This is a genomic window from Kitasatospora sp. NPDC090091 (assembly GCF_044747365.1).
In the GTDB taxonomy this organism is placed as follows: domain Bacteria; phylum Actinomycetota; class Actinomycetes; order Streptomycetales; family Streptomycetaceae; genus Kitasatospora.
Window position 1 is genome coordinate 230,541 of the sequence record NZ_JBIVDY010000003.1, and the last position, 115,343, is coordinate 345,883.

Genomic DNA, 115,343 nt, shown 5'->3' on the forward strand with positions numbered 1-115,343 from the left:
ACACCGGCTCGGCCGCCGCCGGATCCACCCTCCGGGGATGGCTGCTGGGGGAACTCGCCACCTGCGAGGAGGCAGCCGCCCGGTCACTGGCGCGGGCCCGGCGATTGAACACCGAGTGCACGGCCCTGCTCGCCCGGCGCAACCGGGCCCGGGGGCGGCTGGATGCCTACCGCTCGGAGGCCGCGGCGCGCGGCCTGATCGAGGAATTGGGCGAGTCGTACGAGGCGGCCCGGCGGCTGCTCTACAGCGGCGGATGCGACCTGCCGCTCGCCGAGCTCCGGGTCGAGGAGTACCACCAGGCCGTTCGGCGCGAGATCGACGGGAGACGGGCATGAGCCAGTGCAACCGTCCTGGCTGCGGGGGCGAACTCGATGCCACCGGCTACTGCCGGCGCTGCCTGCTTCCGCCGCTGGTGGCTGCGCCGACGGGCGGCGGCCGGCCTCCGGCCGGGGAGCGGGCCCCGGGTCGGTCGGTGCCGATGAGCACAAACCGCAGCGCGGCGCCGTCCGCGCGCCCCGCAGAGCCCGTACAGCCACCGCGCCCGTTCGGCGACGACCCCTGGTGGGGACTGGGCCTCGTCACGCTGCCGACGATCGCCGGGCCGGAGCCGGACCGGGCGGTCAGAGCCGCTCCGCGAATCCCGGAGGAGCGCAGGCTCTGCCCCGATCCCTCCTGCCGCCGCCCCGTGGGCACAGGTCTCGACGGCCAGCCGAGCCTGTTGGAGGGGCGCTGCCCGTACGACGGGACGGCTTACTCGTTCGTGCCGAGACTCAGCCGGGGCGATCTGCTCTCGGACCGCTACCGGGTCGAGGGCTGCATCGGGCACGGCGGCTTCGGCTGGGTCTACCTCGCCTACGACGAGCGTCTGAACAACCGTCCAGTGGCGCTCAAAGGCCTGATCGACGCGGAGGACCCCACGCGGGTCGAGGAGGCCGCCGAGGAGAAGCGGTTCCTGATCGAGCTCAGACACGACGACATCGTCGACATCTACGACTTCGTGACACACGAGCCGGCAGGCGGGTCCCAGTACGGCTACCACGGCTACCTCGTGATGGAGTACGTACCCGGCTACTCCCTGGAGCACTCGGAACTGTTCGGCCGGCTGGAGACCGAGCAGGTCATCGGCTACCTCCTGCGCGTGCTCCGGGCGTTCCAGTACCTCCACGACAGCCAGTACCTTTTCTGCGACCTGAAGCCGAGCAACCTGATGGTGTACGGCTCCCAGATCAAGCTGATCGACCTCGGCGCGGTGCGCGAGGCCGGGACACTGGGCAGCGGGGCGTTCTCGGATGACTACAGGGCCCCGGAGCTGATGGTCACCGGGCCCACTGTCGCCACCGACCTCCATACGGTGGGCAGGACCCTGGAGTCGCTCTTCCGGTGGTACACCGCCGACCCGGACAGTGCCCGCTTCACCTCGCTGCGCCGGCTCATCAGCCGCGCCACCAATGACGATCCACAGCTGCGCTTCGCCTCCGCAGCCGAGATGGCAGGCCAACTGAGCGGCGTGCTACGCGAGTTGGTCTCCGCCCGCGACGGCACCCAGTACACTGCTCCGTCACTGCTCTTCGCCCGCTCCACCGCGCTGATCGACCCCGGGCTCGGGGCGGTGCCGCCGCTCGACCGGTGGACGAGCACCGCGGCGCTGCGGGCGGCGGCCGAGGGCACCTGCCGTCCGCTCGCCACCGCGCCGCCCACGCCGGTCATGGCAGCGGCCAGGCTGCCCGAGCCGCTGGTCGACGCCCACGATTCCGCCGCCGGGTTCCTCAGGACGTCGGTCAGCGCCGATCCGGCGGTCGCCCTCTCCCAGCTCGCCTCCTACGCCGATCCTGACCCGGCCTCCGCCCACGATTCCTCACCCGAGGTCGAGTTGCTGCGCTGTCGACTCCACCTGCGGCTTGACGACCTTGAGGCGGCGCGCGCCGCGCTGGACCAGGCGAGAGGCCTGTTGCGTCCGGGGTGGCGGCTCAACTGGCATGAGGGACTGACAGCCCTCGCCGAGCAGCAGTTCGGCGGCGCGGAGAAGATGTTCACCTCCTGCCAGCAGATGCTGCCGGGTGAGCTCGCACCGCAGCTCGCGCTGGCGCTGTGCGCCGAGTACCGAGCGGCGAACGACGAGGAGCTCGACGCCGCAGCGGCGGCCTACCTGTCGGTGTGGCGGACCGACAGCTGGCACGAGAGCGCCGCCTTCGGCCACGCCCGGACGAGGCTCCGCCGTGGTGACCGGGCCGGTGCGGTCTCGGCGTTGAGGCAGATACCCGACACCTCACCGCACCATCGGGCGGCGCGGATCGCCGCGCTGCGGATTCACACAGGGCGGCTCGACGCGGGCCCCGAGGGCCTGCCCGACCGCGCGGACCTCGCCGAAGCCGAACAGCTGCTGGCCACACTGCCGTTGGACGAACCCGAGCGTCGTCGGCTCGCCGCCCTGATCCTGGAGGCCGGGCTCGACCGCCGGCGCGCCCCGCGACCGGGGCGGACCACGTCCGACGACGAAGTCACGGAGCACGAGATCCGGTTGAGGCTGGAGAAGGAGTATCGGGCGTTCGCCAAGTGGGCACCGGACGAGAACCGCCACACCGTGCTCGTCGATCTGGCCAACGCCGTAAGGCCGGTCACCACGCGGTGAACCGGAGGCCTTCGGCGCATCCGTCAATCTTCCCCTACAGATGAGGAATTTGGCACATGAGCGAAGCACCGACAGTCACCCTGGAGGCCAACTACGACAGGTACCGCTCCCTCGATGAACGCGAAGTGCACGTCTACCTCAGTGTGGTCGCGACCACCGCAGCCGACCGGCCGGCGAACCCGCCGAGCGATGCGCGGTTCGCCGAGGTGATCCTGCTGGACCAATCGGGGTCGATGAGCGATCCGCGCACCAAGCTCCAACGGGCCAAGGAGGCGAGTTGCGCCGCCATCGACACCCTGCGCGAGGGCACCCGCTTCGCGGTGGTCGCCGGTACCCACCAGGCAACCATGATCTACCCTCGGGAGTCCTTCCTCGCCCCGGCGAACGCCGGTACCCGTGCGGAGGCGAAGCAGGCTGTCCACCGGATCGCCCCCGGCGCCCAGGGCACGGTCATCGGCGCCTGGCTCGACAAGGCCCGTGAACTGCTCGAACCGCACGGCGATCTGATCTGCCACGCGCTCCTGCTCACCGATGGGCGCAACGAGCACCAGGACCGGTCGGCGCGGTCGATGGAGACCGTGCTCGCCGACTGCCGTTCCGTGTTCACCTGCGACGCCCGCGGTATCGGCGCGGACTGGGAGCCCGCCGAGCTGAGACGGATCGCCGAGGAACTCCAGGGCACGGCGGACGCGGTGCCCGACCTGGCCGACCTGGCCTCCGACTTCCGCGCACTGATCCGCACCGCCATGGGCCGCACGCTGTCCGACCTGGCCCTGCGGGTGCGCTGCGCACCGGGAGTGTCGGTGTCGGTCCTCGAACAGGCCCACCCGGCGCTGGCCGACTTGATCGGCCATCGCCTGCCACTGGCCGGAACAGCGGCGGCCGACTACCCAACCGGCCCCTGGAGCAGCGAGGCGCGCCGGTACGTCGCGACCTTCGTCGTGACCGGCGACCGGACGGTCGGCGCCGACGCGGAGACCCTGGCTTCCATCGAGGTGGTCACCGGAGCGATCGGCACCGAACTGGCCACGCCCGTCAGCTCGGTGGAGGTGGTCAGCGCGCGCTGGCTCGACCAGCCGGCCCCGGAAACCGTCCTCGGGGCCGATCGGCGCCGCCACGAGCGGGAGAAGGAACTGTACACGCTCAGATGGCGGGGTGGGGCGCTGTACCGCCAGGGGGATCGCCACGGAGCGTGCGATGCCTGGGGCCGCGCCGTGGCGCTGGCCACCGAGCTGCGCAACGAGGACGCGCTCCGGCGACTGGGCAAGGTCGTCCGGGTCGAGGATGCCGTACGCGGCGTGGTCAGCCTCCTCCCGGAGCTGGATCCGGACTATGTCCTACAGGCCATGATGGGCACGGTCACCAGCACCTCGTACGGCCTCTCGCGCAACCCGGCGCCGCGCGCCGACCCGGCGCCCGGGCACCCGTCGGCCCCGGGGCCCGAGTGCCCGCGGTGCGGCCGGGTCGCGGTGGCCGGCGCGCGGTTCTGCGAGAACCTCGACTGCGACTACGAATTCACCCGCAGCTCACCGGTGATGGACGGATGACGGCCCCCACCGCGGTGGCGCCTGTACCGGTGTCGGACGAACCGGCGACGCCCTCCACGACCGCGCGCACCCTGCGGCGGCTCCGCGGGGCGCTGGTGGCGGGCAGCCTGCTGACCGGGGCGCTGTGCCTGGTGGTGTCCGGCCAGGCACACGCCGGAACCGACGCCGCCGGCGGGCGGGCCGCCCCTGCGGTGCTCCGGGCCGAGGCCGCGTACAGCGCGCTCGCGGATGCCCAACGCGTGGCGCTGCACGGCTTCCGGCACGACACCGTCGTCCTCGGCGGACTCGGCGACCGCTACCGGAACGACATCGCCGCGATCAACCAGAACCTGGCGGAACTGGCCGGGTACAACGTGGCGGGCCCGGCGGGCACCAGTGATCTGCAACTCGTCGAGGGGCTCGTCGTCAACTACAACGCCGAGATCGAGCAGGCCGCCGCCGACTACCAGCAGACCGGCGAGATCACCCGGGCCCTGCCGGCCCTGTGGTACGCCACCCTGCAGTACCAGGAGGTCTCGAACACGCTGGACCGGCTGCGGAAGGAGGAGAGCGCGGCACTGACCGCCCGGCGCGGCTCGGTGTGGCTGGCGGGCACCACGGTCCTGCTGTTCCTGGTGCCCTTCGCGCTGGTGCTGGCGCTGTTCGCGCGGACACAGTCGGTGCTGCGCCGCCGGTTCCGGCGTCGGTTGAGCCTGCTGTTGACGACCGCTGTGCTCGCCCTCACCGCGACGGCCCTGTCGTGCAGTCTGTCGCTCCAGGCCTCGGACGGACACCTGCGCTCGGCCCTGGACGGTCCGTTCGTGGAAGCCGTCACCCTGGCACAGCAGCAGGCGGGCCGGGCCGCCGCCGAAGCCGACGCGGACCTGTTCGCCATCGTCGCGCGGGTATGCCCGGCCGCCACGTCCTGCGGGACCCACCTGACTCCGCCGACGTCCGGGCCCGTGACCGTCGGGCCGGATCAGGACGGTCACCAACAGGCCCAGGCCGAGGCCAGGTTCACGCGCGGTGTCACCGACGCGGACGCCTGGTTCTCCGAACGCCTGGCGGTTCTCGTACTGCTGACCCTGACTGCAGCCGCGGCGGCCGCTCGCGCACTGAATCCGCGCATCGACGAGTACCGGTTCGGAGGCCGATGATGCGGCGGAAGCGCCGGACAGCTCTCCGGCTCCTTCTGGTCCTCGCCCTGCTGGCGGCGTCCGCCTCCTGCCTCGGCGGCTCGTCCGACCGGCGCGTCCTGAGCATCCTGACACCCTGGACCGCCGACGTTGAGAAGGACTCCTTCCAGGCAGTGCTCACGGCCTTCGAGACCGAGACCGGCATCACCGTCCACGCCTCCCCCACCCGGGCGCTCGACCAGGTGCTGCGGGCCGGCGTCCAGAAGGGCGAGGGGCCGGACCTGGCTGTCCTACCGAACCCCGGGGCGCTGCGCTCCTACGCCCAGCAGGGAGAGCTGGTCCCGCTGGACCGGTTCCAGGACAAGACACTCGGTAGCGGACTCGTCGAACTACTGAAGTCCGACTACGCCCCCTGGTACCGCCTCGGCGAGGCCAAGCCCGGCGCTCTGTACGCCGTCGTGGTCAAAGCCTCCGTCAAGAGCCTCATCTGGTACGACCCCCGGCGGCTCGCCCCCCAGCCACCCAACAGCTGGGCCGGCTTGGTCGGCGTCGGCCAGTCGATGGCCCAGAAGGGCGAGACGCCCTGGTGCCTGGCCGTGGCCGATCCGCCCAACTCGGGCTGGCCGGGCACCGACTGGATCGAGGACATCCTGCTGCACCGGTCGGGTGCCGACACGTACATGGACTGGGTCGACGGCAAGCTCAGGTGGACATCGCCGGAGGTCAACTCGGCCTGGCAGGAATGGGGCCGGACCGTCACCGCACAGGGCGCGATCCATGGCGGCCGGCTGACCGCGCTCCTGACCAGCTACGGCGAGGGGGCCCATCCGCTCTTCACCGAACCGCCCGGCTGCTACCTCGAACACGGCGCCCTCGTCGCCCCGGACCCCGCGGCACCGGCCAAACCCGTCTCGGGAGAGGACTACGACTTCGTCCCGTTCCCCGAGTTCCAGCCGACGCCGACACCGAAGCCGGCGTACGAGGTGTCGGGAGACCTCGTCGCGATGTTCCGCGACTCGCCCGAGGCGGAGAAGTTCATGGCCTTCCTCGCGAGCCCGCAGGCCCAGCAGATCTGGCCGGACCGGCAGCCGGAGTCGGCCTTCTCCGCCAACCGCACCGTCACCACGCGGATGGCGCCCCCCGGCAGCGTCGCCCGCCGGATCGATGAGTTGCTGGCCTCGCCCGCCACCCTGTGCTTCGACGCCTCGGACAGCATGCCCAGCACCATGGCGGCCGCGTTCAACCGCGCGGTGCTCGACTACCTGAACGACCCGACCCAACTGCCGACGATCCTCACCGGGCTGGACAAGATCCAGGCCGACGCCTATCCGCAGCCGACGAAGAACTCCGTCTGCGCACCCTCATAATCCCCGGGCCAGGAGGCCAAGTGACAACACGTACCGAATTCACCCTCGCGTCCGGCGGGACGCTGGTGGTCGAGAGCGAGGGCACCGGCGCAGGAGTTGCGCCTGCAGGCCGGGGAAGTCTGGAGAGAGCGGGCGCCACGGTGCGGGACTCTCTGCACACCGTGGTCAACACGGCATCCGACGTGATCGAAGCGTTCCGCGCCCTGCCACGCCGCCCTGACGAGATCGAGGTCAGGTTCGGCGTCAAGCTGGACGGTAGCGTCGGCGTGATCCTGGCGGGCGGCTCCGCCGGCGTCCACTTCGATGTGACGCTCCGCTGGTCTCCCGAGAATCCCGCTGGTCAAGCCGACGACGAGGAGTGACCGCAGCTGTCCGGTGCGAGCCGCCTGCCGTGACCTCGCGACTCGCACCGGACAGCGCGCGCCCACGGCGGGCGCCTTGTCCGAGCAGGCGATTCGCGGTCGGGGTGAGCGCCACCGCGGAGTCGGGGGCCTGAGCGGCCGGGGGACGCGTCGTGACGCGATGCCGAGGGGCCCGCACCGGGCGTGTGCGCGGTGCGGGCCCCTCGCTGCTGGGCGGGTGCCGTGGCAGAAGAACTACAGCGGGCGAATGTTCTCGGCCTGCGGGCCCTTCTGGCCCTGCGTGACGTCGAACTCGACCTTCTGGCCCTCGAGCAGCTCACGGAAGCCGTTGGCGTTGATGTTCGAGTAGTGGGCGAAGACGTCAGGGCCGCCACCCTCCTGCTCGATGAAGCCGAAGCCCTTTTCCGAGTTGAACCACTTCACAGTGCCATTAGCCATTAAGAAATCTCCTTCAAGGGGCTGTCCGAAGCGCGCACAGCGCACGCTTCGAGTCGCCGCGGGAAGCACCCACCCGGGAAGAGCCGGGAAACAGAAATGCGCCTGCGAATACATCAGCAGGCGCACACAAAGTTCATGGGAACCACTACTGCAACTAAAACGACTCTAGCAGGCCCAAGCGCGCTGCGGGCGAATATTTCGCCCGCAGTTTCCGGGAGCTGCCCCCGTGATCGTCGAACCTGAGCCACCAGGGGCATCAACACGCCTTGGTAGCAGTCTCGTTGAAACGGCCGCGCGGTGCCGGCGCGAGAGTCCGGAAGGACGATCCCCGCGGGCAGCGCGAGGCCGACCCCCGTCTCGACAGCCCCACGCAAGTGATCATGCCGCGCACGCCGACACCGTTCAGGGGCGCCCCGGACTGCACATGCGGCACCATCGCCCCCCACTCGAACTTGAGTGCGCCGAAATGGCCCGCTCCCGCGATTTCCGGCGCATACTGGAGAGAATGAATGACTTCGCAGCAGCCCGCCGCCCCCTGCCGAACAGCCCCTTCAAGGCCCCGCCCGAGGCGCCCCGGAAGCACTTCGCCGTCGGCGACCGAGTCACCCACGACAGGTACGGCCTCGGCCGGGTCATCGGCGTCGAGGGTGACGGCGACACGGCCGTGCTCGTCGACTTCGGATCGCAGCAGGCACGCATCACCCCGCCGTACCGCACGCTGTACACGCTCTGACCTCGTCCGCGCCGGGGCCCGCTTTGAACGCGGCCGGCTCGTTGAACGGCCGCAGTCGACGGTGGCGTAAAACAGGGTGGCGGACCTGCCTCGAAGTTCGAGACCATCCGGTCATGTCGGATGGCAGGGCAGGACAGGACCTTCCGGTCGGCTTCGGGTTCCGGCCGTATCGCGGCAACGAAGACCACGGCGCCATGGCCGCAGTGCGGCTGGGTTGTGCTGAACAGGATCGAGTCGATGCCCATTCGGTTGTGGAAGGGCTCCCGACAGCGGACGAGATCGCCGAAGCCTCCGCCAAGCTGGAGGAGCCGTCCAAGAACCAGATCCTGGTGGTGCTCGACGGGGTCGTCGTCGGCTACTCGACGATCCGGTGGTGGCAAGAGCGGGACGATACGTGGCTGTACCTGCACCGAGGTCACCTTTTGCCCGAGCATCGCGGTCAGGGCATCGGCTCAGCCATGCTGTGCTGGGCCGAAGATCGGATTCGCCAGCTCGTCAAGCAGCATGGAACGGCGCGGACGGCAGTGGTCGGCGCGAACGCCATGGTCTCTGAGCAGGACGCCACGGCACTTCTGCGCGCAGCCGGCTATCGACGTGTCTTCAGCCTGGTTGAGCTGGAGCTGGGCGATCTGCAGCAGGTGCCCGAGCCGGGCGGCGAACTGCCGGCCGGGATACGGACAGGGCCTGTCGGGACAAGCCATTACCGTGCAGCCTGGAGGATGGTCGTCGATTCGTACGCGGACACCCGCTTCGCTCAGAGATGGCCTTTCCACGACTTCGTCGACACCGCCGATCCGGCATGCTGGAGGGCTGCCTGGAACGGGAACGACATGGTCGGTGTCGCCCTCTGCTCCATCCGTCGCCACGACCCTACGGTGGGCGAGGTGGAAGAGCTGAGTGTCCGGACGGATCAGCGACGCCTCGGAATCGGCCGGGTCCTGCTGCTGGACGGGCTGCGGAGCCTTCGCGAGCAGGGTGCAACGACCGCCCGGCTGTTCACCGGCACGGCAAATCCGCACCGGTCCTACGACCTTTACGAGAGTGTGGGGTTCCGGCGGCAGAACGAGTACGTCCGTTACCGTAAGTCGCTTGCTTGATCGACCCGTCATTGGACTGCCAGGTCAGTCCGCAGTGACCACGGTGTCGCAGTCCCGGAGCGCCCGAGCGATTGCTGCCGATACCGGTCAGGCGCGCGTCATCATCGACCCCGCAGCCGCCCCCGAAGACCCTCGGGGTCAGACGGGAGGCATCAGATCGCTCTCACTGACGGTGTACGTCAGCCGGGGGTAGCGGAAGTGCGTCTCGGTGTTCTCACGACGCCGCAGTCGGTAGAACTCGCGACTCTGCTCGTCGTCGGCCGCCGTGAGGCGCGCACCCTCCGGGAGGTGTGCCTGCCCGTCGTGAAACCGGACGAGGGTCTTCGACGTTCGGAAGGTCACGCCCAACCACTGGTTGTCCGCCGCCGGGACGGGCTTGTCCAGGACGATTCGGTGCCTGAGTCGCCGATTGAGGTCGACGGAGAACGCGACGACGCTGTGGTGGGCGAGGGGGATCGCGAAGCCCTCGCCGTCGGACTCCTTAGATTCGAAGATCAGCTTCCTCGGCGGGCCCGCTCCGGGGTTCTGATAGCAGGAGAAGACGGCGACGAACGACCCGTCGGCCAGATCGAGGGCCTGGTCGGAATGGCTGCCCATGGTCGTGTAGGCGTTCGTGTAGCACTCGATGAGAGCGTTGTTGAGGCCGACCGGAAGAGCCGCACGTTCCTGAACCTGTTGCGCCAGCCGCTCGTGCACCGTCCGGAAGCGCTGCGCCGGGCTGGTGTAGCGAGTGGTGGTGCGGACGAGAGGCACACCACCCGCCTCGTCGATCCTGGCGAGGACGGCACCCCGCCGGCCCTTCCCCACGTCCTCCAGACAGGTCGACGCGGACAGCTCCTCGAAGAGATTCTCCCCGGTCGGCAGGACGCACGAGATGATCTCGTCCGAGGTCTCAGATCCGAGGGGCAAGGTAGTCTCCCGTGTTCATGCTGAAGAGAAGTTCGTCGCCGTAGTCGATGCGGGCCGAGGTCCGGTTCTCCTCGGCGTACAGCCTGCGCAGCTCGTCCATGCCGGCCGGCGTGGGCGGCCCCAGCTCCACCAGGCCTCCGGCTCCCTTGAGGAACGTGTGCCCGTTCCTGTGAACGGCTTCTGCGCTCGAACAGCGCACCACGTATCCCAGGCGGGTCGGGAGCAACTCGGCGTCCAACGACGAGGGCCGGATCTCATGCGTGTACAGGCGGTTGGTGGACAGCGGCATGAAGAACACCGAGCCGGGATAGAGGGTCACGGCGAACTGCGGCGGGAGCGCGACCTCGTCGCGCACCCCGTCGCGCACCTCGGCCGGCTCCTTGAGGCGGAAGTGGAGTCTGGTCAGCCCGCTGACGCCCTTCACACCGTGGTCGAAGGTGTCTTCGGCGAGGGGCTGCAGCCCGTCGAGCCGGTCGTAGAAGGTGCAGAAGGCCATGACGCCGTTGACGGGCATGTCCTTGGTCTTGTCGGCATGGGCCGAGATCCTGGCCTTGGACTGCTTGCGCTCGGCCGTGGCGAGGGTGTTGTGGTAGGTCTGGGCGAGGACGTGGTTCAGCGGCGCCTGGTTCCGGAAGACGGTGGCGGCCTCGCGGTTCAGGGCGTCGACGATCTGCGTGTCGGTCGGGCCGAAGCTCTCGGTCGGCCCGGAGAGATTCGTGGAGCAGCGGAGCAGGCGGAAGTGCAGTTCGTCACCGCTTCGTGTGACGGGCGTCAGATAGATTCCGCTGCGATGGGCCGTTCCGGGCTTGGTGGACTCCGTCAGGGACTGGAACGCGTGCTCCGCGCGGATCCGTCCGAAGTGATCGGCGCCGAGTCCGAAGAACCGGCGGTAGTACACGCCGACACCGTGCACGCGGACGGGTACGCGGCCGAGCTCGACGGTGGTCCACGGCCCGTCGACGTCCTCGTGGTAGCCGTGCGACAGCTCACGGACCACGAACACCCGGTCGGCCTCGTGCAGCTGACGGATGCTGATCCCTGATATGTCGCCGCACAGGTAGACCGTCTTCTGTGCGAGGTCGGACGAACCGGAGGCAAGCTCCTCCGGCGTGATCGTGGATCCGAAGAAGTCCCTGATCAAGTCCTCGTCGTGCAGCGTCGAAGGCGCAACCAGGATGTTGCTCGTATCCTCGATGCCGGCTTCCATCGGCTCTGTCGTGTACATCGAACGGTACCTGCCACTCGCAGATCTTGGTGGATTGCTCGAACCGTCAACATGGCAACGGTCCGTCTCCTTTCGTCTGCGTTTCGCAACGCAGACGAAAGGAGACGGACCGTTGAAACCTGATGCTCTCACGGGGCCCGACAGTGGGCAACGACGTTCCGCTGTGCGGTGGGGCTTCAGCCGATCGCGATGACGGGGTGTTCGGCAGGGTCGATCCAGCGCATGGTCCGGCTCATGAAGGCAGCTGGGACGGCGACGCAGCCGGCGGTGGGGTCCGCCTGGGGCGACAGGTCGTGGAGGAAGATCCCGGCACCGCGGCCTCTGACGACCGGGGAGGAGTTGAAGTCGATCACCAGGACGTTGTCGTACTGGCCGGGGTAGTTGATGAGGTGTTCGCTCCCGAGGATGCCCTCCTCGGTGAGGTGGAAGCCGCCCTCGGTGTCGGTCCGCATGCGGTTGTAGTGGACGGAGGACGGGTCCTGGACCCACCAGTCGTGCGTGGTGACGTGGTGGTAGGGCATCCGCGTGCCCGGGTCGGGAGCGATGCCGAAGGCCTGGGTGATGGTGTACGTGCCGGTGGGCGTGGTCCCGGTGCCCTGGACGCGGGTGCGGCCGTCGTGGAGGCCGCCGGACCCGATTCGCGCCTCGGTGGTGGAGGCGAGCACCCGCCAGGCACCGTCCTGCCGGGCCCACAGGGTCACGGTGGCGTGCGTGCCCGAGGCCTTGACCGTGATCGCCTGCTCGGCCCGGTCGACGGCCACCGGTACCGGGAACGGGCCCGCGTCGGTCCACGCCCGGTGGGCGGGGGCGGCGCCGGTCACCGTGACGGCGACGCCGAGTGCGGCGGCCGCCGTCACGCAACGGCGTACCGAGCTGCGGCCGGCGAGAGGAGATGTCCGGGAGTCGGCCACGGATGGTCCCTTCCGAGGTGGACGACGGGGCGACGGGATGACCTGTCGAAGCCGTGTGCGGCAATCGAAGTCTGGGGTTCCGTCCGCCCGAAGCCCGGGACCGACTCGCCGGAAGGGCCACGCCGCGCGCCGTTGTCTCTGGGCCGAAGACTGCCCGACCTTCGCGCCGCGCCCCGGCCGGGTGGGGCCCGGCCGGGGCGCGGCGCATGGGCGGGTGCGCCCGGACCCCGGTCCGGGCGCACCCGCCCATGCATGTCCTGGCCCGTGTCGCCCGACTACGCCGAAGCCTCGGCCCCTGCGCTGGGGGCGAACCCGCTCCCCTGCTCGGCGAACACCTTGATCGCGGCGCCCAGGAAGTCCACCAGCCCGGGGTGGTAGGAATCGTGGAACGCCCTCATGGCCTCGTCCTCGGCGTAGAAGAGCGACATGCCGACGTAAGCCTCCCTGGAGGGGGTGTAGAACCGGCAGGCGATGTCGAAGTGGCTGCGGACGAGCTCCTGGACCTGCTGGTCACCGGGCAGGGAGCCGCCGTCCAGGAGAGCTGTGATCTCCCGGTACAGGACGTCCCAGTCCTGATGGACCCGCTCCCTGTCCACATGTTCCCAGTCGTTGGTCCCGGCAAGGCTCTTCGCCTGCTCCTCGGCCAACGACCGGCGACACTCGTCCTCGTAACTGTTCCCCACGGCACCGCTTCCCATTGCTTCGTCACCTCCCCGGTGGATCCCCGAGAGGCCGCCGACATGTCGGCATCGACCGGCCGCCCATGATCAACTGCCGGTCCAGACCGAACGGTGACACACAGCCACCGGGTCGGCAAACCATTTCTCGGACGCTCGTCGGCGATGCCACGGCTACCACCGGCGGCGCGGGGGTGCGGGGTTGAGCCTGGCGGTGAGCGCCGCGAGGAAGGTCGGGAGCTTGTCCACCATGGACTTGGGGACCGGGGTGGTCTGGACGGTGTCCCGCGCCACGTCCTGGACGACGAGGGTGTACGTGCCGTTCTCCTCGACGAGTTCGGCGGCGTAGAGCAGTGTTTCCGTGGAGGTCTGCATCGGGGTCCTGTCAGGGTCCTAGGCTTGGGTGTCGTTGAGCCAGGCGTTCCACGCCTTGGTGCTCTGCTGTTCGTCGGTGTCCTCGCCGAACAGGTGGTGCGCCAGCCAGATCGGCGTGTTCCAGGTGCTGCCGTTGAAGAACCGGTAGAGCGCGTCCGGGCCGCGCAGGCCGACGAAGTCGGGGCTGAGCCAGTCCACGACCACCTCCTCCGGTCCGCCGCCCGGGCCGGGGACGTCGAGCGGGAGGCGGTCACCGACGGCCGCGTCCTCGGTGAGTCCGAGGCGTCGGCGCAGGGCGGCGAAGTCGGCCGGGTCGCCGGTGGGTTCGGGGCGCACGGCCTTGACGTAGACGGCCGGGCGGCCGGCGAAGTGGCGCAGGTACTCGGCGAGGCTGTGCTGGTAGAGGTCGACGTGCTTCTCGGCCGCGTCCGCCTTCCTGTCCCAGACCTCGTCCCAGACGCCCTCGTGCACCCAGTGGATTCCCATCCGCAGGTGGCTCGCTCCACCGTCCACCGGCTCGATCCGGTAGCTGAGCGTGTTGGAGAACTCGTCGCCCAGGGTCGCCCGGGCCGCGAAGTGGCTCGGCGGCTCCCACGCCACGACGGTGCTCTCGGCCCGGGTGACCTTTCCGCCGACGCGCGGCTCGACCTCCATGGGGTACAGCCAGCCGAGGTTGCCGGCGCCGGTGGCGACCGCGGCCCAGACCTGTTCGGGTGACGCGGGCAGGTCCTGTTCCCGCCGGACCTCGAACTCTCGGGTCATCTCGGTTCTCCTTCGTCGTCGTTCATCCGGGTCGTCCGGGTCATCGGAGTCATCGGGTTCATCGGGTGTCAGTAGGTGACCGGGAGAGCACAGAGCCGCCGTTGCAGCGGGTTCGGCCGCCAGTCCAGCAGCGCCCCGTCGGCCAGCCGCAGCCCGGGCAGCCGGCGCACCAGCGTGCCGACGGCCACCTCCGCCTCCAGCTTGGCCAGCGGGCCGCCGAGGCAGAAGTGCGGGCCGTTGCCGAAGCTCAGGTGCCGGTTGCCGGGGCGGGTCAGGTCGAGCCGGTCGGGGTCCTCGAAGCGCTCCGGGTCGCGGTTGGTCGCGCCGAGGAACAGGTAGACCAGCTCGCCCTCGCGCAGCGTGCGACCGTCGATCTCCAGGTCCTCCGCGACGACCCGGACGATCGCCTGGGTCACCGTGTCGTACCGGGCCAGCTCCTCGACGGCGCCGCGGATCAGCCCCGGGTCCCGGCGCAGCCGGGCCAGCTGGTCGGGGTGGCGCAGCAGGGCCAGCACGCCGTTGCCGATCAGGTGGGTGGTGGTCTCGTCGCCGGCGGTGATCAGGACGAAGCAGGTGGACAGCAGTTCGGAGTCGGTGAGCCGGTCGTCCTGCGCCTGGGTGGCGACCAGGGCGCTGATCAGGTCGTCGCCCGGGTCGGCCCGGCGGCGCCGGATGAGGCGGGAGAGGTACTCCTCGTACTGTCCGATCGCCTCCTCGGACTTGTCGAGGTCCTCGCTCAGCCGGCCGAAGCGGCTGAACCAGGTCTCGACCTGCGGGCGGTCCTCCGGCGGGATGCCGAAGAGCTCGCAGACGACGGACATCGGCAGCGGGGCGGCGACCGCCTCGATCAGGTCCACGGCCGGCCCGGCCTGGACGGCCCGGTCGATCAGCTGGTCGACGATCCGCTGGATGCCGTCGCGCAGGGCCTCGACGCGTCGGGCGGTGAAGGCGCGGTTGGCCAGCTTGCGCAGCCGGGCGTGCTCCGGCGGGTCGGTGTTGGACATCACCCGGCCGAGCCGGTCGGTGAGCCGGCTGAAGGCCTTCAGGTCGCCGCCGAGCGCGACGTAGGCGCGGGTCATCCGGTCCCGGTCGTTGGACAGCCGCAGGTCGCCGAGGGCGGCCTCGACGTCGGCGTACCGGGTGAGGTACCAGATGCCCTGGGCGCTGCGGTGCACCGGGCTCTCGCGCCGCATGCGGGCGTAGAGCGGGTACGGGTCGCGCCGGGCCTCGGGGGTGAGCAGGTCCGCGGCGAGGTCGCCGGGCCGGGCGGGGCCCGCGGTGCCGCGGGCCCCGTCCAGCGTGTCGGTGGAGGTCACGTCGACCGCGCTACCGCTGCGCGTCCATGGCGTCGGCGAGGCTCCTGGGCCGCATGTCGGTCCAGGACCGCTCGACGTACTCCAGGCAGGCGGCCTGGGTGTCCGGGCCGTGGGTGACGGTCCAGCCGGCGGGGACGTCCGCGAACTGCGGCCAGAGCGAGTGCTGGTTCTCCTCGTTCACGAGCACGAGGAAGGTGCCGTCCTGGTCGTCGAAGGGGTTGGTCATGGGTCAGTCCTCCTGGTGGGAAAGGGCGTTGGTGGTGTCACCGGCTTCGCCGGCGGCCTCGGCGAGCCTGGCGGCCAGGATCGGTCCGATCTGGGCCAGCGAGCCGGGTTGGGTCATCCGGTTGTGCCGGGTGGTGATCTCGTGCGATTCGATCCGGCCGGCGATGTAGGGCCGCCAGATCCCGGGCCCGGCGTTGTCCTCGGTCCGGTCGATCGTGGAGTTGAAGAGCAGCAGGTCTCCGTCGAACTCGGCGGGGACGAAGTCGACCGCCAGCTTCGCGTTGTTGATCATGATCTGGACGATCACCTCGACCTGTCGCTCGTTCAGGCCGGCCAGCGCGCTGCCGCGCCGGTTCAGCACCTCGGCGACCTCGGCGTAGGTGATCTGCCGGTCGCCCAGCTCGTCCGGGTCGACGTCCAGCACCCCGACGAGCACGTCCCGCTCGGTGGGCACCGGCACCTCCTCGAACACCACGTCCTTCACCGGATAGGCGTCGAGGATCGCCAGCAGCGCGGTCCGCTCGCCGCGCGCCTGCAGCTCGCAGGCCAGCGCGTGGGCGATCAGCCCGCCGGCGGACCAGCCGAGCAGCAGGTACGGGCCCTCCGGCTGGATCTTCCGGATGTGGTCGGCGTAGTCGGCCGCCATCTCCTCGTAGGACGTCGGCAGCGGTTCGGGCCGGCCGAGGCCGCGCGCCTGGATCGCGTAGACCGGGTGCTGCGGGGCGACGTGGTTCAGCAGCCCGCTGTAGGACCAGCTGATGCCGCCGCCGGGGTGGACGCAGAACAGCGGTGTGCCCGTCCCGGTCGTGCGCAGCGGCAGCACCACGTCCAACGCGTCGTCGGGATCGTCCATGACCAGGCGTTCGGTGAGCCCGGCCACGGTCGGCGCCTCGAACAGCATGCGCAGTCCCAGCTCCAGGCCGAGCGTCTCGCGGACCCGGGAGGCCAGCCGGGCGGCCAGCAGCGAGTGCCCGCCCAGGTCGAAGAAGTTGTCGTCGATGCAGACCTGCTCCCGGCCGAGGACCTCGGCGAACAGGCCGCACAGCAACTGCTCCTGCGGCGTCCGGGGGCCGCGCCCGGCGTCCGACGCGCCGTACGCGGGGGCGGGCAGGGCGGCCCGGTCGAGCTTGCCGTTGGCGGTCAACGGCAGGGCGTCCACGGTGACGAACGCCGCCGGCACCATGTAGTCGGGCAGTTCGCGGCGCAGCCGGCCGGACAGCGCGCCCGGCTCGGGCGCGCCCTCGGGGGCGGGCACCAGGTAGGCGACCAGCCGCTTGTCGCCCGGCCGATCCTCGCGGGCGACCACGGCCGCCTGGGCGACACCCGGGCAGCCCGCCAGGATCGCCTCGATCTCCCCCGGCTCGATCCGCAGGCCGCGCAGCTTGACCTGGTGGTCGGCGCGTCCGGCGAACTCCAGCACGCCTCCCCCGGCCTGCCACCACGCGAGGTCCCCGGTGCGGTACATCCGGCTCCCGGCGGGCCCGTACGGGTCGGCGAGGAACCGCTCCGCCGTCAGGCCGGGCCGGCCGTGGTAGCCGCGGGCCACGCCCACCCCGGCGAGGTACAGCTCGCCGACCAGGCCGGTCGGCACCGGCCGCAGCCGGTCGTCCAGCACGTAGGCGCGCATGTTCGCCATCGGCCCGCCGATCGGCACGGTCGCGGCGTCCTCGGGGAGGGTGTGCACCGGGTGGCAGGTGGCCAGGGTGGTGGCCTCGGTGGGCCCATAGCCGTTGACCACCTCGATGCCGGGGCACGCCGCCCGCACCCGGGCGGCGGCGGCCGGGGAGACCACGTCGCCGCCGGTCCACACCTCGCGCACCCCGGCGAGCAGGCCGGGGCGCTCCTCGGCGACCAGCCGGAAGAGTCCGGCGGTGAGCCAGAGTCCGGTCACCCCGTGCGTGGTGATCGTGTGCTGGAGCAGGTCGAGGTCGAGCTGCTCGGGCGGTGCGACCACGATCCGGCCGCCGCTGAGCAGCGGCACCCACAGCTCGTAGGTGGAGAGGTCGAAGGCCGTCGGGGAGTGCATCAGCACCCGCTCGTGTCCGCCGCCGCGCCATTCGGGGGTCAGCGCGTGGCCGACCACGTCGCGGTGGGTGACGGCCACGCCCTTCGGCCGCCCGGTCGAGCCGGAGGTGTACATGATGTACGCCAGCTGCCGCGGGTCGCACGGGACGTCGACGGCGGCCGGGTCCGGCTCGGACTGCAGCAGCTCGGCCAGCACCTCCTCGGTGAGCACCAGGGCGGCCCCGCTCTCCCGCAGGATCAGCTCGATCCGGGAGGACGGGAAGCGCGCGTCGAGCGGTACGTAGGCGCCACCCGCCTTGACGATCGCCAGGATCGCCACGACCAGCTGCACCGAGCGGTCCATCAGCACCGCGACCGGTGTCTCCGGCCGCACGCCCCGACGGATCAGCGCCCGCGCGAGCCGGTTGGACCGCTCGTCGAGCTCCCGGTAGGTCAGCTCGGCGCCGCCCGCCACGACGGCCACCGCGTCCGGGGTGGCCCGCACCCGGCGGGCGAACAGCTCCGGCACCGCGGCCCCGGGCAGCTCGGCGGCGGTGTCGTTGACCTCGTACAGCAGCCGGTGGCGTTCCGCGCCGGACATGATGTCGATCCGGCCGACCGGCCGGTCCGGGTCGGCGACCGCCGCGCGCAGCAACCGGGCCAATCGGTCGAACAGCAGCTCCACGGTGCTCGCGTCGAACAGGTCGGTGGCGTACTCCACCGCACCGACCAGGCCGTCGGGGCTGCCGTCCGGGCGGAACTGCTCGGCCAGGCTGAAGGTCAGGTCGACCCTGGAGGTGCCGGTCGGCGCCTCCAGGTGGCCGGTCTCCAGCCCCGGCAGTGCGAACTCGCCCAGCGGCGCGTTCTGCAGGGCCAGCATCACCTGGAACAGCGGGTGGTGCGCCAGCGACCGCACCGGGTTGACCACCTCGACCAGGTACTCGAACGGCACGTCCTGGTGGTCGTACGCGGTGAGCGCCTTCTGCCGGACCCGGCCGAGCAGTTCGGCGAATCCGGGGTCGCCGCCCGTGTCGGTGCGCAGCACCAGGGTGTTGACGAAGAAGCCGACGAGATCGTCCAGCGCCTGGTCGGTGCGGCCGGCGATCGGGCTCCCGATCGGGATGTCCGTACCGGCGCCGAGCCGGGTGAGCAGCGCGGCGAGGCCGGCCTGGAGCACCATGAACATGCTGGCGCCGCGCGCGGCCGCCAAGTCCCTCATGGCCCGGTGCAGTTCGGCGTCCAGCCGGACCACGACCCGGTCGCCGAGCTGGGAGGCCACCGGCGGCCGGGGCCGGTCGGCGGGCAGCTGGAGCTGCTGCGGCAACCCCGCCAGCTCGTCCTTCCAGTAGGCCAGTTGGCGGGCGAACAGGGAGTCCGGGTCGGCGGAGTCGCCGAGCAGGTCGCGCTGCCACAGCGTGTAGTCGGCGTACTGCACCGGCAGCGGGAACCACTGCGGCTCCTCGCCCCGGCAGCGCGCCGCGTAGGCTGCGGCCAGGTCGCCGGCGAGCGGGCCCATCGACCACCCGTCGGCGGCGATGTGGTGCACCACGACCAGCAGCACGTGCCGGTCCGGGGCGAGCGCGAACAGCTCCGCCCGGACCGGCGCCTCCGCCGCCAGGTCGAAGCCGATCCGGGCCGCGTCCGCCAGCCGGGCGGCCAGCCGGCTCTCGTCGAGCTCGACCACCGGCAGCGCCGGGCGCGCCTCCTCGGTGCTCAGCACGGCCTGGTACGGCACACCGTCCGCCTCGCGCAGGACCGTCCGCAGGATCTCGTGCCGGGCCACCACGTCCGCCAGCGCGGCGTGCAGGGCCGGGCGGTCGAGGCCGCCGGTCAGGCTCAGCGCGAGCGGCATGTTGTAGGTGGCGCTCGGCCCCTCCATCCGGTGCAGGAACCAGAGGCGGCGCTGGGCGAAGGACAGCGGCACCCGGTCCGGGCGGGGCCGGGCGGCCAGCGCCGGCCGCGCCGTTCCGGAGCCGTCCAGGCGGGCCGCCAGGCCGGCCACGGTCGGGGTCTCGAAGAGCGTCCGGACCTCCAGCTCGGCGCCGAGGGTGGCCCGGACCCGGGAGGCCAGGCGGGTCGCCAGCAGGGAGTGACCGCCCAGGTCGAAGAAGCTGTCCTCGACCCCGACCTGTGCCAGCCCGAGCACCTCGGCGAACAGCTCGGCGAGGAGCTGCTCCTGCGGGGTGCGCGGCGCCCGCCCGGCCCCGGCCGAGCCGAGGTCGGGAGCGGGCAGGGAACGGCGGTCGAGCTTGCCGCTGGGGGTCAGCGGCAGCGCGTCCAGCGCCATGAACGCCGAGGGGACCAGGTAGTCCGGCAGCCGGCCGCGCAGCCAGTCGCGGAGTTCGCCGATCAGGGCGCCGGTGCCCCGGCTGCCGGTCGGCCGGTTGGTCAGCGCCGACAGTGCGGTGCCGGCCGGCCGTACGGGGCGGTAGGCCTCGACGGGGGCGTCCGCCGGTCCCTCGGTGAGGAGCACGTCGAGGGCTTCGGGCGCGTCGGCCGACCAGGTGACGTCCACCCGGCGGCCGAGCTCCCCGCCGAGTGTGTGGAAGTCCTCCGGATCGGGCAGGCCGCCGTCGTCCGGGCCGTGCAGCCGCTCCAGCAGCCCGGCGAGCGTGCCGTCCCCGTTCCGCACCGCCCGGGCCAGCTCGGCCTCGCGTGCGACGCGACGGTTCGGGACGCCGGTGAGGCGCACCGGTCCGGTGCCGGGCCGCCCGAGCAGTTGGCGCAGCTCCGTGAGGCCGGCGACGTCCCGGCCCCAGGCCAGGTCCGTCGGCCGGGCCGGTACGGCGGGCTGCCGGCGCAGCGTCACGTCGTAGCGGTAGCGGGTCAGCTCGTTGTGGTGGCGGCCGCGCTTGACCTCCACGGCCACCGCACCGATGTCCGTGCCGCTCTCCCGCAGGGCGGTGAAGAAGTCCGGGTCGACCAGGAGCTCCTTCTCCACCCTGATGGCCTGCTCGACCGCGCTGCGCACCGCCGCGAGGTCGCCGCCGTCACCGGTCCGGTGCAGCTGGACGGCCGTGGCCAGCGGGCGCAGCAGTCGCAGGTTGCGGACGTCGCCGATGAAGAGCGCGCCGCCGGGGGCGAGCAGCCGCATCAGCTTGCCGATCACGTCGGCGAGGTAGTCGGCGGACGGGAAGTACTGCACCACCGAGTTGATCACGACGGTGTCGAACGTCCCGGTCGGCAGCCCGTCGGTGTCGTGCGCCGGGCGGGTCTGCAGGACGACGCGGTCGGCCAGGTCCGGTCGGCTCGCGACCTGGGCGGCGAGCGCGTCGATCGCGGTGGCGGAGAAGTCGGTCGCCCAGTAGGCCTCGCAGTGCGGGGCGATCTGCGAGAGCAGCAGACCGGTGCCGACGCCGACCTCCAGCACCCGGCGCGGGCGCAGGGCCAGGATGCGGGCCACGGTGGCGTCCCGCCATTCCCGCATCTGCTCGACCGGGATCGGGCCGGCGTCGTAACTGCTGTTCCAGCCGACGAAGTTCTGGCCGAAGGCGCTCTCCCCGGGGGCGATGGGCAGGGCGTCGTAGATGTCCCGCCACTCGCCGACGTGGTCGGTTTCGAGTCCGTCGTCCCGCCCGGTGTCCTGGCGCGGGACGACGTAACCGATCAGCCGGTCGTCCTGGGCGAGGACGGCGGCCCGGGCGACGGCGGGGTGCTCGGCCAGGGCGGCCTCCACCTCACCGGGCTCGACGCGGAAGCCGCGCACCTTCACCTGGTCGTCGGCGCGGCCGACGTACTCCAGCTGGCCGTCGGCACGGAAGCGGACCACGTCGCCGGTGCGGTACATCCGGGCGCCCGGGGGATCGAACGGGCAGGCGACGAAGCATCCGGCGGTCAGGCCCGGCCGGTTCAGGTAACCGCGCGCGAGACCCGCGCCGGCCACGTACAGCTCCCCCGGCACGCCGGGCGGTACCGGCCGCAGCCGCTCGTCCAGCACGTAGACCCGGGCGTTGGTGATCGGCCGGCCGATCGGCGGCACGCCCGAGCCGGGGGCGAGCGGGTCGCTCATCGTCGCGCACACCGTGGTCTCGGTCGGACCGTACGCGTTGATCATCCGCCGGCCCGGCGCCCAGCGTGTCACCAGCTCGGGCGGGCAGGCCTCACCCGCCACCACCAGCACCGACACGGTCACCGAGCCCTCCGGCAGGGCGGCCAGGAGGGACGGGGGCACGGTCGCATGGGTGACTGCGAGGGCCGGGTCGGTCAGTGCGGCGACCGGCTCGCCCGCGGACGGCAGCACCAGCGCCGCGCCGCGGAGCAGGGCGGTGAAGATCTCCGACACCGAGGCGTCGAAGCTGGGCGAGGCGAACTGGAGCACCCGGCTGCCGGGCTCGATCGCGAACCGCTCGATCTGGGCGGCCACCAGGCTCGCAACGCCGCCGTGGGCGACCACGACGCCCTTGGGGCGGCCGGTCGAGCCCGAGGTGTAGATCACGTAGGCCGGCTGCCGGACGTCGAGGGCGACCTCCGGATCGGTCTCGGGCCACTGCGCGACGTCGGCCACCGTCGCCGGGTCGTCGACCACGACCGCCGGACGGGCATCGTCGAGCATGAACGCGATCCGGGCGGCAGGGTAGGCCGGATCCACGGGCAGGTACGCGGCCCCGGCTTTCAGGACGCCGAGGACGGCCACCACCGACTCCACCGACCGCGGCAGGGCCACCGCCACCAGCTGCTCCGACCCAACCCCCCGGGCGATCAGCGCATGAGCGAAGCGGTTGGCCCGGGCGTTCAATTGACGGTACGTCAATTCGACGCCGTCGCGGACGAGCGCGACCGCGTCCGGCGTCGCCGCCACCTGGGCGGCGAAGGCCTGCGGCACCGGGACGGCGCCCACCTCGCGGGCGGTCGCGTTGCCCCGCTCCAGCAGGTGGTGCCGCTCGTCGGCGTCGAGCAGGTCGATCCCGCCGATCGGCTGCTCCGGGTCGGCGGTGACGGCCTCCAGCAGGAGGGTCCAGCGCCGGGTCAGGGCGGCGACCGTCGAGCGGTCGAACAGGTCGGTGGCGTACTCCACCGCGCCGACGATCCCGGCCGGGCTCCCGTCCGGACCGAACTGCTCGACCAGGCTCACCCCGAGGTCGAACTTGGCCGTCCCGGTGGCCACCGCGTAGGTGGTGACGTCCAGCCCGGGCAGCGAGAACCGGCCCATCGGCGCGTTCTGCACGGCCAGGATCGTCTGGAACAACGGGTGGTGGGAGAGCGAGCGGGACGGGTTCAGCACCTCCACCAGATGCTCGAACGGCACGTCCTGGTGCGCGTACGCCGACAGCGCCGTCTCCCGCACCCGCCCCAGCAGCTCGGCAAAGCTCGGGTCACCGCTCGTGTCGGTGCGCAGCACCAGCGTGTTCACGAAGAAGCCGACCAGCTCGTCCAGCGCCTCGTCGGTACGCCCCGCGATCGGACTCCCGATCGGGATGTCCGTCCCCGCGCCCAAGCGCGTGTACAGCGCCGCCAGGGCCGCCTGCAGCACCATGAACAGGCTCGTCCCGGTGCGCCGGGCCAACTCCGTCAGTGCGGCGTGCAGTTCGGGGCTCAATTCCAGGCCGACGTGGTCCCCGTGCCAACCGGGGACGGCCGGGCGGGGCCGGTCGACCGGCAGCTGGATCAGCTCCGGCAGGTCGGACAGCCGGAGCTTCCAGTAGTCGAGTTGCTCGGCGAACCTGCTCTGCGGGTCGCCGGCGTCGCCGAGCAGTTCGCGCTGCCAGAGCGTGTAGTCGGCGTACTGCACCGGCAGGGCCGGCCGGTTCGACGCGCGGCCCTCGCATCGGGCGGCGTACGCCTCGGCGAGGTCGCGGGCCAGCGGGCCGGTGGACCAGCCGTCACCGGCGATGTGGTGCATGACCAGCAGCAGCACGTGCTCGTCCGGAGCGAGCGCGAACAGCCCGGCCCGCAGCGGGGGTTCCACCGCCAGGTCGAAGGGCTGCCGGGCGAACTCGGCGAGCCGGTCGAACAGTTCGGGCTGCGCCACCTCGGTCAGCTGCGCCCGGGGCCGGGCCGCGGCCGGGTCCAGCACGCGCTGGCACGGGACGCCGTCGGCCTCCGGGAACACCGTCCGCAGGCTCTCGTGCCGGGCCACCACGTCGGCCAGCGCCGCGTCCAGCGCAGCCCGGTCGAGCGTCCCGGTCAGCTGGAGCGCCAACGGGATGTGGTACGTCGCGGCGCTGCCGTCCATGCGGTGCAGGAACCAGAGCCGGCGCTGGGCGAAGGACAGCGGCACCGGGTCCGGCCGCTCGTGCACGGTCAGCGCCGGGCGGGCGTGGCCCGCCCCGCCCAGCACCCCGGCCAGGCCCGCCACGGTGGGCGCCTGGAACAGCACGCGCAGCCCCAGCTCCACGCCGAGCACCGAACGCACCCGCGCGGCCAGCCGGGTGGCGAGCAGGGAGTGCCCGCCCAGGTCGAAGAAGTCGTCGTCGACCCCGACCCCGGACACACCGAGGACCTCGGCGAACAGCTCGCACAGGATCTGCTCCTGCGGCGTGCGCGGCGCCCGGCCGGCCGCGGCCGAGCCGAGGTCGGGAGCGGGCAGCGCAGCCCGGTCCAGCTTCCCGTTCGGCGTCAGCGGCAGCGCGTCCAGCACCGTGAACACGGCCGGCACCAGGTAGTCGGGCAGCCGGTCGCGCAGGTGCGCCGCCAGCTCCGCGGGGCGGGGTGCGGTACCGGGACGGGCCGCCACATAGCCGATCAGCCGGTCGTCCTGGGCCAGGACGGCTGCCCGGGCGACGGCGGGATGCCCGGCCAGGGCGGCCTCGACCTCGCCGAGTTCGACGCGGAAACCGCGCACCTTCACCTGGTCGTCGGCGCGGCCGACGTACTCCAGCTCGCCGTCGGTACGGAAACGCACCAGGTCGCCGGTGCGGTACATCCTGGCGCCCGCCGGGCCGAACGGGCAGGCGAGGAACCGCCCGGCGGTCGGGCCGGGCCGGTTCAGGTAGCCGCGCGCCAGCCCGGGGCCGGCGACGTACAGCTCTCCCGCCACGCCCGGCGGCACCGGCTGGAGCCGCCCGTCCAGCACGTAGGCGCGGAAGCCCGCGACCGGCCGGCCGATCGGCGGCACGCCCGAACCGGGCGACAGCGGGTCGCTCATCGTCGCGCACACCGTGGTCTCGGTCGGACCGTACGCGTTGATCATCCGGCGCCCGGGCGCCCAGCGCGCCACCAGCTCGGGCGGGCAGGCCTCACCCGCCACCACCAGCGTCGACGCGACCACCGAACCCTCCGCGACGGCGGCCAGGGCCGAGGGCGGCAGGGTGACGTGGGTGACGTCGAGCCGGTGGTCCGTCAGGGCGTCCAGCGGGGCCTCGGCCGGCGCCAGGACGAGGGCGGCACCGGTGAGCAGGGCGCTGCACAGGTCCCAGAAGGACGCGTCGAAGCTGGGCGAGGCGAACTGCAGCACCCGGCTGCCCGGCGCCACGCCGAGCCGTTCGACCTGCGCCGCCACCAGGCCCGAGACGCCGGCGTGGCTCACCACGACGCCCTTGGGGCGGCCGGTCGAACCCGAGGTGTAGATCACGTAGGCCGGGTGCCGGGCATCGAGGGCGACCTCCGGAGCGGTGTCCGGCCAGTCACCCCCGACCACCGTCGCGGGGTCGTCGACCAGCAGCACCGGACGGGCGTCGTCCAGCATGAACGCGATCCGGGCGGCCGGGTACGCCGGATCCACCGGCAGGTACGCCGCCCCGGCCTTCAGCACACCGAGGACGGCCACCACCGACTCCACCGACCGTGGCAGCGCCACCGCCACGACCCGCTCCGGGCCGACGCCCCGGGCGATCAGCGCATGCGCGAACCGGTTCGCCCGGGCGTCCACCTGCCGATAGGTCAGCTCGGCATCGCCGCACACCAGCGCCACCGCATCCGGTGTGGCCGCCACCTGCGCCGCGAACAGCTCCGGCAGGCTCACCGCGGCCGCCGCGCCGTCGACGGCGGGCAGCAGCGCGCGCCGCTCCTCGGCGGACAGCAGGTCGATCCCGCCGATCGGCAGGTCCGGGGCGGCGGCGACCGCCGCCAGCAGCCTGGTCCACCGGGCGGCCAGGGCCTCGACCGTCGAGCGCTCGAACAGGTCGGTGCTGTACTCGACCGCACCGCCGAGCCCGGCCGGCGCACCGTCCGGCCCGTACTCCTCGGCGAAGCCGAAGGTCAGGTCGAGCCGCGCGGTCCCGGTGAGCACGGCCACCCCGGAGACCAGGAGACCCGGCAGCTCGAAGTCACCGCCCGGCGCGTTCTGCACGACCAGCCCGGTCTGGAACAGCGGGTGGTGGGAGAGCGAGCGGGACGGGTTCAGCGCCTCCACCAGGTGCTCGAACGGCACGTCCTGGTGCGCGTACGCGGACAGCGCCGTCTCCCGTACCCGCCCCAGCAGCTCGGCAAAGGTCGGATCACCGCTCGTGTCGGTGCGCAGCACCAGCGTGTTGATGAAGAAGCCGACCAGCTCGTCCAGCGCCTCGTCGGTACGCCCCGCGATCGGGCTCCCGATCGGGATGTCCGTACCCGCGCCCAAGCGCGTGTACAACGCGGCGAGTGCGGCCTGCAGCACCATGAACAGGGTCGCACCCGAGCGTCGCGCCAACCCCACCAGCGCGGTGTGCAGTTCGGCGTCGATCCGGAGTTCCAGCAGGTCGCCGCCGTACGACATGGTGGCCGGGCGCGGCCGGTCGGTGGGCAGCTGCAGCTGCTCGGGCAGTCCCGCCAGCGCCTCCGTCCAGTGGGCGACCTGGCGGGCGAAGACGCTGTCGGCGTCCTGCTCGTCACCCAGGATCTCGTGCTGCCATAGGGTGTAGTCGCCGTACGTCACCGGTAGCGGCGGCCAGGCCGGCGCCGCGCCACCGTGCCGGGTGGTGTAGGCGGTGGCAAGGTCACGGGCCAGCGGGCCCATGGACCAGCCGTCCCCCACGATGTGGTGCATCACCAGCAGCAGCACGTGCTCGTCCGGCGCCACCGCGAACAGCTCCGCCCGCAGCGGTACCTCCGAGGTGAGGTCGAAGCCGCGCACCGCCGCCTCGCGGAGCAGGAGGGGAAGCTCCGCCTCGCCGGCCGCGCGCACGGTCAGCGGGACGGCGGCCTCGGCGGCGTCCAGCACCCGCTGGTACGGAATGCCGGCGGTGTGCGGGAAGACCGTGCGCAGGGTCTCGTGCCGGGCCACCACGTCCGCCAGCGCGGCGTTCAGGGCCGACCGGTCGAGGTCGCCGGACAGCCGCAGGGCCAGCGGCATGTGGTAGGTGGCGCTCGGCGCCCCGAACTGCTGGAGGAACCAGAGCCGGCGCTGGGCGAAGGACAGCGGCATCGGATCGCGGCGGGGCCGGGGCACCAGGGCCTGTCGCGCAGCGCCGGCGTCGTGCAGCCCGGCCGCCAGCCCGGCGGGTGTCGGGGTCCGGAACAGGCTGCGCAGCTCCAGCTCGACGCCGAGGGTCGCCCGGACCCGCGAGACCAGCCGGGTGGCGAGGAGGGAGTGGCCGCCCAGGTCGAAGAAGTCGTCGTCGACCCCGACCCGCGGCGCGCCCAGCACCTCGGCGAACAGCTCGCAGAGGATCTGCTCCTGCGGCGTGCGCGGCGCCCGGCCCGCCGCCGTGGCGGCCACCGGGTCGGGCGCGGGCAGCGCGGCCCGGTCCAGCTTGCCGTTCGGCGTCAGCGGCAGCGCGTCGAGCAGCACGAACGCGGACGGCACCAGGTGGTCCGGCACCCGGTCGCGCAGGTAGGCCGCCAGCGCCGCCGTGGTGGCGGGCTCGCGGGGAGCGGGCACCACGTACGCGACGATCCGGTTCTCGCGGGCGAGCACCGCGACCCGGGCGACGCCCGGGTGCGCGGTCAGCTCGGCCTCGATCTCGCCCGGTTCGATCCGGAAGCCGCGGACCTTCACCTGGTGGTCGATCCGGCCGCCGAACTCCAGCTCTCCGTCGGCCCGCCAGCGGACCAGGTCACCGGTGCGGTACATCAGCGACCCCGCCGGCCCGTACGGGTCGGCGACGAAGCGCCCGGCGGTGAGCCCCGGCCGGTTCAGATAGCCGCGGGCGAGCCCCGCCCCGGCCAGGTACAGCTCGCCCGTCACGCCCGGGGCGACCGGCCGCAGGGCCGGATCCAGCACGTACACCCGGCAGTTGGCGATCGGACGGCCGATCGGCACCGGCAGCGGGCAGTCGGCGGGGTCGGCCGGCAGCGGGTAGGCGGTGATCACGTGGGTCTCGGCGGGCCCGTAGTGGTTGTGGAGCACCCGTCCCGGTCGGCCAGCCTGGAAGCGGCGCACCGCACCGCCGAGGCGCATCGCCTCGCCGGCCTGGGCGACCAGCCGCAGGTGTGGCAGCTCCAGCCCGGCCTCCTCGGCGGCCTCGGCCAGCGCCTCGACCACCAGGTTGGGGGCGAACAGCTCGCCGACCTGGTGGCGGTCGAGCCAGTGCGCGAACAGCTCGGCGCTGCGGCGCTGCTCCTCGGTCGGCACCACCAGGGTCTTGCCGTAGAGCAGCGCGGAGAGCAGCTCCTGCACCGAGACGTCGAAGCTGATCGCGGTGAACTGGGCGGTTCGCGTGCCGGGTTCGCCGCCCACGGCCTCGTGGTGCCATGCCAGCAGGTTCAGCAGCCCGGCGGCGGGCATCACCACGGCCTTGGGCCGGCCGGTGGAGCCCGAGGTGTAGATGACGTAGGCCGGGTGCCGGGAGTCGACGGGGACGGCCGGATCGGTCTCCGGGTGCTCGCCGGACGGGGTGACGGCCGCGAGGTCGTCGAGCACGACGGCCGGCCGCGCGTCCTCGATCATGTACGCGATGCGGGCGGCCGGGTAGTCGGGGTCGATCGGCAGGTACGCCGCGCCCGTCTTGAGCACCGCGAGCACGGCGACCACCAGCTCGGCCGAGCGCGGCAGCCGCAGGGCGACGACCTGCTCCGGCCCCACCCCGCACGCGATCAGCGCGTGTGCCAGGCGGTTGGCCCGGCGGTTCAGCTCCCGGTAGGACAGCGTGGCGTCGTCGAGGACCACCGCCGGAGCCTGCGGGGTCGCCCGGACCTGCGCCTCGAACAGCGCCGGCAGCGTGGCGGCGGGCGCCGGGCAGGCCGTGTCGTTGCGCGCGACCAGCAGCTCGTGCCGCTCCTCGGCGGTGAGGACGTCGATCCGGCTGAGCGGCCGGTCCGGCTCGGCGACCACGGCCGCCAGCAGCCGCAGCCACCGGGCGACCAGCGCCTCCACCGTGGCGGGGTCGAACAGGTCGGTGCTGTACTCGACCCGCCCGACAATGCCCTCGGCCGGCCCGCCCGTGCCGCCCCGCTCCAGCAGGTGGAAGCCGAGGTCGAACATCGCCGTCGGCGTCCGCGGCAGGACGATCTCGGCGCGCAGACCGCTCAGCGCGAACTCGGTGCGGGGCACGTTCTGCAGCGCGAGCAGCACCTGGAACATCGGCTGGCGGGCCAGCGACCGGGACGGGTTGACGGCCTCCACGACCTGCTCGAACGGCAGGTCCTGGTGCGCGTACGCGCCGAGCGCGCCCTCCCGGACCCGGACCAGCAGCTCGGCGAAGGTCGGATCGCCGCTGGTGTCCGTGCGGAGCACCAGGGTGTTGACGAAGAACCCGACGAGGTCGTCCAGTGCCTGGTCGGTCCGGCCGGCGATCAGGCTGCCGACCGGGATGTCCGTGCCCGCGCCCAGCTTGTCCAGCAGCGACGCCAGGGCGGCCTGCAGCACCATGTACACACTGGCGCCGTGCTCCCGGCCCAGCCGGACCAGCCCGCCGTGCAGTTCCGCGTCCAGTTCGATCGCGAGGTGGCCGCCGCGGTGGGAGGTGGCCGCCGGGCGGGTCCGGTCGGCGGGCAGCCGGATCTGCTCGGGCAGGCCGGCCAGCCGCTCCGTCCAGTAGGCCGTCTGCCGGGCGAACAGGCTCTCGGGGTCGGCCGGGTCCCCGAGCAGGCGGTCGTGCCAGAGGGTGTAGTCGGCGTACTGCACCGGCAGCGGCGCCCACTGCGGTGCCTCGTGCCGGCGGCGCGCCGCGTACGCGGTGGCCAGGTCGGCGGCCAGCGGGCCGAGCGACCAGCCGTCACCGGCGATGTGGTGCATCACCAGGAGCAGCACGTGCTCGTCCGGCGACAGCTCGAACACCTCGGCGCGCAGCGGCGGTTCGGCCGCGAGGTCGAAGCCGCCCGCAGCGGCGCCGGTCAGCAGTGCCGGCAGGGCCGCCTCGTCGGCCGGGGTGACCGACAGCCGCGGGCGCACCTCCCCGGCGGGCAGCACCTGCTGGTGGGGCACGCCGTCCGCGGCAGGGAAGACCGTGCGCAGGGTTTCGTGCCGGTCGACGATGTCGCCGAGCGCCGCTTCAAGGGCCGCCAGGTCCAGCGGTCCGAAGAGCCGCCACGCGAGCGGCATGTTGTAGACCGAGTCGGCGTCCTCCAGCTGGCGCAGGAACCAGAGCCGCCGTTGTGCGGCCGACAGCGGTACCTTCCCGCCGCCCTCGGGCCGCTCCGCCCGCCCGAGGGCGGGCCGGGCCCGGCCGGCGCCGCCCAGGCCGGCGGCCAGACCGGCCACGGTCGGGTTGCGGAACAGGGTGTGCAGCGCCAGCTCCACGCCGAGGGTCGTCCGGACCCGGGCCACCAGGCGGGTGGCCAGCAGGGAGTGCCCGCCCAGGTCGAAGAAGTCGTCGTCGACCCCGACCCGGGGCACGCCCAGGACCTCTTCGAACAGCCCGGCCAGCACCTGCTCCTGGGGCGTGTGCGGTGCCCGGCCGGTGCGCGTCGCGGTGGACTCGGGCTCGGGCAGGGCGCGCCGGTCGAGCTTGCCGCTGGCGTTCAGCGGCAGGACGTCGAGGGGGACGAACGCGGCGGGCACCATGTAGTCCGGCAGCCGGTCGCGCAGGTGCGTCCGCAGGTCCTCCGGCCGGAGCTCCGCCCCGGTGGCGGGCACCAGGTAGGCGACCAGCCGCGTGTCCTCCGCCCGGTCCTTCCGGACGATCACGGCGGCCCGCGCGACGTGCGGGTGCTCCGCCAGTGCCGCCTCGATCTCGCCGAGCTCGATCCGGTATCCCCGGACCTTGACCTGGTCGTCGAGGCGGCCGAGGAACTCCAGGTTGCCGGACGCGTCCCAGCGCACCAGGTCACCGGTGCGGTACATCCTGGATCCGCCCGGCCCGAACGGGTCCGCGACGAACCGCCCGGCGGTCAGACCCGGCCGGTTCAGGTAGCCGCGCGCCAGGCCCGCGCCCGCGATGTACAGCTCACCCGACACACCGGCGGGCACCGGCTGCAGCGCGGCGTCGAGCACGTACAGCCGGACACCCCCGAGCGGCCGGCCGATCACCGGGCGCGGGCTGGACTCCAGCGGCGCGAAGACCGAGTCCACCGTGCACTCGGACGGCCCGTAGTAGTTCAGGGAGACCAGCCCGTCGGCTGCCCGCAGCCGCTCCCACAGCTGTTCCGGAACGGCCTCCCCGCCCAGCCCGACCAGCGACGGACGCCACCTCGGGTGGTCCAACAGGCCGTGTGCGACGAGGACTTGCAGGTAGGACGGGGTGCCGCCGACGAGGTCCAGCCCGACCCGGGCGGCGTACTCGACGAATGCGTCCGGGTCGGACCAGGTCGCCTCGTCCAGGACGTGCAGCTCGTGGCCGGCGTACACGCCGAGCAGCTGGTCGCAGGAGGCGTCGAACGACACGGACGTGGTCAGCCCCATCCGCACCCGCTCCCCCGTCCGGAACATCAGCGGACACTGGTTGGCGAACAGGTTGGCCAGGCCGCCGTGCGTCGCCACCACGCCCTTGGGCCGCCCGGTGGAGCCCGAGGTGTAGATGACGTAGGCCGGGTGGTCCGGAGCGACGGCCACCGCCGGGTCCGTCACGGGGCAGCCCGCCACCAGCGCGGCCGTCTCCGGGTCGTCGGCCACCAGCCACCCGGCCGGGCCGTCCGGCAGCCGGTCCCGGGTGCGGGCGTCGGTCACGCCGAGGACCGGCCGGGCGTCGTCGAGCATGTAGCCGATCCGCGCGGCCGGGTACTCCGGATCGACCGGGACGTACGCCGCACCGGTCTTCAGCACCGCGAGGATCGCCACCACCAGCTCGGCCGAGCGCGGCAGGGCCACCGCGACCAGCCGCTCCGGCCCTGCACCCCGCGCGATCAGCGCGCGCGCCAACCGGTTGGCCCGCCCGTCCAGCTCCGTGTACGTCAGCGACGCGTCCGGCCCCACCACCGCGACGGACTCCGGAGTCGCCCGCACCTGGGCCCGGAACACCTCCGGCAGGCTCGCGGTGAAGGCCCGGGCCGCCGGGCCGGTGCCCAGCGCCGCCAGCTCGTCGAGTTCCGCGGCGCCGAGCAGGCCGAGTCGGCTGAGCCGCCGCTGCGGGTCGGCGACCACGGCGCGGAGCAGCCGCTCCCAGCGCCCGATCATCGTCTCGACGGTGGCCGGCTCGTACAGGTCACCGGTGTACTCGACGAAGGCGTCGATCCCCTCCGGGGCGCCGTCCTGCGCGTGCCGCTCGGACATCGTGAAGATCAGGTCGAGCTTGGCGGTGGTCGTCGTCGACGGCACGTCGCCGACGCGCAGCCCGGGTGGCGCGAAGTCGGCCCGGGGCGTGTTCTGCAGCACCAGCATGACCTGGAACAGCGGGTGGTGCGCCAGCGACCGCACCGGGTTGAGGGCCTCGACCAGGTACTCGAACGGCAGGTCCTGGTGGGCGTACCCGGCCAGCGCGGTCTCCCGGACCCGGCCCAGCAGCTCGGCGAACGTCGGATCGCCCGAGGTGTCGGTCCGGAACACCAGGGTGTTGACGAAGTAGCCCACCAGGTCGTCCAACGCCTGGTCGGTCCGGCCGGCGACCGGGCTGCCGACGGGGATGTCGTCGCCCGCGCCGAGCTTGCTCAGCAGCGCCGCGAGCCCTGCCTGGAGCACCATGAACAGACTGGTCCCGTGGGTGCGGGCGAGCTCGCGCAGACCGCGGTGCAGCTCGGCGTCCAGCCCGGCGCGCACGAGTCCGCCCCGGTGCGAGGCAACCGCCGGGCGGGCCCGGTCGGCGGGCAACTGGATCCGCTCCGGAAGGTCCGCCAGCTGCCGCGTCCAGTAGGCCGCCTGGCCGGCGAGCAGGCTGTCCCGGTCGGCCGCGTCGCCGAGCAGCCGGTGCTGCCACAGGGTGTAGTCGGCGTACTGGACCGGCAGCTCCGCCCACTGCGGCTCCTCGCCGCGGCAGCGCGCCGCGTAGGCGGCGGTCAGGCCCTGGACGAGCGGGCCCAGGGACCAGCCGTCACCGGCGATGTGGTGGAGCACCAGCTGGAACACGTGCTCGTCCGGCGCCAGCTCGAACAGGTCGACGCGCAGCGGCAGATCGACGGCCAGGTCGAACGGACAGGCCTTCGCCGCCGCGAGCACGCCCGGGAGCCCGGCCTCGGTCGTCCGGCTCACGTGCAGCCGCGGGCGGCCCGCCACGACGTCCAGGACCTGCTGGTGCGGCACGCCGTCCACCGCCGGGAAGACGGTGCGCAGGCTCTCGTGCCGGGCCACGACGTCCGCCACGGCCGTCTCCAGGGCCCGCCGGTCCAGGTCCCCGGAGAGCCGCCAGGCGAGGGAAATGTGGTAGTTCGCGCTCGCGCCGTCCAGCTGGTGCAGGAACCAGAGCCGCCGCTGTGCGAACGACAGCGGGATCACCTCGGGGCGCTCGCGCCGTCCGAGGGCGGCCTGCGCCGGTCCGGCCGCCACCAGGGCGGCGGCCAGACCGGCCGGGGTCGGCGCCTCGAACAGGGTGCGCAGCGGCATCTCCACGCCGAGCGTCGCGCGGATCCGGGCGGCCAGGCGGGTGGCCAGCAGCGAGTGGCCGCCGAGGTCGAAGAACCCGTCCTCGACGCCGGCCGACGCCACGCCCAGGACCTCGGCGAACAGCTCGCAGAGGATCTGCTCCTGCGGGGTGCGCGGCGCGCGGGCGGTGGCCGCCGGGGCGAGGTCGGGGGCGGGCAGGGCCCGGTGGTCCAGCTTGCCGTTGGCGGTCAGCGGCAGGCTCTCCAGGGTGACGAACGCGGCCGGCACCATGTACTCCGGCAGCCGCCCGGCCAGGTGCCCGCGCAGGTCGGCCGGGTGCCGCGCGGCGCCGGCGGCCGGGACCAGGTAGGCGACCAGCCGGGTGTCGTCTGCGCGGTCCCGCCGGGCCAGCACGGCCACCTGGGCGACGCCGGGGTGCGCGGCGAGCGCCGCCTCGATCTCGCCGAGCTCGATCCGGAAGCCGCGGACCTTCACCTGCTGGTCGGCGCGGCCGACGTAGCGCAGGCCGCCTCCCCCGGCCTCCCGGCGTACGACGTCGCCGCTGCGGTACATCCGGGAGCCGGGCGGGCCGAAGGGGTCGGCGACGAACCGCCCGGCGGTCAGGCCGGGCCGGTTCAGGTAGCCGCGCGCGAGGCCCGGGCCCGCCACGTACAGCTCGCCCGCGACGCCCGGGGCGACCGGGCGCAGGTCGGCGTCCAGCACGTACGTGCGCAGGTCCGGCAGGGCCGTGCCGATCTGGCCGGCGGCGTTGCCGGAGCCGTCGAGCGCGGCGTGGGTGACGTGCACGGTGGTCTCGGTGATGCCGTACATGTTGACCAGGCGCGGTGAGTCCTCCGCGTGCCGCTCGTACCAGCCGGCGAGCCGGGCGTGCTCCAGCGCCTCACCGCCGAACACCACGGTGCGCAGGGCGAGTTCGAGCCCGGCTTCCCGGTCCGCCTGCATCAGCTGGTAGAAGGCGGAGGGCGTCTGGTTGAGCACCGTCACCCGCTCGCGGGCGAGGAGCTCCAGGAACCGGCCGGGCGAGCGGCTGGTCTCGTGGTCCACGACCACCAGCCGGCCGCCGTGCAGCAGCGCGCCCCAGAGCTCCCACACCGAGAAGTCGAAGGCGTAGGAGTGGAACAGCGTCCAGACGTCCTCTGCGGTGAACCCGAACAGCTCCTCCGTGGTCCGGAACAACCGCACCACGTTCCGGTGCGGGACCACGACGCCCTTGGGGTCGCCGGTGGAGCCGGAGGTGTGGATGACGTAGGCCACCTGACCGGGATCGACCGCGACCTGCGGGTCGGTGTCCGGCCGTCCGTCCAGGTCCGCGGTGTCCAGCAGCAGCCGGTCCACGCCGTCCGCGCCCGGCAGCTCGCCGGTCGCGCCGGTCGTCACCAGAAGTGCGGGCCGGCCGTCCCGGAGCAGGTAGGCGATCCGGGCGGCCGGGTAGCGCGGGTCGACGGGCAGGTAGGCGGCGCCGGCCTTGAGCACCGCGAGCACCGCCACGACCAGCTCCGCCGAGCGCGGCAGAGCCAGTGCCACCAGCTGCTCGGGGCCCACACCCCGGTCGATCAGGGCGTGCGCGAGCCGGTTCGCGCGGGCGTTCAACTCGCCGTAGGTCAGGGTGACTTCGCCGTCCGTCAGGGCGGCGGCGGCCGGGTTCGCCCGCACCTGCCGCTCGAACAGCGCGGTCAGGCCGCGCTCCGTCCGCTCCTCGCCCTGCTCGGCACGGGCCGGGAGCAGCGCGTCGAGCTCCTCGGCAGACAGCACGTCCACCCGGCCGATCCGCCGGCCGGGGTCGGCGACCACGGCGCGCAGCAGCCGCAGCCACCGTTCGACGATCCCGGCGGCGGTGGCCGCGTCGAACAGGTCGGTGCTGTACTCCAGGACGCCCGAGAGACCGTCGGGCTGTTCGGCCAGGACGAAGGTCAGGTCGCACTTGGCCGTCCCGGTGGGGACCAGGTCGGTCGCCACCCGCAGGCCGGGCAGGTCGAACGTGCCGAGCGGCGCGTTCTGCAGGGCAAGCATGGTCTGGAACAGCGGGTGGTGCGCCAGCGTCCGGGTCGGGTTGAGCGCCTCCACCAGGTGCTCGAACGGCACGTCCTGGTGCGCGTACGCGGCCAGCGCGTCGCCGCGGACCCGGCCGAGCAGTTCGGTGAACGACGGGTCGCCGGAGAGGTCGGTGCGCAGCACCAGGGTGTTGACGAAGAAGCCGACCAGGTCGTCCAGGGCCTCGTCGGTGCGCCCGGCGATCGGGGTGCCGATCGGGACGTCGGTGCCGGCGCCGAGCTTGCCCAGCAGCGCGGCGAGTCCGGCCTGGAGCACCATGAAGAGGCTGGCCCCGCCGTCGTGGGCGAGTGCCCGCAGGCCCCGGTGCAGCTCGGCGTCGATCCGCACCGGCAGGTGGGCGCCCCGGTAGGACATCGCCGCCGGCCGGGGCCGGTCGAACGGCAGCTCGACCTGCTCCGGCAGGTCCGCCAGCTGCTCCCGCCAGTAGGCGAGTTGGCTGTTGAGCAGGCTGTCCGGGTCGGTGCCGTCGCCGAGCAGCTCCCGCTGCCAGAGGGCGTAGTCGGCGTACTGCACGGGCAGCGGCGGCCACTCCGGCTTCGCGCCCTCCGCGCGGGCCGCGTAGGCGGTCGTCAGGTCCCGCGAGAGCGGCCCGGCCGACCAGCCGTCACCGGCGATGTGGTGCACCACGAGCAGCAGGACGTGCTGCTCGGCCGCCGTCCGGAAGAGTTCGGCGTGCAGCGGCGGCTCCTCGGCGAGGTCGAACCCGTACCGGGCCGCCCGCGCCAGGTGCTCCGGCAGCTCGCGTTCACCGAGCTCGGTCACCCGCAGCCGGGGCCGTGCCGCGTCGATGTCCAGCACCCGCTGGCACGGCACGCCGTCGACCACCGGGAAGACGGTGCGCAGGCTCTCGTGCCGCTCGACCAGGTCCGCCAGGGCGGCTTCCAGGGCCCGCTGGTCCAGGCTGCCGGACAGCCGCAGGGCCAGCGGGATGTTGTAGGTGGCGCTCGGGCCCTCCATCCGGTGCAGGAACCAGAGCCGCTGCTGCGCGAAGGACAGCGGTACGGTCTCCGCACGGTCGCGCCGGCCCAGCGCCGGACGCGCCCGGCCCGCGACGTCCACGGCCGCCGCCAGGTCCGCCACCGTCGGCGCGTCGAACAGGTCGCCGAGCCGCAGCTCCACACCGAGGATCGAGCGGGCGCGGGCGACCAGCCGGGTGGCGAGCAGGGAGTGCCCGCCGAGGTCGAAGAAGCTGTCGTCCAATCCGGGCTCGGCCACCCCGAGCACCTCGGCGAACAGCCCCACGAGCAGGTGCTCCGTCGCGGTGCGCGGAGCGCGGCCCGGTGCGACGGGCTGCCGCTCCGGCGCCGGGAGGGCCCGCCGGTCGAGCTTGCCGTTCGGGGTCAGCGGCAGCGCCTCCAGCAGCACGTACGCGGCCGGCACCATGTGCCGGGGCAGCCGGTCCCGCAGGTGGTCGCGCAGGGCGGTGTCGGTCACGGTGGTGCCGGGCTCGGGCACCGCGTAGGCGACCAGCCGGGGCTCCTCCTCGGTGCGCACCAGCACGGCGGCCCGGGCGACCTGCGGGTGCTCGGCGAGGACGGCCTCGATCTCGCCGAGCTCGACCCGGAAGCCGCGGATCTTCACCTGGTCGTCCGTGCGGCCGAGGAACTCCAGGTCGCCGGCGGCGTCCCACCGCACCTGGTCCCCGGTGCGGTACATCCTGGTGCCGGACGGCCCGAACGGGTCCGCCACGAACCGCCCCGACGTCAGCCCCGGCCGGTTTAGGTAGCCGCGGGCCAGCCCCGCACCCGCGATGTACAGCTCACCCGCCGCACCGGGCGGCACCGGCCGCAGGGCGCCGTCGAGCACGTACAGCCGGGCGTTGGTCACGGGCCGGCCGATCACCGGGCGCGGGCTCGGACCCACCGGCGCGACCACCGAGTTGACGGTGCACTCGGACGGCCCGTAGAGGTTGAGGCAGCGCACCCCCTCCGCCGCCCGCAGCTGCTCCCAGAGCCGCTCCGGGACGGCCTCGCCGCCCGCACCGACCAGGGCCGGACGCCGCTCGGGATCGCTCAACAGCCCGTGGGCGACGAGCTCCTGGAGGTAGGACGGGGTGGCCTCGACGTAGTCCAGCCCGCACCGCGCGGAGTAGGCGACGAAGGCGTCCGGGTCGGTCCAGGTCGCGTGCTCCAGGACGTGCAGCTCGTGGCCCCCGAACAGGGCGAGCAGCTGGTTCCAGGAGGCGTCGAAGGAGACCGAGGTGGTCAGTGCCACCCGCAGCCGCGGCCGCTGCTCCAGCACCGGCGCGAACTGCACCTGCCGGAGGTCGGTGACCAGGTCGAGCAGGCCGCCGTGGGTCGCCACCACGCCCTTGGGCCGTCCGGTGGAGCCGGAGGTGTGGATGACGTACGCCGGGTGACCCGGGTCGACGGCCACCACCGGGTCGGCCGCCGGGCAGCCGGCCACCAGGGCGGCCGTCTCCGGGTGGTCGAGCACCAGCCGGTCGACGGGCCCGGCCCCGGGCAGCCGCCCCTCGCTGCGGGCGTCGGTGACCAGCACGGCCGGCCGGGCGTCGTCGAGCAGGTGGGCGATCCGGGCGGTCGGGTACTCGGGGTCCACCGGGACGTACGCGGCGCCGGTCTTCAGCACCGCGAGGATCGCCACCACGAGCTCCGCCGAGCGCGGCAGGGCCACCGCCACCAGCCGCTCCGGACCCGCTCCCCGCGCGATCAGGGCGTGCGCCAGCCGGTTGGCCCGCGCGTCCAGCTCCGCGTACGTCAGCGAGACGTCGCCGCAGACCAGCGCGACCTGGTCCGGGGTCGCCCGCACGTGCTCCCGGAACAGCTCCGGCAGGCTCGCGGCAGGGGCCGGCGCCACCGGTCCGGCACCGAGCACCGCAAGCTCGCGGCGCTCCTCGGCGGTGAGCAGCTCGATCCGGCCCACCGGCTCGTCCTGGTCGCACTCCGCGAGGGTGTCCAGCAGCGCGAGCAGCCGCTGCCGGTGGGCGACGAGCTCGTCGGGGCCGTACGCCTCCGGCGCGCCGTGCAGCCGGAGCAGCGGCGGGTTGCCGTCGCGGTAGTCGAAGACCCAGACGGCGAGGTCGGTGGTGGACCCGGACACGAAGTGGTGCACGGAGGCCGGGTGCCCGGCGAAGCTCGGCCGGGAGTTGAAGGCCATGATGTTGACGATCAGCGGGAACGCCGTCCCGATGCCGCCCGGGGCGCCGAGGTCGCGCAGCAGGTCCTCGCTGCGGTAGCGCTCGTGGGCGACAGCCGTCTCGACCTCCCGCGCCGCCTGGGCGACGAGCTCGCGCCACGGCATGTCCGGTCGCACCGTCAGCCGCAGCGGCACCACGTTGGACATCGTGCCCGGCACCGCCGTCAGGTCGCGGTCGGCGCCGCGGCGGGCCGTGACGGGCATGGCGAGCACCACGTCCCGGTTGCCGGTCAGCCGGTGGGCGTAGAGCGCCGTCGCCGCGATCAGCAGCCGGGACCACCGGACGCCACAGCGCCCCGCCGCCGCCCGCAGGGCGTCCGGGCGGCGCAGTTCCCGTTCCTCGGCCAGCCGGAGGGCCCGGTGCGGGTCGGTCGCGGAGGTGTCGGTGAGCCGGGTCGGGGCGGGCAGGTCGGCGAAGCGTCCGGTCCAGTAGGCGCGGTCGGCGGCGAAGTCGGTGGATGCCCGGTAGGCGGTGTCGCTGTCGACCAGGTCCCGCAGCGAGCCGAACGGGCACGGCGGCACGGCGGCGCCGCCGGCGAGCGCCGAGTACACCTCGCCGACCCGCTGCCGGAGCATGGAGCTGCTGATCGCGTCGAGCACCACGTGGTGGTAGTTCAGGTACCAGAGGAACTCCGTCGGCGACGCCTCGATCAGCGCATGGCCGAACAGCGGGTCCCGGGCGAGATCCAGCGGGCGCAGCAGGTCCTGCTCCATCCACTGCACGGCCGCCGCGCGGGGGTCGGGCTCCCCGCTGAGGTCGAGGTGCACGGGCGCCCAGTCCCAGCTCTCCCGGAGGACCTGGCGCGGGCCCTCGCCGTCGTCGACGAAGGTCACGTGCAGGGCGTCGACCTCGTCGACCACCCGGCGCAGCGCCGTCTCGAACAGCTCCCGGTCCACCGGCCCGTGGATCTCCAGGCACTCGCCGACGCGGTAGCCCGGGATCGGCGTCCGGGAGCTCTGCTCGGCGAGCCAGATCTCGCGCTGGGCGGCTGTCAGGGGAAGGGCGTCACCGTCGCGGCGGGACATGGGGGTACCTCCGAAAGTGTGGGCAGGCGTGGTGGCGGGGCACGCCGGACCGCGCCGACCGCGGTGTGGTCACGCGGTCGGCTCGGCGGGCGGTCGCGGCGGGCGGTCGCGGCGGCTGCGGTCAGGCGGCGAGTTCGCCGGCCTGGAGCTGCCAGAGGGATGCGTAGAGTCCGTGCTGGGCGAGGAGTTCGTCGTGGGTGCCCTGCTCGGCGACGACGCCGCCCTTGTCCATAACGTAGATCCGGTCGGCGTGGCGGACGGTGGAGAGCCGGTGGGCGATGACCAGCATGGTCCGGTCGGCCGCGAATCTGCGGAGCGTGCGCTGGATGGCCGCCTCGGTCTCGTTGTCCACGGCGGAGGTGGCCTCGTCGAGGATGACGACCGGTGAGTCCTTGAGGATCGCGCGCGCCAGGGCGATCCGCTGACGCTGGCCGCCGGAGAGCGCGGCGCCACGTTCGCCGATCAGGGTGTCGTAGCCGTCCGGCAGCGTCGCGACGAAGGTGTGCGCCTCGGCCATGGTGGCCGCCCGGACCACGGCCGCGTCGGAGGCCCCGAAGCTGCCGTAGCGGATGTTGTCGGCGACGGTGCCGTCGAAGAGGAACGGGTCCTGGGCGACGAAGCCGATGGCGTGGCGCAGGTCGTGCCGCGGCAGGTCCCGGACGTCCTGTCCGTCGAGCAGCACGCGGCCGGACTCCGCGTCCTGGAAGCGCATCAGCAGTTTGGCGATCGTCGTCTTGCCGGAGCCGGTGGCGCCGACGAGGGCGGTCACCTGCCCGGCGGGGACGGTCAGCGAGAGGTCCTCCAGGGCCGCCGGCCGGCCGGGGTAGGCGAAGGTGACCCCGTCGAGAACGATCTCGCCCCGCACCTCGGCGAGGTCGAGCGTCCCCTTGCTGCCGTCGGTCTCGACGGGCAGGGCGCGCAGCCGCTGGACCCGGTCGTAGGAGGCGAGGGTGCGCTGGTACTGGTCGACGATGCCGCCGAGCCGGCTCATCCGCATCAGCAGCATCTGGGGCAGCCCGATCAGCGGGCTGAACACCTCGAAGCGCAGGGTGCCGTTGAGCACCGAACGGCCGCCGATCAGCAGGGTGCCGGCCATCGAGGCGGTGGTGCAGGCCCGGACGGTCTCGGCGTGGCGGATCGTGCTCCGGTCGGTCTGCCGGTTGCTCGCCTGGGCCGCCTCGCTCAGTTCGTCGGTGCGTCCGGCCTCGTAGTCCTCGGTGCAGAAGCTCTTGACGGTGGCGCCGGCCTCCAGCGAATTGATCACCTGGCTGCGCAGCACGGCCCGGCGCTCGCCGGTGACGGCGTAGTCGGCCGCGGCCCGGTCCTGGTGGTGCAGCGACAGCCAGGCGATGACCGGGATCGGCAGGAAGGCGATCCAGGCGATCTGCGGCGCCAGCAGCAGGAACGCCGGTACCAGGACGGCCAGGCTGGTGCCGAGTTGCAGCACGTCGTTGGCCGGGCCGGCGAAGAAGGCGCCCAGCTGGCCGACGTCGTCGGTGAGTGCCCCGGCCACCCGGGTGGTCCGCTCGCCCTCCAGCTGCCCCAGTTCGAGGTGCTGGACGTGCCGGTACGTGCGGCTCCGCCAGTCGTGCTCGATGTCCTGGCCGAGCCGTCGCCACTGCAGGTTCGAGGCGTACGAGAGGCCTGCCACGGCGGCGCAGGCGGCGGCCACCAGCCCGGCCAGACCCAGGAGTTGGGCGGACGCGGTGGTCAGCCCGAGGCTGACCAGGGGCGCCGCCTCGCCCTTGATGAGGACCAGCCCGGTCCAGCCGAGGAAGGTGCCGAGCGCCATCTCCGAGACCTGGCAGGAGACCGAGAGCGCGGCGGCCCGGCAGAGGCGGCGGCGGTGCGGTCCGACGATCTCCAGCAGGGGGTGGCGTCCGGCACCGGGCCCGGCCGCCTCGCGGGACGCGTCGAGCGTTCTGCGCCAGGCCTTCCGGAGGACGGCCGCGGTCGCGGCGGCCACGCCGCCCACCGCCACCAGCTGCCGGCTCAGCGCCGACCCCCGGACCAGGGCGACGCCCGCCGCCACCCCGCCGCCGACGGCGAGCACGGGGCGCACCACCAGGCCGCGGTCCGCCCGCGGGGCCGGTGCGGTCGCGGGCCGGGCGGGGGCGGCCGTCCGCGGCCCCTCGGCGACCAGGGCGACGGCTCTGCGGACGATCCGGCCGACGTCCGCGGCGCGTACCCGCGCATCGTGCCGGACGAGCACCCCGCCGGTGACCGGGTTGGCCGTGGCCTCGGTGATTCCGGGGATGCGGCGCAGCGCGGCGGCAAGGAGCTCGGCCGTCCGGGGCCGCCCGAGCACCAGCTTGACGTCCCAGCGCTGGCGGCCCGGAACGACCGAGCGCGGGCTCGCGTCCAATTCCACGGAGCGGAATCCGGCGGCGGCGCCCAGTAGCGATGGCATGTGTACGATCACCTGTTTGCGGAGGTCGTGGAAACCGTCACGGACACGACGGATTACGACGACGGAACGGGAATTCGGGAGGCGGGCGTGCTGTGGCCGACGGGCCATGCGGTCGGCCGCCGCCCAGGTGCATTTCTCCGAGCATGCCCGGAAATTCACCCGGGCGGCGGCCGGGTATCCGGACGGACCGTCAGTGCGCCTTGCCGGCGGCGGTGCCGGCGGTCGCGCGGATCTTCGGGGACCTCGGGTCCCCCTCCGTCCGCTCGACCCGCTCGACGTGTCCGGCGGGCTCGTCCTTCACGGGGCTCGGGGCGCCGTTCCCGGTGACCCGGTGACCGTCACCCGAGCGGGCTCCGTGGTCACCGGCGGCGACCTGGGCGGCCACCATGTCGGCGGCCACCTCGGCCGCGAGGTCGTGGATGTTCTCCCCGGCCTCCTGAGCGGCCTTCTTCACCTCCATCGCGAGGCCGACGGACGTCTTGACGACTCCGCGCACCAGCGGCTTCAGCAGACGCTTGGCCAGGGGGGCGACGACGAGGCCGACCAGGAAGGGCGGTACTACGGGCGGCATAATGCTCCATCCTCTCTACGTACACGTATGACAGGGAACCCGGGCACTGCGAACACCGGAGCAACGCACAGCCGGGCGGACGGAAGCATTCCACCCAGGAATCCCGGATTCACCTGTCGAACCGAATTTCCGGCACCCGGCATGCGCCGCCCGATCTCGTGGCCACCGTAGTCGAACCATGTCGGCCGGAGCCAAACGGCTTCCGGCATGTTCACTCATGCGAGTGTTCATCACCTTCTCGCACGGCCTGAATTCGCACGGCACCCGAACAACCGCGCCGTACGACGACCGGACTATTCGAATCCATGAGCGCCGAGTTCCCGCACCACCCGCCGGCGCAGTCCCGGGAACGGCAGCGCCCCACCCCCCAGCACCGCCTCGTGGAAGGCCCGCACCTCGAACCCGGCGCCCAGCTCCGCCTCCGCGTCGGCCCGCAGCCGGCCGAACTCCAGGAAGCCCGCCCGGTAGGAGAGCGCCTGTCCGGGCAGGTCCGTGGAGTAGCGCAGCAGGTCCGAGTCGATCTGGCCGTCCGCCTCGGTGGAGTTGGCCCGCATGAAGTCCCGCGACGACTCCAGATCCATCGTCCCGAGGTTGAGCCCGGTGTCGACCACCAGCCGCTGCGCGGTGAACCGCTCCTGCGCGAGCCGCCCGTAGGCGTCCCACGGCTCCCCGTAGAGGCCCATCTCCCACCCGAGGCCGGCCGCGTACTCGGCCCAGCCCTCGTTGAACGCGCCGAACTCCGCCACCTCGCGGCGCAGTTGCGGCAAGGTGAGGTCCTCCGCCTGGCGGGCGAGGTGGAAGTGGTGCCCCGGCGCCAGCTCGTGGAAGATCAGGGAAGCCGAGCCGAGCAGGGACCGCCGGTCCAGGTCCGAACCGTTGTAGCGGTAGCGCCCGACCGGGGCGGTCGCCGTCGGCGCCTCGTAGTACCCGAAGGTCATCCCCGGCTCCAGCGCCGGGTCCAGCCGGGCCAGCCCGTACGGCGCCTCCGGGACGGTGGCGAACCAGCGCGGCAGCACCGGGGCCAGCCGGTCGAGGTGGCCGCGGTAGCGCTCCTCGACCTCGGCCGGCGTCCGGGCGTACAGCCGGGGCTCGGTGCGCAGCCGGTCGTGGAACTCGGCCTCCGAGCCGTGGAAGCCCAGCGTCGCGCGCACCTCCCGCATCCGTTCGGCGAGTTCGCGGCACTGCTCGCGGCCGAGCTCGTGCAGCCGCTCGGGTGCGGTGTCGCCCCCGGTGTGGGTCCGGACGAAGTCCCGGTACGCCTCCTCGCCGTCCTGGTAGCGCGCCCAGCCGACCTCCTGCGGCGCCGCACGCCCGTAGGCCGGATCGTCGAGGACGGCGAGCAGCCGGTCGAAGGCCGGCGTCAACTCGCCCTCCACCACTCCCCGTACGCCGTCCCGGAGGTGGCCGCGCCCGGCCGGCCCCAGCTCGCCGAGCCGGTCCTCGGCCACCTCCACCCGGCGTGCCACCGAGGTCAGCAGCCCGGCGAGGGTGGCGCGCGCTCCGGCCAGCGCCGGGGCGGGTACCCGGACGCCGCGGGCCGTCTGCCCCGCCACCTTGTCCCCGATCGAGCCGACCAGCCGGGCCAGTTCCTGCACCAGCGCCACGTACCGGTCGGCGTCCGGCCGTTCGGCGAAGCGGAAGGCGCCGAGCACCGCGTCCGTGTACAGCGACAGCGGGAACAGCCGGTACGGCGTGGCGGCGGGCGTCAGCCAGTACCAGCGGTGGGCCCGCAGCTCCTGCTCGGCCAGTGCGACCAGGAACGCGGCGGTGTCGGCGTCGGCTCCGGGCAGCTCCGTGACCTCCAGCGCCCGCGCCCGCTCCAGCACGCCCCCGGCGAACCGCGCCCGCTCCTCGGCCTCGGCGAGCGAGGCCCCGGGCAGCGTCTCCACCGGAAGCCCCTGACGGACTCTCAGCAGCGGGTCCCGCGCCAGCAGGTACTCCCAATAGCGGTCCGCCAGATCGCCGATCTCCCGGCCGGGTTCGTTCGTCATGCGACCATCCTGGCGACGACCGGCCGCCGAGCCGCCCGGTCCGGGACGCACGGACCGTGACACCCCTCGAAAGGGTGAATCATGATCGTCCTCCCCCGGCCGCCGCCCACGGCTCCCGGCCGGGCCGGCAGGCGGCTCCGAGCCTGTCGAACACGACTGCCGCACGCCTCAGTTGCACCGCCGCGGTGACGACCCCGGTGGCACCATGGCCGCCATGCCCCGACGCACCCTGCCGGTCGCCCTGGCGGCCACCCTCACCGCCTCGGCCGTCGCGCTGAGCGGCTGCGGCGGCGTCGCCACCTCCTCGACGACCACCCCCCTGGTGGACCACGGGACCGTCCGGATCGCCGAGTCCGGCGAGACCCCGAGCTTCGACCCGTACTCCACCTTCGGGGCGAGTCAGGCCCGCTACGCCTACGACTCGCTGGTCAACGTCGACCCCGACGGCACCGTGGTCTCCGGCCTCGCCTCCTCCTGGCAGGCCACCGCCACCACGGCCACCTTCACCCTCCGTCCGGACGTCACCTGCTCCGACGGCACCCCGCTCACCGTCTCCGCCGTGGCCCGGGCGCTCGACTACGCGGGCGACCCGGCCCACCAGCTGGCCGGTGCCCGGACCGTCCTGCCGAACGTCCCGTTCACCGCGAGCGCCGACGACCGGGCCGGCACGGTGTCGGCCACCACCACCGCGCCCTTCCCGTTCCTCACCCGCACCCTCGGCCTGCTGCCGATCGTCTGCCCCGCCGGCCTCGACCGGCCCGAGGCGCTGGACCGCGCCACCCGGGGCACCGGCCCGTACGTGCTCACCCGCTACTCCCCCGGCGGGCCGTACGAGTTCACCGTCCGCGAGGGCTACACCTGGGGTCCGGCCGGGGCGACCACCGCCGCGCCCGGCCTGCCGGCCCGGATCGTCCTCTCGGTGGTGCCCCAGGCCTCCACCGCCGCGAACCTGCTGCTCACCGGGGGCGTCCACATCGCGAGCGTGAACGGGCCCGACCGCGTCCGGCTCGCCGGCCACGGCCTGGCCACCACGGACGTGGCGACCGTGGTCGGGCTGACCTTCTTCAACCAGCGCCCCGGCCGTCCTCTCGCCGACCCGGCGCTGCGCCGCGCCCTGGTGTCCGCCCTCGACCGCCAGGGCCTCGCCAACGTCGCCGTCGGCGGCACCGGACGGCCCGCCACCGACTTCGGCGCCGAGGGCGCCGTCTGCCACGCCGACCTCGCCGCCGCCAACCTGCCTGCCCAGGACGCCGCCGAGGCGCTGCGCGCCGCCGGCTGGACCCGCGGCCCCGACGGCCGGCTGACCAGGGACGGCGCAGCGCTCCGGCTGCGCCTGATCACCAGCCCGGACCTCGGGCCGACCCTGCCGCCCGCCGCCGAGCTGATGGCCCGGACCTGGACGGCGCTCGGCGCGGACGTCACGCTGGTCACCGAGAGCCTGCCCGCGCTCGTCAACGCGATGTACCGGACCGGCGACTTCGACGTCGTGGCCGGCAGCACGCCGGGCTTCGCCCTGCCGGCCGGCTTCGTCCCGTTCTTCTCCGGGCCCACCCCCGCCCAGGGCCTCAACTTCGCGGGCGTCAGCAACTCCGAGTACGACGCCCTGGTCGCCCAGGCGCTCCGGGAGCCCGACACCGCCGGCTGCGGCACCTGGAACCGGGCCGCCGCCGCACTGCTGCGCTCGGCCGACGCCCTGCCGATCGCCGACGGCCGGAGCACCGTGTACGGCTACCGCACCACCTTCGCCACGACCTTCGGCGGACAGCTCGTCCCCACCAGCATCCGCCTCCACCAGTGACCCGGGGGCCCGACGTGTCCTTGCCCCACCTGCTGCGGCACCCGTGGACGGGGTTCCTCGCCCGCCGCACCGCCCGGCTCCTGATCTCCCTCGGGGTCGTGCTCACGGCGTCCTTCGCGATGATCCGCCTCGTCCCCGGCGACCCGGTCCGCGCCGCCCTCGGGGTCGACGCCGACCCCGCCCTGGTGGCCGCCCGCCGCCAGCAGCTCGGGCTCGACGCGCCCTTCCTCGCCCAGTACCGGCACTACCTCGGCGGCCTGCTGCACGGCGACCTCGGGACGTCGCTGGTCACCGGCACGCCGGTCGCCGAACTGGTCCGCACCCGGCTGCCGGCCACCCTGGAGATCGCCGGCCTGGCCTTCCTGCTCACCCTCGCCGTCGCCCTGCCCTGCGGACTGCTCGCCACGGTCCGCACCCACGACGGCCGGCACCCGCGCAGCGAGCTGGCGTTCACCGTGGTCACCGCCGGCCTGGCCGGAGTGCCGGACTTCGTGCTGGCCGCCGGGCTCACCGCGCTGCTGGCCGTCGGCCTCCAGCTGCTGCCGGTGGCCGGCGCGGCGGGCGCCGAGTCCTTCGTCCTGCCGGTCCTCGCGCTCGCCCTCGCGCCCACCGCCGTCCTGGTGCGCATCGTCCGGGTCGAGGCCCTGAAGGTACTGGACGAGGACTACCTGCGCACCGCGCGGGCCAAGCGGCTGTCCCCCGCCCGCCGCCACCTGCGGCACACCGCGCCCAACACGGCCACCGCCGCGCTCACCGTCGCCGGAAGCCTGCTGCCCGCCATGATCGCCGGCACCGTCCTGGTCGAGAGGGTGTTCGCCTGGCCCGGCCTCGGATCGGCGATGGCCCAGTCCGTGGTGAGCCAGGACTACCCGGTGCTCCAGGCGATGGTGCTGATCCTGGGCTCCACCGTGCTGCTCTGCGGCCTCCTGGTCGACGTGCTGCTGGCGGTGCTGGACCCTCGTTCGACGATCCGGGAGAGCTGAGATGGCCCTACCCGGCAGGTACCTCCGCTCACCGACGGCCTGGATCCCGGCGGTCATGCTGGCCTCGCTGCTCGTCCTCGCGCTGGCGGCACCGCTAGTGTGGGGCACCGCGGCCGACCGCCCCGACCCCTCCGCGGTGCTCCAAGGCCCTTCCACGGCCCACCCGTTCGGCACCGACAACCTCGGCCGGGACGTGCTCGCCCGGGTCCTCACCGCCACCCGGTCCTCCCTGCTGCCAGCCCTGGCCGCCACCCTGCTCGGCGCCACCGGCGGCGTCCTGCTCGGCGCGGCCACCGCCGTCGTCGGCAGCCGCGCCCGCCGGCTGCTCACCGCACTGATCAACCTGCTGCTCGCCTTCCCCGCGCTGCTGGTCGCGATGTTCCTCGCGGTCGTGTTCGGCGCTGGTACCGGCGCCGTGGTGCTCGCCCTCGCCGTCGCGAGTGTCCCCGGCTTCGCCCGGCTCGCCCAGACCCTCTCCGCCGCGGTGGCCGGCACCAACCACCTGGCCGCCGCCCGGGTCCTCGGCCTGCGCCGGCACCGGCTGCTCCGGCGGCACGTCCTGCCCAACATCGCCGAGCCGCTGCTGCTGGCCACCACCACGGCCGCGGGCACGGCCCTCGTCGCACTCTCCGGCCTGAGCTTCCTCGGACTGGGCGTCCAGCCGCCCGACTACGACTGGGGACAGCTGCTCAACCAGGGCCTCGACCGGATCTACGCCGAACCGCTGCCCGCGCTCGCCCCGGGCCTGGCCGTCCTCTACGCGGCCCTGGCCTTCCAGCTGCTCGGCGAGGCCCTGGCCGGCGGCGTCGCCCGGCGCGGGCCGGCGCCCCGCACGCCCGCTCCACCGCCCGCCCCATGGGGGTCCCCCCGGCCGAAGGCCGGGGGAGGGCCCGCCGAGGACGGCCTGGTCCTCCAGGTCGACGACCTCACCGTCGAACTCCCCACGCCGGACGGGGTGATCCGGCCGGTGCGCGGGGTGAGCCTGGCGCTGCGGCCGGGCGAGATCGTCGGGCTCGTCGGCGAGTCCGGCTCCGGCAAGTCGCTCACCGCACTCGCCGTCGCCGGCCTGCTTCCCGAACGGGCCCGCGTCACCCGGCGGACCCTCCGTCTGCTCGGCGCCGACCTCGCCGCCATGACGCCGAAGCAGCGCGACCGCCACCTCGCGACCGGCCTGGCGATGGTCTTCCAGAACCCGGCCTCCGCGCTCAACCCGTCCCTGCGGATCTCCACCCAGCTCACCGAGGCCGTCCGGGCCCACCGCGGCGCGAGCCGCGCCGAGGCACTGGCGGAGGCCGCCGACGCGCTGTACCGGGTCGCCCTGCCCGCCGATGTGCTGCGCAAGCGCCCCCACCAGCTCTCCGGGGGCCAGCGTCAGCGGGTGATGATCGCCGCCGGGCTGATGGTCCGACCGCGCCTGATCATCGCCGACGAGCCGACCACCGCGCTGGACGTCACCGTGCAGCGGCAGATCACCCGGCTGCTCTCCGACATCCGCCGGGACACCGCCGCCGCCGTCCTGTTCATCAGCCACGACATCGCGCTGGTCGGCGAATTCTGCGACCGTGTCCTGGTGATGTACGCGGGCACCGTCGTCGAGTCCCTGCCCGCCGACCGGCTCGCCGGCGGCGCCCGGCACCCCTACACCCGGGCCCTGGTCGCCTCCGTACCGGACCTCGCGGCGGACCACGACCGCCCGCTTCCCACGGTGGACGGCGCACCGCCCGACTCACCGGCGCCCGCCCGGGCCTGCCCGTTCGAGCCCCGCTGCCCGCGCCGCCGGGACCACTGCGCCGAGCAGGCCCCGCCCCTGGCGGACCACGACGCGGACCACCGGGTGGCCTGCTGGTACCCGGTGACGGCGGAGGTGGCCGCGTCGTGACCACCCTTCAGGTCTCCGACCTCACCGTCCGCCACCACGGCCCGCGCGGCCCCGTCGCCGCCGTCGACGGGGTCTCGCTGGAGATCCCCACCGGCACGACGCTCGGGCTCGTCGGCGAGTCCGGCTCCGGCAAGTCGAGCCTGGCCCGCGCGATCGTCGGCCTCACGCCCGTGCACGGCGGCCGGGTGCTGCTCGACGGCCGGGAGGTCCGGGTCCGCACCATCGGCGACCGGCGCCGGCTCGGCCGACTGGTCCAGATCGTCCTCCAGGACCCGGACACCGCGCTGGACCCCCGGATGACCGTCCGCCGGACGCTCCTCGAAGCGGCCACCGCGTTCCACCGGCTCGACCGGCGGACCCGGGCCGAGCGCGTCCCCGCCCTGCTCGAACTCGTCGGCCTGGACCCCCGGCTCGCCGACCGCCTGCCGCGCCAGCTCTCCGGCGGCCAGCGCCAGCGGGTCGCCGTCGCCCGCGCCCTCGCCGTCGAACCCGGTCTGCTGATCGCCGACGAGATCACCTCGGCGCTCGACGTCTCGGTGCAGGCCGCCGTCCTCAACACGATCCGCGAACTCCAACGGCGGCTCGGCCTGTCGATGCTGTTCATCGGCCACAACCTGCCCGCCGTCTGCCACGTCTCCGACGCGGTGGCGGTCATGCGGCACGGCCGGATCGTCGAGACCGCCACCACCGGGGCCCTCCTGCGCACCCCGCAGCACCCGTACACCCGTGCCCTGCTCGACGCCGTACCCCGCCTGCCCTCCGGGAGGTCCCGATGACCGGTCACCGGCCCGACGCCTTGGTGGTGGGAGCCGGGGTGATCGGCTCCGCCGTTGCCCTCGAACTCGCCCGCACCGGACGCCGGGTGCTCGTGGTGGACAAGGCCGGCGCCGCCGGCCACGGCTCCACCAGCGCCTCCAGCGCGATCATCCGGTTCAACTACTCCACCTTCGACGGGGTCGCCACCGCGTGGGAGGCCCAGCACCTCTGGACGGCCTGGCCCGAACACCTGCGGCTCACCGGCCGCCCGCTCGCCGCCTTCCGCCGCACCGGCGCCGTCCTGCTCGACTCGCCCGCCGCCGACCCGTCCGCCGTCACCGCCCTGTTCGAGCGCGCCGGCGTCCCCTGCGACCGGTGGGACGCCGGGGCGCTGCGCCGCCACCTGCCCGGGATCGACCCGGGCCGGTACTGGCCGCCGAAGCCGGTGGACGACGACGGCTTCTTCGCCGGGCCGGACGGCGAGCTCGGCGCCCTGTACACCCCGGACGCCGGGTACGTCGACGACCCGCAGCTCGCCGCCCAGAACCTCGCCGACGCGGCGGGCGAGCTGGGCACGCACTTCCTGTTCCACCACACCGTGGTGGCCGTCGACCGGCACGCCGACCGGGTGACGGGCATCCGTCTGGCCGACGGAGCCCGGATCACCGCGCCGGTCGTGGTCAACGCCGCCGGTCCGTGGTCGGGCGGCCTCAACCGGCTGGCCGGCGTCGGCGACGACTTCACCATCGGCGTGCGCCCGCTGCGCGAGGAGGTGCACCAGGTCACCGCGCCCGAAATCGGCGCCATGGTCGCCGACCTCGACCTCGGCACCTATCTGCGACCGGCGGCCGCGGGCCGCATCCTCATCGGCGGCACCGAGCCGGCCTGTGACCGGCCGGAGTGGATCGACGACCCGGACCGGGCCGACCCCCGCCCGACCGCCCACCGCTTCCGGACCCAGGTGACCCGGGCGGCCCGGCGCTTCCCGGAGATCGGAGTCCCCAACCGGCCGCTCGGGACCGCGGGCGTGTACGACGTCGCCGACGACTGGACCCCGATCTACGACCGCACCGCCCTCGGCGGCTACTACGTCGCCATGGGCACCAGCGGCAACCAGTTCAAGAACGCCCCGCTGGTGGGCCGCTACCTCGCCGCCCTGATCGACGCCGTCGAGGCCGGCCACGACCACGACGGCGATCCCGTCCGGTACCCCTGCGAGCACACCGGCAACGTCGTGAACCTGGGCGCCTTCTCCCGCCGGCGCCCCGTCCGCGCCGACTCCGCGCGGACGGTCATGGGCTGACCACGCGCAGCTCCTGCACCAGGCCCTCGACCACGCCGACCACGAACCCGGGGGCCTCGACCGGGAAGAGGTGACCGGTGCCCTCCGGCGTGTGCACCAGACGGGAAGCGCTCGACGCCGCCAGGTAGCGGGTCCTGGCCCGCAGGTAGAAGCGGCTGATCCGCTCGGCCTCGACCGCGTTCCGGGCGCCGGCCAGCACCGCCTCACCGCCGACGAGATCCCGGGGTATCACCAGTACCAGGGGCAGGTCTCCGAGGTCCCCGTCGTACACCACGGTCTCCCAGCCGACGTCCGCCAGCCCGGACGGCGACAGCTCGGCGAAGATCGACGCCGCGGCGCAGTGCCGGCCGGTCGGGACGCCCGCGCCACGGTGCGCACCGAACAGGTGCCGCACGGCCGTCCGCAGGAACGTCCGGCGCATGCCCGCGACCAGCCCGTTGGGCGGCGCGAAGGCGATGACCTCCAGGGGCGTGGGATCCAGCAGCACGACGCCGGCCACCAGGTCCGGGTGCCGCCTGGCCACGTTGGCGACCAGCAGGCCGCCGAAGGAGTGGCCGACGAGCACGAAGGGGGCCCGCTCCCCCGCCGCCCGCAGCGCCGCCGGCAACTCCTCCGCCTCGACGGCCGTGGTCCTCGGGAAGGGCCCGACATCGCTCCAGCCCGAGCCGAACCGGTCCACCAGCACCGAGCGCGTCCGGGCCGCCATCATCGTGTGCAGCTCCCGGAAGTCCTCACCGGCGGCGTGTCCGCCGGGTACCCAGACCACCGTCGGTCCGCCCCCGGCCTCCCCCTCGGCGAGGACGTGCATCCGGTGACCACCCACATCGACCAGCCGCCCCGGCGGCGGGTTCGCCCGCGCCTCGCGGGCCCCCAGCACCAGGTGACGAACGGCTCCCGCGGCCAGCGCCGCACCGACAGCCGTCGCCAGGGCACCGAGCGCCACCGCCCAGGCCGCCCCCACCCCTACCAGACCGGCACCCACCGCCACCACCAGCACCGCGAGGGGTAACCCGAGCCAGTCCCGGCTCAACCACGCGAGTAAGGAGTCCGCCAACCGTCGGTCCCGGCGCATCGGTCCTCCGCAAAGGCACTCGAAACCCGATCCATGCCAGTATCCTCCCCCCGGTCCGTCCGCTCGACGCCAGGCCGTCCCCGGCAATCGCCCGGAGACTCACCGCGCAGGAGCGGAGGCCCGGAGTCACCACCGCGCTGCCGCGTCCTGCACCGTCCTGCGTCAGGCCGGAGACCGACCGTTCACGGACGAGTGAAATCCGGGCCGGCCGCTCGCCCACCGACTGCTGCGAACGCCAGCATGGGCGGCATGACCACCACCTCCCCCCGAGCCGAGCGGGCCGCCCAGGCCCGGGAGGCCGCAACCCAGCTCGCCGCCGACGGAATCGACGGCGTGGTGTTCGGCTGGGTCGACAACGCCGGGCTCACCCGGGTGAAGTCCGTCCCGCTCGCCCAGCTCGAACACGCCGCCGAGTACGGCGTCGGCGCCGTGCCCTGCTTCGACGTCTCGCTGGTGGACGACTCCTTCACCACCGCGCCTTCGAGCACCGGCCCGGTGGGCGACCTGCGGCTCGTCCCCGACCTCGACCGGCTCGCCCCGCTCGCCGCCCAGCCCGGCTGGGCCTGGGCCCCGGCCGACCGCTACACCCAGGACGGCTCCCCGCACCCCGGCTGCCAGCGCGGATTCGCCCGCCGGATCGCCGAGGCCGTCGAGCGGCGCGGGCTGTCCGTGCGGGCCGGGATCGAGGTCGAGTGGGTGGTGGCCGACGCCGCCGGGGCCCCCGCGACGGTCGCGCCCGGGTTCGGGATGACCCGCTTCATCGAGCACTCCGACTACCTGCGGGAGGTCCTGCGCGCCCTCACCGACCAGGGGCTGACCGTCCTCCAGCTCCACCCCGAGTACGCCGCCGGGCAGTTCGAGGTCTCGGTCGCCGCCGAAGGGCCGGTCGAGGCCGCCGACACCACCATGCTGGTGCGGCACACCGTCCGGGCCGTCTCCGCCCGGCACGGCCTGCGGGTCTCCTACGCGCCCGTCTTCACCGAGGGAGCGGTGGGGAACGGCGGCCACCTGCACCTCAGCCTCTGGCGGGAGGGCCGGAACCTCGCGCACGGCGGCCCCGGCCGCCACGGACTGCACCCCGAGGCCGAGCAGTTCCTCGCAGGCGTACTGACCGAGCTGCCCGCCCTGCTCACGCTCGGCGCGCCCGGTGTCGCCTCCTACCTGCGGCTGGTCCCCTCGCACTTCGCCGGGGCCTACCGCTGCTGGGGCCTGGAGAACCGTGAGGCGGCGCTGCGCCTGATCACCGGCTCCGCCGCCGGGCAGGCCAACGCCGAGCTCAAGTGCTTCGACGCCGCCGCCAACCCTTACCTGGTGGTCGGCGGCGTGCTGGCCGCCGGACTCGCCGGCCTGGACGCCGGCCTGCCCCTGCCGCCCGAGACCCCGAGCGACCCCGCCGCCCTGGACGCCGCCGAGCGCCTCCCGGCGAGCCTGCCGGAGGCGATCGACGCGTACGAGAAGTCCGCCGTCCTGCGGCAGGCGCTCGAACCCGAGCTGTACGAGGCCCTGCTGGCCGTCCGGCGGGCGGAGGCGGAGCTGTTCGCGATGCACACGGATGCGGACGTCATCGAGGCCGTACGCTGGCGCTACTGACGAGGCATCGGTTCTACCACTGAAGGAGACGCCGCATGGCGATTCAGCGGATGGACAACGTCGGCATCGTGGTGGAGGACATGGATGCCGCCGTCGCGTTCTTCGTGGAACTCGGGATGGAGCTGGAGGGCAGGGCGGAGGTCGAGGGCCTCTTCGCCGACCGGTGCACCGGACTCGACGGTGTCCGTTGTGACATCGCGATGCTCCGGACCCCGGACGGTCACAGCCGTCTCGAACTGGCGAAGTACCGCAGCCCCGCGGTGATCGGCGCCGGGCCGCGCAACCGGCCGCACAACGTCCTGGGCACGCATCGCGTCATGTTCGCCGTCGACGACATCGAGGACACCGTGGCCCGTCTGCGCCCTCACGGTGCCGAACTCCTCGGCGAGATCGCCCGGTTCGAGGACAGCTACCTGCTCTGCTACATCCGCGGCCCGGAGGGCATCATCATCGGACTGGCCGAGCAACTGCGCTGAGCGGGAGAAGACCCCCCGGGGCGCCGAGCGGACATCCCTGACCCGGGCGGTCAGGGATGTCCGCTACCACGATGCGGTCTCACCCGACCGACGTCAGGTGGGCGGCAAGGCCGGAGCGGCCGGGCTGTCAGCAGTGGGTTCCAGCGGCTTCATCATGTACACCGCCTCGGCGCCGTAGCTCGCGGGCAGCCCGACCTCGGGCCGGGCCCGGTAGCCCAACGGGGTCCACAGCACGTGCGAGCCGCGTACGGCGACCATGGAGAGGGTCCGGCAGCGGGCTGCCCGCCCGGCTTCCTCCAGATGCCACAGCATCCGGGGGGCCAGTCCCCTACCGCGCGCCCGCTCGGCGATCACCAGGTCGTGGGCGTGCAGATTGCCTCCCTGACTGCTCTCCTGGACCCCGCCTTCCTCGGTCAGGCTCAGGTCCGGACAGCGGAACCGCTGGTACGGCAGTGCGAGCAGGTAGCCGCCGAAGCCGCCCGCGTGCTCCAGCACGAAGCACGTCGAGGGCGAGGCGCGGTGCCGGGAGCGCAGCGCCTCCCGCCCCTCGGACAGGCCGCTCGGGGCGTAGGCGCGTTCCTCCAGCGCGACCACCTCGTCCCAGTCCTCCTCCTGAAGCAGCCGGATCCGGGTGTCGGTCATGCGTCTCCTCCGTCCGGAGCGGGGCCGCCGACGCAGGTGTACGGCAGCGGCGCGAAGCCGTTGAAGCCCTGGGTGGCGTAGGCGGCGGCGTACGCGCCGCAGGAGTGGACCCACACCGGGTCTCCGGAGGCGACCTCACGCGGGACGCGTACCAGGCCGTCCTCCTGGGCGTACGCGTCGTCGCTGTCGCAGGTGGGACCGGCCACCACGGCGTCCACGAACCGGCTGCCGGAGTGGGTCGGGAACTCCAGCCGGTACTGCAACTGGTCCATCTCGTACAGGCCGTTGAACTTCCCGCAGCTCAGGTACAGCCAGTCCTCGCGGGTGCCGTCGAGCCGGCGGCGGGCGGAGAGCCGTGCCACGTGGGCGCGGATCGCGCCGTGGTCGGCCACCAGGTGCCGGCCGGGCTCCAGCAGGAACTCCAGTGGCGCGGCATTGACGGCGCGCAGCCGCTCCATGCCTTCGCGGAGCACCACGAACATCTTGTCCAGCGGCGGTTCCAGCGGCCTGCCGCGCCGGTCCAGCACGCCGAGGGCGGGCAGCCCACCGCCGAGGTTGATCCGGTCCGGCACGATGCCGCGCCGGCGGAGCGCCTCCAGGACCTCCTCCAGCGAGTCGATCGCCGCGGCCCAGGCCTCGACGGTCATCTGCTGGGAGCCGACGTGCACGGACAGGCCGGAGGGCACCAGCCCGGCGGTGCGGGCGGCGTCGAGCACCCGTGGGGCGTCCTCGGGCGAGCAGCCGAACTTGTGGCTCAGGCCCCACAGCGCGCCCTCGCCGGTGGTCGCGATCCGGCAGAACACCCTTGATCCGGGGGCGTGTTCGGCGATCGCGGCGATGTCCTCCACGCAGTCGGTGGCGAAGTCGCGCACGCCCAGCCGGTGGGCCTCGGCGATGTTGCGGTCCGACTTGACGGTGTTTCCGTAGTGGATCGACCCGGGGTCCGCTCCGGTGCGCAGCGCCTGGGCGATCTCCTGCGGGCTGGCAGCGTCGAAGCCGGATCCGAGCCGGGCGAGGTGGCCGAGCACCTCGTCCACCGGGCAGGCCTTCATCGCGAACCGGACGGCGACGCCCGGCAGTTCGGCGCACAGCGCGGTGTACTGGCGGCCGATGCCGTCCAGGTCGTAGATGATGGCGTCCTCGGTGGCAGCGGCGAGCGCGGCGCGCAGGGCGGAGTGGTCGCGCTGATCGGGGAGGCGGATGGTGGATGCGCGCGCAGTGGCCGGGGCGCGGTGGCCGGTTCCACCATCGTCGGCCGTCCAGCGCCCTACGGCGCTCTGGCGCATGTCGGTGGTCTGAGGCCTCACGTGTGAACTCCCGGTCCGACTGGATGATTGGTGCCAAGGGCTTGCCGGCACGCATGCGATTGAAACGAGGGAGTCCAACGGTCGGTCTTGACACCTGACCCGGACTCCCTCCCCGCCGCACTCTACGTACTCCCACGACCTGTACCTGCCCTGCTGCGCACCCGCGGGCCTGCCCTCCCCCCTCGCACTGACCGGCAGGAACAGCCGACGGGCGCGAGACCCTGCTCGGCGCTAGCTCCACGCCGAACCCCACCTCGCCCCCACGTTCCCCCGTGCATCCCTTGCCGACCGAGGGCAGGAACCCCGTCACGCTCCGGCCTCCTGCCCTCGGCCCGGTGTGGACGGAACGCGAATCACACGAAGGTGTGAGGACAGTGCTCGAACGAACCGCGCCACCGGCAGTCGCAGCGGAACCCCCAGCCACCGTTCGGTGTGCAGAACCACCCGAACGACGTCGGCGCGAGCGTCCATGATCTTGACGATCAGGTCCTGTCGGACGCCGCCGCAGATCGTCCGGACGTCGAGCATCGAGTACGGCGTCGACGTGCCCGGCAGTCCGCTGGTCGTCGTCCTCGGCCAGGACTCGTGCGGCGCGGTCACCGCCACCCGCGCCGCCGTCCAGGACGGCACGCCAGTGATCCTGAGCGGCCGGGGGCCGGGGACGGGCCCGCCTCGCGTCCGTCCCGGAGGGCTACGGCGGTGGATCCGAGGAGTCGCCGGGGGCCGCGAGGACGCGGGCGATGAGGAGGGCGACGTCGTCGTGGGTGTCGGGGCGGCGCAGGGCGGCCAGGAGGAGGTCGCAGGTGTCGTCGAGGGGGCGGCGGGGACCGGCGAGCAGATCGGTGAGGGTGTGCAGGCGCTGGTCGATGTCCTGGTCACGGACCTCGATGAGGCCGTCGGTGTAGAGGACGAGGTCGTCCCCGGGCCGCAGGGTGAGGTCGTGGGTGGGGAAGGGCAGACCGCCCACGCCGAGCGGTGGGCCGGGGTCCAGCGGGACGGGGTGGGGGGCGTGGCCGGGGCGGGTGAGGACGGGGGGTGGGTGGCCGGCGTCGGCGAAGCGGCAGCGGCCGGTGGCGGGGTCGTAGAGGGCGATGAGGCAGGTTGCCATGGCGTCGCCGAGGTCGCGGGTGGTGGTGTCGAGGTGGGTGAGGAGGTCGCCCGGATCGAGGCCGAGTCGGGCCAGGGCGCGGGTCGTGGTGCGGAGCTGTCCCATGGTGGCGGCGGCGTTGATGCCGGAGCCCATGACATCGCCGACGACGAGGGCCGTGCGGTCGCCCGAGAGGGGAATGCTGTCGAACCAGTCGCCGCCGGTGTCGTCGGTGGCGCTGGCGGGCTGGTAGCGGTGGGCGATTTCGAGTCCGGGCGGGTGGGGGGCGTGCCGGGGCGGCAGGAGGTGGCGTTGCAGGGCGAGGGTGGTGTGGCGTTGGTGCTGGTACCAGCGGGCGTTGTCGATGGCGACGGCGGCACGGGCGGCGAGTTCGGTGACGAGCAGGGAGTCGTCGCGGTCGAACGGGGCCGGGTTGCGGGTGCGTTTGAGGTCGAGGACTCCGAGGACCTGGCCCCGGGCGGTCAGCGGCACCGCCAGGTAGGAGTGGACGCCCGCTTCCTCCAGGAGGCGGGCCGCCCGATCGTCACGGGCGATCCGCGGGAGGTCGCCGGCGCGCACCCGGGGCACGAGGACGGGGTGGCCTCCGCCGGCGGCCTGGGTCACGAGCCGCTGCGCGTGGTAGCGCGTCACCTCGCCGACCGGGTCGGCGGCGGCGGTGGCCGCCGTGGGTTGGGCGGCTTTGAGGGCCATCGCGCGGAACGCCGGCGGCCCCCCGTCGTTCGGGTTGCCGACCGCGCCGGGAAGCAGGGCGTCCAGGAGGTCGACGGCCGCGATGTCGGCGACCTCGGGCACGATCACCTCGGTCAGCTCCCGGGCGGTGGCGGCGAGGTCCAGGGTGGTGCCGACCCGGATCGACGCATCGGCGATCAGGGCGAGGCGGCGGCGGGCCCGGGCGGCGGCGAGGGACTGCCGGTACTGCTCGGTGACGTCGATGACCGCGATCGCCAGACCCAGCACCCGGTCGGCCTGGTCCTCCAGCCGGTAGAACGAGGACGTCCAGGCGTGCTCGCTGTCGTCGTGAGGCACGTGCCCGGTGGTGAAGTCCTCCAGCACCGGCCGGCCGGTGGCCAGGACCTGCCGCATCCGGTCCTCGATGGCGGTGAAGTCCGCGTGCGGCAGCACCTCGCCGGGGGTGCGGCCGAGGTGTCCGGCCGCCGGCACGCGGTTGATCCGCTCCAGGGCGGGATTGACCAGGACGAAGCGCAGGTCCTGATCGAGGACGCCGAGACCGATCGGGGCCTGATCGACCAAGCGCGCCCACAGCACCAGGTCCCGCTCCACCCTCTGGAGGGTCTCGCGGGAGGAAGCGATCCCGAGCGCGTACCAGGTGCCGGACGCGGCCTGCAGGCGCATGTTGCGCATCTCCACCAGGACGGTGTGGCCGTCCCTGTGGCGGGCGGGGAACGCGCCGGCCCAGGTTCCCTCGCCGGCCATCACCCGGTCGAACGCCTCCAGCACTGCTTCACGGCGGTCCGCCCCGACGAGCAGGTCCGCGGCCCGGCGTCCGAGCGCCTCGTCGCAGGCGTAGCCGAAAAGGTCTTCCGCCGGCGGGCTCCACAGCGCGATCCGGCCCTTCTCGTCGATCACGACGGCGGCCACACCGAGGACGTCCAGCAGGCCGCCCGCGGCCAGGGCCGCATCCGCCGATCCCAGTCGATCCGGCATGCCGCCACCTCCTCACACCGCCGGTGGGACAGGTCGAGCGAAGCTTGGCTCCCTTCCCATTCTGCCTGCCGGGGTGGGCACCTTCTGCCTGCCGGAGGTGCTGCGGCGGCCCGGGCGGCCCGAGGCACGCTCTGCGGTCTCGGCGGCCCGGGAGTTCACCTGGGCGGCCGGTCTCCGCTCGCACGCCGTCCCCGGGCGGGGACAGGCTGGCACCCATGGACGACACCAGCCAGCTCACCGCGCCCGTCCCCATGACCGTGACCGCCCGCAGCCCCCGGCGGCCGGCGGTCCGGCTGGAGTCCGCCGTGCTCACCACGGTAGCCACGGTGCTCGACTGCCTCGCGGACCCGCGCGCCGGCACCCCGGGCCCGACGGCAGACGTCGTGGCAGGCGGTCTCCGCACGGCACTGAAGACCGCGGGCCCGCCCCATGCGCACGAACGGCCACTGCCACCCCCAGCGGCCGGGGACCGTCCCGGCCGGGACCGGCTCGCCGCCCACATCGGTGACCTGTTCGCCGCCGGGCGTCCCGTCGGCGAGCGGGTGCACGTGGACACCGACCTGGTGGCCGACGCCGTCACGCAGCTCCAACGCCTCGGCCTGCGGTTCGACGGCGAGCCGGTCGCGGGCGCGCTCCGCCGCCTGTGGGAACACCTCTACCTGCGCGTGCCACTCACCGTGCTCGCCCTGCGGGCGGACACGGCCCGGCCGTTCACCGGGAGAGGCAGCGTCGGATCATGACCGCCCGACGACCCGCTCACCTTGCGGACGGCTCACGTGCCCCGGAGGACCTCGAAGGCGTACTCGCCCGGGTCGACACCCCACCGTTCTGCACCGGCCGCTACGGACGCGGAGTCCTCGCCGGACTGCGCTGGGCCCTGGGCCACCAAGTGGCCGCACCCATCACCGCGACGTCCCTGCCGGGCGTACCCGGTCCCGCGCGGCTTCACGCCGAGGCGGACGCCGCCCGCACCGAACTGCTCGGTCACGGCGGCCGCTCCGTCCAGCTGGACTACGCCCGCGGCGTCTACGAGGCCCTCGCCTGGGTGTGCGGCCACCGCCAGCACCCGCCGGAGGCCTTCGCCTCCGAGTAGGGCGCTCGGGCGGCGGGCGTCCGGGGGTCAGTACGGCCCGGCCACCGGGTGCACCCCCGGCATTCCGCCGCCCCCGCGGGCCTCCGCGGCGGTTCGGCTGTCCGGGGGGTGCATCGGCCGAATCCGTCAGCGGGAACCGCCGGCCCGAAGGGCCTCGGTCAGCGTCGCCCGGGGGGGCCGGATCACGAACACGGAGAGTACTGATGGACCGCTACCCGCCGATCGCCGACCACGGTCTGGTGGGCGACCTCCAGACCGTCGCGCTGGTCTCCGCCAAGGGCGTGCTGGACTGGTTCGCCGCACCCAGGGTCGACTCGCCCAGCATTTTCGCCGCGCTGCTGGACCACGACCGCGGCGGCCACTTCCGGATCGGTCCCGAGGCCCAGGACGTCACCCACCGCCAGCTGTACTACCCGGACACCGCCGTCCTGGTCACCCGGTTCATGTCCCCCGAGGGGGTCGGCGAACTGATCGACTGGATGCCGCCCAACCCGTCCACCGCCCCCACCGACCGTCACACCGTGGTCCGTGCCATCCGTGTCGTCCGCGGCACCGTCACCTTCACCCTCGACTGCCGCCCGCGCTTCGACTACGGCCGTGCCGCCCACGAACTCCGCCTCGACGACGGGCACGCCGCCTTCCACGCCCCCGGCATCGCCTGCCACCTGCGTACGACGTTCCCGGTGGAACGCGCCGGCGACGACGTGACGGGCACCGTCACGCTCAACGCCGGCGAGACCGCCGGCGCCGTGCTCACCGTCTGCGCCGCCGACGGCGCCGCGCCGCCCCCGATGAACGAGGAGCAGATCACCGAGGGGCTGTGGGACACCGTCAACTTCTGGCAGGACTGGGTCCGCACCGCCAACTACCGCGGCCGCTGGCCCGACATGGTCCGCCGCTCCGCGATCACCCTCAAGCTCCTCACCTACGCCCCCACCGGCGCCCCGATCGCCGCCGCCACCATGGGCCTGCCCGAGCAGGTCGGTGGTGAGCGCAACTGGGACTACCGCTTCACCTGGGTCCGGGACGCCTCGCTGTCGGTGCGCGCACTGCTCGACCTCGGCTTCGCCGAGGAGGCGGGTGCCTACACCCGCTGGCTCGGCGAACGACTCCACGAGCGGCTCGAACTGCCCGGCGAACGGCTGCAGATCATGTACCGGGTGGACGGCGACCCGGAGCTCACCGAGGAGGTCCTGGAGCACTTCGAGGGCTACCGCGGCTCCTATCCCGTCCGCGCCGGCAACGCCGCGATGGACCAACTGCAGCTCGACATCTACGGCGAGGCGATGTACGCGCTGGCCGAAGGACGCGAGGTCGGCGTCCAGACCGGCTACCGCAGCTGGCAGGCGATGGCGCGGATGCTCGACTGGCTCGCCGACAACTGGGACCGGCCCGACGAGGGCATCTGGGAGACCCGCGGCGGTCGCCAGGACTTCACCTACAGCCGGGTGATGACCTGGGTCGCCTTCGACCGGGGCATCCGTCTGGCCGAGGAGTTCAGCCGCCCCGCCGACATCGCGCGCTGGCGCGTCACCCGCGACGCGGTCCTCGGGCAGATCATGACCAAGGGCTGGAGCGAGAAGGAGCAGGCGCTCGTCCAGCACTACGACGGCCACGTCCTGGACGCCTCCCTGTTGCTCGTCCCCCGGGTCGGCCTGCTCGCGCCACGCGACCCGGCCTGGCTCTCCACCCTCGACGCCATGGACCGCAAGCTCGTCTCCGACAGCCTGGTCTACCGCTACGACCCCGCCGCCTCGCCCGACGGCCTGCGCGGTTCGGAGGGCACCTTCAGCCTGTGCACCTTCCTCCACGTCGACGCGCTGGCCCGTGCCGGGCGGCTGCGGCAGGCTCGCTACGCCTTCGAGAAGATGCTCACCTACGCCAACCACGTCGGCCTGTTCGCCGAGGAGATCGGCCCCTCCGGCGAACAACTCGGCAACTTCCCGCAGGCCTTCACCCACCTCTCCCTCATCATGGCGGCGACCACCCTGGACAGCGCCCTGGACGAGAGGCGGGGCTCCTGACGGGCCTCGGTACCCGCCCCCGGTGGCGGGGGCCGCCGAAACCGTCGGCGCCGGTGGGCGCGCCGGTCTACAGGTAGCACCTGCGGTGTCGGGCGCTGCTGACGAGGCGGCCGGCGCGCAGGGCGAGTTGGGCGACGACCGGGGCGCGCCGGTCCGCGGGGCCGACCAGGTGGGGCGCGTGGACGAGGAGCGTCCACCAGGCCCGGGCCGCGTCGCCCAGCCGCGAGGCGGGCATGCCGCGGCCGGCGAAGTCGCGGTAGAGCTTGGGGTGCGAGCGTCCGTAGTCGTAGAACTGGCGCGCGATGGCCCGTACCTCGTCGCGGAGCCGGTAGTGCACGACGGCGTGGGGCGCGAAGGCCAGCCGGTGTCCGGCCAGTTGGGCGCGCCAGAAGAACTCGGTGTCGTCGCCGCCGTAGCGGTAGCTCTCGTCGAACCCGCCCAGCCGGCTCCAGAGCTCGCGGTGGAATCCGCAGTTGGCGCCCGCCGGGTAGGGCAGGAAGCCGAAGGTGTCGAGCAGTGCGTCGGACTTCTTCGGCGGACGCGCGGCGAGGGCCACCGGCCCGTTGAGCAGGCGGCGTTCGAGCGCGCCCCCGGCTGCCGGGCTGGTCCGCAGGGCGTCGACCAGGCCGGCCATCCATCCGGGCGCCACCACGTCGTCCGCGTCGCAGACGAGCACGAATGCACCGCGCGCGTGCCGGCAGCCGAGGTTGCGCGCACGGTTGACGCCGCGGGCCTCGGCGGAGTCCACCACTCTGAGCTGCGGCATGCGCCGCTGCCAGGACCGCAGGAGCTCGCGGGTGCCGTCGCTCGATCCGTTGTCGACGACGATGACCTCCCAGGGATCCGGATAGGTCTGCCGGCTCAGCGCCTCCAGCTGCGCGGCGATCGTGGTCCGGGCGTTCCGCGCGGGCATGACGACCGAGACCAGGCCCACCGGACCGGTGTTCCCGTTCATCCGGGGCTCCGCGCGGCCGGCCCCATGGCCCGGACTGCGTGGACCACCGCATCGGTGTCGCGCAGGGTGGCCAGCACCGCGTCCGCCCCCGCCGCCCGCAGCTCGGCGGCGCTGCTCGTGCCCGAGGCCACGGCGAGCACCCGGGCCCCGCCGATGCGTCCTGCGTGCACGTCCCGCGGGGTGTCGCCGATCAGGACGGTGCTGTCGGCGTCGAATGCGCGCCCGTACGCAGCCGCTGCACGGCGCTGGGCCACCGGGACGAGGGCGGCCCGCTCGCGTGCGTCACCGCCGTACGCGCCGACCGCAGGATCCAGGAACTCCGCCAGTCCGAACAGCCGCAGCTTCAGGAGGGCGTTGGCCCGCAGGTTCCCCGTCAGCACGGACTGGGCGACGTGGCGCTGAGCTGCCATCGCCCGCAGGGCCTCGACGGCGCCGGGCAGGATCCGTCCGGCGGTACGGAGCTCGGCGGCCCGCCGCCGCACCTGCGTCACCAGCTCGGCGGCGACCCGGCCCGGTTCGACCCCGCCGACGCCGTGCCGGCGGAACAGCTCGGCCATGATCTCCGGTTCGGTGCGGCCCGCGGTGGTGATGCGGTGGAGGGCCGGCCGGCCGGTGAGACGTTCGAAGGCGAGTGGGTACACCGTCTCGCAGACGTGGTCGTCGTCGATCAGCGTGCCGTCGATGTCCCACAGCAGGAGGAGCCGCTTCACACCCGGGCCGCCCGTCGCGCGGGAGCGGGCCGAGCGGCGAAGGGGCCCCGCCGCGTGGTGCAGGCCGCGCCGTGCTTCGCGGCGAGGTCGAGTGCGTCGGCCGTGGTCGAGCCGGCGGCGAGCGCATAGGTGAGCACGGCCGCGAAGTTGTCCCCGACGCCGTAGGTGTCCACCAGGGGGCCCGGGGCGCGGGCAGGACGGTAGCGCCGAGGGGCCTGGCCGCACGTGGTGAACACTCCGCCGTGCCGGCCCTCGGTGCTGACCACCAGGCCGGGCAGTGTGCGCAGCAGTGCCGGGTTGCAGTGCTCGGCCGGGTCGCAGCTGCTGCCGACGAGCGCGTCGACCCGGACGCCGGACTCCAGCACGGTGGTGAACTCACGTGCCGTCACCACGAGCGTGCCGGCCCGCCGGGCCTCGCGCAGCAGGTCCGCGTCCCCCGCGGTGAAGAACACCGCGTCGAACGAAGCCAGTTCCGCCCAGTCGAGGGGATCTGCCGCGGCGGGTTGCAGGCGCTCGCCCAGGGTGATGGTGGTGCGTTCACCGCCACGGTCGACCACGCTCACCGCCGTGCGTGTGGGGCCGGGGCGGGGTGCGGCCCGTACCCGGACACCGCGGTGCTCCAGCTCGGCACGTGAGCGGCGCCCCGCGTGGTCGTCGCCGAGGGCGGTGAAGAAGGTGCAGCCGCCGGTCAGTTCGGCCAGCTGGACGGCCGCGACCGCGCCGCCCCCGGCCGGGCCCTGCCAGAGCCGGTCCGCGTGGACCACCGCACCGGCGGCGGGCACCTCGTCGAGGCCGGCGATCGTCGTCCATTCGACGTGCCCCACCACGGCCACCCGTGGGCGGCCCGAGGGAGCCCCCGGACCGGCGGGGCGGGTGTCTTCGCCCATCGCTCCTCGACTCTCCGTCGACCCGTCGCCGACATCGCTCCCAGTCGACCATCAGCCGCTCGTGCACGCACTGTTACGTGCGCCGCCCGTGTGTACGTTGACGAACCGTGAATGGCGGGACGGGGCCGGCTCCGCGATGATGGACGCTTGGCGCCCCGGCGCCCTGGCTTCATGCATCAGCCCTGGCCGCGCGGCCGTCCGCCGCACGACGGAGGTGCACATGAAGGACGTGGATGCGATCTTCTTCGATTTCGACGGAACGCTGTGGGATCCGGAGGCCGAGATATTCCGTGCCCATGCGGACACCTTCCGGGAATTCGGTCACGAGCTTCCGGCCGATGCGTGGTCGTCGCTCGTCGGCACCATCGGGTGCGACCTGTGGACGCAGCTCGAACGGGTCACCGGGTGCACGGTGGACCGCGCGGAACTGCAGGAACGGGTCCGCCGCCGGCAACAGGAACTGCTCGGCGGGCTCTGCGGCAGGCCCGGGGTGCACCGTGTCCTGGGAGCGGTCGACGCCCTGGGGATCTCCCGGGGGATCGTCAGCAACTCGACCCGGGAGTGGGTCGCCAGATACGCCCGGCAGTGCGGCCTCGCCGAAGGGTGGAGCACGGTCCAGTGCGCCGACGGAGACCGGGCCAGCGCCAAGCCGGAGCCGAACCTGTACGTCGCGGCGCTGGATTCCCTGGGAATTCCCGCCGAGCGGGCGGTGGCGTTCGAGGATTCTCCCAGCGGCGTGCGCGCCGCCAAACGGGCCGGTATCCGCTGCGTCGCCGTACCGAACTCGATGACCGCCGCGCTCGATCTCCACGAGGCGGATCTGTGTTTCGAGTCGTTCGAGCACGTCGATCTGTCCGGAATCATCGGAGGAAAGTCGATGAAACAGACCAGTACCGCGATATCCACTGCCGCGCCGAAGGCTCCGCCGGGCGCGGACGTCGGAACCGTGCTGCAGCACTACTACTACCTGCCGGACAAGCTCCGCGTGGTCAGGGGCGAGGGCCTGTACCTCTATTCCGACGACGGCCGGCGCTACCTCGACTGCTCCTCGGGGACGTTCAACCTGAGCCTGGGCTATGCCCACCCCGAGATCGTGGAAGTGGTCCGCGAGCAGGCCGGCCAACTCATCCACGTCACCTCCAAGTTCCAGACCGAGCCGCTGAACGCACTGGTGGCGAAGCTGGCCGAGGTCTCGCCGCCGAACCTCACCCGGGTGCACCTGAAGTCGGCGAGCGGCTCCGACGCCAACGAGAGTGCGGTCAAGATCGCCCAGGTGCACACCGGGAAGTCCGACGTGGTCACGCTCTTCCGCGGGCACCTCGGCCAGACCCTCGGCATGATCGGTGCCTCCGGAGCCGCCTTCCGGCGCACCCCCTTCCCCTCGCACCTGCCCGGCGTCGTGCACGTCCCGGACCCGCACTGCCTGCGCTGCTTCTACCGGCAGGAGCGGGCCACCTGCGGGCTGCTGTGCGTCGAGCGGATCAACGACTTCATCGACTACGCGAGCACCGGCCGGGTGGCCTGTGTGGTGCTGGAGCCGATCAGCGGCAACGGCGGCAACGTCGTCCCGCCCGACGGCTATCTGCAGGCGCTCAAGGAGCTGTGCGACGAGCGCGGCATCGTGCTGGTCTTCGACGAGATCCAGACCGGGTTCGGGCGCACCGGCCGGATGTTCGCAGCCGACCACTTCGGCGTCAGCCCGCACATGATGACCTTCGGCAAGGGCCTCGGCGGCGCGGGGATGCCCGTCGCCGGCATCCTGACCGAGGAGCGGCTGACCGGCGTGGAGGGCCACCACATCAACTCGACCTTCGGCGGCAACGTGCTGGCCGCCGCGGCAGCCCTGAAGACCCTGGAGGTCATCGGCCGCCCCGGCTTCCTGGAGAACGTGCGGACCGTCGGTGCGTACGTCATCGACCGGCTGCGCGACCTGGCCACCAAGGTGGACTTCGTCCAGGAGGTCCGCGGTGTCGGCCTGATGATCGGCATCGACATCGTGGACCGCGACGGCCGCCCCGATCCCCGGCTCACCAACCATCTCGCGGAACTCGGCATGGACCACGGACTGCTGCTGCGTACCTCGCTGTACGGGCACGGCAACGTGCTGAAGGTCCGCCCGGCTCTGATCATGACCCGTCAGGAGGCGGACGAGATGTGCGACCTGCTGGAACGACTCTTCCTCTCGGTCTCATGAGGGGCCTCGTCCAGGAGCTGTCCGGACGGATCCGGGCAGCGGTGCGCGACGGGCTGCAGGAGGTCGGCAGCCGCTACGTGGCGGGAACGGCCAAGGGCGGCGACGCGGAGTTCCCCGTCGACGTGCTCGCGGAACGCGCCGCCTGGGACTTCCTGCGGGAGCGGGGCGAGCCGGTGGCCGTCTACACCGAGAGCGAGGGCCTGCGCACCATCGGCCGCCGGCCCGAATACGTCCTGATCATCGACCCCATCGACGGCACCCGCGGCGCCGCCGCCGATCTGGAGATGGCCTGCGTCTCGATCGCCGCGGCCCCCTTCGGCGAGGCGCCCACCATCGGCGACATCCGGTACGCGATGCTCCAGGAGATCAAGACCGGCAACCGGCTGTACGCCGACGCCCACGGGGCCGGGATCGAGGCCGTCGGCTTCCCCGTGCCGGTCCCCCACCTGTCCGCCACCACCGATCCCGAGCGGATGTTCTGGTCGCTGGAGTTCAACGGCCACCCGGCGGAGTTGATGACCGGGGCGTACGGCCACCTGATCGACGCCTCGGCCAACACCGGCGGCGTGTACGTGTTCAACAGCGCCTCCTTCTCCATCTCACGGGTCATCACCGGACAGATGGACGCCTACGTCGACATCGGGAACCGGCTGCTGCGCGACCGCCCCGACACCGAGGCGGACTTCCGCCGGGTGGGCCACGGGAGCATCCTGCACCTCTTCCCGTACGACATCGCGGCCTCGGTGTACCTGGCGGAACGCGCGGGCGTCACCATCACCGACGCCTACGGCAAGCCGCTGCACGACACCCTGCTGCTGGACATCGGCCCGCTGAACCAGCGCTCGTGCATCGCCGCCTGCACACCGCAGCTGCACGCGGCGCTGATCGATTCGATCCGCTGGTAGGCGGCCGTGGTGACCGACCGCCGACACGTCACGACCACCCGGGCGGCCGGGGGGTGGACCGAGGCGGCGGCCCTCGCGGCCGCCGCCGAGACCCTCGGCCTCACGGTCGCGCACGAGATCCTGGACGGCGGCTCCCCCGCCCGGGTCTACCGGACCACCGCCCCGGCCGGGGACGACCTGGTGCTCAAGGTCCTGGTCCCCGCGCCGGGCGCGGTGGACGGCCACGACCTGGTGTCCTTCCGCCACAAGCTGCGCCAGATCGAGCTGCTGCGCACCCTGGCACCACGGCTGGCGGCGCACTACCTGCCGGTCGTGCACTTCCTCGACGGTGACGGGTGGGCGGCGTGCACGACGCCGTTCTACGACTCCGCGGACCTGGCGGCGCCCCTGCGGGAGTCCCCGCCGCGCACCCCGGAGTTCTTCCGGCGGCACACCGCACTCGTCCGGGCCCTGGTCCTGGACGGGTACGCCGCGCGCTCCCACCCCACCCCGGCCGGCCACCTGGAGGAGGTCGTCGTGGGCCGGTTCCTGCGGCGGCTGCCCGCCCTGCGCCGGGCGCTGCCGGCGGACCTGGCGACCGCCGAGCGCATCACGGTCAACGGCGTGCCGTGCGCGGCCCCTCACCTGGTCCTGGAGCGCCTGGCGGGCCGGCTGGCCCCGCTGGCGCCCGCCCGGTTGATGGCCCCGGCCCACGGGGACGCCAACACGCGCAACGTGCTGTGGTGCGCCCGCTCGGAGGCGCCGGAGGAGGAGTTCCGGCTCATCGATCCGCGCGGCTCCGTCCAGCCGTGGGATCCGGTCTACGACCTGGCGAAGACGCTCTTCAGCCTGACCGTGTGGGATCCCGCGCTCCGGACGGGCTTCTCGGTGCACAGGTCGGAGCGCGGCTACGCGGTGGGGTTCCGGCAGCCGGTGTTCCCGGGCTACCGCGCGGCGATCCACCGGTTCCTGCCCCACCTCGCGTCCCACAAAGGGCTGTCGCTGCTGTTCCGTGACGATCCGGGCTGGCCGGAGCGGCTTCTGCTCACCCACGCCCTGCACGTCCTGGCGGAGGCACCGTGCCGGCTTTCGGACCGCAAGCCCAAACCCGACCTGCAGGGGAGGGCGTCCACGCCCGAGGCACTCGCGCTCGGCCACTACCTGCTCGGCACCCTGCTGATCAACGATCTCGTCGACCGCCTCGACCGCACCGGGCACGTGGACGCCGCCGGTCACCTGGCCCTGGTGACCGACCACCTTCCAGGCGGGCCCTAGGTGTGCCGGCCCGCCAGGTGCGCGAGCGCGGAGTCCAGGTCGGGGCCGAGCAGGCGGTGGCTGGTGCTGCGCAGCACCAGCCGCTGCGGGCGCCGGCAGGCGGAGCCGGCCGTCTCCCCCTGGGCGGCCACCACCCGGGTCGGCAGGTCCAGGGCCTGCCGGACCCTGGACATCAGCTCGAACCGGGTCACCACGTCGCTGCCCCCGTAGTGCACGACACCCGTGCGGTGCCACAGCCGGGCCAGGGCCGGGCCGAGGCTGGGAAGGTAGACGGGGGCGCAGACCAGGTCCGTGCGGGCGACGGTCGTCGGCCCGGCCAGGCGGGCCAGGAAGGTGTTCGCCCAGGGACCGCGCCCGAAGACGAGCGGGATCCGCACGACCAGGTGGCCACCCTCGGCGAGCAGCAGGTCCTCGGCCGCCACCTTGGTCCGCCCGTAGACGTTGACCGGGGATCGGGGATCGGCCTCCTCGTACCGGTCGCGGGTGCCGTCGAAGACGTTGTCGCTGGAAAGGAGAACCAGCTTCGCCCCCGAGCCGCGTACGGCGTCCAGCAGGACCTCGACGGGGCGCACGTTGAGCCGGTGGGCCAGGGCGGGGTCGGCTTCGGCCGCCTCCAGGGGGACCAGCCCGGCCGCGTGGACGACGAGGTCGAAGCCGTCGGCCGCGAGCTCCGCCAGCCGGCGCTCGTCCCGCAGGTCCAGCCGGACCAGTCCCGGGACCGGCCGGGTGGCGAAGGTGCCGACGACCTCGTGACGGGGCGCCAGGTAGGTCCACAGGCCGCCGCCCACGAACCCCGATGCGCCGGTCAGCAGGATCCTCAGGCGGGAGTCGGCGGGTGCTTCCCACCCGGTCGGTCGCCAGGACGGGTTCATGTCGGAGCATTCCATAACACTGTTTGTAGACGATCCGCTGGGAGGCTGCGATGAAGGCCGTCGTGTTCGAGGACGTGGGCCTGCCCGGCATCCACGATCGGGCGGTCCCCTCCTTCGGCGCCGGCGAGGTCCTGGTCAGGGTGGCCGCCACCGGAATCTGCGGCACGGACCGGGCGATCCTGCTGGGCGAGTTCCCCGCCCGGCGGGGTGTGGTCCTGGGACACGAGGCGGTCGGCGCGGTGACCGCCGTCGGGGCGGGCACCCGTTCGGTGGCGCCGGGCGACCGGGTGGTGATCAACCCGACCTACCACTGCGACCGGTGCCGCCCCTGCCGCCGCGGGATGCCGGCCCACTGCGGGGCCAAGGAAGGCCGGGAGATCGGCGTCGACCGGGACGGGACGATGGCCGAGTACGCCGTCGTGCCCGAGCGCTTCCTCCATCGGCTGCCGGCCTCGGTGTCCTACCGGCGAGGGGCCCTGGTGGAGCCGCTCGCCTGCGTGCTGAACAACCTCGCAGCGGCGCGGCTGCGGTGGGACGACCAGGTGCTCGTGCTCGGCGCCGGTCCCATCGGGGCGCTGTGCGCGCTCGTCCTGGCCCGGCGCGGCGCCAGGGTGACGCTTGCCGAGCGTGATCAGGGCCGGATCGCCCTCGCCCGGCTGCTGCTGCCGCGCACGGTCCGGGTGCTGGCCGCGGAGGAGGCGGCCGGAGCGGGCACGCCCGATGCGGTCATCGACACCACCGGGTCGCTTCCGGGCGATGTCCTCGGTGCGGTGGCGCCCGGCGGCACCGTCGTGGTGATGGGCGAGAAGGAGGCGGGCGTCGCCACCCTGCCGCTACGGGCTCTGGTGACCAGGGGGATCCGCCTGGTGGGGGCGGGGCCGTACCGGCCGGCCGACTTCGAGCTGGCGGTGGACCTCGCACAGGACCTGCCGCTCGAAGGGCTGGTGACCCATGTGCTGCCGCTCGAACGGTACGCCGAGGCCCTGGCGATGCTGGCCGTCGCACCGGCCGGGCCGGGGCGGGCGGAGGCGGGGCGGTCGTCGGCGCGGCGGTCGTCTACGGCGGGGTACAGCGCCATGAAGGTGCTGCTCGCCACGGACGAGGGCCTCGCACCGTGACCCGCGGCCGAGGGAACGGCACGCGTCCCCGCTTCGTGGACGGGGCGCTGTGGCTGGACGGCCGCCCCCGGTTCCTCCTCGCGGGCGAGTACCCGTACTACCGGGACGACCCCGCGCGCTGGGCGGCCAAACTGGGCGCCCTGCGCGAGGCCGGTCTCACCGTGGTGACCTGCTACGTCCCTTGGCGGCACCACGAGATCTCCCCCGGCGAGGTGCGCTTCGACGGCGACGGCAACCGCGATCTGGCCGGCTTCCTGGAGCTGACCGCCTCGACCGGACTGCTCGCCGTGCTGAAGCCGGGCCCCTTCGTGCACGCCGAACTGCCCTTCGGCGGACTGCCCGACCGGGTCGACCCCGCGCGCGATCCGGAGCGGCACGCCGCCCGGTCCGCCGACGGCCGGCCGCTCTCGTACCAGCGGTTCACGCTGCCCTCGCCGCTGGACCCGACGTTCCTCGCGGACGCCACGCAATGGCTCCGCGCCGTCGGCCTCTTCCTGCGGCCGTACACGCATCCACGGGGACCGGTCGTCGCCGTCCAGATCGGCAACGAGGGCCACTTCGGGGAGACTTCCCTTCCGATCGACGCACTCGACTACTCGCGGCCCGGCACCGACGGCTTCGCCCGCTTCGCCCCCGCCCTGGCCGCGCCCACCCGGCCAGAAGCCCCCACGTCCGCCGACTGGCCGCGCTCCCAGATCGGTTGGGGGCAGTGGTCGGCCGACGTCCTCGCCGCCGGCTTGGCGCGCCTGGCCGCGGCACTCGGGCCGGACCTCCCCGTCTTCACCACGTACTCACCGCCGGCCAGAGCCGACCGCATCCCCGGCCGGGCGGCCGGACGCTACGACGCCTGGCTGGTCAGGAACCGCGTCGGCGCGGCCACCGCGCTGCCGCGCGCCTACACCAGCTGGACGGGCAACGTGCTCGCGGACGACGAAGCGCTGGTCAACTACGTCCTGGCCGCCAAGGGCGGGCGGGGCCCCAACATCGAGGAGAACTGGGGGCTCCGCTGGGCGGAAGCGAGCTGCGCCTTCCCGGTGGTGCCGATCCATCACACACTGCTCGGCGTGGCCTGCGGGGCCACCGGCATCAGCATCTACCCGGCCTGCGCCACCGCCGGCTGGGGCCGACACCTCGCGGTGGACGGCACTTCGCGGACGGAGCCCGCCGGTGACCCCGCGCAGTTCGATCCGCCGTACGGGGACGCCGCCCCGGTCCGGCTCGACGCGGGCCCCGGCCCGGCCTTCGCCGCACTGCAGGTGCTGACCCACTTCCTGGCCGGGCGGCAGGACACGCTGGCCGCCTCCCACCCGGAGCCGGGCGTGCGGTGGGGCGTCCATCCGCCGTACGCGGCGATCGGCGCCTGGGACTGGGCGAGGAACGGGAACCGGCCGGTGCCCTCCGCCGATCGCACCCTGGTGCCCTTCGTCGCCCACTGCCTGCGACGCAACCTGCCCTTCCGCTTGACCGAACTCACCGGCGAGCCGGTACTCGATCCGGCGGCGGGGCCGCTGGCCGCCGTGTCGGGCCGCTTCATGGAGCAGGCCCTGCAACGGCGGCTCGCGGAGTTCGCGGAGCACGGGGGATCGCTGCTCCTGGTCGGGGAAGTCCCCATGACGGACGAGCAGTTGAACCCCTGTACCGAGCTCGCCGACGCGGCGGCGCGGTGCGGGGTTCGTACCGTCCCCCTCGGCGGTGAGCCCGTCGGACCGGCGGTCGAGGAGTGGCTGGCGAGCTGCGGCGCACCCGTGCCGGCCAGGCCGGGGCCCTGGCTCGACCTGCGCAGGACCACCGCCGATCCGCAGGACGGACTCGTCTTCCTCTTCAACCGCTCGGGCGGACCGCTGCGGGCCCGCACCTCGTGCGGGGAGCACCTCGTCACGGCCGACCTGGTCGGGGGCGGGTGCGCCGTCGTCCACGTGTCGCAGGGACGGCTCGGGGCGTGCTACGTCAAGGGACTCAACGAGCAGAGCGGTGCGCAGCTGCCGGTCCGGGTCCGGGTGGGTGGCGATCTGCTCCGGACCGACCGGCCCTGCGACCTGTCCGCGGTCCGCGGACCGAACGGCTTCGAGGTCCGCACCGCCGCAGAGCGGGGCGAGGCCCGGACGGTCCTGCCGGAGGAGTCATGACCTCGTCGTCCCCGGTCGAGGCGGTCGGCGTCGACGTCGGCGCCACCAAGATCGCGGCGGTCCGGCTGACGGCCGACGGCGCGGTGCTGGCGCGGGCCCGCTGCGCCACACCGCGTCGTACGGTGGACGAGCTGGTCGAGGCCGTCGCCGCTCTGGTGGCACAGGTGCGGGGTGAGCCGGTCACCGCGGTCGGCGTCGGGCTGCCCGGGATGGTCGACGCCGGTACCGGGGCGCTGGCCTTCGCGCCCGGTCTGGAGTTCGCGCGGGCTCCGCTCCGCGAGCTGATCGCGGAGGCCGTGGGGCTGCCGGTGGTGACGGACAACGATGCGAACGTCGCCGCGTGGGCCGAGTACCGGATCGGCGCGGGGCGCGGACACGACCACCTGGCGCTGGTGACGCTGGGCACGGGTCTGGGGTGCGGCGTGGTCGTCGCCGGGCGTCTGCTGCACGGCTCGCACGGATTCGCCGCCGAGGCCAGCCATCTGACCGTCGAGCCCGGAGGGCCGCCGTGCGAGTGCGGGAACCGCGGGTGCTGGGGCGTCGCCGCGTCCGGCGCCACCATCGCCCGGCTCGGCCGGCAGGCCGCGGCGGCCCGCCCGGCAGGGCCACTGGCCCGCCTGATCGGCCGGGGTTCGCCGGACGCCGGAGAGGCCGTCACCGAGGCCGCCCGCGGCGGCGACGAGCAGGCGCTGGAGATCCTGGACCGGGTGGGAACGCTCACCGGCGTCGGCCTGGCCGCCCTGGCCAACCTGTTCGACCCCGCCGTGGTGATCGTCGGAGGCGGGCCCGTCTCCGCGGGCGAGCTGCTGCTCGCACCGGCACGTGCCTCGTTCGCCCGCCGGCTGTACGCGCCCGGCGACCGCCCGCCCGTGCCCGTGCTGACGGCCCACTTCGCCAATGACGCCGGTGCGATCGGCGCGGCGCTGCTGGCGCTCGACCGTGCGCGGTGACGCTCACCGGCCGTCGACGGGCTCAGCCCTCCCGGACCGGCCGCGGCGTGGCCGGGGCAGCGAGCAGCGCGGCCGCCGTCCGGAGCGCCTGTTCGGCATCCGGCGCACGCCGCGCGACGGACCGGTGGCGATCATGCCCCCAGGTCTGCCAGTAGCCGCTGATCTTGCCGTGCCGATCGTCGACCACGACGTGCGGCAGACCGAGCAGCAGGCTCAGCAGGTGGCCGTGCAGCCGGTCGGTGACCACCGCCTCGGCGCTGCCGAGCAGGCGGCAGCCGCGCTGGAGCTGGAGTTCGGCATGACGGTCCTGGGCGTCGGTGAGCTCGGCGACCGCCCCGCTGCTCGCCGTCCTCCGGACCTCTGCCGAGGCCGCCTCGATCTGCCGGCGGACGGCCTGTGCCGCGGTGACCCACGCCGCGTCGGCGCCTTCCTGCCCGGTCCAGTCCGTCCGGTACACCCCGGCGGCCGCGACCGGCCCGGCAGCCTCCGGCTCGCCGTGGGCTGCCGACTCGTGGTCCCCGCGGCGCAGCCAGAGGATCCGGTGCTCCGGCCGCGCGAGGCGGGGCAGGCCGTTCATCGCGAAGGCACAGTCAGGCGCGAGCGCGGCGGGTGCACGAAAGGCCCGGCGGGCGATGCGCAGGCTTCGCTCGTCCCGCAGCAGCAGGGTCAGATCGGGGTGTGCGTCGAAGACCGCGCGGGCCCGATCCAGGCCGGCCCGGTCGCCGAAGTGGACTGACTGCGGCAACTGGACGATCCGGTGTCCGGGAAAGGCGCCGACCACACGTTCGCGCGTCTGCTGGTGGCTCGGCCACAGGTCGCCCAGGTTGCCGCCGCCGGTGAGCAGGATGGTGCCGCTCGGCAGCCGCGCGGCGAGGGCTCTCGCACAGAAGTCGTGGTGGTCGGCGGTGTAGACGACCTCGGCGCCCAGCTCGTCCAACAACGCGCGCACCCCCAGCCAGATGGCGCTGTCGCCGACGTTGCCGTAACGCGGGAAGCCCAGCAGCGCGCAGCGGCTCGACGGCGCGACCAGGGCGCCGAGGGCTTCGGCGAGTCGGCTCCTGATGCCGGCCCAGCGGCCGAGCCCGTTCACCGCGCTGCCTCCGTCCGTGGTACCTGGCCGTAGCGGTTCGCCGCCAGCTCGGCCGCCGCCGCGAGGTCCGGGCGTCCGCGGGCGCCGGCGTCGAGTCCCATCTCGCGCATGGCGTCGCGGTGGTCCGCCGAGCCCATCGGGACGTTGCGGAGCCGGTCGAGGTCGAGCACGTCCGGCAGCGTCCGGCAGCGCCGGAGCACACCGGCGAGCTCAAGGGCGATCATGGTCCGCAGGCACTTCTCGCAGACGCCGCAGTTGTGTCCGGGCCGGCTGCGCCAGCACACCGTCAGGTGCTGCAACGCGAGGTCGGAGCGGGAGAGCTGCCGCGCCACCTTCTCCGCCCTGGTGGCGTCGGCACCGTCGTGGACGATCTCCAGGGCCTCGTTGGACCACAGGTGGTCGAGCACCGGGTGCGAGCCGTACGGCGGCAGATGACGGTACTCGAAGCCGGCCGCGATCAGGCACCGGCCGAGCAGGCCCTGCAGCGCCAGTGCGGTGCTGCCGAGCGCAGCCCCGTGGAAGTCCTCCCAGCGGACCAGCGGCGCTGTGAAGGCGCGCAGGTTGGTCTCCACCACGACGGCCCGGCAGTCGCTCCTCTCGGCCACCATCCGGACCCGGTCGATCAGTTGGGTGTGATCCGGCCCGGCGTGCTGCTCGAAGTTCACGGACAGCAGATCGGTGACCGCCCGGTGGCCGGGCTCCGAACGGCGCCCGCCGTCCCTGAGCAGGCTGTAGAAGCAGTCCACGCCCAGGGTGAAGAACAGCCCGACGGCATCCTGCCCTCGCTTCGCCTCGACGAGTTCGCCCGCCGTCACCGTGACCTTGCGCAGGTACTTCCACCAGGCTGCGTAGATCTCCATCACGGTCCGCGCGGACCGCAACAGCCGACCGGAGACCGGGGCGTCGACCACCAGGTCCTCGCCTGCGCTCATGGCCGGCATCAGCAGCCCGGCGAGGAAGGCGTCGCCGCGCTCGGGCAGCCACTCGCCGTCGCCACCGTGCACGGTGAAGTGGAGTCGTTCTGCCGCGAGTGCCGCCTTCGACCGGACCGTCGCCGACAACCGCCAGCCCCGCGCGGTCGGTTCGCGCCTGACATCCTCGACGATCATTCTCCTCCGCCCTTCCGGCCGGGGGCCGGCTCGTGTGGCCTGCGCTGCGGTCGTCCGGTCGTCGCGGTCCTCGGGGGTACGGTGGCCGCCACCCTGGCCGGGGCCTGCGCCGGATGGCTCTTGATCGCACACGATCCGTTTCTACTGGATCAGCGCACCCCGCCCGGTCAGCAGCGCACCGCGCGCCCGGCATTCACCCGCGCGGGTCAGCCGGAGCGGCGGAATCCCGATCCTTGAGAGCGGGCCGGCTTCGCCGATCGCAGAGGACTCCGCGAGTCCGACGCTCCCGCCGGACTCGAAAGGGCCGTTCACGACGCCGGCATCGTGCGCAGGCAGTCCCTGTGCCCCCGGAACTCCTGCCACTCATTCGGGTGAACCCGGGCGCACGGTCCGGCGAGGACCGGGATGAGCCGTGCGGGTGGGTGATGATGTCGGACGGTTCGCCTGAGAACTGTTCGAGCGGCGGCATCCGGCTGCTGTCCCGGGCGAGCTCCCTGTGAGAGAGGAGCGTGATGACGGTTCCCGCTGTGACGGAAGAGGTCGAGGACTTCGTCGACCGCTGTGTCCCGTTGACCGGCTTCCCCACGTTCGACCTGTACGCCACCGGCATGGCCGAGCGCTATCTGGAGACCGCGCGGAAGCAGGTCGGCGCGGCCGCGTTCGCGGAGTTCTGGGCCGCCTGGTCGACGGCCCTCGACGAACGCGGCGGTCCGCAGGACCTGTCTCCCGTCCACCTGGAGGTGGCCCGGGCGCTGACCTACCTGTGGCTGACCGGTGCCTGGCCGCGACTGGCACCGGCCGCGCACGCGGCACTGCGCCGCCAGATGGCGAACGAGGAGTTCGTGGTCGCGCCGGAGGCGTACGTCGAGGGCCTGGTGTGGCGGACGTTCCACGGGCACCCGGCCGGGGCCAAACCCCCGGGCTTCGGCACGTGGGCGGTGCCACCGCCGCCCCAGCCCACCGTGGACGGTCTGCGCCAGGACCTGGACCTCGGCGACCGGTCGGTCTTCCGCACCGGGCTGACGGACGAGGTCGCGCTGGACGCCGTCCCCGTCCACCTGCTGCCCGGCTACCGCGCCTCCCGCGCGATCCCGCCGTCCGCCGTACCGACCGCCGCCGTGCGGTCCGTCGCCCCGGAGGAGCACGCATGACCGAGACCGTGAACACCGTCAGCGCGGACGAGGCCGTCCGCCGGCGCTACGACGTCGTCATCGTCGGCGGCGGCTGGTCCGGCAGCCTGATCGCCAAGGAGCTCGGCGACCTGGGCTGGAACGTCCTGATCCTGGAGGCCGGCAACGCCGGCACCGAGACCTGGCCCGGCTACCTCGGCTCGCTCTCCACCTTCCACTCCGCCGTCGCCAAGGTCCCCAACTCCGCCTACCGGCGCAGCGTCGCCGCGCCCTACCCGGACGTCCTGGACCTCGCGCCGGTGCGCAACCCGGAGCCGGGGCAGCCGGAGTTCACCGCGAGCGGCTACTTCGTCCAGAACGGCCGGCTGCCCTACGGAACCGACTACCTGCGCGAGTTGGGCGGCGCGGCGATGCACTGGCTCGGCGCGGTGCCGCGGATGCATCCCGAGGACCTCGCCACCGAGCAGTACGGCTACGGGCGCAGCTGGCCGATCGATGCGGCGGAGCTGCAACCCTGGTACGCCCGAGCCGAGTTCGAGATCGGTGTGGCCGGGAACGCGGACGACCAGCGGGCGATCGAGGTCGTCACCGACCCGGACTACGTCTACCCGATGCACCAGATCCCGGCCAGCTACATCGACCGGTACTGCCAGAGCCTCGACGGCACGCCGATCGTGGACGACCTGACGGCCGATGAGTACGAGCTGCGGGTCCGGAGCCTTCCGCAGGCCCGCAACTCCACCCCGGACCCGGACTACTCCCCCGTCCCGTACCGGCCGGAGAGCGCCGTCGGCCTGCCCAACTACGGCGAGCGCTGCGTGGGCAACGCCAGCTGCGTGCCGATCTGCCCGGTCCAGGCCAAGTCCCACCCGCTCCGCCAGCAGGCCCGGTTCGCGAAGACGGTCTCGCTCGCCACCCGCTGCGTCGCCACCCGGGTCCGTCTGGCGGGCGCGACCAGGGGCGGCCGGGTGAGCGGGGTGGAGTTCCGCGCCTACACCGACCCGGCCTCCCCGGTCAGCCGCTCGTACGTGGTCGAGGCGGACCTGGTGGTGCTCGCCGCGCACGCCGTCGAGAACGCCCGGCTGCTGCTGTTCTCCGGGCTCGCCAACGGCAGTGACCAGGTCGGCCGCAACCTGATGGACCATCCCACCATCCTCAACTGGGCACTCGCCGACGAGAAGCGCGGACCGGTCGGCCCGTTCCGCGGGCCGGGGCACACCTCCGGCTGGGAGGCCTTCCGCTTCGGCGAGGGACGCAGCAAGCGGGCCCCGTTCCGGATCGAGATCGGCAACTGGGGCTGGGGCTGGGCCACCGGCGCGCCGATGAGCAACGTCGCCACCGCCCTCGGCATCGGCGGCGACGCGAAGGGTGAGGTGCGGCCGGACGGTGTGTTCGGGCCGGAGCTGCGCAGCCTGCTCGGCTCCGCCCTCGGCCGGCAACTCCAACTGCAGATCGCCGTCGAGCAGTCGGCGAACCCCAACAACCGGGTCACCATCGACCGCCGCTACCGCGACGCCATGGGCAACCTGCGCCCGGTCATCACCTACGACCTCGACCAGCACACCCGCGACGGGCTGTTCGCCGCCCGCAAGGTGGCCCAGAAGATCTTCGGCCACCTCGGTGCCACCGACCACACCGACCACTCCCCACGTGACGGCGTGCCCCCGCTCGGCCACTTCGAGCACACCTTCGGCGGAGAGACCCTGCACCTGGCCTACAGCGGCGCGGGGCACGGCGCCGGCACCCACATCATGGGCGACTCCGCGGCCACCTCCGTGGTCGACGAGTACCAGCGCACCTGGGAGCACCCGAACCTGTACGCCGTCGGCTGCGGCAGCATGCCCTCCATCGGCACCAGCAACCCCACCATCACCATGCTGGCCCTCGCCCTGCGCAGTGCCGAGCAGATCCACCAGGACCTGCTCCTGGAGCGGCGGCCGGCCGACCTGCGCGGCACCGCGGGGGACACCACGGACGCGGAGGTACCGGCATGATCACCGCCCTCGAACTGGACGAAGCAGGCTTCGGCGTCCCGAAGACGCTGCCCGAGCTGCGCAAGTACCTCCAGGCGGCGATGGAGGTGGAACACCTGACCATCCCCGTCTACATGACCGGCATGTACACCATCCGGCCCGGCACCAACCGCACCGCGTACTACGCGATCCGCGCCGTCCTGCTGGAGGAGATGCTCCACATGACCCTGGTCGCCAACCTGCTCAACGCGGTCGGCGGCAGCCCGGTGGTCGACTCCCGCGTCGTCGCCGAGTATCCGGCCAGGCTGCCCTTCAGCGGCGACAGCGTGCCCCGGATCGGCCTCCAGCACTTCTCCCCCGCCGCCCTCAAGACGTTCCTGAGGATCGAACAGCCGAAGAGGATGACCCCGGGCGGGGGCGCCGAGCCGGGCTCCGGCTGGACGTCCATCGGCCAGTTCTACGACACCGTCCGGGCCGGTCTGGAACACCTGATCAAGACCCTCGGCCACGACGCGGTGTTCACCCGGGAGAAGCCCGGCCACCAGGTCGGCCCGGAGGACTTCTACAACTCCGGCGGCGAGGTCTTCCGCATCGACGGCCGCAACTCGGCACTCGAAGCCCTGGAGACCATCACCGAGCAGGGGGAAGGGGTGAGCGACACCATCTGGAACAGCAACAACCGGTTCGGTGAACAGCGCGAACTCGCCCACTACTTCCGCTTCAACGAGATCTACACCGGGCGCAGCTACGGCCCCGACGACCGCCCCAAGGACCAGCCCAGCGGCCCGCTGGTCGACGTCACCTGGGACGACGCCTACCCGATCCTCGGCGACTCGAAGGTCGCCGACTACAAACGGTTCGAGACCACCAGCGCGGTGTACGCGCAGGCCGTGGCGTTCAACTCCCGCTACGCCGTCCTGCTCGGCTTCCTCAACTCCGCGTTCAACGGGCGTCCCCGGGACCTGGCACTCGCCATCCCCACCATGCTGGAGCTGCGCGACCGCGCCGAGCAGCTCTACCGCAACCCTCACCCCGACCCGGAGGCCGCCGCCCAGGGCCGCTTCGCCAGCGCCACCTTCGAGATCACCGGACGGGAGGACGACCTCGCCGACGCGGAGGTCCGGCGCAACATCGAGGCCGTGGCGCTCGAAGCGGGCGCACCGATCGACCTGTCCGCCCTGGCCTCCGACTCCACCGAGGCCTTCGTCTGACCGTGCAGTCGAGTCGTGCCGGCGGCACCCCCGGCCCGCGGACGGTGCCGCCGGCACGCGTGCACGGGCACGATCGGTCCGGCTGCGGAGCGGGGACTCGGGCCGGTGCGCGTCCGGCAACGGACGGGCGGCGACCGCAGCCGAGGCCGCAGTCGTGGCCGCCGTGTCCACTGCCGCGACGGCGGGAGGCCGCGGCTGCGGCGATCGGGTGCTCGGATGCCGTAGGGTCGGCCAATGGCGAAGTACTTCGACGTGCACCCCGAGTCCCCCCAGCCGCGCACCATCGGCACCGTGGCCGCCAGTCTCCGGTCCGGGGCCCTCATCGCGTACCCGACCGACTCCTGTTTCGCCCTGGGCTGTCGGTTGGACAACCGCGAGGGCCTCGAACGGATCCGGTCGATCCGGCGCCTCGACGAGCGCCACCACTTCACCCTGATGTGCGAGGACTTCGCGCAGCTGGGGCAGTTCGTCCAGCTCGACAACAACGTCTTCCGCGCCGTCAAGGCCGCGACGCCGGGCAGCTACACCTTCATCCTCCCCGCGACCAAGGAGGTTCCGCGCCGGCTGATGCACCCGAAGAAGAAGACGGTGGGCGTCAGGATCCCCGACCACACCGTGGCCAGGGCCCTGCTCGCCGAACTCGGTGAGCCCCTGGTCTCCAGCACCCTGGTGCTCCCCGGCGAGGACGAGCCGATGACCCAGGGGTGGGAGATCAAGGAGCGCCTCGACCACGTGCTGGACGCCGTGGTGGACTCCGGCGACTGCGGCACGGAGATGACGACGGTCGTCGACTTCTCGGGCGGCGAGCCGGAGATCGTCCGGCGCGGGGCCGGCGACCCCACACGCTTCGAGTGACGGACCGGACACACCTGCCCCGGACTCCGCCGGGCCGTGTGGCCCGGCGGGTCGGCGAGAGTCATGAGCAGCCCACAGCCGGGCGGCACGACGCAGCCCGGCCTGGGTCGACGGCCGTCCGGCCGGAACATGACCGAGGTAGGCGCTCGGATCCCGTGTGAGTTCCTCACGGGGTCGAGAAGCGCCGCCGACGGCCCTCGCATCGGCCCACCGCGCCCGGCCGCGGACAGGTAGCGTGCCGGTATGACGAGCAATGACATTCCGGTGACGGTGGAGCAGATCGGCGCGGCTCTGGCCGCGTTGGGGGCATACGACGGCGACAACACACCGGCCGAGCACGCCGCAAGGGCAACGCAGTTCAGCAGCCCCGACATCTACCGGCTGCATCTGCTCAACACCCTGCTGGGCAAGGTGCAGGGACAGGCGAAGCTCGCCGACGACGCCAGGGACGACGGCGAGGAACTGTTCACCACGTGGCTGGAGCAGTTGAAGGGCGCCGGCACCTGGGACTCCCCGGCCAAGCAGGTGTCCTTCCTGGGCTGGCAGGTCCGGCGGGTGGGCATACCGCTCTTCCTGCTCGCCAACGACCCGGACACCGGGCCGATCGTGGACGCGGCCGCGCAGGCCGCCGAGGCGCTGCACATCCTGCTGGGCGTGTGCGGCACATTCGAGGAGGCGGACCCGGCCGTCGACTTCGTCGCCATCATCAACCAGGGCGAGATGTTGAATGTCAGCCGGGAACTCCTGGCGTCCGCCGTCGCCAACACCGACACCGCGCTGGAGACGTTCAAGTAGGCCGCCCGCAGCCGTCCCGACCCCGGCGGTGCGGTCCTCCCCCGCCCCGCCGGCAGGCGCCGGCGGCCGGCCAAGCTCTCCGGCGGCGTTCCGACCCGGTCGGCCGCCGGGACACGGCTACGGTGGGGCGCAGCAGAACTCTCGGACGCAGGACCGGCGAGCGGGGAGAACGATGGCGGAGCAGTACTTCCAGGCACGGGTCATCGGCAGGGTCGAGTCGTCGCTGCTGGAGCGGCGCGACGCGCCGAAGCAGGGTGACGAGGGCGGGCCGGAGGCCTGGCTGGCCTTCGACGCCTCCGTGGAGCGGGGGCTGCAGGAGCTGGTCGTCGGGCAGGAGGTGCTGCTGCTGACCTGGCTCGATCTGGCGGACCGCGGGGTGCTCGCCGTCCACCCCCGCGGGGACCTCTCCCGGCCCGAGACCGGGGTCTTCGCCACCCGCTCCCCGGACCGCCCCAACCCGATCGGCCTGCACCGGGTCACCATCGTCGCCATCGAGGGGCGGCGGGTCCGGGTCAGCGACCTGGAGGCCATCGACGGGACCCCGCTGCTGGACGTCAAGCCGGTCCTGCCCCGCAGCGGCGAACGGTAGCCACCGCCCCCTGCCAGGTACTCCGAATCGGGCATGCACGATCATGAGCTGATGGACACTCACTTCCTCGGCATTCCCGATCTGGTCGAAGCGCCGACCGTGGCGGTCGTGGTCGACGTCATGCGCGCCTTCACCACGGCGGCCTGGGCCTTTGCCCGGGGAGCGGAGAAGATCGTTCTCGCCGGGTCGCTGGACGAGGCCCTGGCCCTCAAGGCCGGCCACCCGCATTGGGTGGCACTCAAGGACGGTCCGGCCGCGCCCGGGTTCGACCTGGTCAACTCGCCGGGCCTGCTGCGGTCTGCCGACCTCGGTGGACGGACCGTCGTGCAGAAGACCACGGCAGGGACGGTCGGCGCCCTTGCGGTCAAGGAGGCGTCACTGGTGCTGTGCGCCGGCTTCGTGGTGGCGGAGGCGACAGCACGGCTCTTGCAGGCACGCAGGAGCGACAGTGTCACCTTCGTGGTCACCGGCGAGGACGGGCTGGCCGACGAGGACCTGGCGTGCGCCCAGTACATCGCCCGGCGGGCCGGCGGGACTGGGACGGATGCAGCCGACTACCTCCGCCGCGCCGGCGAGTCGCGGGCCGCCGCCGAGCTGGCGCAGGGCGTGCGCCAGGGAGTCCACCCCGACGACGTCGCGCTCTGCCTTGAGCTCGACCGGTTCCCCTTCGCCATGGTGGCCGCCTTGGAGGACTCGCGCATGGTCCTGCGTCCGCGGGCGGTGCCTTCGCCGACCACGATGTCCCGATCCGGCGGCAGGTGAGGTCCGCCGCTCGCCCGACAGGACGCCGAGGAAGGTCTGGCCCGGACAGACAGCGACTCGGCCGACTTCGCAGGCTGGACCTTCGTCCTCAGCAAGATCCGGCTCGGCGAGGGCGACGGCAAGACGGTTTCCACCACTGCCAAGGCCACCGACGGCGCCGGTGACTGCAAGGCCACCACCGCACGGGGCACGACGTCACCGACGGCTCGTGACGTTCGGCCCCCTACGACGCCGCGTGGTAGGCGCGGGGGTGTTCCAGGGCGGGGTCGGTGTCGTCCTCGCTCCAATCGAGTGTCCGGTGGACAGCGACCACGCCGTCCACCGTGCGGCAGAGCCGCTCGGTGACCGGGATCAGGCTGCGGCGGGGAAGTCTGCCCTTCAGGGTGACCACGCCGTCGTGCACCGCCACCTGGACGTCACCGGGGGCGAGCCGGAGGGTCTGCCCGAGGACCTCGTGGTTGATCTCCTCGCGGATGGCGGTGTCATGGCGCAGGAACACCTGGAGCAGGTCGCGGCGGCTGACGATGCCGACCAGGCGGCCGATCTCGTCGACCACGGGCAGTCGCTTGACCCTGTGCCGGTCCATGGCGCGGGCGGCCTCGGGCACCGACCAGCCGGGGCGCGCGGTGACGGCGGGGCTGGTCATCAGCCCGCCGGCGGTCTCGGCCTCGGCGCGGGCACGGTCCTTCGCGTCCAGCCAACGACCCGGGGAACGTCCCTCCGGGTCGGGCAGGACGGCCGCCTTGCGGATCAGGTCGGCCTCGGACACCAGGCCGAGCGGCCGGCCCTGCTCGTCGACGACCGGGATCGCGGTGATGTCGTTGCGGTGGAACAGCGCCGCGATCTCCTTGAACGGTGTGTCGGGCCGGGCGGTGACGACCTCACGGGTCATCACGTCACTGACACTGCGGTGCTGCATCGTCCTCACTCCTTCTCGGAGTCCTCGGCAGAGCTTTACGAGTTGGGTCCCGCTTTCACTGTCCGCCCGCTGCACGCCGGCCGGACAGGGCCGGAAGGCCCCGGCCACCAGGGTCGGACCGACCCGGTCCGGCGGGGAGGGCCGGCAGGGCGAGTCGGCGCCGCCCGAGGGTCCGCCGGGGCCGACCGGCCTGCCGACCGGTCCCGGTCGGCCCTCCTCGGCCGGTACCGCGGCAGCCGACGATGGGATTGCACGGCCCCGCGAAGAGCCGGTGACGGCACCGGCCGGCCCGCTGCGCGGTGCCGCGTGACCGTCCCGAACCGTCCCGAACCTCGCCCGGCACCTACAGCCGGGCCGACACCCGGAGGTACCGATGAAGGAGACGCGGAACAGCCGTGCGCACCCCCGCCCGGCCGACTCCGGCGACCTCGGCCGACGGATCGCGCACCGCCGCCGGGAACTCGGCCTCACCCGGGCGGAGGTGGCAGCGAGAAGTGGCATGGAGCCGGGGTTCGTGGAGTTCGTGGAGACCAGTGCGTCACCACTCGGCATGGGTCTGCTCACCCGGCTCGCGGACGCGCTGGGCACGACGGTCGGCGATCTGCTCGGCCGGGGCCACGACGAGCCGCCCGGGCGGTCCCGGGCGAACGCTCGGGCGACGCTGCACGAGCTGGACCCGGCGGCGTGCTGGGCGAAGCTCTCACCGGGCGGCATCGGCCGGGTGGTGCTGACGACGCCGAGCGGCCCCGTCGCTCTGCCCGTCAACTACCGGGTGCTCGATGCCACGATCCTCTACCGCACCGCCGCCGGGAGTCTGCCGGCCGATGTCGCCGACCAGCGGGTCGCCTTCGAGGTCGACCGCCTGGACGAGGTGTTCGCCACCGGCTGGAGCGTCCTGGTCAGCGGTACCGCCTCGGTCGTCGCCGACGAGGACGCGGTGCGCTGGTTCGAGCAGCACGCCGACCCCGAGCCGTGGGCCGACGGCGAGCGCGACACCTGGGTGCGCATCCGGCCAACCCGGGTCAGCGGCCGGACCGTCCGGCGGCCCACGGGAGCTCCAGCGGTCGACCCCGGATAGTGCCGGCCCACCCTCGGCCGTCGTACGGCCGGAGGGGCGGAGGGGCCGCCGATATGCCGTCGAGAACGCCGGGATCCGTGCGTCTCACATCTCCTCGGCGACCGCCGGCCGGCGCAGCCGCCGCAGGTAGGGGTCGAACGAGGGCCGGGGTTCGAGACGGACCCGTGCATCGACGCACACGGCCCCGGTCGGGCCGGCGATGACCGGGTTGAGGTCGGCCTCGGCGAGTTCGGGGAGGTCGGTGGCGAGCCGGGAGAGCCGGGAGAGGACGGACCGCACGGCGGCCAGGTCGACCGGCGGCATTCCGTCGCGGCCCAACAGGACTGGTGCGCCGCGGAGTTCGGTAACCATGCCGGTGAGGTCCCGTTCGGTGAGCGGAGCCAGGCGCGCGGCCCGGTCGTCGAGCACATCGGTGGCGGTGCCGCCCATGCCGAGGATGACGAGCGGCCCGAAGACGCGGTCCTGGACGACGCCCGCCAGCAGTTCGACGCCGGGTGCGGCCATCGGCTGCACCACCGCGCCTGCCAGCCGTGCACCGAAGGCCTCGACGAACTCCCGGTAGGCGGCACGGACCTCGGAGTCGGCCCGGAGGTCGACCCGGACCGCGCCCGCCGCACTCTTGTGGACCTGGCCGGCCCAGTAGGCCTTGACGACGACCTTGCCCTCGTACCCGAGTCGGCGGAGCGCCTGCGCGGCAACGACGGCGGAGTGCTCGTCCCGGGCCCAGACCGAGGTGGTCAGCGGGAGGCCGTAGCTTTCGAGGAGGTCGGCGGTGCCCACAGGGTCGAGCCAGCCGCCCCCGGGGGAGGTCGCGAGGAAGCCGCTCACCAGGCTGCGGGCGGTCTTCACGTCACAGCCGTGCGCGTCCGCCTCCCTGCCGGCCGGCTCGGCCAACCATCGGGCGCGGTCGCGGGCGTGGGCGAGGGCCCGGGCGGCGGAGGCGGTGTCCGCGTACACGGGCAGCCGGTTGCCGTCGGCGCCGTTCAGGTAGCGCACGGGGACTTCCTGGTCGAGCAGGACGGCCGCGACCGGAATGCGGCGCCGGCCCGGACCCTCCAGCAGCGCGCGGACGGGGTCGTGGTCGGGGTCGGTGGTGAGCGCCGTCGGCACCAGGCAGACCAGCAGGGCATCGACCGCCCGGCTGTGCTCCAACGCTTCGAGGCAGCGGGCCAGTTCGGCGGGTCCGACCGCTGCCGTGGTGTCCACGGGGTTGTGCGCGGACGCTCCTCGGGGCAGCAACTTCTGCAGGTCGGCGGGGAGTTCCGGCAGGAGGAGCCCGGCGTCGGCGCAGGCGTCGGCGGCCAGGATGCCGATTCCTCCGGCGTTGGACACCACCGCGACCGCGCCGCGCGGCGCCGGCAGCGGTTGGGTGTGCAACAGCGCCGCCGCCTCCACGAGTTCACCGATGCTGCGGGTCGCCGTGATCCCGGCCTGGCGGAACAGCGCCTCGCGGACCACGGTGGGGGTGGCCGCCGCCGCGGTGTGCGAGGCCGCGCCCCGGCGCCCGGCGGGTGAGCGGCCCGCGTCGACGGTGAGCACGGGCAGCTTCCGGGTGACGCGGCGGGCGGTGCGTGCGAAGGCGCGCGGGCTTCCGAAGGATTCCAGGTGCAGCAGCGCCAGGTCGGTCCGACCGTCGCTCTCCCACCACTGGAGCAGGTCGTTGCCGCTGACGTCGTACTTGTCGCCGAGCGACACGAAACTCGACACACCGATGCCCAGCCAGGCCAGCCGCTTGAGCAGCGCGATCCCCACGCCGCCGCTCTGCACCGCCACCCCGGCCGTACCGGGCAGCGGGAACGCCCCGCCGAACTCCGCGTCCAGGCAGACGTCCGGGTCGGTCTGCGCACTGCCGAGGCTGTTCGGTCCGACCAGGCGCATGCTGTGCCGTCGGCAGGCGTGCATCAACTGCCGTGCCTCACCGGCCCCGAGACCGGAGGCGAGGACCACCAGGGCGCGGACGCCCGCCCGCCCGCACTCCTCGGCCGCATCCGCCACCACCGGGGCCGGCACCGCCAGCACCGCGAGGTCCGGCACCGCCGGCAGGGCGGCGACCGACGGGTACGCGGGCTCGCCGTCGATCTCGGCGGCGTGCGGGTTGACCGCCCAGACCGGTCCGGTGAACCCTCCGCGCCGGATCCGCTCCAGCACCGCGTGCCCCACCGACCCCGCCCGGCGGGACACGCCGACCACGGCGACCGAGCCCGGCCGCAGCAGGGCCCCGAGGCTCGCGACGTCGGCGCGGCGGCCGCGTTCGTCCACCGCGGCGCGGTAGTGCTCGTCCGATTCGTCGAGCGGCACCCGGACCCGGACCTCGGCCTGGTCCAGCCGCCGGTGGACGGGCAGCCCGAGGTCCGCGAAGACCTTGTGGACGCCGCGGTTGCCGGCCAGGGTGTCGGCCTCGAAGACGCGGACGCCTCGGCCGCGCGCGGCGTGCACCAGGTGTTCCAGCAGGAGTGTCGCGGCACCCCTGCGGTGCCACTCGTCGGCGACGGCCAGCGCCAGCTCGGCGGTCTCCGGACGGTCCTCGGGGATCTCGCAGTCGGCCTCGCCGATCAGCTCGTCGCCCACCCAGGCACCGAGGGAGAGCAGGCCGCTCCTCGGCTCGCCGCAGAGCCGGTCGGCTGCCAGCAGCGGTGCGGTGCGGCTGACGCCGAAGAACCGGAGCCGTCGGCTCTCCTCCGACATCCGGTCGGTGTGCAGGGCAAGGACGGCCTCGCGGTCCTGCGGGCCGAGCGGGCCGAGCGTGACCGTCGTGCCGTCGGCGAGCAGCGCCTCGGCGGTGCCCCGGCGAAGGTGGGCGGTGGACATGGCGACCCTCCTCGGACGGTTCCTTCCAGCCTGCCCGCGGGCGCGCACCTCCTCAAAGGGCCGACCGACCCCCGTGCGGCGCCGGGCGGTCCGGCCCCGGTCCGCACGTCCCCGGCCGGCTTGCGCCGCCGCAGCCCTCCCCGTGCCGGTGTGGCCCGTTCGGCCCACCATGGAGATGCGGGAGGCTCCCGCGGGCCGACCGATCGGTCGGCCGGAGAGTGCCGTAGGTGACCGTAGGTGAGGAGAACCGCCCATGAACGAGAGCGCCGCTGCCGGCCCCGTCCGCACCAAGCGCTGGGCCCTGCGACTGGACCTCTTCGAGGAGGAGGACGTCACCAAGGTCCACGCCGTGCTGGACACCGGCGACAAGACGCTGGAGAGCCGCACCGAGGCCCACCGCAATCCGCACGACCCGCCCGTGCCGGAGATCGGCGACGAGTACGCGGCCGGGCGCGCCCTGGTCGAGCTCGGGCACCTGCTGCTCCGGTCCGGGATGGCGGATGCGACCGCGAACGACCGGTCCGGCCCCGCCTGACCGATGTCGGTGGACGGCGAACGGAGGACAGCATGAGCGGACCGATCGTGGTGGGCTTCGACGGCTCGCCCGAGAGCGTCACCGCGACCGGATGGGCCGCCCGTGAGGCGGTGCTCCGCGGCCTGTCGCTCGAACTCGTCGAGGCCTGGCCGTGGTCGAGGACCGACGTCCTCGGCACCGACGATGCGATCGCCTGGAGTCGGCAGCGGCTGGCCGCGAAGGAGGAAGAGCTCCGATCGGTGCTCGCCTCGGGCGCCGACGTCACCTCGACCCACGTCCCCAAGGACCCGGCCGAGGCCCTGGAGGCGGCCGGCCGGCACGCCACCATGCTGGTGCTCGGCTCGCGAGGGCTCGGCGCACTCCGGGGCTTCCTGGTCGGCTCGGTCAGCCAGGAGGTGCTGCGACGGGCCGCCTGCCCGGTGGTGCTGGTCCGTGCGGAGGAAGACGACCCGACGGCGGACAGTCCCGCCTCAGGTGGTCCGGCGGCGGACGCCGCGGCAGCGGGCGGCGTCGTGCTCGGACTCGATCTCCGGCACGCCTGCGACGAGGTCATCGCCTTCGCCTTCGAGGCCGCCCGGCTGCGCTCGGTGCCGCTCCGGGCGGTGCACGCCTGGATGCCGCCGACCGGCAGCGAGTACATGGCGTTCGCCGCGATCGGCAGCATGGACGCGGACCTGTCGGCCGCCGAGCAGCGTCAGCTCGAGGACACGCTCTCGCCCTGGCGGTCGCGCCACCCCGAGGTCCCCGTGACCGCGGATCTCGTTCGCGGCCACGCCGCGGCCACCGTCGTCGACGCGGCCGGCGACGCCGGCCTCCTGGTGGTCGGCCGCCGAGTCCGCCGTGCACCGATCGGCGCACACCTCGGGCCGGTGGCACACGCCGTGATCCACCACGTCCGGTGCCCCGTCGCGGTCGTCTCGTACGGCTGACGCCCCTGCGAAGGCCGGTCGGCTCCCCCACCCGGGACGAACGGCCCAGGTTCCGGCCCACCCCACGACCCCAGACTGGTGCCAGGAGGTGGGATCGATGCACACCGTCATCGTGTACGAGAGCATGTACGGCAACACCCGCGAGATCGCCGAGGCCATCGCGGAGGGCGTCCACCAGGCCGATCCGGAGGCGTCCGTCGACTGCCTGCCCGTCGCCCGGGCGGACACGGAGACGACCCGCACGGCAGACCTGCTGGTCGTCGGCGGACCGACCCACATGCACGGCATGTCCTCCGGTGCCAGCCGCCGGATGGCCGCCATGGCCGAGGCGAAGAAGGAAGGCCACGAGGAGGCCGCACGCGAGGCGTACGAGACCGCCGAGGGCCCCGGCCTGCGTTCCTGGTTCCACTCGCTTCCGAAGACCGGGCACGGCACGCACGCGGCGGCCTTCGACACCCGCGCCGACATGCGGAAGAGCGGCGGAGCCGCGAACGGCATCGCCAAACGGCTCACCCGCCACCACTACGACGTCGTCACCGAACCCGAGGGGTTCATCGTCGAGGAGGGCGACGGCCCGCTGCGGCAGGGTGAGATCGAGCGGGCGCGCGCCTGGGGCGCGGGGCTGCTCTGACCGCCCGCCCGGGCCCGCCGTCAGCCCCGTTTCGCAGCATGACCGTCGACCGGATGGGTACGCGCGCGGACATGGGCACGAACCATACGGAAACCGAGCGGAAGTACGACGGAGGCCCGCTGCCGCGCCGGTTGGGCGAGCTGCCGGGCGTGGCGGCCGCCGAGCCGGTCGAGCCGCAGGACCTCGACGCCGTCTACTACGACACCGCGGACCTGCGTCTGCTGCACCGGCGCGTCACACTGCGCCGGCGCAGCGGCGGCACGGATTCGGGCTGGCACCTCAAACTGCCCCTCGACGGGGACTCCCGGCAGGAGCGCCAGCTGCCCCTGGACGCCGCGGGCGCGGGCGAGGCGCCGCAGGAGTTCGCCGTCCGGGTGAAGGCGTTCACGCGCGGCGCCGCACTGGTCCCGGTGGCACACCTGCGGACCCGCCGCACGGGGGTGGAGCTGAAGGACGAGGAGGGCGTGGTGCTCGCCCGAGTCGTCGAGGACCGGGTCACGGCCCAGGTGCTCGACGCCGAGCGGCTGACCGCCCCCGGGGACGGGGAGCGGAGCGCGGCACGGTCCGTGTCCGGGACCGACGGCGGTACCTCGACCGAGGTCGGCGGGTGGACGGAGGTCGAGGTCGAGCTGGAGGCCGGCACGCCCGACCTGCTGGACCGCGTCGACGCCGCGTTCGCCGACGCGGGGCTGGTCCGCTCCCCCTGGCCCGCCAAGCTCGCCCGGGCCCTCGGCCCGGACCGCTCGCGCGCCGCCGAACCGGCCACCCTGCCGACCGGCACGGCCGGCGCCCTCGTGATGGCCGGCTTCCGCGAGTACCTGGACCGGCTCCTGGCCCTCGACGCCGCGGTCCGCCGCGACGAGGAGGACTCGGTGCACCAGCTGCGCATCACCACGCGGCGGCTGCGCAGCCTGCTGAGGGTCCACCGTCGGCTGTTCGACCGGGACCGCACCGACCACCTGGCCGACGAGCTGCGCCGGCTGGGCCACGTCCTCGGCGAGGCCCGTGACCAGGAGGTGCTCGCCGCCCAGCTGCTGGACGGCCTGAGCGCCGTGCCCGCCCAGGGGCGCCGCGGCGCCCTGCGCACGCTGCGTGCTCTGGTCACCGAGCGCTACGACCGCGGCTACCAGCGGGCCCGGGAACGCGCCGTCGCCACCATGGACGGCCCGCGGTACTTCACCCTGCTGGCCGACCTCGAAGCCTTCGCGGCCGACCCCCCGCTGCACGCCCGGGCCGAGCGAGATGCCGCCGGCCACCTGTCCGACGCGCTGCGCCACGAGCAGCGGCGGACGGTCAAGCGGCTCGACGAGGCGCTGCGAACCGAGCCCGGTCCGCAGCGCGACGAGGCATTGCACCGGGCCCGCAAGGCCGCGAAGCGCGCGCGGTACACGGCCGAGGGCGGCCGACGGCCCTCCCTGCCGAAGCGGGCCCGCAAGCGCACCCGCACCTTCGGCAAGCGGATGAAGAAGCTCCACAAGGTGCTGGGCACCCACCAGGACAGCGTCGTGGAACGCCGGGAACTGAGCCGGCTCGCCGGCCAGGACTCCACCACGGCACCCCATGCGTTCGCCTACGGGGTGCTCCACGAGCGGGAGCGGGAGCGGGCCGACGCCGCCGTACGGCGCCTGCCCGAGCTCCGCAGCCGCGCAGCCCGGCGCAAGCCGACCCGGCTCGCGTGAGCGGACTCTCGCGTGAGCGGACCGATGAACCGGACGACCCGCCGACGACCGCTGCGGTCGTCGGCGGGTCGTCCCGTACCGTCGTCCCCTCACGCGTGGCGCGTCGTCGTGCGGTGGCGACGATCCGGGTGCCGCGTCACCGGCCAGTGCCGGTCGAGGCCGTGCCGCAGCACCTGGGCGGCGGCCCGGGCCTGCCGGGCGTCGAGGATGTCGGCGTGGCGGTCGGCCCGGGCTTCCAGGCGTTCCAGCCTGGAGCCGAGAAGCTCGTCGAAGCCCGCCGAACGCAGCGCCCGCCAGAGCGCGATCTTGCCCTGGACACCCGAGCGCATGGCCTCCGCCTCCAGCAGATCGCTCAGCGGCGAGCGCTGCACCAGCCGCCCGTTGAGCTTGAGCCGGCCGGCCTTCTCGGCGGCCGCGCCGAGCAGCCGCCGGTGCCACCGGGGCCGGATGCCGAGTGCCCGCATCAGGTCGACGAGCTCGTCGCGGTCCTCGGTGATCTCCCGGGCCATGGTCCGGAGCGCGGCCGTGTCCGGATCGCCCGCGTGCTCGCGGGCGATCCGGCGCGCAAGTGCCGCACCCCCGTAGGAGCCGGCCAGGTGGTCGTTGAGGTAGATGGTGAGCAGGTGCTCGCCGTCGGTGTCCGTCATGCCGCCGGTGTCCGTCGTCGTGTCGCGGTCGGTGTCCGTCGTGCGGTCGATGTCCGTCATGGTGTCCCTCCTCCGCGGTTCGGTGCCCGCCGGTCGGGCGGCCGGTCCACAATTGACTTCACGTGGACCACCCTCTCGGCCGTTCTCGTGCTCCGAAGGTCGCGGCTGCCCACTGCGACCGGGCGGAAACGGCACGGGGCGGTCTTCCCGCAGCCGTCCCGCCGCCCCCGCCGCCCCGTTCGCGCTCCTCGGTGGCGGCCCCCGCACGCCGCACGCAGACTGGGCTGAGCACCGCCCTTCGAGACCCCGCTGGCCCACCCCGCCGCAGCCCCACCACGGCGTCCCGCCGCAGGAGCCGCCCATGACCGACGACGAGCGCTCCGGTGGCCGGGGCCGGGACGAGACGCCCGAGGAACGCGCGGACCGCCTCTGGGGCGAGATGCTGCAGGAGGTCCGCGTCTGCCAGACCGGCGCCCAGATCCTCTTCGGCTTCCTGCTCAGCGTCGCCTTCACACCCCGCTTCCCCACCCTGCCCGACTTCGACCGGCGCCTCTACGTCGCCACCGTCTTCCTCGGCGCGCTCGCCACCGGAACCCTCATCGCCCCGGTGGCCTTCCACCGCTTCCTGGCCGGTCACGGGATGAAGCCGGAACTCATCCGCATCGCCGGCCGCCTCATCTCCCTCGGGCTGGTCCTGCTCGCGCTCACCATCACCGCGGCCCTGCTGCTCCTGCTGCGCACGGCCACCGAGCTCTCCGCCACCGCCTGGGTGCTGACCGGTGTGGCCCTGGCCTGGTTCTGCGTGAGCTGGCTCGTCCTCCCCCAACTCGTGCTCCACCGTCGGCCGGACGCCCGCCGGGCCCGGCCCCCGCGCTGAGCGGACGCCGAGGTGGCGCCGCCCCCGCCCGGCGCTGAGGCGCGCGGGGCGGCACACCCGTGTACGGGTCCGCCCAGCGGGTAGCCGCGCGACCGACCGAGGACCGCCCGCGAAACCGGAGGACCGACCATGGACGGGACAGTGCTGCTGAGGGAGGACCACAAGAGCGTGGAGAAGCTGTTCAAGGCCTTCGAGAAGGCCGACGACGACGCCTTCGCGGAGAAGCGCCGGATCGTCGACCAGGTGATCGAGGAGCTGACGGCGCACGCGATCATCGAGGAGGAGATCTTCTACCCCGCTGCCCGCGAGGCCGCGCCCGAGACCAAGGACCACGTGCTGGAGAGCATCGAGGAGCACCACGCCGTGGTGTGGATGCTGTCGGAGCTGGCGGACCTGGACGCCGAGGACGAGCGCTTCGACGCCAAGATGACCGTCCTGATGGAGAACGTGCGCCACCACGTCGAGGAGGAGGAGAACGACTGGTTCCCCGAGGTCCGCAAGGCCATGGGCCGCAACCGCCTGCTGGAGATCGGCGACCGGCTCGAAGAGGCCAAGCACACGGCCACCCGCGAGCCCCTCAAGGTACCGAGCGCCTCCGAGTAGCGGCGGTGCTGCGTCAGCGTACGGCTGCCGTCGGTGTTTCGCCGCGCTGGACGGGCGCCGGTGCTCCCGGGTGGTGGGGGCCCAGCATGACGACCACGCCGTCGGCGTCCGGCGCCGGGCGGGTGACCGGGCTCCAGCCGTGCCGCAGGTAGAAGTCCATCGGCCCGTCCGCGGCGGCCACGGTGAACAGCCAGCTCCGGCCGCCGGGCGCCGCCGCGGACACCGCGTTCAGCAGGGCGAGGCCGAGGCCCTGGCGGGCGTGGTCGGGGTGGACGGCCAGCTCGTCGATCTTCAGAGCTCCGCCCAGCAGCTCGCGGACGCCGTGCTCGCCGAGGCCGGCGCCGGCGTGGCGGTAGGAGCCTTCGGAGGGGAAGGGTTCCGGCGTGGTCCAGGCCGTGGCGAAGCCGATGAGCCGGCCGTCGGGGCGGCAGGCGGCGGCCGCGGTGAATCCCGGCCGGTCGACGTCCCGGCGCAGACGGCTCACGTAGTCGTCGGCCATGGCCGCGGGTTCGTTCCACGGCGGCCGGCCGAAGGCCTGCGCGTACACGTCGCGCACGTCGGCCGCCAGGCCGAGCAGCGCCGCCCGGTCCACGCGGCGGACGTCGGGCACCACCGGCGTTCCCGCCATCGACCCCAGCTCCTTCTCTCCCCTGAGATGTACCTGCATCTCCTGCGCAACGAGGCGCACAGGGCTTTGATTCCGGCGGAGTCCGCCGCAGTCCTCGGGAGCGTCAGACCGCGTGCAGGCCGTGTGCGGTGAAGACGGCTCGGGCCTCGGCGATCTGCTCGGGTGTGGGCACCGGGGTGTCGGCGAGGGGGAAGCCGAGGCCGAGTGCACTCCACTTGGCCGCGCCGAGCTTGTGGAAGGGCAGGACGTCGACCCGGGTGACGTTGCCGAGCGAGGCGGTGAAGGCGGCGACGCCCTCGATGTTCGCGGCCGGGTCGGTCAGGTGCGGGACGAGGACGAAGCGGACCCAGACCTCCGTGCCGAGTTCGGCCAGGCGGCGGGCGAAGGCGAGGGTGGGGGCGAGATCCTCTCCGGTCAGGCGCCGGTGGAGCGCACGGTCCCAGGACTTGATGTCGAGCAGCACGAGGTCGGTGTCGGCGAGCAGTGCGTCGGTGGCGCGGGTGCCGAGGAAGCCGGAGGTGTCCAGGGCGGTGTGCAGGCCGAGTTCGTGCTTGAAGCGGTGCAGGAGCTCGCCGGTGAGGGTGGGTTGGAGGAGCGGCTCGCCCCCGCTGACGGTGGCGCCGCCGCCCGAGGCGCGGATGAAGCCGGTGTACTTGGCGGCCTCCCTGACGATCTCCTCGGCCGAGCAGGGGCGGCCGTCGCGCAGGTGGCGGGTGTCGGGGTTGTGGCAGTACAGGCAGCGCAGCGGGCAGCCGGACAGGAAGGCGACGAAGCGGGTGCCTGGGCCGTCGACACCGGTGGACAGGTCCCAGGAGTGGAGCCTGCCGGTGACCGGAGGCCGGGCGGTGCCGTCGGCCACGGCGGGGGCGGTCTGATCGGTCTGGGTCACGGGGGCTCCTTCTCCCGGGTACTCCCGGGTACTCCTGGGTACTCCCGCCCGCGGTGCCGACGCCCGACGGAGCGACGTCGGCACCGCGGGCGGGGGCGGGCTACAGGGCGTCGTGGAAGGTGCGGTTGATCACGTCGAGCTGCTGCTCGCGGGTGAGCCGGACGAAGTTGACCGCGTAGCCGCTGACCCGGATGGTCAGTTGCGGGTACTTCTCCGGGTGGGCCATGGCGTCCAGGAGGGTGTCCCGGTTGAGGACGTTGACGTTCATGTGGAAGCCGTGGCAGGTGACGTAGCCGTCGAGCACGCCGACCAGGTTGGCGATCCGCTCCGCCGCGGTGCGGCCGAGGGCGTCCGGGGCGACGGTGTTGGTGAGCGAGATGCCGTCCTCGGCGTCCTCGTACGGCAGTTTGGCGACGGACAGCGCGCTGGCGACGTAGCCGTGGCGGTCGCGACCGTTCATCGGGTTGGCGCCCGGGGAGAACGGCTCGCCGGCCCGGCGGCCGTCCGGCGTGTTGCCGGTCTTCTTGCCGTAGACCACGTTCGAGGTGATGGTCAGGACGGACTGGGTGTGCTCGGCACCCCGGTAGGTGGGGTGCTTGCGGACCTTGTGCATGAACTCCTCGACCAGCCGGACCGCGATCGCGTCCACTCGGTCGTCGTTGTTGCCGTACGCCGGGTAGTCGCCCTCGATCCGGTAGTCGGTGGCGAGCCCGGTCGCGTCCCGCACCGGGGTGACCTTGGCGTACTTGATCGCGGCGAGCGAGTCGGCGGCCACCGCGAGCCCGGCGATGCCGCAGGCCATCGTGCGCCGTACGTCGCGGTCGTGCAGGGCCATCTCCAGCCGTTCGTAGGCGTACCGGTCGTGCATGTAGTGGATGACGTCGAGCGCGTGGACGTACGTCGCGGCGAGCCACTCCAACTGCTCGTCGAAGCGGGCCAGCACCTCGTCGTGGTCGAGGACGTCCCCGCCGACCGGGGCGGTGGCCGGGCCGACCTGCTCGCCGGACTTCTCGTCCCGCCCGCCGTTGATGGCGTAGAGCAGCGTCTTGGCGAGGTTGACCCGGGCGCCGAAGAACTGCATCTGCTTTCCGACCTCCATCGCGGAGACGCAGCAGGCGATCGCGGCGTCGTCGCCGAAGCGCGGGCGCATCAGCTCGTCCGACTCGTACTGCACGGAGGAGGTGTCGATCGACACCCGGGCGCAGAACTCCTTGAAGCCACTCGGCAGTTGCGGCGACCAGAAGACCGTCATGTTCGGCTCGGGGGCCGGGCCCAGGTTGTAGAGGGTCTGCAGGTAGCGGAAGGAGGTCCGGGTGACGAGCGTGCGGCCGTCCTCGCCCATGCCGCCGATCGACTCGGTCACCCAGGTCGGGTCGCCGGAGAACAGCTCGTCGTACTCCGGGGTGCGCAGGAAGCGGACGATCCGCAGCTTGATGATGAAGTCGTCCACCAGCTCCTGCGCCTGACACTCAGTCAGCACACCGGCGCCGAGGTCGCGTTGGAGGTAGACGTCGAGGAAGGTCGAGGTGCGGCCGAGCGACATGGCCGCCCCGTTCTGTTCCTTGACGGCCCCCAGGTAGGCGAAGTAGAGCCACTGGATCGCCTCTTGGCCGGTACGGGCCGGTCCGGAGAGGTCGTACCCGTACGCCGCGGCCATCTCCTTGAGCTCGCCCAGCGCGCGGATCTGCTCCGCGAGCTCCTCGCGCTCGCGGATCGTCTCCTCCAGCCGGGCCGGGTCGGTGGGAGCGGCGTCGAGCTCCGCCTTCTCGGCGATCTTGGCCTCGACCAGGCGATCCACGCCGTAGAGGGCGACACGCCGGTAGTCGCCGATGATCCGGCCGCGTCCGTAGGCGTCGGGCAGGCCGGTGATGACGCCGGCCTTGCGGGCGGCCCGGATCTCGGGGGTGTAGGCGTCGAACACACCGGCGTTGTGGGTCTTGCGGTACCGGGTGAAGATCGTCTCCAGCTGCGGATCGACCGGGTAGCCGTAGGTCTTCAGGGCTCCCGCGACCATCCGCCAGCCGCCGTTCGGCATGATCGCGCGCTTGAGCGGGGCGTCGGTCTGCAGGCCCACGATGAGCTCCCGCTCCCGGTCGATCCAGCCGGGGGCGTGCGCGGTGATGGTGGACGGGATGTCGTGGGCGACGTCGTACACCCCCTTGGCGCGCTCCTCGGGGAAGCGGTCGGTGATCTGCCGCCACACCTCGGTGGTCCGCTCGGTGGGGCCGGAGAGGAAGGCCGCATCGCCCTCGTACGGCGTGTAGTTGTGCTGGATGAAGTCGCGGACGTCGATCGCGTCACGCCAGGCTCCGCCGTGGAAGCCGTCCCAGGCGGCGGGGCCGTCCCCGGCGGCGTGGCCGTCCCGGGCCTGCGGGCCGGGCCCGGCGGAGGCGGGGCCCGGGCGGGTGTGCTGCGAGGTGGTCATCTCGGTGTCCCTTCTTCCGGCCTGGTCGTTCAGGCCCGGTCGTTCGGCCCAGTGGTTCAGGACCGTTGGTTCCGGCCCGGCCGTTCAGGCCCGGTCGCCGTAGTACGCCTCACGCATCAGCCGCTGCATGTCGGCGAGCATCGGCATCCGGGGGTTGGCGGGGGCGCACTGGTCCTCGTAGGCGTTCATGGCCTGCTGCGGCAGCGCGGCCAGGAAGGCTTCCTCGTCCACGCCGGCGGCCTTGAAGGACCGCGGGATGCCGACCCGGTCGCGCAGCTCCTCGACCGCCGCCGCGAGCGACTCGACGCCCTGCTCCGGGGTCGCGGCCGGCAGGCCGAGCATCCGGGCGATCGCCTGGTAGCGCTCCGGGGCCGCGTAGCTGCGGTACTTGGGCCAGCCGGTGACCTTGCTCGGGACGGACCCGTTCCAGCGGATCACGTGCGGCAGCAGCAGAGCGTTGGTACGGCCGTGGGCCACGTGGAAGGTGGCGCCCAGGGTGTGGGCCATGGCGTGCACGGCGCCCAGGAAGGCCGAGCCGAAGGCCATCCCGGCGATCGTCCCGGCGTTGTGCATCCGCTCCCGGGCCTCGGGGTCGTCCGGGCCGTCGGTGACGGCCCGCTCCAGGTTCTCGAAGATGAGCCGGACGCCCTGCAGCGCCAGGCCGTCGGTGAAGTCGTTGGCGTAGACGGAGACGTAGGTCTCGATGCAGTGGGTCAGGGCGTCGAAGCCGGTGTCGGCGGTGACGTGGCCCGGAAGGCGGGTGGTGAGGGCCGGGTCCACGATGGCCACGCTCGGGGTGAGCGCGTAGTCCGCGAGCGGGTACTTCTGCCCGGTGGCCGTGTCGGTGATCACCGCGAACGGGGTGACCTCGCTGCCGGTGCCCGAGGTGGTCGGGATGCACACCAGCCTGGCCCTCTCCCCCAGGTCGGGGAAGGTGAAGGCGCGCTTGCGGATGTCGAAGAACTTCTCCTTCAGGTCGGCGAACTCGACCTCCGGGTGCTCGTACATCAGCCACATCACCTTGGCCGCGTCCATCGGCGAGCCGCCGCCGAGCGCGATGATGGTGTCCGGCTCGAACTCCCGCATCAGATCGGCGCCCTTGCGCACCGTGTCGATGCTCGGGTTGGGCTCGACGTAGTCGACCACCCGCACTTCGACCGGCTCCCGGCGGCGGTCGAGCACGTTCCGGATCCGCTCCAGGTGGCCGATCTTCACCATGGTGTGGTCGGTCACGACGACGATCCGGTGCGCGTTCGGCATGCTCGCCAGGTACTTGACGGAGTTCCGCTCGAAGTAGATCTTCGGCGGCACCTTGAACCACTGCATGTTGGTGTTGCGCCGCCCGATCCGCTTGATGTTGACGAGGTTCAGCGCCGAGACGTTGCCGGCCACGGAGTTGTGCCCGTAGCTGCCGCAGCCGAGGGTCAGCGAGGGCGTGAAGGCGTTGTAGACGTCGCCGATGCCGCCCTGCGAAGCGGGCGCGTTCCAGATGATCCGGCAGGCCTTCACCGCGTGCCCGAACTCCTCGACGAACGCCGCGTCCTCGGTGTGCACCGCGGCCGAGTGCCCGAGCCCGTCGAACTCCACCATCGCGGCGGCCAGTTCGACGCCCTCCCGGCGGGAGCCGGCGGTCAGCACGGCGAGCACCGGGCAGAGCTTCTCGCGGGTCAGCGGCTCGGCGGGACCGACCCGGTCGCAGTCGACCAGGAGCACCGAGGTGTCGGCCGGGACCTCGAAGCCCGCCGCCTCGGCGACCTGGGCGGCCGAGCGGCCCACCGCCGCGTTGTTCAACCGGCCGCCCGCGCAGGAGACGCCGTCGGCCGCCGTCCCGAACAGGTACCGCTCCAGCAGCGCCTTCTCCTCGGCGCTCGCGTGGTGCGCCTTGAGCCGCCCGAACTCGGCGAGCGCATCGTCGCGGATCGCCGCGTCCAGCACCACAGCCTGCTCGGAGGCGCAGATCATGCCGTTGTCGAAGGTCTTCGACAGCACGATGTCGTTGACCGCCCGGCGGACGTCCGCGCTCCGCTCGACGTACGCGGGGACGTTCCCCGCACCGACGCCCAACGCCGGCTTGCCGCAGGAGTACGCGGCCCGGACCATCGCGTTGCCGCCCGTGGCCAGGATCGTCGCGACGTCCGGATGGTTCATCAGCACCCCGGTGGCCGCCATCGACGGCTCCTCGATCCACTGGATGCAGTGCGCCGGGGCCCCGGCCGCCACCGCCGCGTCCCGCACCGTCCGGGCCGCCTCGGCGGAGCAGCGCTGGGCCGAGGGGTGGAAGGCGAACACGATCGGGTTGCGGGTCTTGAGCGCCAGCAGGCACTTGAAGATCACGGTCGAGGTCGGGTTGGTCACCGGGGTGATGCCGGCGACCACGCCGACCGGCTCGGCGATCTCCACGATGCCGTCGATCTCGTCCCGGTACACGACCCCGACCGTCTTCGTCCGGGCCATCACATGGGTGACGTTCTCGCAGGCGAAGACGTTCTTCACCGCCTTGTCCTCGAAGACCCCGCGCCCGGTCTCCTCGACCGCCAGCACCGCCAGCGCGGTGTGCCGGGCCAGCGCGGCCAGCGAGGCCTTCCGGACGATGTGGTCGACCTGCTCCTGGGTGAAGGACTCGTACTCCTGGAGGGACGTCAGGGCGGCTGCGACCAGCCGCTCGACGGCGGTCGGCGGGGCGGGAGGACTGCTGTTGCTCGCGGGAGCCGGGTGCGCCTCGGGCTGCGGGCGAGGGGACATGCTGGACCACCTTTTCGGTCGTCGTCCGGGATCGGGCGCCGGCGGTGGCCGCGAGCGCCTTCGGTTCAAGACTTCCTCGGGGCGGGGCTCCGGGGGATCCGACCAACGGGACCGGGTCGCGGCCCGAAAGTCCCTGCCACGGAGTGCGGTTGGTCCCGGTTGGGTCTACGGGACCGGCGCGGCCGGGGTCGGCAAAGCCGGGGTGGGTCGGCACGCGCCCGCGCACCCGTGCGCCTGCTCAGGCGTGCCCTGCTCAGGCGTGCGGCACGACTGCGACCGGGCTGTGTGCGTGGTGGAGCACGGACTGGGTCACCGCCCCGAGCCGCGGCGCGCCCAGCGTGTGCTTGGGGGTGCGGCGTCCGAGCACCAGCAGCGAGGCGCTGCGGGAGGCCGCCACCAGCGCGCCGGCCGGGCTCCCGGGGTACAGCTCCGCCTCCGTGCGGACCTCGGGGTACTTCTCGCGCCAGCGGTCCAGCGCGTCCTGCAGCCGCAGTTGCTCGGCCGCCGCCAGCGAGTCCCTGATCTCCCGTTGGCCGACCGGGGCCTCGGTGACGTACGGACCGCCGTGGGGGACGTTCCGGCTCTCCACCGCGCGCAGGACGGCGCCGGTGTCGGCCGCGTGCCGGAAGGCGAAGGCGAGGACGGCGTCACACGGCCGGTCGCCCTCCACGCCCACGACGACGTCCCCGGGCGCCCCGCCCATGCCGTCCGCCCTGCCCCGGCCCTCCGCTCCACCCAGTCCGTCCGCTCCGGCGCGGACCAGCACCACCGGGCAGCCGGCCCGGGCGGCGGTGCGCAGCCCGACCGATCCGACCAGCAGGCCGGTGAAGCCGCCGAGGCCGCGCGACCCCACCACGAGCAGCTCGGCCCGCCGTCCGACGGCGGCGAGGTCGTCCGCCGGGCTCCCGGGGCGGATCTCGCAGGAGACGTCCAGCCCGGGCGAGACCGCCGCGATGCGGTCGCGGATCACCGCCACGGGCTCCGGCACCGCGCTCCCGCCGCCGAGGTCGCGCTCCAGCGCGTCGGCCTCCGTCCCGGCCACGTGGACCATCCGCAGTCCGAGCCCCCGCCGGAGCGCCTCCCGGGCGGCCCACTCCGCCGCCGCCGCGCTCTGCGCCGAGCCGTCGATCCCCACCACCACGCCGTACGACATGACTGCGACCTCCCTGAGGGCGTGTCGGACACGCCCTGGTCCCCGGCCGACCGCGGCGCCGGTGCGCACGGTCCCTACCGGTGACCAGACTCCCGCGCCGCCCACGGGCGGCCCCAGGGGTCGAGAGGCACCGTCCCGGCGCCGAAGGTCCCGGCCGCAGGTCGTCCGGGGGACCAGCCGCAGGTCGGCCGGGCCGGCTTCAGCCCTCCAGCGCGCGGGCGATCGGCAGGGTGTCGGAGGTCTGCCGCAGCTGGGTGATCCGGCCGTCCCGCAGGGTGAAGAAGTGGGCGAACCGCGAGGTCACCGGCTTGCCGGCGGCCGTGACGCCGAGGTAGCGGCCCAGCACGATGACGTGGTCGCCGTCCTCGAAGTACGCGTCGCCGATGCACTCGAACTCCCGGAAGTCCGCGAGGAAGGGGAAGAAGTCCCCGAGGATGCGGTCCAGGCCGTCGTACACGCCCCCGCGGGGGAAACCGTCCGCCACGTCCCACCGGGCGTCCTCGGCCACCACGGACCGGATGACGTCCAGGTCCCCCTTCGCGCCGTAGTAGCGCCGGACGACGGCGACCTGCGGAGAGTCGGACATGACGGGGTCCTCCCGGCGAGTGGAGCGGCGTGACGGGTCCTGGGAGGAGGCTACTCGCCGTGACCGCGATCGGACCACGGGTCGCACCGCCGTCGCACGCCCGTGCCGGGCCGCGCAGGGCCGCGGCCGCTCCGGTGGGGGTACCCGACGGCCGGCGCCCCCGGCGACGGGCGGCCGGGCGATGCGGTGCGCACACTGGAGTCAGACCGGTCGGCACGGAGGTCGCGACGTGGCAGCGGACGCAGCGGCGGGCAATCCCCTCATGCCGGACCCGTGGATCCTGCGTTTCGAAGGCTTCAACCCCGCGGAGGAGGGTCTTCGGGAGGCGCTGTGCGCGGTCGGCAACGGCTACGCGGTCACCCGGGGCGCCGCGCCCGAGTCGGTCGCCGACGGCGTCCACTACCCGGGGACGTACCTGGCGGGCTGCTACGACCGGGCGGAGTCGACGGTGGCCGGGCGCGTGGTCGCCAACGAGGACCTCGTCAACTGCCCGAACTGGCTGCCGCTGACCTTCCGCCCGGCGGGCGGCGCGTGGTTCACCGGTCCGCCCGCCGAGCAGGCACTGGAGCTGGACCTGCGCCGGGGCTTGCTGACCCGCACCGCCCTCGTCGTCGACGACCGGGGGCGGCGGACCCGGCTCGTCCAGCGGCGCCTCGCCAGCCAGGCCCGACCGCACCTGCTCGCCCTGGAGAGCACGTTCACACCGGAGAACTGGTCCGGCCCGCTGGAGGTCCGCTCGGGCCTGGACGGGAACGTCGCCAACACCGGCGTCGCCCGCTACCGGGGGCTGGCCGAGCAGCACCTCGTCCCGGCCGGTCAGGGAGTGGACGCGGCCGGGCGGCTCCGACTGGAGGTCGGGACGGCCGGTTCACCGCTGCGGATCGCCCTGTGCGCCCGGACGCGCATCGAGGCAGGAGCGGGAGCGACGCTGGCGACGGAGTGCCGCACCGGCTGGGCGGCCCACCTCCTCACGGTGGACGCCGAGCGCGGCCGGCCCGTCACAGTGGAGAAGACGGTCGCCCTGCACACCTCCCGCGACCCGGCGATCGGAACACCGCTGCGCGCCTCAACCCTGCTCGCCGCCGAGGCCCCGGGCTTCGACCGGCTGCTCGCCGAACACTCCCTGCGCTGGGCCGAGTTGTGGCGCCGCTGCCGGATCGAGGCGGACTTCGACGGCGCCGGACCGCTGCACCTGAACCTGTTCCACCTGCTTCAGACCTACTCCGAGCACTCCGCCGACCTGGACGCCGGCATCCCCGCCCGCGGACTCCACGGCGAGGCGTACCGGGGCCACGTCTTCTGGGACGACCTGTTCGTCCTGCGGCTGCTCAACCTGCGCTTCCCCGAACTCACCCGCGCCGTCCTCCGCTACCGCCACCGCCGTCTGGACGCCGCCCGCCGGCAGGCCCGGGAGGCGGGCCTGCGCGGCGCGATGTACCCGTGGCAGAGCGCGGGCGACGGCCGCGAGGAGTCGCAGCGGCTGCACCTCAACCCGCTGTCCGGCCGCTGGCTGCCCGACCACAGCCACCTGCAGCGGCACGTCGGCTCGGCGGTGGCCTACAACGTCTGGCAGTACTACCAGGCCACCGGCGACCGGGACTTCCTCGCCACGGCCGGCGCGGAGATGCTGCTGGAGATCGCCCGGTTCTGGTCCTCCGCCGCCACCTACGACCGGGGGCGCGGCCGCTGGTCGATCCGCGGCGTGCTCGGGCCCGACGAGTACCACGACGCCTACCCCTGGGCGCCCGGTCCCGGCCTGGACGACAACGCCTACACCAACGTGCTGGCCTCCTGGGTGCTGGCCCGCGCCCGGGACGCCCTGGACGCCCTGCCCGGCTACCGTCGCGACGAGCTGCGCGAGCGCCTGGCCCTCGACGCGCTCGAACTGGACCGCTGGCAGGAGGTCGGCCGGCGCCTGCACGTCCCGTTCCACGCGGGCGTCCTCAGCCAGTTCGACGGCTACGAGCGGCTCGCCGAACTCGACTGGACCGCCTACCGGAGCCGGTACACCGACCTGCGCCGGCTCGACCGGACCCTGGAGGCCGAGGGCGACACGGTCAACCGCTACAAGGCGTCCAAGCAGGCCGACGCGCTCATGCTCTGGTACCTGTTCTCCGCCCGCGAGGTCCGCGACCTGCTGCGGCACCTCGGTTACCCCGCCGGCCACGAACTGCTCCGCCGCACCACCGACTACTACCTCCGGCGCACCGTGCACGGATCCACGCTCAGCTCCGTGGTGCACGCCTGGGTGCTCACCCGCTCCGACCGCCGTGCCTCCTGGCGGTACTTCCGCGACGCCCTGGTGGCCGACCTCCGGGACAGCCAGCGGGGCACCACGGCCGAGGGCGTCCACCTCGGCGCCATGGCGGGCGCGGTCGACCTGCTGCAGCGCTGCTACACCGGCCTGGAGATCCGGGAGGACGCCCTCTGGCTCGACCCCCGGCTGCCCTCCGCCCTCGGCCGGCTGGAACTCGAACTGCGCTACCGGGGCCACTGGGGCCTGGTGGTCGCCGTCGACCGCGGCGCGGCCACCGTGAGCCTGCGCGAGGACCGGCAGGACCCGGTCCTGATCCGCTTCCGCGGCCGACCGGCCTTCGTCCGGCCCGGGGAGTCCCGCCGCTTCCCGCTCTGAGCCCGCGCCCGGCGCGGCCCGTCCGGTCTCCCGTGCCGGTCGGCGGGGCCGCGCAGGCCGCCGGGGCGGGGGGCGCTTCCAGCCGTCCGATGCCCCCGGACCAGAATGACCGGGTGATGACTGCTCTGGACCCCGCCGACGCCGCGTTCGCCCGCGACCCGTACCCGTTCTACGCCGCGCTGCGCGAGCAGGGCCGCCCGGCGGCGCCGGTGGCCCTGTCCAACGGGACGTCGGCGTGGTTGGTGACCGGCTACCGGCAGGCCCGGGCCGTCCTGGCCGATCCCAGATTCTCCAACGTCCCCGCACCGAAGACCGGCCCCCGCAGGGCCGAGGGCGCGACGGCCGGCGCGCGGTCCGTGCTGGAGCAGCACATGCTGAACACCGACGGCGCCGAGCACCGGCGGCTGCGCCGCCTGGCGTCGGTCGCCTTCACGCCCCGCCGGGTGGACGCCCTCACCGAGCGGATCGCCGGCCTCACCGACTCCGTGCTCGCCGAACTCACGGCCCGGGCCGGGCGCGGCGGGGTCGTCGACCTCGTCGACGGCTTCGCCTTCCCGCTGCCCGTCCTGGTGATCAGCGAGATCCTCGGCGTCCCCGAGCAGGACCGGCTGGACCTGCGCACCTGGACCTACCGCGTCGGCTCCCCCGCCGGCGCCCTCGCGCCGGGCGAGCTCGACCAGGCCTGGCAGAGCCTGCACCGGTACTTCACGCAGCTCATCGCGGAGAAGCGCCGCCGGCCCGGCGAGGACCTGTTCAGCCTGCTCGCCCGCGACGAGGACGAGGCGGCCCTGGACGACGGCGAGCTGCTGGCGATGGCCTTCCTGCTGCTCTTCGCCGGCTACGAGACGACGATGAACCTCCTGGCCTCCGCCGCCCTGCTGCTGCTCGGCCACCCCGACGAGCTGCGCGCCGCACGGCGGGACGGCGACGCCGGCTGGGCCGCGGTCGTCGAGGAGACGCTCCGGCACGCAAGCCCCCTGGAGGGGACCACCTGGCGGCGCGCGAGCGAGGAGGCGGACCTCGGGGACGGCACGGTCGTCCCGGCCGGCGCCTCGGTCCTGGTGGTGCTGGCGGCCGCCAACCGCGATCCGGCGGTCTTCACCGACCCGGACGCCTTCCGCCCCGACCGCTACGCACCCGGCAGCGACCGGGCGCTCCCGCACCTCGCGTTCGGCCACGGCCCGCACGTGTGCCTCGGCGCCCGGCTGGCCCGGCTGGAGGCCATGGTCGCGCTCCCCCGCCTCTTCGACGCCCTGCCGGACCTGCGCCTCGCCGCCGACCCCGGCACACTCCCCTACCGCCCGGGCCTCCTCGTCCGCGGCCCCCGCACGCTCCCCGTACGCCGGGTGCCGTAGGTGCCCTGACCACCGGCTCGTCGGCTCACCCGACAGCGGGCGTGGCCGCGGCGGGGTTTGGCGGAACGCGCCCGAGGGGGTGCACTGGAGGGGTGGTTGGGCGCATGACCGGGCGCGGACGGGTGTGGCTGGTCGTCCTGGGGACGGCGTGGCTGCTCTTCGCCGCGCTCGCCGTGCTGCTGGCCGCTCGCGCCTGGGCGCCGTTCCCGTTCGAGCGGGCCGCGGTCGAACGGAGTGCCGCGGGCCGGCCCGCGGCGGCCCGGTCGGCGGTGGTCGCCCTCACGGCGCTCGGCACCGGGGTGGTGCCCTACCTGATGACCCTGACGGCCGGAGTCGTCCTCGTCAGGGCCGCCCCCGCCCCGCGCCCGCCGCGCAGGACCGTGCTGCTGCTGGTGGCACCGTCGGTCTGGCTGCTCGCGGGTGAGATCCTGCGCCGGAGCCTCATGCAGGCCTTCGACCGGCCCCGCCCGCCGCGGCAGGACTGGGCCACGACCGCCGCCGGGTTCTCCTTCCCGTCCGGGCACACGTTCACCGCCGCGGTGAGCGCGGGCCTGCTGGCCATGGCCGTGGCCCGGGCGCGCCCCGCCGCGGCCCGGGCCACGGCCGCCGGCGCCGCCCTGTTCGCGGTCGCGATCGGCCTCAGCCGCGTCTACCTCGGAGTGCACTGGCCGCTGGACGTCCTCGGGGCCTGGCTCCTCGCCGCCGGCTGGCTGGCGATCGGCGGCGCGGCCCTGAACCTGCTCCACCGCTCCCCACCACGGAGCGACGTCGACGTCACCGGCACCGGTCGTCCCCCGCTCCCCCTGAAGCCCCCCGGCCGGACGCACTGACCCGGCGGAGACCGCCCGGTGGGCGAACCCCGCCGGCGCACCGCGCGGGCCGTCGGCCCGGACGCCGGTGGGTGCCCGGGCCCGAAACGGTCGGTCAGTGGCGGTCGGCCCACCAGCGGGCCAGCGCGACGACGGTGGGACCGGCCGCTGCGGCGAGGGCCCCAGCACGGCGGAGTGCATCCCGCCACAGCAGGGTCGGATCGGGTGCGGGCGTGCGGTCGACGGGTCGACGCGAACGGTGCTTGGCCATGGTGGCTCCTGCTCCTGGGAAGGGTGTGGGTCGCCGGGCCCGGCGTGGTGCCCCGAATCTCCCGCAGGGCGACCCGCGGTGTCCCGAGTAGCGGGCACGACATCGGCGACCACCCCTAAGCTGCTGGTCACGAGTGCGCGTGAGGCTCGCCCGACCTGCCCGGAACGGGCATCGGCCGAGTTCACGGGCAGCGGCCTGGTTCAGGGCACCCGACCGCTGCAACGGCCCGGGGAAAGGGGTAGCGGGTGGGGGCGCAGGTGCGTGAGTTGCACGCCCGGCTTCGCGGGCTGAGGGAGCGGGCGGAGGCGGCACGCGGGATGAAGGACAAGCCCTTCAGCCAGGCCGTGGCGGAGGCCTTGGTGCGGGCTTCCGGCCGTCCTGGCTCCGCAGAGTTCAGCGGGACGCGGATCAGTGACTGGGCTCCGGAGGACGTGGCCGACTTCAAGGTCCCCCAATCGAAGAGCGACGACAAGATCGTGGCACTCGTCCACCTCTGGTCGCAGTGGGCTGGCGAAGCCGTCGACAGGAAAGACGAGAAGTGGTGGCGCGAGCAGTTGGGCGCCGCGCGCGCAGAGCAGAAGGACGAACGAGACGGCCGAACCAGCGCAAGCGGCATCCCCCACAGCGAGCCCGAGCCGGAGAGCGTGACGACGGTCCGAGGCGTCCGCCTGGAGGTGCACCTGGCTGTCACTCCCCCTGGGGATCAGGACGGACCCGAGCCCCCGACCCTCACTCCCTACGTGTCACGCGCCCACGACGCCGTCCTGCGGGCCGCGCTGGAGCCGGCGCTCGCCGGCGGCCCGTCCCTGCTGGTGATGCTCACCGGAGACTCGTCCACCGGCAAGACCCGTGCCCTGTACGAAGCCCTGCTGGCACTCGCCGCCGACCGTCCCGTCCTGCGCCCTGCCACTGCCGACGACCTCCTCGAACTGCTGCGGTCCGACCGGATCACGAGCGGTACGGTGCTGTGGCTGAACGAAAGTCAGAACTTTCTGTACGGCGAGAGCGGCGAGCGCGCCGCCGCGGGCCTGCGCAGGCTGCTGGAGCGCCGGCCCGGAGTGGCGGCCGTCGGCACCCTGTGGCTCGATCCGTACTGGAGCGAGCTCACCCGGCCCGGGTTGTGGCAGCACAGTCAGGCCCTGGTACTCCTGACCGGCTCCGTCACCCGGCGGATTCCGGTCCCTGACACCCTGTCGGGCAGGGAACAGGCCGCATGGGAGGGGCTCGCCCGGCTGTGCGGAGACCAGCGGCTGCGCGCCGCCCTCACCGTCGGGGCGGTCGACGGTCGGGTGGTACAGCACCTGAGCGGCGGCCCGGAACTCCTCGCCGCCTACCGGGAAGGACCCGGGGGCCGCTTCACAGCGGTCGAGCACGCACTCGTGACGGCCGCGCTCGACGCCCGCCACCTGGGATACACGGGCGGCCTGCCCGAGGCCCTGCTGGCCGAGGCCGCCGACGGGGCGCTCACTCCGCGGCAACGACCCGCCGATCCGGCCTGGGCCAGCCAAGCGTTGGACGCCCTCACCACCGGTAGGCGCGCCGATGGAACCCGCACCGACATCCGCCGCACACTGACTGCCCTTACGGCAGTCCGTCTCCGGTCCGGTACGCCGGCGCTGTACGAACCGGCGGACTACCTGGACCAGCACATCCGTCGCCGCCCGGCCCGCCGGATCATTGCTCCCTCCCTGTGGCGCGCGCTCACCGACCACGCCGAGGCGCCCGACACCCTCGTGCGGCTCGCCGGATCGGCCAAGGAGCGCTGCCAGTACCGACAGGCCGTCCTGCTGTTCCGGAAGGCCGTCCGGCTCGGCCACGCATGGGCCCCGTCCATGCTCTACGAACTCCTCGCCGCGGCCGGACTCGATCCCCAGCACGACGGGGCTCGCTGGGTGGCCGAACACGCCGACCTCACCGACGCCCACGCCGTCGGCTGGCTCCTCCACCTCCTGTGCGAGGCGGGCGCGCACGATGCCGTCGACGTGTTGCTGGAGCGCGGCCCCGAATCCCGGATCGACCTCACGATCACGCCCGGCGTCGGATACCTGATCACGCTCCTGCGGTCGCTGGGCGCGGAGGACGCGATGCACATCCTGTGCGACCGGATAGCCGCCGACTCGCCGCTCACCGCCCCGGCCGGCTGGCTGCGAGTGCTGGGGGAGGCGGGCGCGAAGCAGGCCGTCCTCGTCCTGCTGGGCCGCCGCCCCGAGGTCCACGCCGACCTGACGCGCCCGGCCGATGTCGTCGAGCTGATCCGGGTACTGCGGAAGGAAGGTGAGCACGAGGCCGTCCGCGTGCTGCTGGAGGGCAGGCCCGAGCGCCAAGCCGACCTCACGCACCCCAGGGCCGTCGCGTGGCTGCTCACGGCGCTGCAGGAAGAGCGCGCGGACGAAGCCGTGCAGGCGCTCAGCCGCCGCGCTGCCAACCACACGCCCCTGGTCGATCCGGCCGCCCTCGGCGAACTGCTGTTGGCGCTGAAGAGCGCCGGCGCGGACGAAGCCGTCCGAGCCCTCGGCCTTCGCGCCGCCGCCGAGGTCCGCCTGGACGATCGCCTGGGCGATGTCGGGGAGTTGATCGGCGCGCTGCTACACGTGGGGGCTGACGAGGAGGCCAGCGTCCTGAGCCGTCGTGCGGCGATCGAGGTCGATACTTCCTGGCCGGACGACGTCGCCACGGTCCTGCGGGAGTTGCACGGCGCCGGCCAGGAAGCAGCCGTGGCCGCGCTACTGGACCGCCACCCCGAGGTCCAGGCCCGTCTCTCCGGGCCTCAGGAGGTGGCCGCGCTGCTCAACACCTTGGACGAGACCGGCCAGGGCGCGGCCCTGACAGCGCTGCTGACCCGCCGCCCCGAGGCCCACGCCCACCTGGACGATGCCTACGAAGTCGCCGTCCTCGCGTACATGTTGGAGAGCCTCGGCACCCACGAGGCCGTGGCCGCCCTGATCCACCGCGCCGTCACCGAGACCGACGCCGAGTTCGTCACGCAGATGCTCCGTGCGCTGGCGGAGTTCGGCGCAGACCAGGCCGAGGCCGTCCTGTGCGAGCAGGCCGCCGCCGGGGTCGACACCTCCGATCCGGTCGGCGTGGCACTGCTCCTGGAACTCCTACGGGAGGTCGGGGCAGCCGGGGCCGTCGCCGTTCTGAGCCGCCGCGCCGAGGACCACGGGGCAGCGGCCGTCGAGTCGAGGCGGTTCGGCCGTGATCTCGACGGGGATCGTGCGCAGCCTTGGAGCTGGCGGGATCTCCCGCCCTACTGCGCCGGCCGTCAGTCGGAGAGCGCTGGGTAGGGGACGAAGCTGCTGGTGTTCTCGTCGACCTGGAGCGGGCGGCCGATCGGCGGCGCGCTCCGCTGCGGGCAGACCGGGCGTTCACAGACCTTGCAGCCGAGGCCGATCGGGGTGGCGGCGCTCTCGTCGCCCAGGTCCAGTCCCGCCGAGTAGACGAGCCGCCCTGCGTGGCGGATCTCGCAGCCCAGGCCGATGGCGAATGACTTGCCGGGGCGGCCCCAGCCGCCCGGGGAGCGGGTGACGGCCCGCGCGGTCCACAGGTAGCGTCGGCCGTCCGGCATCGCGGCGACCTGGACGTGGACCCGGCCCGGGGCGGTGAAGGCCTCGTAGACGTTCCAGAGCGGGCAGGTGCCGCCGGTCCGGGAGAAGTGGAAGGGCGTCGCGGACTGGCGCTTGGAGACGTTGCCCGCCCGGTCGACCCGGACGAAGGAGAACGGCACCCCGCGCAGCCGGGGCCGCTGCAGGGTGCTCAGACGGTGGCAGACGGTCTCGTAGCCGACGCCGAAGTGGTCGGCGAGGTGCTCGATGTCGTAGCGCGCGGACTCCGCCTCGGCGTGGAACGCGGTGTAGGGCAGCACCAGCGCGGCGGCGAAGTAGCTGGCCAGGCCGATCCTGGTGAGCGACCTGGCGGTGGAGCCCTCCGGGGTGTCCTGGGCGGCGAGTTCGGACAGCAGGGGATCGTGCTCCAGGTACGCCAGTTGGGTGGCCATCCGGAAGGCCTGTTGGCCGGGGCGCAGCCGGTCCGACAGGCTGAGGACCCTGGCGCGCGGGTCGTAGCGGTGCAGGTGCTCGCTCCCGCTGACGGTCCGCACGCCGTGGCCGGAGGCGAGCCGCTCGGCCAGCACCGCCCTGACCCCGCCGCGCCGCAGGCCGATCACCGTGGCCAACTCCTCTGCCGCGGTGTCGAGTTCGTCGATGTAGTTGCGGCGGCGGTAGAAGAACTCGCGGACCTGCTCGTGCGGGGTGAGGGTGTCGGCCGCCGGGCCGCGTTCCCCGGCGAGGACGGCGAGTTGCTCCGCGACCGCCCGCCGGCTGCGGCCGAGGTCCATGAGCAGCCGCGCGACGGCGGGCAGGCGCGCGGCCAGCTCGTCGAGCTCCCCGGCGGTCACCTGCCCGGCGGCGACCTCCTCGCCGAGCGCTTCGCGCAGTTCGGCGGTGAGCCGGGCGCTGTCGGGCGGGGCGAAGTACCCGGCCTCGACCCCGAACGCCTCGGTCAGGCGCAGCAGGACGGGCACGGTGAGCGGGCGGGCGTCGTGCTCCAGCTGGTTGAGGTAGCTGGGCGACAGGTCGAGCAGCCGGGCGAGCGCGGCCTGGCTGAGGCCGCGTTCCTCGCGCAGGCGGCGCAACCTGGCGCCGGCGAAGGCCTTTCCCACGTCGTTCTCCCCCAACTGCGCGCAATCGGCCGACCGGTGCGGTCAGCCTAGCCCGCGGAGTGCGCGGCCGGCGCTTCGCAACCTTCGCACATTCGCGGAGCATCCTTCGCAGAAGTTGGCAGAGGTCCACCGGTGACGGCGGCTTCGCAGCCTGCCAGAGTCGGTGCTGCGGCCGGGAGATGCGCAGGACAGCAACGGAACACCAGGTCAGTCGCGGCTGGGTGGGCTGTCCCGGGCATCCACGTCCCGCGGTCTCGTACCGCCGCCCGGCATCACCCGGCCGCCCACTCGCCCTCGCGGTGAAGTGCGTCACATCCTTCGCAACTAGGCCCGCCCGGCAAGACCGGCCGGACAGGGCCTGGCACACCCTGGGGAGCAGACCCATGACTCAGTCGGTTCGGCAGCAGCAGGAGAAGCAGGCGGCGGAGCTCGCCGCCCGGTGGGCCTCTGACCCCCGGTGGGCGGGCATCGAGCGCACCTACACGGCCGCCGACGTCGTGCGCCTGTCGGGCACGGTGCGCGAGGAGCACACGCTGGCCCGGCGCGGTGCCGAGCGTCTGTGGCGGCAGCTGCACGAGCAGGACTACGTCCACGCCCTCGGTGCGCTCACCGGTGGGCAGGCCGTGCAGATGGTGAAGGCCGGGCTCCGGGCGATCTACCTGTCGGGCTGGCAGGTCGCGGCCGACGCCAACCAGGCCGGGCAGACCTACCCGGACCAGAGCCTCTACCCGGCCAACTCCGTTCCCCAGGTGGTGCGCCGGATCAACAACGCGCTGCTGCGGGCGGACGGGATCGACGCCGCCGAGGGCAGCGACGGCCCGGACTGGCTGGTGCCGATCGTCGCCGATGCGGAGGCCGGCTTCGGCGGTCCGCTGAACGCATTCGAGCTCACCAAGGGCATGATCGCGGCCGGCGCCGCGGGCATCCACTACGAGGACCAGCTCGCCTCCGAGAAGAAGTGCGGCCACCTGGGCGGCAAGGTGCTCGTCCCCACCGCCCAGCACGTCCGCACGCTCAACTCCGCCCGCCTCGCGGCCGACATCGCCGACGTGCCCACGCTGATCGTGGCCCGTACCGACGCGCTCGCCGCCAACCTGCTGACCACCGACGTGGACGAGCGCGACGCGCGGTTCTGCACCGGCGAGCGCACCGCCGAGGGCTTCTACCGGGTCGAGCCCGGCATGGCCCCGGTGATTTCGCGCGGTCTCGCCTTCGCCCCGTACGCGGACCTGATCTGGGTGGAGACCGGCACCCCGGACCTCGCCCAGGCCCGCGAGTTCGCCGAGGCGATCAAGGCCGAGTACCCGGACAAGATGCTCGCCTACAACTGCTCGCCGTCCTTCAACTGGAAGGCCGCGCTGGACGACGACCAGATCGCCAAGTTCCAGCGGGAGCTGGGCGCGATGGGCTACCGGTTCCAGTTCATCACCCTGGCCGGCTTCCACGCCCTCAACCACTCGATGTTCCAGCTCGCGAAGGGCTACGCCGAGCACGGCATGACCGCCTACGTCGACCTCCAGGAGGCCGAGTTCGCCGCCGTGCCGGACGGCTACACCGCCGTCAAGCACCAGCGCGAGGTCGGCACCGGGTACTTCGACCTGGTCTCCACGGCGCTCAACCCCGCCGCCGAGACCCTCGCCCTGACCGGCTCCACCGAGGCCGAGCAGTTCCACTGAGCCACCCCGGCGGTCTCGTCGGGGACGAGCCGCCTTCCACCCCGCCGCCCGGGGTCTCGTTGAGGGACGAGGCCCCGGGCGGCCTCCCACTCGCCTTCCACGCGCCTTCCACTCGCCTCCTTCGCCTCCTTCGCCTCCTGGAGCACCGGATGACCCAGCCCAGCCGCATCGAGATCCTCGGCGCACCCGAGGACCGCTTCGACGAGATCCTCACCCCCGAGGCGCTCGCCTTCCTCACCCGTCTGCACGAGGCGTTCGCCGGCCGCCGCACCGCACTGCTCGCCGAACGGGACCGCCGCCGCGCCGGGTTGGCCGCCGGGGGCACCCTGGACTTCCTCCCGGAGACCCGCACCGTCCGGGAGGACCTCGGCTGGCGCGTGGCCGGCGCGGGCCCGGGCCTGGCCGACCGCCGGGTGGAGATCACCGGCCCGCCCGAGCGCCGGATGACCGTCAACGCCCTCAACTCCGGCGCCAAGGTCTGGCTGGCGGACTTCGAGGACGCCACCGCCCCGACCTGGCACAACCTGGTCACCGGCCAGCTCAACCTGATCGACGCGATCGAGCGTCAGATCGACGACACCACGCCGGAGGGCAAGCGCTACTACATCGGGAACGACCCCGCCACCATCGTGGTCCGCCCCCGCGGCTGGCACCTGGACGAGCAGCACCTCCTGATCGACGGGCGCCCCGCGATCGGCGCGCTGGTCGACTTCGGCCTGTACCTGTTCCACTGCGGCCGGCCGCAGATCGCGGCCGGCTCCGGCCCGTACTTCTACCTCCCCAAGCTGGAGAACCACCTCGAAGCGCGCCTGTGGAACGACGTGTTCACCCTCGCCCAGGCCGACCTCGGCATCCCGCACGGCACGATCCGCGCCACCGTGCTGATCGAGACCATCACCGCGGCCTTCGAGATGGACGAGATCCTCTACGAGCTGCGCGAGCACGCCGCCGGCCTCAACGCGGGCCGCTGGGACTACCTGTTCAGCCTCATCAAGAACTTCGCCCAGCACGGGCCCCGGTTCGTCC

Annotated in this window: 79 protein-coding genes (2 of these 79 cut by a window edge); 44 read left to right on the forward strand and 35 right to left on the reverse strand. The window is 73.5% G+C overall.

Going from position 1 to position 115,343, the window contains the following annotated elements:
* The 6 genes from ACIPSC_RS06695 to ACIPSC_RS06720 all read left to right on the forward strand — a co-directional run.
* Positions 1–335, forward strand: partial view of a serine protease gene (locus tag ACIPSC_RS06695; protein ID WP_400823687.1) — the final stretch only. The gene continues 1,390 nt to the left of window position 1, outside the view; only the last 335 of its 1,725 coding nucleotides appear in the window; the start codon falls outside the window, past its left edge; it ends in the stop codon at positions 333–335.
* 143 nt (positions 336–478) lie between these two features.
* Positions 479–2,629 (forward strand): tetratricopeptide repeat protein, encoded by a 2,151-nt coding sequence (locus ACIPSC_RS06700; RefSeq protein ID WP_400823690.1) that lies wholly within the window; start codon positions 479–481, stop codon positions 2,627–2,629.
* A 56-nt stretch (positions 2,630–2,685) separates the two neighbouring features.
* Positions 2,686–4,176 (forward strand): VWA domain-containing protein, encoded by a 1,491-nt coding sequence (locus tag ACIPSC_RS06705; protein WP_400823692.1) that lies wholly within the window; start codon positions 2,686–2,688, stop codon positions 4,174–4,176.
* Entirely contained in the window at positions 4,173–5,312 is a 1,140-nt protein-coding gene (locus ACIPSC_RS06710; RefSeq protein WP_400823693.1) for a hypothetical protein, read from the forward strand. The genes ACIPSC_RS06705 and ACIPSC_RS06710 overlap by 4 nt, the downstream gene beginning before the upstream one ends.
* Positions 5,309–6,658 carry an ABC transporter substrate-binding protein gene (locus tag ACIPSC_RS06715; RefSeq protein WP_400823694.1) on the forward strand — a complete coding sequence of 450 codons (1,350 nt, stop codon included), beginning with the start codon at positions 5,309–5,311 and terminating at the stop codon, positions 6,656–6,658. Before ACIPSC_RS06710 ends, ACIPSC_RS06715 begins: the two co-directional genes overlap by 4 nt.
* Positions 6,659–6,678: 20 nt before the next feature.
* Positions 6,679–7,020 carry a CU044_2847 family protein gene (locus ACIPSC_RS06720; protein WP_400823696.1) on the forward strand — a complete coding sequence of 114 codons (342 nt, stop codon included), beginning with the start codon at positions 6,679–6,681 and terminating at the stop codon, positions 7,018–7,020.
* 234 nt (positions 7,021–7,254) lie between these two features.
* Here ACIPSC_RS06720 and ACIPSC_RS06725 read toward each other — a convergent pair whose 3' ends face one another.
* The gene (locus ACIPSC_RS06725) at positions 7,255–7,458 is read right to left on the reverse strand and encodes a cold-shock protein (RefSeq protein WP_045694210.1); all 204 of its coding nucleotides are present in this window, start codon (positions 7,456–7,458) and stop codon (positions 7,255–7,257) included.
* Positions 7,459–7,963: 505 nt separating this feature from the next.
* Here ACIPSC_RS06725 and ACIPSC_RS06730 point away from each other — a divergent pair.
* Positions 7,964–8,191, forward strand: coding sequence for a hypothetical protein (locus ACIPSC_RS06730; RefSeq protein ID WP_400823698.1), 228 nt, complete (start codon positions 7,964–7,966; stop codon positions 8,189–8,191).
* A gap of 113 nt (positions 8,192–8,304) precedes the next feature.
* Positions 8,305–9,288, forward strand: coding sequence for a GNAT family N-acetyltransferase (locus tag ACIPSC_RS06735; protein WP_400823699.1), 984 nt, complete (start codon positions 8,305–8,307; stop codon positions 9,286–9,288).
* A 138-nt stretch (positions 9,289–9,426) separates the two neighbouring features.
* Here ACIPSC_RS06735 and ACIPSC_RS06740 read toward each other — a convergent pair whose 3' ends face one another.
* The 12 genes from ACIPSC_RS06740 to ACIPSC_RS06795 all read right to left on the reverse strand — a co-directional run bounded on the left by ACIPSC_RS06740 (position 9,427) and on the right by ACIPSC_RS06795 (position 44,604).
* Complete coding sequence (locus ACIPSC_RS06740) at positions 9,427–10,197, reverse strand: hypothetical protein (protein WP_400823700.1); 771 nt, start codon at positions 10,195–10,197, stop codon at positions 9,427–9,429.
* Positions 10,181–11,422 carry a hypothetical protein gene (locus ACIPSC_RS06745; protein ID WP_400823701.1) on the reverse strand — a complete coding sequence of 414 codons (1,242 nt, stop codon included), beginning with the start codon at positions 11,420–11,422 and terminating at the stop codon, positions 10,181–10,183. Before ACIPSC_RS06745 ends, ACIPSC_RS06740 begins: the two co-directional genes overlap by 17 nt.
* Positions 11,423–11,598: 176 nt before the next feature.
* Positions 11,599–12,333: a L,D-transpeptidase family protein gene (locus tag ACIPSC_RS06750; protein WP_400823702.1), complete on the reverse strand. Its 735-nt coding sequence runs from the start codon at positions 12,331–12,333 to the stop codon at positions 11,599–11,601.
* A 275-nt stretch (positions 12,334–12,608) separates the two neighbouring features.
* Complete coding sequence (locus ACIPSC_RS06755) at positions 12,609–13,031, reverse strand: TipAS antibiotic-recognition domain-containing protein (RefSeq protein ID WP_400823704.1); 423 nt, start codon at positions 13,029–13,031, stop codon at positions 12,609–12,611.
* 153 nt (positions 13,032–13,184) lie between these two features.
* The gene (locus tag ACIPSC_RS06760; RefSeq protein WP_400823705.1) at positions 13,185–13,385 is read right to left on the reverse strand and encodes a hypothetical protein; all 201 of its coding nucleotides are present in this window, start codon (positions 13,383–13,385) and stop codon (positions 13,185–13,187) included.
* Between the two features lie 18 nt (positions 13,386–13,403).
* Positions 13,404–14,147 carry an SRPBCC domain-containing protein gene (locus ACIPSC_RS06765; RefSeq protein WP_400823707.1) on the reverse strand — a complete coding sequence of 248 codons (744 nt, stop codon included), beginning with the start codon at positions 14,145–14,147 and terminating at the stop codon, positions 13,404–13,406.
* Positions 14,148–14,215: 68 nt separating this feature from the next.
* Positions 14,216–15,463, reverse strand: a complete 1,248-nt coding sequence (locus ACIPSC_RS06770) for a cytochrome P450 (protein WP_400823709.1) — start codon at positions 15,461–15,463, stop codon at positions 14,216–14,218.
* Between the two features lie 10 nt (positions 15,464–15,473).
* Positions 15,474–15,689 (reverse strand): MbtH family protein, encoded by a 216-nt coding sequence (locus tag ACIPSC_RS06775; RefSeq protein ID WP_400823711.1) that lies wholly within the window; start codon positions 15,687–15,689, stop codon positions 15,474–15,476.
* Between the two features lie 3 nt (positions 15,690–15,692).
* Complete coding sequence (locus ACIPSC_RS06780) at positions 15,693–39,632, reverse strand: non-ribosomal peptide synthase/polyketide synthase (protein ID WP_400823713.1); 23,940 nt, start codon at positions 39,630–39,632, stop codon at positions 15,693–15,695.
* Between the two features lie 121 nt (positions 39,633–39,753).
* The gene (locus ACIPSC_RS06785; RefSeq protein WP_400823715.1) at positions 39,754–42,042 is read right to left on the reverse strand and encodes an ATP-binding cassette domain-containing protein; all 2,289 of its coding nucleotides are present in this window, start codon (positions 42,040–42,042) and stop codon (positions 39,754–39,756) included.
* Between the two features lie 190 nt (positions 42,043–42,232).
* Positions 42,233–42,613 (reverse strand): DUF5132 domain-containing protein, encoded by a 381-nt coding sequence (locus ACIPSC_RS06790; RefSeq protein ID WP_400823717.1) that lies wholly within the window; start codon positions 42,611–42,613, stop codon positions 42,233–42,235.
* Between the two features lie 293 nt (positions 42,614–42,906).
* Positions 42,907–44,604 carry a DUF885 domain-containing protein gene (locus ACIPSC_RS06795; RefSeq protein ID WP_400823719.1) on the reverse strand — a complete coding sequence of 566 codons (1,698 nt, stop codon included), beginning with the start codon at positions 44,602–44,604 and terminating at the stop codon, positions 42,907–42,909.
* 214 nt (positions 44,605–44,818) lie between these two features.
* On the opposite strand from ACIPSC_RS06795, the gene ACIPSC_RS06800 reads away from it, so the two are divergent.
* The 5 genes from ACIPSC_RS06800 to ACIPSC_RS06820 are packed head-to-tail and all read left to right on the forward strand — an operon-like array spanning position 44,819 to position 51,323.
* Positions 44,819–46,402 (forward strand): ABC transporter substrate-binding protein, encoded by a 1,584-nt coding sequence (locus ACIPSC_RS06800; RefSeq protein WP_400823721.1) that lies wholly within the window; start codon positions 44,819–44,821, stop codon positions 46,400–46,402.
* A gap of 14 nt (positions 46,403–46,416) precedes the next feature.
* Positions 46,417–47,385, forward strand: coding sequence for an ABC transporter permease (locus ACIPSC_RS06805; protein ID WP_400823723.1), 969 nt, complete (start codon positions 46,417–46,419; stop codon positions 47,383–47,385).
* A gap of 1 nt (position 47,386) precedes the next feature.
* Positions 47,387–49,264: a dipeptide/oligopeptide/nickel ABC transporter permease/ATP-binding protein gene (locus ACIPSC_RS06810; protein ID WP_400823725.1), complete on the forward strand. Its 1,878-nt coding sequence runs from the start codon at positions 47,387–47,389 to the stop codon at positions 49,262–49,264.
* Complete coding sequence (locus ACIPSC_RS06815) at positions 49,261–50,040, forward strand: ABC transporter ATP-binding protein (RefSeq protein WP_400823728.1); 780 nt, start codon at positions 49,261–49,263, stop codon at positions 50,038–50,040. The genes ACIPSC_RS06810 and ACIPSC_RS06815 overlap by 4 nt, the downstream gene beginning before the upstream one ends.
* The gene (locus ACIPSC_RS06820) at positions 50,037–51,323 is read left to right on the forward strand and encodes an NAD(P)/FAD-dependent oxidoreductase (protein WP_400823729.1); all 1,287 of its coding nucleotides are present in this window, start codon (positions 50,037–50,039) and stop codon (positions 51,321–51,323) included. Before ACIPSC_RS06815 ends, ACIPSC_RS06820 begins: the two co-directional genes overlap by 4 nt.
* Here the strand turns inward: ACIPSC_RS06820 and ACIPSC_RS06825 are convergent.
* Positions 51,313–52,353 (reverse strand): alpha/beta fold hydrolase, encoded by a 1,041-nt coding sequence (locus ACIPSC_RS06825; protein WP_400823732.1) that lies wholly within the window; start codon positions 52,351–52,353, stop codon positions 51,313–51,315. The two genes, ACIPSC_RS06820 and ACIPSC_RS06825, sit on opposite strands and share 11 nt — an antisense overlap.
* A 291-nt stretch (positions 52,354–52,644) precedes the next feature.
* Between ACIPSC_RS06825 and ACIPSC_RS06830 the strand changes: the two genes are divergently transcribed.
* Together ACIPSC_RS06830 and ACIPSC_RS06835 are read left to right on the forward strand one after the other, a co-directional pair.
* Entirely contained in the window at positions 52,645–53,985 is a 1,341-nt protein-coding gene (locus ACIPSC_RS06830; RefSeq protein WP_400823734.1) for a glutamine synthetase family protein, read from the forward strand.
* A gap of 35 nt (positions 53,986–54,020) precedes the next feature.
* Complete coding sequence (locus ACIPSC_RS06835) at positions 54,021–54,461, forward strand: VOC family protein (protein WP_400823736.1); 441 nt, start codon at positions 54,021–54,023, stop codon at positions 54,459–54,461.
* Between the two features lie 93 nt (positions 54,462–54,554).
* On the opposite strand, the gene ACIPSC_RS06840 is transcribed toward ACIPSC_RS06835, so the two are convergent.
* From ACIPSC_RS06840 to ACIPSC_RS06855, 4 genes are all read right to left on the reverse strand, one after another.
* Positions 54,555–55,103 (reverse strand): GNAT family N-acetyltransferase, encoded by a 549-nt coding sequence (locus ACIPSC_RS06840; RefSeq protein WP_400823737.1) that lies wholly within the window; start codon positions 55,101–55,103, stop codon positions 54,555–54,557.
* Positions 55,100–56,410 carry a type III PLP-dependent enzyme gene (locus tag ACIPSC_RS06845; RefSeq protein ID WP_400823739.1) on the reverse strand — a complete coding sequence of 437 codons (1,311 nt, stop codon included), beginning with the start codon at positions 56,408–56,410 and terminating at the stop codon, positions 55,100–55,102. Before ACIPSC_RS06845 ends, ACIPSC_RS06840 begins: the two co-directional genes overlap by 4 nt.
* A gap of 306 nt (positions 56,411–56,716) precedes the next feature.
* Entirely contained in the window at positions 56,717–57,040 is a 324-nt protein-coding gene (locus ACIPSC_RS06850; protein ID WP_400823740.1) for a hypothetical protein, read from the reverse strand.
* A gap of 61 nt (positions 57,041–57,101) precedes the next feature.
* A complete protein-coding gene (locus ACIPSC_RS06855) occupies positions 57,102–59,183 on the reverse strand; it encodes a SpoIIE family protein phosphatase (protein ID WP_400823742.1) in 2,082 nt (693 codons plus the stop codon).
* 215 nt (positions 59,184–59,398) lie between these two features.
* Between ACIPSC_RS06855 and ACIPSC_RS06860 the strand changes: the two genes are divergently transcribed.
* The 3 genes from ACIPSC_RS06860 (at position 59,399) to ACIPSC_RS06870 (ending at position 62,300) form a co-directional block, all read left to right on the forward strand.
* Positions 59,399–59,923, forward strand: a complete 525-nt coding sequence (locus tag ACIPSC_RS06860; RefSeq protein ID WP_400823744.1) for a hypothetical protein — start codon at positions 59,399–59,401, stop codon at positions 59,921–59,923.
* The gene (locus ACIPSC_RS06865; RefSeq protein WP_400823746.1) at positions 59,920–60,276 is read left to right on the forward strand and encodes a hypothetical protein; all 357 of its coding nucleotides are present in this window, start codon (positions 59,920–59,922) and stop codon (positions 60,274–60,276) included. Before ACIPSC_RS06860 ends, ACIPSC_RS06865 begins: the two co-directional genes overlap by 4 nt.
* A gap of 203 nt (positions 60,277–60,479) precedes the next feature.
* Complete coding sequence (locus tag ACIPSC_RS06870; RefSeq protein ID WP_400823748.1) at positions 60,480–62,300, forward strand: glycoside hydrolase family 15 protein; 1,821 nt, start codon at positions 60,480–60,482, stop codon at positions 62,298–62,300.
* 67 nt (positions 62,301–62,367) lie between these two features.
* Here the strand turns inward: ACIPSC_RS06870 and ACIPSC_RS06875 are convergent, their stop codons facing one another.
* The 3 genes from ACIPSC_RS06875 to ACIPSC_RS06885 are packed head-to-tail and all read right to left on the reverse strand — an operon-like array spanning position 62,368 to position 64,789.
* The gene (locus tag ACIPSC_RS06875) at positions 62,368–63,255 is read right to left on the reverse strand and encodes a glycosyltransferase family 2 protein (protein WP_400823750.1); all 888 of its coding nucleotides are present in this window, start codon (positions 63,253–63,255) and stop codon (positions 62,368–62,370) included.
* Entirely contained in the window at positions 63,252–63,965 is a 714-nt protein-coding gene (locus ACIPSC_RS06880; RefSeq protein ID WP_400823752.1) for an HAD family hydrolase, read from the reverse strand. The genes ACIPSC_RS06875 and ACIPSC_RS06880 overlap by 4 nt, the downstream gene beginning before the upstream one ends.
* Positions 63,962–64,789, reverse strand: a complete 828-nt coding sequence (locus ACIPSC_RS06885) for a PfkB family carbohydrate kinase (protein ID WP_400823754.1) — start codon at positions 64,787–64,789, stop codon at positions 63,962–63,964. The genes ACIPSC_RS06880 and ACIPSC_RS06885 overlap by 4 nt, the downstream gene beginning before the upstream one ends.
* Positions 64,790–65,072: 283 nt before the next feature.
* Here ACIPSC_RS06885 and ACIPSC_RS06890 point away from each other — a divergent pair, with 283 nt between their 5' ends.
* The 3 genes from ACIPSC_RS06890 to ACIPSC_RS06900 are packed head-to-tail and all read left to right on the forward strand — an operon-like array spanning position 65,073 to position 69,205.
* Positions 65,073–67,046 carry an aminotransferase class III-fold pyridoxal phosphate-dependent enzyme gene (locus tag ACIPSC_RS06890; protein ID WP_400823756.1) on the forward strand — a complete coding sequence of 658 codons (1,974 nt, stop codon included), beginning with the start codon at positions 65,073–65,075 and terminating at the stop codon, positions 67,044–67,046.
* The gene (locus ACIPSC_RS06895; protein ID WP_400823758.1) at positions 67,043–67,951 is read left to right on the forward strand and encodes an inositol monophosphatase family protein; all 909 of its coding nucleotides are present in this window, start codon (positions 67,043–67,045) and stop codon (positions 67,949–67,951) included. Before ACIPSC_RS06890 ends, ACIPSC_RS06895 begins: the two co-directional genes overlap by 4 nt.
* A 9-nt stretch (positions 67,952–67,960) precedes the next feature.
* Positions 67,961–69,205, forward strand: a complete 1,245-nt coding sequence (locus ACIPSC_RS06900) for a hypothetical protein (protein WP_400823760.1) — start codon at positions 67,961–67,963, stop codon at positions 69,203–69,205.
* Here the strand turns inward: ACIPSC_RS06900 and ACIPSC_RS06905 are convergent.
* Positions 69,202–70,092, reverse strand: coding sequence for an SDR family oxidoreductase (locus ACIPSC_RS06905; protein ID WP_400823762.1), 891 nt, complete (start codon positions 70,090–70,092; stop codon positions 69,202–69,204). The genes ACIPSC_RS06900 and ACIPSC_RS06905 overlap by 4 nt on opposite strands.
* Before the next feature lie 35 nt (positions 70,093–70,127).
* Between ACIPSC_RS06905 and ACIPSC_RS06910 the strand changes: the two genes are divergently transcribed.
* Genes ACIPSC_RS06910 through ACIPSC_RS06920 form a run of 3 tightly spaced genes read left to right on the forward strand, consistent with a single transcriptional unit; the run spans position 70,128 to position 74,271 of the window.
* Complete coding sequence (locus tag ACIPSC_RS06910; RefSeq protein ID WP_400823764.1) at positions 70,128–71,195, forward strand: zinc-binding dehydrogenase; 1,068 nt, start codon at positions 70,128–70,130, stop codon at positions 71,193–71,195.
* Positions 71,192–73,321: a beta-galactosidase gene (locus ACIPSC_RS06915; RefSeq protein ID WP_400823766.1), complete on the forward strand. Its 2,130-nt coding sequence runs from the start codon at positions 71,192–71,194 to the stop codon at positions 73,319–73,321. The genes ACIPSC_RS06910 and ACIPSC_RS06915 overlap by 4 nt, the downstream gene beginning before the upstream one ends.
* Positions 73,318–74,271: an ROK family protein gene (locus tag ACIPSC_RS06920; RefSeq protein ID WP_400823768.1), complete on the forward strand. Its 954-nt coding sequence runs from the start codon at positions 73,318–73,320 to the stop codon at positions 74,269–74,271. The genes ACIPSC_RS06915 and ACIPSC_RS06920 overlap by 4 nt, the downstream gene beginning before the upstream one ends.
* Before the next feature lie 22 nt (positions 74,272–74,293).
* On the opposite strand, the gene ACIPSC_RS06925 is transcribed toward ACIPSC_RS06920, so the two are convergent.
* A complete protein-coding gene (locus ACIPSC_RS06925; protein ID WP_400823771.1) occupies positions 74,294–75,361 on the reverse strand; it encodes a polysaccharide pyruvyl transferase family protein in 1,068 nt (355 codons plus the stop codon).
* Positions 75,358–76,470, reverse strand: coding sequence for a hypothetical protein (locus ACIPSC_RS06930; protein ID WP_400823773.1), 1,113 nt, complete (start codon positions 76,468–76,470; stop codon positions 75,358–75,360). The genes ACIPSC_RS06925 and ACIPSC_RS06930 overlap by 4 nt, the downstream gene beginning before the upstream one ends.
* Positions 76,471–76,982: 512 nt before the next feature.
* Here ACIPSC_RS06930 and ACIPSC_RS06935 point away from each other — a divergent pair.
* The 7 genes from ACIPSC_RS06935 to ACIPSC_RS06965 all read left to right on the forward strand — a co-directional run bounded on the left by ACIPSC_RS06935 (position 76,983) and on the right by ACIPSC_RS06965 (position 83,785).
* The gene (locus ACIPSC_RS06935) at positions 76,983–77,621 is read left to right on the forward strand and encodes a hypothetical protein (RefSeq protein ID WP_400823775.1); all 639 of its coding nucleotides are present in this window, start codon (positions 76,983–76,985) and stop codon (positions 77,619–77,621) included.
* Complete coding sequence (locus tag ACIPSC_RS06940; protein WP_400823777.1) at positions 77,618–79,594, forward strand: GMC family oxidoreductase; 1,977 nt, start codon at positions 77,618–77,620, stop codon at positions 79,592–79,594. Before ACIPSC_RS06935 ends, ACIPSC_RS06940 begins: the two co-directional genes overlap by 4 nt.
* Positions 79,591–80,784, forward strand: coding sequence for a ferritin-like protein (locus ACIPSC_RS06945; RefSeq protein ID WP_400823779.1), 1,194 nt, complete (start codon positions 79,591–79,593; stop codon positions 80,782–80,784). Before ACIPSC_RS06940 ends, ACIPSC_RS06945 begins: the two co-directional genes overlap by 4 nt.
* A gap of 234 nt (positions 80,785–81,018) precedes the next feature.
* Positions 81,019–81,639 carry an L-threonylcarbamoyladenylate synthase gene (locus ACIPSC_RS06950; RefSeq protein ID WP_400823781.1) on the forward strand — a complete coding sequence of 207 codons (621 nt, stop codon included), beginning with the start codon at positions 81,019–81,021 and terminating at the stop codon, positions 81,637–81,639.
* A gap of 243 nt (positions 81,640–81,882) precedes the next feature.
* Entirely contained in the window at positions 81,883–82,434 is a 552-nt protein-coding gene (locus tag ACIPSC_RS06955) for a DUF6245 family protein (protein ID WP_400823784.1), read from the forward strand.
* Between the two features lie 172 nt (positions 82,435–82,606).
* Positions 82,607–83,023, forward strand: a complete 417-nt coding sequence (gene tsaA / locus ACIPSC_RS06960) for a tRNA (N6-threonylcarbamoyladenosine(37)-N6)-methyltransferase TrmO (RefSeq protein WP_400823786.1) — start codon at positions 82,607–82,609, stop codon at positions 83,021–83,023.
* Positions 83,024–83,074: 51 nt separating this feature from the next.
* Positions 83,075–83,785, forward strand: a complete 711-nt coding sequence (locus ACIPSC_RS06965; RefSeq protein ID WP_400823788.1) for a 2-phosphosulfolactate phosphatase — start codon at positions 83,075–83,077, stop codon at positions 83,783–83,785.
* Positions 83,786–84,008: 223 nt separating this feature from the next.
* Here ACIPSC_RS06965 and ACIPSC_RS06970 read toward each other — a convergent pair whose 3' ends face one another.
* Positions 84,009–84,704, reverse strand: a complete 696-nt coding sequence (locus ACIPSC_RS06970; RefSeq protein ID WP_400823790.1) for a CBS domain-containing protein — start codon at positions 84,702–84,704, stop codon at positions 84,009–84,011.
* Between the two features lie 373 nt (positions 84,705–85,077).
* On the opposite strand from ACIPSC_RS06970, the gene ACIPSC_RS06975 reads away from it, so the two are divergent.
* On the forward strand, positions 85,078–85,782 hold the full coding sequence (locus ACIPSC_RS06975) for a helix-turn-helix domain-containing protein (RefSeq protein WP_400823792.1): 705 nt from the start codon (positions 85,078–85,080) through the stop codon (positions 85,780–85,782).
* An 84-nt stretch (positions 85,783–85,866) separates the two neighbouring features.
* On the opposite strand, the gene ACIPSC_RS06980 is transcribed toward ACIPSC_RS06975, so the two are convergent.
* Entirely contained in the window at positions 85,867–88,590 is a 2,724-nt protein-coding gene (locus ACIPSC_RS06980; protein WP_400823794.1) for a GNAT family N-acetyltransferase, read from the reverse strand.
* A gap of 253 nt (positions 88,591–88,843) precedes the next feature.
* Between ACIPSC_RS06980 and ACIPSC_RS06985 the strand changes: the two genes are divergently transcribed.
* The 4 genes from ACIPSC_RS06985 (at position 88,844) to ACIPSC_RS07000 (ending at position 92,364) form a co-directional block, all read left to right on the forward strand.
* Positions 88,844–89,125, forward strand: coding sequence for a dsRBD fold-containing protein (locus ACIPSC_RS06985; protein ID WP_400823796.1), 282 nt, complete (start codon positions 88,844–88,846; stop codon positions 89,123–89,125).
* A gap of 32 nt (positions 89,126–89,157) precedes the next feature.
* Positions 89,158–90,054, forward strand: coding sequence for a universal stress protein (locus ACIPSC_RS06990; RefSeq protein ID WP_400823798.1), 897 nt, complete (start codon positions 89,158–89,160; stop codon positions 90,052–90,054).
* Positions 90,055–90,151: 97 nt separating this feature from the next.
* On the forward strand, positions 90,152–90,685 hold the full coding sequence (locus tag ACIPSC_RS06995) for a flavodoxin family protein (protein WP_400823800.1): 534 nt from the start codon (positions 90,152–90,154) through the stop codon (positions 90,683–90,685).
* Between the two features lie 71 nt (positions 90,686–90,756).
* A complete protein-coding gene (locus tag ACIPSC_RS07000) occupies positions 90,757–92,364 on the forward strand; it encodes a CHAD domain-containing protein (RefSeq protein ID WP_400823802.1) in 1,608 nt (535 codons plus the stop codon).
* 89 nt (positions 92,365–92,453) lie between these two features.
* On the opposite strand, the gene ACIPSC_RS07005 is transcribed toward ACIPSC_RS07000, so the two are convergent.
* Complete coding sequence (locus ACIPSC_RS07005) at positions 92,454–93,071, reverse strand: hypothetical protein (RefSeq protein WP_400823804.1); 618 nt, start codon at positions 93,069–93,071, stop codon at positions 92,454–92,456.
* A gap of 301 nt (positions 93,072–93,372) precedes the next feature.
* Between ACIPSC_RS07005 and ACIPSC_RS07010 the strand changes: the two genes are divergently transcribed.
* Positions 93,373–93,888 carry a DUF6328 family protein gene (locus ACIPSC_RS07010; RefSeq protein WP_400823806.1) on the forward strand — a complete coding sequence of 172 codons (516 nt, stop codon included), beginning with the start codon at positions 93,373–93,375 and terminating at the stop codon, positions 93,886–93,888.
* Between the two features lie 129 nt (positions 93,889–94,017).
* Positions 94,018–94,491 carry a hemerythrin domain-containing protein gene (locus tag ACIPSC_RS07015; RefSeq protein ID WP_400823808.1) on the forward strand — a complete coding sequence of 158 codons (474 nt, stop codon included), beginning with the start codon at positions 94,018–94,020 and terminating at the stop codon, positions 94,489–94,491.
* Positions 94,492–94,504: 13 nt separating this feature from the next.
* Here the strand turns inward: ACIPSC_RS07015 and ACIPSC_RS07020 are convergent, their stop codons facing one another.
* From ACIPSC_RS07020 to ACIPSC_RS07045, 6 genes are all read right to left on the reverse strand, one after another.
* Positions 94,505–95,119, reverse strand: a complete 615-nt coding sequence (locus ACIPSC_RS07020) for a GNAT family N-acetyltransferase (protein WP_400823810.1) — start codon at positions 95,117–95,119, stop codon at positions 94,505–94,507.
* A gap of 103 nt (positions 95,120–95,222) precedes the next feature.
* Positions 95,223–96,008 carry a pyruvate formate-lyase-activating protein gene (gene pflA, locus ACIPSC_RS07025; protein ID WP_400823812.1) on the reverse strand — a complete coding sequence of 262 codons (786 nt, stop codon included), beginning with the start codon at positions 96,006–96,008 and terminating at the stop codon, positions 95,223–95,225.
* A gap of 100 nt (positions 96,009–96,108) precedes the next feature.
* Positions 96,109–98,433 carry a formate C-acetyltransferase gene (pflB, locus tag ACIPSC_RS07030; RefSeq protein ID WP_400823814.1) on the reverse strand — a complete coding sequence of 775 codons (2,325 nt, stop codon included), beginning with the start codon at positions 98,431–98,433 and terminating at the stop codon, positions 96,109–96,111.
* A gap of 84 nt (positions 98,434–98,517) precedes the next feature.
* Positions 98,518–101,175, reverse strand: coding sequence for a bifunctional acetaldehyde-CoA/alcohol dehydrogenase (adhE, locus tag ACIPSC_RS07035; RefSeq protein WP_400823816.1), 2,658 nt, complete (start codon positions 101,173–101,175; stop codon positions 98,518–98,520).
* A gap of 253 nt (positions 101,176–101,428) precedes the next feature.
* Complete coding sequence (locus ACIPSC_RS07040) at positions 101,429–102,328, reverse strand: universal stress protein (RefSeq protein WP_400823818.1); 900 nt, start codon at positions 102,326–102,328, stop codon at positions 101,429–101,431.
* Positions 102,329–102,527: 199 nt separating this feature from the next.
* Positions 102,528–102,914 carry a nuclear transport factor 2 family protein gene (locus tag ACIPSC_RS07045; RefSeq protein ID WP_400823820.1) on the reverse strand — a complete coding sequence of 129 codons (387 nt, stop codon included), beginning with the start codon at positions 102,912–102,914 and terminating at the stop codon, positions 102,528–102,530.
* A 229-nt stretch (positions 102,915–103,143) separates the two neighbouring features.
* Between ACIPSC_RS07045 and ACIPSC_RS07050 the strand changes: the two genes are divergently transcribed.
* The 3 genes from ACIPSC_RS07050 (at position 103,144) to ACIPSC_RS07060 (ending at position 107,731) form a co-directional block, all read left to right on the forward strand.
* Positions 103,144–105,546, forward strand: coding sequence for a glycoside hydrolase family 65 protein (locus tag ACIPSC_RS07050; protein ID WP_400823822.1), 2,403 nt, complete (start codon positions 103,144–103,146; stop codon positions 105,544–105,546).
* 116 nt (positions 105,547–105,662) lie between these two features.
* Complete coding sequence (locus tag ACIPSC_RS07055; RefSeq protein ID WP_400823824.1) at positions 105,663–106,901, forward strand: cytochrome P450; 1,239 nt, start codon at positions 105,663–105,665, stop codon at positions 106,899–106,901.
* Between the two features lie 104 nt (positions 106,902–107,005).
* Positions 107,006–107,731, forward strand: coding sequence for a phosphatase PAP2 family protein (locus ACIPSC_RS07060; protein ID WP_400823826.1), 726 nt, complete (start codon positions 107,006–107,008; stop codon positions 107,729–107,731).
* A gap of 94 nt (positions 107,732–107,825) precedes the next feature.
* On the opposite strand, the gene ACIPSC_RS07065 is transcribed toward ACIPSC_RS07060, so the two are convergent.
* Positions 107,826–107,981, reverse strand: a complete 156-nt coding sequence (locus ACIPSC_RS07065) for a hypothetical protein (protein WP_400823828.1) — start codon at positions 107,979–107,981, stop codon at positions 107,826–107,828.
* A gap of 317 nt (positions 107,982–108,298) precedes the next feature.
* Here ACIPSC_RS07065 and ACIPSC_RS07070 point away from each other — a divergent pair, with 317 nt between their 5' ends.
* Positions 108,299–111,268, forward strand: a complete 2,970-nt coding sequence (locus ACIPSC_RS07070; protein ID WP_400823829.1) for a hypothetical protein — start codon at positions 108,299–108,301, stop codon at positions 111,266–111,268.
* Here ACIPSC_RS07070 and ACIPSC_RS07075 read toward each other — a convergent pair.
* Entirely contained in the window at positions 111,247–112,641 is a 1,395-nt protein-coding gene (locus ACIPSC_RS07075) for a short-chain fatty acyl-CoA regulator family protein (RefSeq protein WP_400823832.1), read from the reverse strand. The genes ACIPSC_RS07070 and ACIPSC_RS07075 overlap by 22 nt on opposite strands.
* A 383-nt stretch (positions 112,642–113,024) precedes the next feature.
* On the opposite strand from ACIPSC_RS07075, the gene aceA reads away from it, so the two are divergent.
* Positions 113,025–114,317 carry an isocitrate lyase gene (gene aceA / locus ACIPSC_RS07080; protein ID WP_400823834.1) on the forward strand — a complete coding sequence of 431 codons (1,293 nt, stop codon included), beginning with the start codon at positions 113,025–113,027 and terminating at the stop codon, positions 114,315–114,317.
* 149 nt (positions 114,318–114,466) lie between these two features.
* Positions 114,467–115,343, forward strand: the 5' portion of a protein-coding gene (gene aceB, locus ACIPSC_RS07085; protein ID WP_400823836.1) for a malate synthase A. 737 nt of this gene lie beyond the right edge of the window; 877 of the gene's 1,614 nt are visible here — the first part of the coding sequence; its start codon is at positions 114,467–114,469; its stop codon lies beyond the right edge, outside the window.

Excerpts from the sequence above, each read along its gene's own strand:
- ACIPSC_RS07040 (WP_400823818.1), bottom strand. The coding sequence starts at position 102,328 with ATGTCGTACGGCGTGGTGGTGGGGATCGACGGCTCGGCGCAGAGCGCG.
- ACIPSC_RS06840 (WP_400823737.1), bottom strand. The coding sequence starts at position 55,103 with ATGACCGACACCCGGATCCGGCTGCTTCAGGAGGAGGACTGGGACGAG.
- ACIPSC_RS06930 (WP_400823773.1), bottom strand. The coding sequence starts at position 76,470 with ATGATCGTCGAGGATGTCAGGCGCGAACCGACCGCGCGGGGCTGGCGG.
- ACIPSC_RS06910 (WP_400823764.1), top strand. The coding sequence starts at position 70,128 with ATGAAGGCCGTCGTGTTCGAGGACGTGGGCCTGCCCGGCATCCACGAT.
- ACIPSC_RS06760 (WP_400823705.1), bottom strand. The coding sequence starts at position 13,385 with ATGCAGACCTCCACGGAAACACTGCTCTACGCCGCCGAACTCGTCGAG.
- ACIPSC_RS06995 (WP_400823800.1), top strand. The coding sequence starts at position 90,152 with ATGCACACCGTCATCGTGTACGAGAGCATGTACGGCAACACCCGCGAG.
- ACIPSC_RS06965 (WP_400823788.1), top strand. The coding sequence starts at position 83,075 with ATGGACACTCACTTCCTCGGCATTCCCGATCTGGTCGAAGCGCCGACC.
- ACIPSC_RS06855 (WP_400823742.1), bottom strand. The coding sequence starts at position 59,183 with ATGCCGGATCGACTGGGATCGGCGGATGCGGCCCTGGCCGCGGGCGGC.
- ACIPSC_RS06980 (WP_400823794.1), bottom strand. The coding sequence starts at position 88,590 with ATGTCCACCGCCCACCTTCGCCGGGGCACCGCCGAGGCGCTGCTCGCC.
- ACIPSC_RS06975 (WP_400823792.1), top strand. The coding sequence starts at position 85,078 with ATGAAGGAGACGCGGAACAGCCGTGCGCACCCCCGCCCGGCCGACTCC.
- ACIPSC_RS06905 (WP_400823762.1), bottom strand. The coding sequence starts at position 70,092 with ATGGAATGCTCCGACATGAACCCGTCCTGGCGACCGACCGGGTGGGAA.
- ACIPSC_RS07015 (WP_400823808.1), top strand. The coding sequence starts at position 94,018 with ATGGACGGGACAGTGCTGCTGAGGGAGGACCACAAGAGCGTGGAGAAG.
- ACIPSC_RS06725 (WP_045694210.1), bottom strand. The coding sequence starts at position 7,458 with ATGGCTAATGGCACTGTGAAGTGGTTCAACTCGGAAAAGGGCTTCGGC.
- ACIPSC_RS07070 (WP_400823829.1), top strand. The coding sequence starts at position 108,299 with ATGAAGGACAAGCCCTTCAGCCAGGCCGTGGCGGAGGCCTTGGTGCGG.
- ACIPSC_RS06955 (WP_400823784.1), top strand. The coding sequence starts at position 81,883 with ATGACGAGCAATGACATTCCGGTGACGGTGGAGCAGATCGGCGCGGCT.
- ACIPSC_RS06935 (WP_400823775.1), top strand. The coding sequence starts at position 76,983 with ATGACGGTTCCCGCTGTGACGGAAGAGGTCGAGGACTTCGTCGACCGC.
- ACIPSC_RS06835 (WP_400823736.1), top strand. The coding sequence starts at position 54,021 with ATGGCGATTCAGCGGATGGACAACGTCGGCATCGTGGTGGAGGACATG.
- ACIPSC_RS06715 (WP_400823694.1), top strand. The coding sequence starts at position 5,309 with ATGATGCGGCGGAAGCGCCGGACAGCTCTCCGGCTCCTTCTGGTCCTC.
- ACIPSC_RS06730 (WP_400823698.1), top strand. The coding sequence starts at position 7,964 with ATGAATGACTTCGCAGCAGCCCGCCGCCCCCTGCCGAACAGCCCCTTC.
- ACIPSC_RS07000 (WP_400823802.1), top strand. The coding sequence starts at position 90,757 with ATGGGCACGAACCATACGGAAACCGAGCGGAAGTACGACGGAGGCCCG.
- ACIPSC_RS06870 (WP_400823748.1), top strand. The coding sequence starts at position 60,480 with ATGGACCGCTACCCGCCGATCGCCGACCACGGTCTGGTGGGCGACCTC.
- ACIPSC_RS07055 (WP_400823824.1), top strand. The coding sequence starts at position 105,663 with ATGACTGCTCTGGACCCCGCCGACGCCGCGTTCGCCCGCGACCCGTAC.
- ACIPSC_RS07060 (WP_400823826.1), top strand. The coding sequence starts at position 107,006 with ATGACCGGGCGCGGACGGGTGTGGCTGGTCGTCCTGGGGACGGCGTGG.
- ACIPSC_RS06895 (WP_400823758.1), top strand. The coding sequence starts at position 67,043 with ATGAGGGGCCTCGTCCAGGAGCTGTCCGGACGGATCCGGGCAGCGGTG.
- ACIPSC_RS07010 (WP_400823806.1), top strand. The coding sequence starts at position 93,373 with ATGACCGACGACGAGCGCTCCGGTGGCCGGGGCCGGGACGAGACGCCC.
- ACIPSC_RS06710 (WP_400823693.1), top strand. The coding sequence starts at position 4,173 with ATGACGGCCCCCACCGCGGTGGCGCCTGTACCGGTGTCGGACGAACCG.
- ACIPSC_RS06780 (WP_400823713.1), bottom strand. The coding sequence starts at position 39,632 with ATGTCCCGCCGCGACGGTGACGCCCTTCCCCTGACAGCCGCCCAGCGC.
- ACIPSC_RS06700 (WP_400823690.1), top strand. The coding sequence starts at position 479 with ATGAGCACAAACCGCAGCGCGGCGCCGTCCGCGCGCCCCGCAGAGCCC.
- ACIPSC_RS06735 (WP_400823699.1), top strand. The coding sequence starts at position 8,305 with ATGTCGGATGGCAGGGCAGGACAGGACCTTCCGGTCGGCTTCGGGTTC.
- ACIPSC_RS06990 (WP_400823798.1), top strand. The coding sequence starts at position 89,158 with ATGAGCGGACCGATCGTGGTGGGCTTCGACGGCTCGCCCGAGAGCGTC.
- ACIPSC_RS06860 (WP_400823744.1), top strand. The coding sequence starts at position 59,399 with ATGGACGACACCAGCCAGCTCACCGCGCCCGTCCCCATGACCGTGACC.
- ACIPSC_RS06830 (WP_400823734.1), top strand. The coding sequence starts at position 52,645 with ATGACCACCACCTCCCCCCGAGCCGAGCGGGCCGCCCAGGCCCGGGAG.
- ACIPSC_RS07045 (WP_400823820.1), bottom strand. The coding sequence starts at position 102,914 with ATGTCCGACTCTCCGCAGGTCGCCGTCGTCCGGCGCTACTACGGCGCG.
- ACIPSC_RS07005 (WP_400823804.1), bottom strand. The coding sequence starts at position 93,071 with ATGACGGACATCGACCGCACGACGGACACCGACCGCGACACGACGACG.
- ACIPSC_RS06775 (WP_400823711.1), bottom strand. The coding sequence starts at position 15,689 with ATGACCAACCCCTTCGACGACCAGGACGGCACCTTCCTCGTGCTCGTG.
- ACIPSC_RS06890 (WP_400823756.1), top strand. The coding sequence starts at position 65,073 with ATGAAGGACGTGGATGCGATCTTCTTCGATTTCGACGGAACGCTGTGG.
- ACIPSC_RS06865 (WP_400823746.1), top strand. The coding sequence starts at position 59,920 with ATGACCGCCCGACGACCCGCTCACCTTGCGGACGGCTCACGTGCCCCG.
- ACIPSC_RS06945 (WP_400823779.1), top strand. The coding sequence starts at position 79,591 with ATGATCACCGCCCTCGAACTGGACGAAGCAGGCTTCGGCGTCCCGAAG.
- ACIPSC_RS06985 (WP_400823796.1), top strand. The coding sequence starts at position 88,844 with ATGAACGAGAGCGCCGCTGCCGGCCCCGTCCGCACCAAGCGCTGGGCC.
- ACIPSC_RS06800 (WP_400823721.1), top strand. The coding sequence starts at position 44,819 with ATGCCCCGACGCACCCTGCCGGTCGCCCTGGCGGCCACCCTCACCGCC.
- ACIPSC_RS06790 (WP_400823717.1), bottom strand. The coding sequence starts at position 42,613 with ATGCCGCCCGTAGTACCGCCCTTCCTGGTCGGCCTCGTCGTCGCCCCC.
- ACIPSC_RS06810 (WP_400823725.1), top strand. The coding sequence starts at position 47,387 with ATGGCCCTACCCGGCAGGTACCTCCGCTCACCGACGGCCTGGATCCCG.
- ACIPSC_RS06765 (WP_400823707.1), bottom strand. The coding sequence starts at position 14,147 with ATGACCCGAGAGTTCGAGGTCCGGCGGGAACAGGACCTGCCCGCGTCA.
- ACIPSC_RS06970 (WP_400823790.1), bottom strand. The coding sequence starts at position 84,704 with ATGCAGCACCGCAGTGTCAGTGACGTGATGACCCGTGAGGTCGTCACC.
- ACIPSC_RS07020 (WP_400823810.1), bottom strand. The coding sequence starts at position 95,119 with ATGGCGGGAACGCCGGTGGTGCCCGACGTCCGCCGCGTGGACCGGGCG.
- tsaA (WP_400823786.1), top strand. The coding sequence starts at position 82,607 with ATGGCGGAGCAGTACTTCCAGGCACGGGTCATCGGCAGGGTCGAGTCG.
- ACIPSC_RS06745 (WP_400823701.1), bottom strand. The coding sequence starts at position 11,422 with ATGTACACGACAGAGCCGATGGAAGCCGGCATCGAGGATACGAGCAAC.
- aceA (WP_400823834.1), top strand. The coding sequence starts at position 113,025 with ATGACTCAGTCGGTTCGGCAGCAGCAGGAGAAGCAGGCGGCGGAGCTC.
- ACIPSC_RS06785 (WP_400823715.1), bottom strand. The coding sequence starts at position 42,042 with ATGCCATCGCTACTGGGCGCCGCCGCCGGATTCCGCTCCGTGGAATTG.
- ACIPSC_RS07065 (WP_400823828.1), bottom strand. The coding sequence starts at position 107,981 with ATGGCCAAGCACCGTTCGCGTCGACCCGTCGACCGCACGCCCGCACCC.
- ACIPSC_RS06950 (WP_400823781.1), top strand. The coding sequence starts at position 81,019 with ATGGCGAAGTACTTCGACGTGCACCCCGAGTCCCCCCAGCCGCGCACC.
- ACIPSC_RS06755 (WP_400823704.1), bottom strand. The coding sequence starts at position 13,031 with ATGGGAAGCGGTGCCGTGGGGAACAGTTACGAGGACGAGTGTCGCCGG.
- ACIPSC_RS06940 (WP_400823777.1), top strand. The coding sequence starts at position 77,618 with ATGACCGAGACCGTGAACACCGTCAGCGCGGACGAGGCCGTCCGCCGG.
- ACIPSC_RS06705 (WP_400823692.1), top strand. The coding sequence starts at position 2,686 with ATGAGCGAAGCACCGACAGTCACCCTGGAGGCCAACTACGACAGGTAC.
- ACIPSC_RS06920 (WP_400823768.1), top strand. The coding sequence starts at position 73,318 with ATGACCTCGTCGTCCCCGGTCGAGGCGGTCGGCGTCGACGTCGGCGCC.
- ACIPSC_RS06795 (WP_400823719.1), bottom strand. The coding sequence starts at position 44,604 with ATGACGAACGAACCCGGCCGGGAGATCGGCGATCTGGCGGACCGCTAT.
- ACIPSC_RS06875 (WP_400823750.1), bottom strand. The coding sequence starts at position 63,255 with ATGAACGGGAACACCGGTCCGGTGGGCCTGGTCTCGGTCGTCATGCCC.
- pflB (WP_400823814.1), bottom strand. The coding sequence starts at position 98,433 with ATGACCACCTCGCAGCACACCCGCCCGGGCCCCGCCTCCGCCGGGCCC.
- ACIPSC_RS06820 (WP_400823729.1), top strand. The coding sequence starts at position 50,037 with ATGACCGGTCACCGGCCCGACGCCTTGGTGGTGGGAGCCGGGGTGATC.
- adhE (WP_400823816.1), bottom strand. The coding sequence starts at position 101,175 with ATGTCCCCTCGCCCGCAGCCCGAGGCGCACCCGGCTCCCGCGAGCAAC.